We start from the raw sequence: 111,550 nt of genomic DNA on the forward strand, positions 1-111,550 counted from the left end.
CTGAACGCAAGAGGGGCGTGGAAAGAAATAGCGCCTCCCGGATATTTTGTAGCGTGCAAACTGGGGTGCGGCATTATCACCCTCCCCATTCGGCTGCCGCTCTTTCGGCTATCGGTTATCATGCCGTTCGTATTGCACGCCGGGAGCCCCTATGCATCAGCCCTTACCTCTCTCTACCCCCAACCGCAACCTGGTGCGACTGACCATTGTGCGCGGCATCACGTGGACCGGTTTTCTTGGGGCGATCATTTTCGGGATCGAAGTACTAGGCTTTCAGCTGCATGTGATGCCCGTCATCCTGGTCATCATTGCCATGGGGTTGGTTAACGTCGCTACCTGGTGGCGACTGGGACGCCCAAGGGCCGTGACTGACATCGAATACCTAGCGCACCTCTTGATAGATGTAGTTGGTTTGAGCCTCTTGTTTTACTATACGGGCGGATCTACCAATCCCTTCATCACCTACTACCTCGTCCCGGTAACCATCGCCGCAGCAACACTTCCCTGGCGCTTCGCCTGGGTCATCGCCGTCGCCTCCCTGACCAGTTACACCACCATGATGCTGTTTTACGAACCCGTTCCACAGTTAAGCAACGGATTCGTGGGCACGGGTATTCGCCTGCACATCATCGGCATGTGGCTGAACTTCAGCCTGTCGGCTGGTCTCGTGACATTTTTCATCTTCAAGATGGCACACGCATTGCGGCGGCGGGACCTTACGCTCTCGCGTACCCGCGAGACGGCCTTGCGCAATGAGCAGGTGCTCGCTGTAGCTACACAGGCCGCCGGCACCGCCCACGAACTAGGCACGCCCTTGTCCACCATGGCGGTGCTACTTAGCGAGATGCGACAGGAAGCGCGCGACAACTCGCCGCTCGTGGAGGACATCGATTTATTGCGACAACAAGTCGACACCTGCAAGGCACGCCTGCAGACGCTCGTGGCCAATGCCGACAGGCGACGTCTGGCCAAGCCTGAGATCGTCGCCGCCGAGACATGGCTACGCGATGTTCTGCAACGCTGGCTAGTATTGCGTCCCGATGTGAGCCATCGCATCGATATACAAGGCAAGCGTGGTACTCCTTACATCGCCACCGACACCACGCTCGAGCAAGCGATCATGAACCTGCTCAACAACGCGGCTGACGCCAATCCCATGGATATTTCCATCTTGCTCGACTGGACGCAGGATGACGTCATCATCGACATCCGCGATCATGGTCCCGGTGTCTCGATGAATATCGCCGACCAGTTGGGCGAAACATTCATCTCGACCAAGAGCAAGGGCATGGGCATCGGTCTTTTTCTGACCCACGCTACGATCAATCGCTTCGGCGGTGGCGTCAGTCTCTACAATCACGAAGAAGGCGGCACGCTTACCGAGGTCAAGCTGCCACGGGCGACAGCAGGCAACCCTGCCTGAAAGCGACGGAGAACATCATGTCAGCAGATGCCGAACGGCTATTGATCATCGACGATGACGAACAGTTTTGCTTTGTCATGGCACGTGCCATGCGGCGGCGGGGATTCGAAGTCACGACCGCCATGACCGAAGAAGAAGCGCTGGCCAGCATACGGCAAGCACCACCCCATATGGCAACGCTCGATCTGAAGCTCGAACACTCGTCGGGGCTCAAACTACTTCCCGAACTACTGGCGCTGGCCCCGGCATGTCATGTTGTCGTGCTGACAGGCTATTCGAGCATCGCGACTGCGGTAGAAGCCATCAAACTGGGTGCCGTCAATTATCTGTGTAAGCCAGCCGATGCCGACGAGATACTGGCGTCTCTGGAGCGAGAAGGCGGCGACCCCGATATCGACATCGCCGATAGCCCGCCTTCCGTGAACCGGGTGACCTGGGAGCATATCCAGAAGGTGCTACAGGAACACGACGGCAATATCTCCGCGACCGCGCGCGCACTGGGAATGCACCGTCGAACGCTGCAGCGCAAACTGCAAAAGCGTCCTGTTAGGCGCTAGTCGGCATCGCCGTTACTGCTACTGCGCGGTCCACCCGAGGTCCATGCTCCAGCATGCCCCGGTCACCGCGCCGGCCTTCTCCGACGCCAGGTAACTGACCAATGCCGCCACTTCGTCGGGCTCGATAAGGCGCTTGATGGCGGCGTTTTTCAGCATTATTTCCTCAATCACCTGCTGCTCGTCCATACCATTGAGACGCGCCTGATCGGCGATCTGGCTTTCCACCAGAGGCGTGCGCACGTAAGCAGGACAAAGCGCGTTGACCGTGATACCTGCCTCACCGCCTTCCAGAGCCGCCGTTCGCGTCAGTCCTACCAAACCATGCTTGGCACTGACATAGGCCGTCTTGCCCGGCGACGCGACGCTGGCATGGATCGACGCCATGTTGATGATCCGCCCCCATTGGCCTTGACACATATGCGGCCATACCGCTTGCGTCAACAAGAAAGGAGCCGTCAACATTAGATCGATGATCTGACGCCATTTCGCTTCAGGAAAATCCTGCAGCGCTTCCACATGCTGGATGCCCGCATTATTGACCAGTATATCGACGCGCCCGAAACGCTTGATGGCCTCCATCACCGAACCACGACATGCATCCGGGCCGGTGAGATCTGCCTGGTAGAAGACGGCACCCGCGGCTTCTGCAACATCCACGCCTTGCGGATTGGCATCCACCGCTAATACCTGCAATCCCTCTTGGCAGAACTGCTTGACCACCGCTTCACCGATACCGCTGGAACTGCCGGTCACGATCGCGACGCGCGGATGGCCCAGTGTGGAAGGGGCTACCATGGCACTCTCCTCGATAAAGAGACGAACTAAACTCAGCATAAGACGTGCATTGCGACATATGCCAGCATGGCGCATCACTTACGCCATGCGGCAGGCCTGTTAGACTAAAGCTAACATTGAGTACTGGCAGCAACGCATTGCCCCGAGGAGACCGCATGGAGCCTTCCCAACGGCTTGCTGAAGCCGAGCGTATCGCACGGCTAGCAGGAGAACGCATCGTCGCGGCGCGCGAGTCGCAAGCGTTTCAGCAACGCTACAAAAGCGGTGACGAACTCGTGACCGACGCCGATGTCGAAATCGATCAGCTCATCGCGTCCGAGCTTGATGCCCATTTTCAGGACGATGCGCGTCTCACGGAGGAAATTTCTCCAGACCGCGATGTGCTCGAAGACAATGACGCCGTATGGATCGTCGACCCCATCGACGGCACGGTGAATTTTGCGTATGGACACCCTCATGTCGCGGTGTCCATCGCCTGGGCGTCGGAGGGCAAGATACGCGTGGGCGTCGTTCATGCGCCCTTCCTGGGAGAAACGTTCACGGCACTACGCGGTGAAGGCGCCTGGCTGAACGGCGAGCCCCTTCAGGCCAGCAACGCGAGCGAGTTGCCCCGTAGCTTGATCGCCACAGGATTTCCCTATCGCCGCGATGCGCGTGCTCCCTTGTTCCGCCGCATCGCGGGCGTGCTCACCAGTTGTCGCGACATCCGCCGCAATGGGTCGGCTGCACTGGATCTATGTCACGTCGCTTGCGGCCGTATCGATGCGTATTATGAGAGTGTCTCGCCTTGGGATTTTGCCGCTGGCTTGTTGATCGCGCGTGAAGCAGGTGCCAAGACAGGGCATCTCTACCAGTGCCCCGACCGCATCCCGTCCGAACTGTATGGAGAGAACATACTGGTGGGTGCGCCGAGGATATACGACGCGTTGCGCGACATCCTCTTGAAGGCCGACGACGACCGGCTCGACGAGATCGAGGCACAAAATTGAGTTGCCATAGAACACCCCAATAGCGTGTGTAGCAAGACACTATTGGCACCTCATGAGCGATTCCGGAAAAATGGACTCCAAGTTCATGGCATACAAATCCCTTAAATCAAGGAGAACCCTATGTTGGCAGTGATTTTCGGCCGTCCTGGCTGCCCTTTCTGCGTACGTGCCAAGGAACTCGCTGAACAGCTCAGCGAAGCGCGCGACGATTTCGGCTTCCGTTATATCGACATTCACGAAGAAGGCATTACCAAAGCCGATATGGAAAAGACCATCGGCAAGCCCGTCGAAACGGTACCGCAAATCTTCATCGATCATACTCATATCGGCGGCTTCACTGAGTTCGACCAACACGTTCGCGATAATGAACTGATGCCCGCGACTCAGAGCTGACCCCCTCAGCGCCAACCCTCGTCGTTACAAGGGCTGGCGCTGCCTACCTTTTGCCTGTCTTCCGCAAACACGCGATAAAGCGTTGAATCCGCATCCGCCCACGCAATGAGAAAGCACTATACTCAGTGCATTGCGACAGGAGTCGAGGTGGTAGTCATGCAACGCGATGAATTCCTGCAGCAACTTTGGCTCGACTATATACATTGCCATCCCGATATAGGGGCTCTCTCGCTCTGGCCACTCGAGAACCGCGTCGAGTACTGCGTGCTGGTGACACTCAATCGTGCGCCTTACCAAGCACAGCGCTTGCTCCCAGCGCTTTATCATTTCGGTTATCGGCGCGTTGGTCGCCACGCCATGGCAGACCGGGGCATACTCGCCAATGTGCTGAGCCCAGGTAATGACGATGCATGGATCGTGCTCATCGAGCTGCAACTGGACACGCTGACACAAACGCCACGCCGACATTTGGAAGCGCTCGTCAATCGGTCTCATCCACAAGACAGCCGCGGTCAGAACCTTCTTTCGCGAGGCCGCCCCTGGCCAATGCCCGATTGGGCGACTTTCCAACAGTTGCATGAGGCCCACCCGCTCGCCGCCTGGTTAGCCATCATGGGCCCTCGCATGCATCACATCGGCTTCGATTGCCAGCGGTCAGGACACGATATCGCCGAATATGCCGACGTGATTGCCGAGGCAGGATTGAAGTCGGGAGATCAGGCACTTCTGCCCATCTCTCCCTTGCTAGACCATCGTTACTATGCCTGTTGTACGCAGCGGGCAGTATTTGCTGCCGGTGATGAACATCGCGTCACCACCGGTGGCCTTGCCCTGGTACAGAAGCGGCTTTCCGGAACCCGCGAGCGCGCTGCGGAACTATTGTTGCCGCAACACACGCGCTGTGAGTTCAGTGCCTAGGAAGCTCGCTCAGCGTGCCTCTTCTTCCGCTTCCGGCAATGGCTCACTGCGATCATACGCCGCCCAGTCGTCTTCGTAGGAAGGCTCGAAATCGAGTTCGAATTGCTGAGGCTCGAAACGTGGGTCCAGTTCACTGAGATAATGCGTCGACTCCACCATCGGCACGGCTGCCACGTAAGGCTCTTGCTCCACCTCCGGGGAAACGCCCTTGGAACCATGGAGCCTCACCATGACGAACATCGACAATGCCAGCGCAGCACCGCCAAGGAATAGCCATAGTCCGTCGGGACCGGTCACCTCCATAATCACGGACGCGCTATAAGGCCCGATAACCGATCCAATGCCATACCAGATCAACAGCTTGGCATTGGCTTGAATGGTTTCCTCGGGTTCGAGCCAATCGTTGGTGTGCGACAGGCTCAAGGAGTAGAGCGTGTGCAGCATCGCGGTATGAAAACAGGCCACCACCAGCAGCACCCAGAAGTCGAACCTAGCCGCCAACGAGATCATGACCCCGGACACCGCCATCACCAAAGTCATGCAGAGGATCACCTTGCGACGATCAAGGCGGTCGGAGATGCGCCCCAGCGTCCATTGGGCCACCAGCGCCACCAGGGTGGTAATCGCCATGAACTGCGCCGTTTGCGCGGTCGAAAGGCCAATCTCCTGGCCATAGTAGGGCGTCATCGCAAAAAAGGACTGAACCATCAGCCCCGCCGTAAAGGCACCAACCAGCCCGACTGGCGCGCGGCGATACAGTTCTCGCAGCGAGATCTTGCTGGAAATCTCGTGAGACGAGCGCGTCGGGCCATTTATCCGGTAAATCGACAACGGCACCAGCGACAGCGTGAATAGAATCCCCGAGACCGAAAACAGCACGAATGTCGCCGGGTCGGCAACATTGAGCAACCACTGGCCGACCGCCAGAGACGAGGTCGAGATGACCAGATACCATCCCAATACGCGTCCCCGGTTATCGTTCGTCGACTCCCCCGAAACCCACGACTCCATGACCATCAGCAAGCCCGCAGTCGCCGCACCGCCGAACAGGCGCCACACCAACCACGCCCAGGGATCCACCCACAAACCATGCAGCATCGCCGTCACCGCCAGCACGGCCGCACAAGCCGCAAAGACGCGAATATGCCCCACCGAGCGGATGCGCTTCTCGATCAAATAACTTCCGATCACGAAACCCAACGAGAAGCTCGACATCAACAAACCCGCCATCTGCGAGGGAAACCCCTCCAGCGACATGCGCACCCCCAGCAAGGTCATGATCAAGCCATGACCGAGCAGGAAACTGATTTCACTGAGAAATAGAATAGGCAGGGTGGCGGGCAGGCTGCGCAAATCGACCTCCTGGCGATAGTAGCGTATGGATTTGGCGTGCTTCGCTGAGGCACGCCCTGAGAATTCATCGGACAAGCGAGTGATTCTACCTCCTAGCGCGCATGACGACATCCACTCCTCCCGGGATATCGCCGATCCTCCGTCCAGCATAGAAGATCAAATATGCCCCCTGCAGGAGATGAGACAAGTCATCCACAAAAACTGTGGATAACACTGTGCATGAGCGGCGTTGAAGCCGCTATTTCGGCATGTCGTTTCCCACCTCGCCTTGGATTGGTCAGATTTTCATCATCTCCCTGTCATCATGACGTGGGACGTACATATCGAGTTATCGCTCCCCTTTCGTCGAGTGGACAGCACGCTACCGACTTGTTTTTAATACTATCATGGTGCAACGCAACATCGTCGCGCAGCTTCCCCATGCCGCTCCAGGAGACGTCGATCTGAAGACAGATAGCGGGGTAGATGACTCGGAGGTCACATGACCACGCCCCTTTGGGAGCCGTCGACGACGGCCATACAAAGCACGCAAATGTACGCACTGATGCAGCACATCGACTGCGAGCACGGCACATCGCTGGCAGACTACGAGCACTGCATGCCTGGAGCGTCGAGCATCTTGGCGCTTTCTGGGAACTCCTGTGGGAGGAGTTCGACATCATCGCCGAGTGATACGCACGCCATCACCTGGGCAGAGACTGGGCAGTCGCTACACGATCCAGTAGCATAAGTTGCCAAGTCATTGAAGGAGAACGGCATGGCGACCCTCAAGGGGCTGACGAGCGTGCTGTTGCTGATCGCCAATACGCTTTTTTGGGGTGTGCCGCTTTATCTGCTGACGCTCCTCAAGCTCGTCACGCCAACGCGACGTTTGCGCCTACGCGTCCTGGCAGGACTCAACGCCATCGCCCTGGCCTGGGTCGCCACCAACAACTGGTGGATTCGTCATTGGGTCAAGCCAAACATCACCGCGCACTTACCCGAGGGTCTTTCTCCAAGCCAGTGGTGGCTGGTCATCGCCAACCATCGCAGTTGGACGGACATCTTCGTCATGCAGTACGTGCTGTACGGACGGACCTCGATGCCCAAATTTTTTCTCAAGCGTGAGCTGATTTTCATCCCGATCATCGGCCTCGCCTGGTGGGCGCTGGAGTTTCCCTTCATGCGCCGCTATGCACGCAGCGAGCTCACCCAGCGGCCACAGTTGGCAGAGCGCGACCGCCGCGCGACGCAACGCATGTGCGAGCGGGCACAGGAAATGCCGATGACGATTTACAATTTCGTTGAAGGTACGCGCTTCACCCCCGCCAAGCGCGATCGGCAAGCGAGCCCTTTTCGGCATCTGCTGCGACCCAAGGCCGGAGGAACCGCACAGGTAATACGTCTAATGGGTGATCGTCTGAGCGGCATTCTCGACATCACGCTTCATTATCGCCACGCGGCCCCAAACTTTTGGCATTTCCTTTGTGGCCGCGAAATCCCTATCCACATGGAGGCACGCCGACTCAACGTGCCCACCTGGATGAGCAATGGCGACTATCATCTGGACCCGCACTACAAGGAACGCTTCCATTCATGGCTGAACGCGCTATGGGAGGAAAAGGATCGTGCGCTCGCATCGTTCCCCTCCTCCTCTTTGTCTTGATACTCGCCGGCTGCGCTGGCGGACCTGGCGCCGGTGGCTATCGTGGCGGCAATATCGCTGGCAACTGGGTCTCCATACAACGTGGCGACACGCTAGGGCAAATCGCCAAGCAAGCAGGTGTTCCACTGCTGCGCTTGCAGCGGTTCAACCCCGGCGCCGATGCGCGCCGACTGGCCATTGGCCAACGCATTCTGGTGCCCACCCATCGCGAACGTGCGCCAGGAGGAGGCCCCTATCGCTATCAAGTGCGCCCGGGTGACACCTATTCGAGTATCGCCAAACGCTTTGGCAGCAGCGCGCAGAGCCTCCAGGCAGCGAACCCCAAGTTTTCGGCCAACACCCTGGATGTCGGCCAGTTGGTCAAGGTGCCACTGGGTGGCGCTGCACGAAAAGCCAGTGTATCGACCACCAAGGCATCTTCATCGACGGCGTCCAAGCCTGCAGCGCGCAGCCGTACGCTTCCCGATCCAGGTGCGTTGCCCAGTAGCGCTCACACATGGCACTGGCCGCTCAAGCAATATGAAGTCGCACGTGCCTACGGCACCGATGCGCGCGGCACCCTGCAGCCGATGTTACTCTCGACCTCCGCTGATACCCAGGCACTTGCCGTTGCCGACGGCACCGTTCGCTTTGCCGATAGTATGCGGCAGTTGGGGCGTGTGGTGATCATTCACCATCGCGACAATATGCAAAGCGTTTATGCGCTCTGCGAGCGCCTACTCGTCGAAGATGGCGACGAGGTAAAACAAGGCACACCCGTTTGCGATGTCGGTTACCGGCACGACACGGGGCGCTATGACTTGCTGTTCGACATCCGCCATGGCGGGAAACCCATCGATCCCAAACAGGTGCTACGCTAAACAAGAAATATCTGGCCCATCGACAACATGCCAATCCCGATTGACGACATCGTATCGTCAAGATGGTGTCGCACTGCTGTCATCAGGATGCTTGAACCTGACAGTGTCTTGATATGCCACGGAGGTGCATCATGCGAGTCGCATTGGTCAGTGAAACCTGGGCACCCGAGATCAATGGTGTGGCACACACGCTGGGCCATCTGGCTCATTACCTGGCCACGCGCCACGTCAACCTGCAACTGGTGCGACCTCGGCCTCGCCAAGGCGGCCGAGAAGGTCGCGCCGAGCGTGACATGCAAGTTCGTGCATTTTCTCTACCTGGTTATCCCGATGTGAATATCGGCTCGCCTGCTTGGCGGCGCTTAACGCGCTTGTGGCAAGAGTCACGCCCCGATATCGTCTACATCGCGACTGAGGGTCCGCTTGGCTGGGCTGCGCTGTCCACGGCGCGCCACTTATCGATTCCCGTCGTCGGCGGTTTCCACACCAATTTCGACCAATACGCAGCAAGCTACCACTTGCGGTGGGCCAGCAGCATCGTCGGTGCGGGGTTGCGCTATTTCCACAACCGTTGCCAGATGACACTCGTGCCTACCCGCGCACAGGCCGAGCGTTTATATCAACGTGGCTTTCAGCGTGTGAATGTATTGGGGCGCGGCATCGACGCTCAACGTTTTTCTCCAGAACGCCGCGACGCCCAACTAAGGAATCAATGGGGCGCCGACAAAGGCGACCCCGTCGTGCTCTACGCAGGACGCCTTGCCGCCGAAAAGAACATGCCGCTGCTGACACGCACGCTACGCGCGTTGCAAGAGGCACACCCGACGCTGCGTACCGTGCTGGTCGGTGATGGTCCCGAAAGGCAGCACCTGAAACGACAGCTTCCCCGGGCGATTTTCACCGGCTTTCTAAGCGGAGAAAATCTGGCACGCCACTACGCCAGCGCGGACATGTTCCTGTTTCCATCGCACTCGGAGACCTACGGCAATGTAGTCCCTGAAGCCATGGCCAGCGGGCTTCCCGTCGTGGCTTTCGATCAGGCTGCCGCGAGTGAATTGATAGAAGATGGACACGAAGGGCGCTTGATCGACGCGACGGACGATGACGCCTTTGTCCACGCCGCCGTGGAGCTTTGCCTGAATTCGGACACTCGAATCCATGCCGGCATCGCGGCCAGAGAAAAAGTCGCCGACCAGGGCTGGCATATCATCGGCGAACGCTTCTTGACGTATTTGATCATGGCGACTCAGGAGAGCCCCCATGCGATCTCGTCCCCCGGTCATGTTTGAGCGCCTGGACTCCCTTGAATGGCAGCTCTGCCAGCGCATCGCCCTGCTCAGTCAGCGGCGGTTGATATACGGCCTCTTCCGGTTTTGCAGCCGTCTCGGCGACTGGCCGGCCTGGGTGGCCCTGGCATTGATGCAGCCGATCATATATGGGCGTGCAGGCTGGCACCTGACACTGCTTTGGGGACTATGCGCTGCCGTCGGTGCCCTCTTCTACCGCCTGATCAAGACGCGCCTCTGCCGTGAACGTCCCTACATCACGTTTTCGAGCATCCCATGCACCATGCCACCCGTGGATCGTTACAGCTTTCCCAGCGGGCATACTTTACACGCCATCATGTTTTCCACGTTTACTGCCGCGACGTCGCCATGGTTGCTCGTCGTGGTCCTTCCGCTCACGGTGCTGATCGCTGCCTCGCGGGTCATCCTGGGCTTGCATTACCTCAGCGATGTCATCGCAGGGGCAATACTGGGATTCGCCATCGCCCAAATGGGGCTTTATTGGGGTGCGACTTATGGGCAATGGTTCCCTGCTTTCGACTAAATGACGGCAAGAAAAAACCTCGAGTTTTACTCGAGGTTTTAAGATAACGGTATAAAAAGAGATTTTTAACCCCGATAGTACTTGGCCTGCACGAACGGCATTCGCGACACCTGCATGGGCAGGCGCTTGCCACGGACATCGGCATACACCGTCGTTTCCAACGCCGCGAATTCGATATCGACATACCCCATGGCGACCGGCTTCCCCAGAGTCGGTCCGAAACTGCCCGATGTCACGTAGCCCACATGGCGATTCTCGGCGCTATAAAGCTGAGTACCTTCTCGCACCGGCGCTCGCCCTTCGCCCAGCAGACCGACACGCTTACGGGTGATCTGCTTGGTATCGATCTGAGGCAGAATGACATCGGCCCCCGGGAAGCCCCCTTCCCGCTCGCCTCCGATGCGCCGGGATTTCCCCACGGCCCAGATAAGACTCGCCTCGGCGGGCGTGGTCTGGGTATCCAGGTCATGCCCATACAAGCACAGCCCGGCTTCCAGACGCAGTGAGTCGCGTGCGCCCAGACCGATGGGCTCGACCTCGGGCTGATCGAGCAACCACGTCGCCAGACGCTCGGCGGCGTCCACGGGAACGGATATCTCGAAACCGTCCTCACCGGTATAACCGCTTCGGCTGATCCACAACACGGTGCCGAGCACCTCGAATTGGCCATGATGCATGAACACTAGATTACAGGCCTCGGGGCACAGACGCGCCATCACATCTTTGGCTTGCGGCCCCTGCAACGCCATCAAAGCGCGGTCAAGCACCTCCACCTGATGCTCGGCGTCGAGCCCGATACGCAGGTGCGCGACGTCTTGGTCCTTGCAGGCCGCATTGACGACGATATAAAGATCCTCACCGCGATTGGCGATCATCAGGTCATCGAGCAGACCACCTTCATTTCCGGTAAAGAATGCATAACGCTGCATACCCGTCGGCAACCCGACGATATCCGCCGGCACTAGCGTTTCGATAGCACGCGCCGGTGACGGTCCTGAAACGATGAGCTGCCCCATGTGCGATACGTCGAACAGGCCACACGCATCGCGGGTATGCTCATGCTCTTTCTTGACACCCAAAGCGTATTGCACCGGCATGCTGTAACCGGCAAAGGGCACCATCTTTGCACCGTGCGAAACATGCACGTCATGCAGCGGCGTCTGGTGAAGGTCGTCGGGCATCGTCGCTTCCTCGTCGTTATCCGTGAAGGGGCGACGATCGCCGCCCCAAGACAGCTCAGCGTTTATCGTCCAAGTCTTCGCCCGGCAGGACGGTCTTGCCGGCAAAGTGATCATTGGTGAGCTTGAAGACCACCGGCGACAGCAGGGCCAGCGCGATCAGGTTGGGGATCGCCATCATGGCATTGAAGACACTGGCCATCAGCCAGACGAACTCCAGTGGCGCGACGGCTCCGGCGAGAATCGCCAGAATATACACCACGCGGTAGATCTTGATCGACGCGACACCGAACAGATACTCGAAGCACTTTTCACCGTAGAAGGCCCAGCCGAGGATGGTGGTGAAGGCGAACACGGCCAACGCGAAGGACACCACATACTGACCGACACCCGGGAGTGCGCCATCGAAGGCCATCGCGGTCAACGCGGCACCGGTCTCACCGGATGTCCACTCGGTGCTGGTCAAGATTGCCAGCGCAGTGACCGAACACACGATGATGGTATCGATGAACGTCCCCAGCATCGCCACCAGCCCCTGGCGCACAGGGTTCTTGGTCTGTGCCGCAGCGTGGGCGATCGGCGCACTCCCCAGCCCCGCTTCGTTGGAAAACACGCCACGCGCCACACCAAATTGAATCGCCTTGGCCACGGCGGCACCCGCAAATCCACCAGCGGCGGATACCGGTGTAAAGGCATGGCCGAAAATCAGCCCCAGCGCGGTACCAACATGATCCATGTTGATGATCAGCACCAGCAAACCGCAGACGATATAAGCGATCGCCATGATCGGCACCAGCTTGCCAGCCACCTTGGCAATACGCTTGATCCCGCCGAGAATCACAGCACCCGCCAACAGCATGATGATCACACCGGTTAGCCAATGCGGCATACCTATCGATTCGCTGAGACCATCGGCGACCGAATTGGATTGCACGGTATTGCCAATTCCAAAGGCAGCCACAGCACCGAAAAATGCAAACAAACCACCCAACCAGGCCCATTTCTTACCCAGTCCATTGCGGATGTAATACATCGGCCCACCAACGTGATCGCCCGCCGCATCGACTTCGCGATAACGAACCGCCAGAACCGCCTCAGAGAACTTGGTCGCCATGCCCACCAGGGCCGTGATCCACATCCAGAATACGGCGCCGGGGCCACCCAGGAAGATGGCGGTAGCGACACCCGCGATATTACCAGTGCCCACAGTGGCCGAAAGCGACGTCATCAGCGCATTGAACGGGGAAATCTCACCCTCATCCTCATCGCCCTTTTCGGCTTTGCGACCTTTCCAGAGAAGACTGAAGCCCGCTCCCAGCTTGCGAATGGGCAGCAACTTGAGCCCCAGTTGCAGATAGACGCCCACCCCCAGCAACAAGATGAGCATCAAAGGGCCCCATACGACATTATCGATGGCGCTGAATACCGCGTTGAGTGTTTCCACGAGATGTCCTCCCAGACATTTGTTGTTATACAGCGCAAAGTGTGCGCTATCGTCAACAGCGTTACATCAAGAAGATAAACGCCAAACCATCCCGACTCTAGCGAATTGGCTTGCCATTTCTCCATACCCACCACGCAAAATAGCGCTTCAGGGATTACTGGCAACAAACGCAATGATGCCTCGCTCGGTCATGCAGCAAAGACACGAACGCAACAAGTTTCTTATTAGAAACAGAGGCTAATCGCTGTCCTCGTACTTGGCAACCGAAAGACATCTCTCCTTCCGCCCCGAGTAGCAGACTGGTATCCGCATTTTCGATGCGCGCTGGGGGCTCATCGCCAACAAACTCACCACAGCGGCGCATCGCGACTGGGCTTGAGCTCATGCATGGCCCAAGCCTGATAGGCAGTATGGCTTTTTGCTGGACGCTCGCCGCTATCCTGTCCACCCTTACTAGGCGGTCGAGCCGAATGGCATGAAGAAATGCATGATGACGATGCCAAGGGCGAACCAATGAGGCATAATGGCACTCATATTCCCCAAATCAGAAAATCTTTTCGTATAGGAAAATCACGATGAGTCACATCCCTGCCAACCTTCACTATACCGACAGCCACGAATGGGTCCTCGATAACAACGACGGCACTGTCACGATCGGCATCACCGATCACGCTCAGGAATCCCTAGGAGACGTCGTCTTCGTCGAGCTGCCCGAAACGGGCCGGCAACTCGACGCCGGTGAAGAATTCGGCGTCATCGAATCCGTCAAGGCCGCCTCCGACCTATACCTTCCGTTGAGCGGTGAAATCGTCGCCGTCAACGAGTCGTTAGAGGATTCGCCCGAAGCCGTCAACGAGCACCCCTACGAGGACGGCTGGATCATCAAGCTCAAGCTCGCCGAGCCCGACGCGCTCGATGCGCTGCTCGATGCCACTGCGTATGACGCACTCGTCAGCGCCGAGGAAGGCTGACGAACGTTGCACTTGTCCTGTTCTGCCGGCGGCATATTCGTCACGTGTCGCCGCTTCGTGTCGAATCGGGCTCGACCGCCCGCCACCGCTTGAGGGTCTCATGGCAAACGACAATCGCAGCCTTTCCGAACTGGCCAATCACGACGACTTCTTGACACGCCACAATGGGCCTGACGAGGACGATGTCCAGCACATGCTGGCGACATTGGATCTTCCCGATACCGAGTCGCTGATCGCCAAGACGCTTCCTGGCGATATTCGCCTGGGACGTAACCTGTCCCTCGAAGAGCCACGTGGCGAAGCAGAAGCGCTTGCCTATCTCAAGCAGTTAGCACGCCAGAACAAGACCTTCAAGAACTATATCGGTCAAGGCTACTACCCCACGCATCTACCGACCGTCATCCAGCGCAACGTCCTGGAGAATCCCGGTTGGTACACCGCCTACACACCCTATCAGCCGGAAATCGCCCAGGGACGCCTGGAAGGTTTATTGAACTTCCAGCAGGTCGTCATGGACCTGACCGGCATGCCGATCGCCAACGCGTCCCTGCTCGACGAAGCGACGGCTGCCGCCGAAGCCATGGCCCTGTGCCGTCGTGCCAACAAGAAAGCCAAGACCGAGCGCTTCTTCGTAGCTGACGATGTGCTGCCCCAGACCCTCGACGTGCTGCGGACCCGTGCCGCCTATTTCGGTTTCGAGCTCATCGTTGCGCCCGCCGAGACCCTGGCCGATCAGGATGTCTTCGGCGCCTTGCTGCAATATCCCGGGGCCACCGGCGAAGTAAGCGATCTCACGGAGCAACTCGACGCGGCCCGACAACGACACATCATGACCTGCGTCGCCACTGATCTGATGAGCCTGGTACTACTCAAGGAACCCGGTGCACTGGGCGCGGACATCGTCGTGGGCAGTTCCCAGCGTTTCGGTGTGCCCATGGGGTACGGTGGCCCGCACGCGGCGTTTTTCGCCGCCAGCGACGCTCTCAAGCGTTCGCTTCCCGGCCGCATCATCGGTGTTTCCAAGGACAGTCACGGCCAACGCGCCTTGCGCATGGCCATGCAAACGCGCGAGCAGCATATCCGCCGCGAGAAGGCGACCTCCAATATCTGTACCGCTCAGGCATTGCTCGCCAACATCGCCGGCTTCTATGCGGTCTATCATGGCGCCGAGGGGCTGCGCACCATCGCCACGCGGATCCATCGCCTCACGACCATTCTCGCCGAGGGACTCAAGCGCCACGGAGTAACGCTCGCCCACGACAGTTGGTTCGACACGCTCACGCTGGTGGGGCTCGACCACGACCAGGTGCATGGCCGCAGCCTGGCGCACGAAATCAACCTGCGTTACGACGCCGATGGTCATATCGGCATCAGTCTTGACGAGACTACCACGGCGGCGGACATCGTCACGCTGTTCGATGTATTGCTGGGCGACGAGCATGGGCTGTCGGTGCGCGATCTCGATCGTCACGTCCAAACCCAGGGCATGACCGGCATCCCCGCCGCTTGCGCCCGGGAAAGCGACTTCCTCAGCCATCCCACGTTCCGGCGTTACCGCAGCGAAACCGAAATGCTGCGTTACTTGAAGCGTCTCGAAAACAAGGATCTATCGCTTACCCATGCCATGATCCCCTTGGGCTCATGCACCATGAAGCTCAACGCCACCAGTGAGATGATCCCCATCAGTTGGCCGGAATTCGCCAATATCCACCCCTTCGCGCCGCAGGATCAGGTCGCCGGCTACAAGCAGATGATCGACGAGCTCTCGGCGTTTCTCGTCGAGATCACTGGCTACGACACGATTTCCATGCAGCCCAACTCCGGAGCTCAGGGCGAGTACGCGGGCCTGATCGCCATTCGGCGCTACCAGAAATCACAGGGCCAGGGCCATCGCGATATCTGCCTGATCCCGAGCTCGGCCCACGGCACCAATCCGGCCTCTGCCGCCATGGCGCAGATGAAAGTCGTCGTCGTCGAATGCGATAGCGATGGCAACATCGACATCGACGACCTGCGCACCAAGGCCGACAAGCACCGCGACGCGCTATCGGCGATCATGCTCACCTATCCGTCGACACATGGGGTTTTCGAGGAAAGTGTCAGCGAAGCCTGCCGTATCGTGCACGACAACGGTGGCCAGGTGTATATCGACGGGGCCAACATGAACGCTCAGGTCGGTCTCTGCCGGCCGGGAGATTTCGGCGGGGACGTATCGCACCTCAACCTGCACAAGACATTCTGTATTCCGCATGGCGGCGGCGGCCCCGGCATGGGCCCCATCGGGATCAAGGCGCACCTGGCCACGTTCGTGCCCAATCACGTCGTCACGCCTCTGCCCGGTGTCGAGACGGATGCCGGCGCAGTCTCGGCGGCGGCCTATGGCTCGGCGTCGATCCTGCCGATCTCCTGGGCCTATATCAAGATGATGGGCGGGCGTGGCATGAAACGCGCCACGGAGCTGGCAATACTCAACGCCAACTACATCGCCAAGCGTCTCGAAGCGCACTACCCGGTGCTTTATAAAGGACGCAACGGCACCGTCGCCCATGAATGCATCTTGGATCTCCGCTCGCTCAAGACGACGTCCGGCATCAGCGAAGAAGATATCGCCAAGCGCTTGATGGATTACGGCTTCCACGCCCCGACAATGTCCTTCCCTGTCGCCGGCACCTTGATGGTCGAGCCGACCGAATCGGAGTCGCGCTATGAAATCGACCGCTTTTGCGATGCCATGATCGCCATTCGCGACGAAATTAGGCGCGTGGAAAGCGGTGAGTGGCCGGCGGATAACAATCCCTTGTCCATGGCGCCACATACGCAGGCGGACTTGATGGCGAACGACTGGGATCGGCCGTATTCGCGTGAGCTGGGCGCCTTCCCCACCGAGGCCACCAAAGCCGCGAAATACTGGCCGACGGTCAATCGCGTCGACAACGTTCACGGCGATCGCCACCTCATCTGTAGCTGCCCGCCTATCGAGGCGTATCGCGACGGCGATTGAGCACGTTGAGCGTCCACGACGCCACCCGCAAAACGGCCCCACCAAGACAATCTCGGTGGGGCCGTTCCCGTCTAGACAGTCACGTCAGTCGAAGTGGTCACGCCCGACGCATGTAGCGTCAGGCATCTTCTTCGAGCGGCGGTGCTTCGGGATACCCATAGAGCGCATTACGGCGCTGCAGGCGAAACTCACCGAGCAACTGCTCGTAACGACGTGGCATCTCGACGCCTCGCTTGGTCACGACATACAACGTTTCGTATACCGCTTCCGTCACCGGCAGTTCCTTGACCTGACGCTGCCAAGGCGACGTCTCGAGAACGGTCCGAGGGATCACGGTAAAGCCCAGACCACGCGCCACCGCATCCAGCACCATGCTGATCTCGTTGGAAAAACCTTGCTGCGGAAAGTGGCTCATCGAACGAAACTCCCCGGCAAAATTGCGCCGCAACAGCAGGCTGGCGTTGTTGATGCCATCGGAATAGTTCATGAAGCCCAGCGCCATGAGTTCGCTGATCGTCGTGCCAGCAAAATCAGCAGGAACGACCAGGCATAGCGGCTCCTGATGCCAAGGCTCAAAATTGAGATCGGGGTGCTTGCTGATATCGGTGACGATACCCACGTCGAAGCGCCCCGCCAGTACCGCATCGACGATCTCGCCATTAAAGGCGAAATCATAAGTGACCGTCAGCCCAGGATGCATTTGCTGATACCCCAGAATGAATGGGTAGAACATCAGCCCCACACTGCCCGGTGATGCCACGCGACACTCCCCGGTATCCGGCGAGTCATTATCCAGCGAGTGACGAAACTGCTCATGCTCGGCAAACAGCTTGACGGAATAGTCATAGGCACGTCGGCCCGCCTCGGTCAGCGTGAAACGCCGGCCGTGTCGGTACAGCAAGGACTTGTCGAGATAGCGTTCCAGCTTGCGTATATGCTGGCTGACCCCGGGTTGAGTCATTTCCAGCTTACGTGCGGTATGCGTGAAGCTACCGGTTTCGACAAGCGTGATAAAGGTACGAAAATATTGCGCGTTGAACATGAAGTGAGGGTCCACCGGCTGGCGTTTCGGGGCAACTGCTTATAGGACGAAGCCATGACACGATCAACGACGGTCAGCGTGGCAATAACCGTGGCTTCGGGGGTTGTGATAACGACATCATAGCAAATCATGCTAAACCACACATCGCTGCGTGGCCGAAGAACGCGTGTTAGCATCGAAACATGAATCAGCCCCGAATAGTGCGGTGATCGAACCCGGCGCGAAGCGCCAAAGACGTTCGTTCCGCCGCCTCATGCTGAGCTTTTCCTTCGGACTTCGTGCCGCCACAAGGATGCGTCAATGCCCCAGAAACTTTCTACCATCATTTCTCCCGAAGGGAGCCTGGAAGTCCTCTCGCAGCAAGAGGTCAACCGCCTGCGTGATACCTCCGCCAACGGCCTGCGCGATTTATTGAGACGCTGCTCGCTGGCCGTGCTCAACTGCGGCAACCCTACCGATGACAGCCGCGCGCTGATGCAGGCGCACCACGATTTCGAGATCGAAGTACTTCAGCAGGACCGTGGCATTCGCCTCAAGCTCGACAACGCACCACAAAGCGCCTTCGTCGATGGACAGATGATCCGCGGGATTCGCGAGCATCTTTCCGCCGTGCTCCGCGATATCATCTACGTTCACAACGAAATCCAGCACACGCCCAAGTTCGATCTGCAACGCGGAGATGGCATCACCAATGCCGTTTTCCACATCCTGCGCAACGCCGGAACGTTGAAGTCCGCACGCGAACCCAGCCTCGTGGTGTGCTGGGGCGGCCATTCCATCACTCGTGAGGAATACGATTACAGCAAGGACGTGGGGTATCACCTGGGATTGCGCGATCTCGACATTTGCACGGGATGCGGCCCCGGCGCCATGAAAGGCCCGATGAAGGGCGCCAACGTCGCGCATGCCAAGCAGCGTCGCCACGATGGTCGTTACCTGGGCATTTCCGAACCCGGCATCATTGCCGCCGAATCGCCCAACCCCATCGTCAACGAGTTAGTGATCATGCCCGACATCGAGAAGCGCCTCGAGGCCTTCGTGCGCGTTGGGCATGGCATCGTGATCTTTCCCGGCGGCGTGGGGACCGCCGAGGAAATCCTCTATTTGCTGGGCATTCTGCTGCATCCGGACAACGCCGACGTTCCCTTCCCGGTCGTCTTTACCGGCCCCCGCAACAGCGCCGACTACTTCAAGCGCATCGACGAGTTCCTGACCTTCACGCTTGGAGAAAAGGCGCGTGAACGCTATCAGATCATCATCGATGACCCCACCGAGGTCGGCCGCGCCATGCGCCGCGGCGTGGATGACGTAGGCGCGTTTCGGCGTAGTCAGAACGACGCCTTCTATTTCAACTGGCGACTCAACGTCGATACCGGTTTTCAATTGCCCTTCGAACCCACTCACGAAAGCATGGCCGAGCTCGCCCTGCATCGTGAACAACCGGTGCATGAGCTCGCGGCCAACCTGCGTCGTGCGTTTTCGGGGATCGTCGCCGGCAACGTCAAGGAAGAAGGTATCCGCGCCATCGAGGAGCGCGGCCCTTTCCGTTTGCATGCCGAGCCGGATTTGATGGCGCGTCTCGACGCACTGCTGACCTCGTTCGTGGCCCAGGAACGCATGAAGCTGCCGGGCAGCGAATACGTCCCTTGTTATACGCTGGGTTGAGTGCCGAAGGAAAATGTCGTCTTGCAGTGCGCCAGTAACACTCGACGCTCGATAACCATTGCTTATGCAGTTGATCGTCTCATGCAATTGTTAAAACGCTAACAGTCTTCTAGACTCTCATCCATACGCGAGCCCGGTCTGTGGCTCGCGTCTTTGTTTTCATTCACCGCCAGTCTGCAAGGAGAGCATCGCATGGCTTCACTCTTCGAACCCTTCGATCTCAATGGCACGCGCTTGAACAACCGCATCGTGATGGCGCCCATGACGCGTTCACGTGCACCGGCAGATATTCCGACCGAGATGGGAGCCCTCTATTATCGCCAGCGTGCCAGCGCCGGGCTGATCATCTCCGAAGGCACCCCCATTTCGCGGCAGGGCCAGGGCTATCTCTACAATCCCGGGATTTTTGGCCCCGACCAACTGGCCGGCTGGGCCAAGGCCACAAGCGCCGTACACGAGCGCGGTGGTATCTTCTTCGCCCAGATCTGGCACGTGGGGCGCGTTTCCCATACCACGGTTCAGGTGGCTGGTGCGTCACCTGTCGGCCCCAGCGACAAGCAAGGCGGCATGGCCTTTGGCTATAACGACGACGGCCAGCCGGATATGCTCAAGGCCAGCCAGCCGCGCCGTCTCGAGACCCATGAAGTACACGAGATCGTACGCGACTTCTCCCAGGCCGCGGTCAATTCCCGCGATGTCGGCTTCGATGGCGTCGAAATTCACGCTGCCAACGGCTACCTCTTCGAGCAATTCCTCAACCCCGGCGTCAACGACCGTGACGACGAATACGGCGGTTCGCGCGAAAATCGCTGCCGCTTGCTGCTCGAGGTCGTCGATGAAGTCAGCAAGATGATTGGCGCGCGACGCGTCGGGGTTCGCCTGTCACCGTTCGGCACGCTGTTCGACATGCCGGAGTACGATGACAATGGCGAGACCTATCTCTACCTCGCACGCGAATTCAACAAGCGCGGCCTCGCCTACGTGCACCTGCATGACCAGGGCGGACAAGGCATGCCCCCGATGCCGCGCGACTACTTGCGCAAATTCCGTGATGTCTATCAAGGCAATCTGCTGCTCGCCGGCAACCTCGATCAGGCAGAAGCCGAGAAGCTGGTCAGCGAAGGCACCATCGATCTACCGGTATTCGGGCGTTATTTCACCTCGAACCCCGACCTGGTCGAGCGGATGCAAAACGGCTGGCCTTTGGCGGACTTCGATGCCAACACGTTCTATGGCGGCGATGCCCGCGGCTATGTGGACTTCCCCACCTATCCCGAGGAACAAGCACGTCTGGCTCGCGAAGAGATGCTTCGCGAAAAGTCCTGATAGGAAATAGCACGTGCTCGCGAAACGAAAAACCCCCGGTCCATGGGATCGGGGGTTTCGCATTTAAACCGAGCGTGATTCGAGATCCAGCACCCAGAAGACTTACTGCCGAGCGCGCCAGCCTGTCGAGATTGCGTGAAGCAACAAGCCGGCCGTGGCGCCATGCGACAGCACGGTCGCCCACCCGGCCCTGGTACTTGCCAGACCATAATGCCAGGTGGCCATCACCACGCCCCCGACCACGAATGACAAGACCAACCACTTGAGCAGTGCTGGAAGTAGACGGCGCTGCTTTGTCGTCATGCGCCGCCAATAGGCGATGATGACGACAGCCAACCCCGCCGCGACCATGGCCAGCAAACCACTGTGGGTGTCATAGCCCCCCAGTTGATAGCGAGGCCAGGAGCACAGCGTCACGAGCAGAAGCCCGATCATGACACTCAGGCGCGCAGCGGAAGGTGACATCGTCGTATCGCCCATCACGCAGCCTGCAATCCTTGCTCGTCGATCCACGACTCGACCCAGGGAATAGCAGCATCATCGGCCATGAAGGTCTCCATGGCGTCGATTTCCAGACGCTCGCCCAAGCGTTGAGCGCCGAGATCTTCCAGCAAAGCATCCAGCGCTCGCCCAGCGCCGCAGAACGTATCGCCATAGGAGCTATCTCCCAGGGCGATCAGCCCATAGCGACACCCGGCCAGCGCAGGCGGCGATTCGCGGAGATCACGCGCGAAAGGCACGAAATTGCCGGGGAAATCACCGCTACCGGTCGTGGAAACGCAGAATAAGGCGAGATCGGGCAAGGGATCGAGATCGTCGAGGGTGGGCTGTTCTAAGATCGCTACCTCATAGCCCACTTGCTCGAAAAGCGGCGCCACCTGCTCGGCAGCGTCCAGAGCGCCACCGTATACGGTGCCTACGAAGATTTTGATGCTTGGCATGCAGTTCAGTCGTCGATTTAACGGTAAATGTGGGCGCCATGCTAGCACATGCATGACACGTCGTTAGCGTCTCGAATGAAAATGAACGACACGATCCCGGGCGCTCGCAAGCCCCCGAGATTACCCGAGATCGTGTCATTGCATGGGCGGAACGCGGCAACGTCAGTGAATGACGTCTGCGTCGTCGAAATCCTCGACCCGCGCCTTGAGCTTCTGTCCAGGACGAAACGTCACCACACGACGCGCCGAGATAGGGATTTCTTCGCCGGTCTTGGGATTACGTCCCGGACGTTCACGCTTATCGCGCAAATCGAAGTTTCCGAACCCGGACAGTTTGACCTGCTCGTTTTCGCGTAGGCAGCTGCGGATTTCCTCGAAAAAGGCTTCGACCATCGACTTTGCTTCGCGCTTGGAAAAACCCAGCTCAGCATGCAGATGTTCGGCCAAATCCGCTTTGGTCAGCGCCCCCATGCTCTCATCCTCGTAACGGCTGATAGGATCAACTCCTCAGGACCGCCGCGAAGCGCGTTTTCGCTTCGCCGACGATGGCATCGACTAACTGATTGATTTCATCGTCATTGAGCGTGCGCGAAGGATGCTGCCAGGTCAAGCCCAAGGCAAGACTCTTGTGGCCTTTTTCGATCCCCTCACCCTGATAGACATCGAACAATCGCATGTCGACCAGCCATTCTCCGGCCTGCTCGCGCATGACGTCCATCAAGGCCATGACCGGCACCTCGTCACGCACGACCAACGCCAGATCGCGACGCACGTCCGGATGCCGCGATAGAGGCGCGAAGGCCGGCAGTTCGCCCTGGGTCAATGCCTCCACTTCCAGCTCGAATACATAAGCATTGGTCTTGATGCCCAAGCTGGCACGAACACCGGGATGCAAGGCACCGACCCAGCCTACATGACGGTCGTCACACATAATGCGCGCTGTCTGACCGGGATGAAGCCCCGGATGCTCGCCGGCATCGAAACGCCATGCCCCAGGCTGCTGGGTCAACGCCATCAGGCTTTCCAGGTCACCCTTGAGATCGAAAAAGTCGACGTTCTCGCGCGATGAAGACCATCCTTCCGGGTGTCTCGGCCCACACACGATACCCCCGAACATCGCCACCTGCTCGAGATCATCCAACTCGCCACGGAACACGAGTCCCGTTTCGAACAGGCGAATCCGTGCTTGCTGGCGGTTGAGGTTGTGGCTCAACGCCTTGACCAGACCAGGTAGCAAGCTGGCCCGCATGACCGACATATCGGTCGAGATGGGATTGGCCAGATAAGGCGCCACCGCGCCCGGCGTCAAGGTCTCTTGCAGCTCGGGCGCGACGAAACTGTAGGTGATCGCTTCTTGATAACCGCGTGCCACCAAGTGTCGACGTAGACGTGCCAGCGGCTGGTGGGCTTCGTTGGAAGCACTCAGTTTCAGACGCGCGGAAGGACGCCGCACGGGAACCTGGTCGTAACCATGAATCCGCGCCAGCTCCTCTATAAGATCTTCCTCGAGCGTGATATCGAAGCGCCAGCTAGGCACCGTCACCCGCCATCCTGCCTCCATGGCAGCGACGCGCATTCCCAGGCGAGACAGGATATCCACGACATCGTCATCAGCCATGACCAGGGCCAGGCATTGGTCGAGACGCTCACGGCGCAGGACGACCTCATGACCTAGCGGCAAATGCTCTGGGCTCATGACGTCAGTCACCGGCCCGGGTTCTCCCCCGACGATGCTCAACAGCAATTGCGTGGCCCGCTCGATGGCAATCTGCGCCAATTGCGGGTCGACACCCCGCTCGAAACGATGCGACGCATCGGTATGCAGGCCATAAGAACGCGCCTGCCCCGCCACTGCCAGCGGCGAGAAGAACGCCGACTCCAGGAAAATATCCTGCGTCGATGCATTGACGCCGGAGGCCTCGCCACCCATGACCCCGGCAATCGCCAACGGCTGCTTTTCATCGGCGATCACCAGGGTGCCCGCACGCAGGGCAATATCCTGGCCATCGAGCAACGTCAAACGCTCCCCGTCTTGCGCCTCGCGGACCACAATGGCGTCATTCAAGCGCGCCAAGTCGAAGGCATGCATCGGCTGCCCGAGTTCCAGCATCACGTAATTGGTGACATCGACGATCGGATCAATGGCACGAACGCCGCTGCGACGCAGGCGCTCGGTCATCCATAGCGGTGTGCTCGCCGAGACATCGACACCACGAATGATGCGCCCCGCATAACGTGGACATTTCTCTGGCGACTCGACACGCACCGGAAACGACGCTTGATGCGCCGCCGGAACCATGTCGGTCTCCGGTGCCGTCACCGGTAGACGACTCAACACGCCGACCTCACGCGCCATCCCCTTGAGGCTCAAGCAATCGCCACGATTGGGCGTCAGATCCACCTCGATGGCATGATCGTCCAGCGCCAGCCAATCGCGCAGGGAAGCGCCGATGGGCGCCTCTTCGGACAACACCAGAATGCCCGCCGAGGTGCCTTCTTCCAGCTCGAGCTCGGAGGCCGAGCAAATCATGCCACGCGATTCCACACCGCGTAACTTGGCTTTCGTGATCTTGAAATCGCCGGGCAGCGTTGCATTCACCCGGGCGAAGGGCACTTTTTGCCCGACCGCCACGTTGGGAGCACCACACACGACTTGCATCGGCTCATCGCTACCATCATTGACTTGGCAAACATTAAGCTTGTCAGCGCTGGGATGGGGTTCCTTGGCGACCACCTCGGCGACGACGACGCCCTCGAAATCGCCGGCCACCGCCTCGATGGCGTCGACTTCCAGCCCGGCCATCGTGATCCGGTCAGCAAGCGCCTGCGTCGTGAGTTCGGGTGACACCCAATCGCGCAACCATGTTTCGGAAAATCTCATGTTTCTTCCTGTGTCCTAGTCGCAGATCAGCCGAACTGGCGCAAGAAGCGCAAGTCGTTCTCGAAAAACAGCCGCAGGTCATTGACGCCATACCGCAACATGGTCAAGCGCTCGGCCCCCATACCGAAGGCAAACCCCGTATAACGCTCAGCATCGATACCCGAATGACGAAAGACTTCGGGATGGACCATGCCGCAGCCCATGACTTCCAGCCAGCCACTATGGGAGCAGACGCGACAGCCCTCACCACCGCACATCACGCACTGGATATCGACCTCGGCGGAGGGCTCGGTGAACGGGAAATAGGACGGCCGAAAGCGTACGGAAAGCGTCTCACGCTCGAAGAAAGCCTTGAGGAAGTCCTCGATGGTACCTTTGAGGTCAGCAAAGCTGACACCTTCATCGACCAGCAAGCCCTCTACCTGATGGAACATCGGCGTATGCGTGAGATCCGAGTCGCTGCGATACACGCGCCCCGGGCAGACGATGCGGATCGGCGGCGCTTGTTCCTTCATGGTACGCACCTGAACCGGTGACGTATGCGTACGCAACAATCGCGAAGCATCGAAATAGAAGGTGTCGGCCATGCCACGCGCCGGATGGTGCGCGGGAATATTGAGCGCTTCGAAATTATGATAATCGTCTTCGATTTCGGGGCCCACGGCCACGTCGAAACCGATATGCGCAAATAGCGATTCGATACGCTCAAGCGTACGCGTGACCGGGTGCAGACCACCTGTCTGCTCACCACGGCCAGGCAAGGTCACATCGATACGCTCTCGTGCCAGGCGGGCATCGAGCTCGGCATCTTTAAGCGTTTGCTTACGCGCCTCGAGCTCGCTCGATAATATCTGCTTGGCCTCGTTGATCCGCTCACCCGCCTTGGGGCGCTCCTCCGGCGGTAGTTGACCTAGACTTTTGAGAAGCGCGGTAATCTCGCCCTTCTTGCCCAGAAAATGCACTCGAACCTCGTCGAGCGCCTGGACGTCCTGCGCGCTCTCGATGGCGGCGCGAGCCTCGGCGACCAGTTGTGGGAGGTGGTCCATCCGTCTAGCTCCGATGCTGAGGAAACGCTGCATAAATGCCTACGCGAGCGAATCGCGTCGTTGCGTGGTACTCGAACACTCGCCTAACCCCATGTTATGTCTCGTGTTCTGTATTCCATGCGCCTCGCGCTTCATCCCGCTCGTCTATTTATTCAGCATTTCCCTAAGTGCCCATGATAGACCATCGCATATAAAGTGATGGCCCAGACAAAAAAACAGGGGAAGAGCGGCTGCTCTCCCCCTGCGGCTTCATGCGCATGATGAGACACTCATGAAGAACATCTCATCCGGCCATTACTGAGCAGCCTTGGCCTTATCGACGATCGCGGCAAAGGCAGACTTTTCATGGACGGCGAGATCGGCCAGTACCTTGCGGTCGATCTCGATGCCGGACTTCTTCAGACCGGCGATGAAGCGGCTGTAGGACAGACCGTTGGCACGAGATGCCGCATTGATACGCGCGATCCACAGTGCACGGAACTGACGCTTGCGCTGACGACGGTCACGATAGGCATACTGACCTGCCTTGATAACCGCCTGTTTGGCAACGCGAAATACGCGAGAGCGCGCACCGTAATAGCCTTTGGCCTGCTTCAGAATCTTCTTGTGTCGACGACGAGCGACGACACCACGCTTGACACGAGTCATGACTTACTCCTGACGTTTAAAATCGACAACCTGTACTTTTGAATACAAGTACTCAGAGGTTCGGCAGCATGCGTTGAACCAGCTGCTTGTCGGCACCGTGAATCTGCTTCATGCCGCGCAGCTGACGCTTACGCTTGGTCGACTTCTTGGTCAGGATGTGACTGCGGAAAGACTGCTTGTGCTTGAAGCCATGGGCAGTCTTCTTGAAGCGCTTCGCAGCGCCGCTGTTACTCTTGATTTTAGGCATGAGGGAAATCTCCACTCGGTTTCTTCAGAAAACCCGAGGCCGGCAGTCGGCGGTACCGACTGCCCGTTAAACCGCCAACGGATCACTTCTTTTTGGGCGCCAGGATCATGATCATCTGACGACCTTCCATCTTGGGGAAGGATTCGACAGCCGCCATGTCTTCGAGGTCCCCAGCAATCCGTTCCATCAGCTTACGGCCGATGTCCTGGTGTGCCATCTCACGACCACGAAAACGTAACGTGACCTTGCCCTTGTCGCCCGCTTCGAGGAAACGAATCAGGTTTTTCAACTTCACCTGGTAATCGCCCTCGTCAGTACCAGGTCGGAATTTGACTTCCTTGACCTGGATCTGCTTGGTTTTCTTCTTCTGAGCAGCTTTCTGCTTTTTCTGCTCGAAGATGAATTTGCCGTAATCCATTATCTTACAAACGATCGGATCGGCATTGGAAATCTGTACGAGGTCCATACCCTCCGCTTCGGCACGCTCCAGGGCATCGCTGGTCGGCACGATGCCAAGCTGTTCACCGTCGCTGGCGATCAAGCGTACCTGATCTTCGGTAATCCGCTCATTCATTGGTGGGCGCTTTTCCTGTGGGCGCCCTCTGGGGTTGCTTCTCTTGATGGTTCCGTCTCCACTTTTGCCTTGGAAGATGTCGCTATTACCGCTCGGCCTGCACCTTGTCGATGAAAGCGTCCACCGTCATGCTGCCTAGGTCTTCGCCGCCGCGCGTACGCACAGCTACCGAGTCGGCCTCGACTTCCTTATCTCCAACCACAAGGAGATAGGGGACCTTCTGCAACGTATGTTCGCGAATTTTAAAGCCGATCTTCTCATTCCTCAAGTCTGTCTTGACACGCAGACCGAGTTTCTGCAAACGCAGCGATACCGACTCGGCATGATCGCGCTGGGCATCGGTGATATTCAAGACCACTATTTGCAGCGGCGACAGCCACAACGGCATGGCCCCCGCATAGTGCTCAATCAGGATGCCAATGAAACGTTCCATGGATCCCACGATGGCACGATGCAGCATGACCGGCGCCTGACGAGACCCGTCCTCGGCCACATACTGCGCCCCCAGACGAGTCGGCATCATGAAATCGACCTGCATCGTGCCCACCTGCCACTCGCGCCCCAGGCAGTCACGCATATGATATTCGATTTTGGGCCCGTAGAAAGCCCCTTCACCAGGAAGTTCTTCCCACTCCACGTCACAGCGTCCCAAAGCGTTACGCAACGCCTCTTCGGCGCGCTCCCAATTCTCGTCGCTCCCCAGGCGCTTCTCGGGACGTAACGCAATCTTGACGGCGATTTCATCGAAGCCAAAATCACGATAGACATCCAGCGCCTGACGGTGGAATGCCGTCACTTCCGACTCGACTTGCGCTTCGGTGCAGAACACATGGCCGTCGTCTTGGGTAAAGGCGCGAACACGCATGATGCCATGCAGGGCGCCCGAAGGCTCGTTGCGGTGGCAACCACCGAATTCGCCATAGCGTACCGGTAGCTCACGATAGCTACGCAGACCGGAATTGAAGACTTGCACATGACCAGGACAATTCATCGGCTTGAGCGCATACTCGCGCTTTTCCGATTCGGTGAAGAACATGTTATCAGCGTAATTGTCCCAGTGGCCCGATTTCTGCCACAGCGAAACATCCATGATCTGGGGGCAACGAATTTCCTGGTACCCGCTGTCCTTATAGACATTGCGCATATACTGCTCGACGGTCTGCCAGAGCGTCCAGCCGCGAGGGTGCCAGAACACCATGCCAGGCGCCTCTTCCTGCATGTGAAAGAAGTCGAGCTTGCGAGCCAGCTTGCGATGATCGCGCTTCTCGGCTTCCTCCAGGCGCTGGAGGTAGGTCTTCAGAGCTTTCTTGTCCGCCCACGCTGTGCCGTAGATCCGCGTCAACATGGGCTTGGTGGCATCGCCCCGCCAATAGGCACCCGCCAGCTTGGTAAGCTTGAAGGCCTTCAGATGGCGCGTATTCGGCACATGCGGCCCACGGCACATGTCGATGTATTCTTCATGATGATAGAGACGCACGGTCTCCCCATCGGCAATGCCTTCGACAATTTCCTGCTTGTACGGCTCGTCACGCTCAACGAAGATTGCCAGAGCCTGCTCTTTGGTCACGTATTCACGCACGACCTCGTATTCACGTTCGATCAGCGCTTTCATGCGCTTTTCAATCGCCTCGAGATCGTCCGGCGAGACCGATTGACCGAAATCGATATCGTAATAGAACCCATCGTCCACGACCGGCCCAATCGCCATTTTAGCGTCGGGATAGAGTTGCTTGACGGCATGCCCCAGGAGATGAGCGCATGAATGGCGGATGATCTCCACCCCTTCATGATCGCGCGCCGTCAGAATACTGACCTCGGCGTCATGTTCGATCAAATCGGCCGCATCGACGGCGATACCATCTATCTTTCCCGCCACGCAGGCCTTGGCGAGTCCCGTGCCTATGGACTCTGCGAGCTGCATGACGGTTACGGGCGAATCGAATGTTTTCTGGCTGCCATCAGGCAGTGTCACGATGGGCATGCAAGATCCCTTTATTCAGTGGTGGCCCATACCAGGGACCACATGAAACGATGAAAATAAAACCAATGGGGAACGTTATAGCCTGATTCCCCTTATGAATCACACGCATATGACGTCCGCACCATGGCCGTGCGGCAAGACAAGCTTATGTAACAATGAACAACGAACACTAGCAAGCTCGAGAAATATCGTCCAGCCGTACCTGCGGCACAAACAAAAGAGGCGCCCGAAGGCGCCCCTTTCTTCTCTTCGATCATGAACCGAGCGATCGTTACTCTTGCTCGCCCATTTCAACGCGACGGTTTTCAGCACGGCCTTCAGCCGTCTCGTTGGTGGCGATCGGATCCTGCTCGCCATATCCCATGGTCGTGATGTTATCGCCATTCACGCCCTTGGAAACCAAGTAGTCTTTCACTGAATCAGCACGTTCCTGTGAAAGTTCCTTGTTATAAGAAGCGCTACCGACGGAATCGGTATAGCCTTCCAGGCGAACATTGACGCTCTCGTTGGCAGAAAGCTTCTCGGCAACATCATCGAGGATGCTTTCCGCATCGCTGGTGAGCGTGGCGGAGTCGAACTCAAAGTTCACGTCACGCAGCACCAAGTCTGCCGGGCAGCCTAGCGCATTGACTTCTTCGCCAGCCGGTGTATCCGGGCACTGATCCTGGTAGTCCGGAACGCCATCGTCGTCGCTATCCAGCGGGCAGCCCTTGGCATTGACTTCGACACCTGCCGGTGTTCCCGGGCATTCGTCTTTGTAGTCCGGAACGCCATCGCCGTCGCTATCCAGCGGGCAGCCTTTAGCGTCTACCGCAACGCCAGCCGGCGTGTCAGGGCATTGGTCACGATCATCAGGTACGCCATCACCATCGCTGTCCACTTCCTTGTCGGAGTAATCAGCGCACAGCAGAGCACCGGCCGTAGCACCGCCGACACCGCCGAGTGCAGCGCCGGTATCTTCGTCCGAATCACTGCTCGATGCGTAGCCAATACCACCACCGATCAAGCCGCCGGCCAAACCACAGACGAACGGTGAGTTGTACCATGCTTGATCATCGGAATTTGACATGGACTGAGCACCCGACGTGGCACAGCCAGAAAGGCCGACCATCAATGCAGAACCGAGCAGCAAGCCAGTCGTAGATTTTTTCATATGTAAGACTCCTTCTTAACACAGCGCTAGTCGTAACGGGACGTTACCCAGCGGGGTCCGAGTATAGAAGCGGTTCCCGGTGGGAGGAAGGCTTTTTCGCCTATCTTTTATCAAAAAGAAAGCACAAAGGCCCCCGTTCAGCCAGTGCTTCACCCTTCACCAGCGCTTCTACGGATGAATGCCCCTTCATGATTATGCATTATCGTCATTGATGCAAACCCAAAAGAACAACGACATCTTTAGTACCTCAAGCTTGTACGACTATCCAGCAGTTCCCTGGTAGCGCCTGACCAAGCGTTCGAACAAATCGATGCCCGGTGTCAGCATGGCATCCGGGAAATCGTAGCCGGGATGATGCAAGGGTCGGCATTGCTCGCCACTGCCCAAGGTCAACAACGCCCCCTCGCCTTGCGCGGCGAGCCATCCAAAATCTTCCGACCAGCGATGTGCTGCAGGCAACTCCCGCAGCGGTAACGCCAAGGCATTCGCTTCCTCACGAATCGCTTCGACAGCACGCGGATGATTGTGGGTCGCCTGAAAGACATCGCACCAGTCGATTTCGATGCCCAAGTCATCCTCTTCAGCCTCGAACCGGGTCAGCGATACGGCCGCTTCCGCCAGGGCACGCATCATCGCATCGTCTTCAGTACGTAAAGTGGCCATCACTTCGGCCTGTCCCGGCGACGTGCCGAAGGCGACTTCACCCAGGCGTGCATGAATCAACGTCACCATGACCAATCCTTGATCGTCCGGCAATTGCTGAGGCAGACGCTTCAACCCCTGCAGGATCCGACACATCGCCAAGGCCGGATTACGCCCCTGCTCGGGATGTGCCGCATGGCTGCACAACCCATTGAGACGTACGATCAATCCTCGCGAGGCGCACGTGAACGCCCCCGCCCGTACCGACACCTCACCTAGCGGCTCACCGGGCAAGTTATGCAGCGCGAAGACATGATCGGGGGCGATTTCCTCGAAACGTGACGATTCGACGACGTCTCTTGCACCTCGCCCCGTCTCCTCGGAAGGCTGGAAAAGCAGTACCGTTTCGCCGCACTCGGGCGGATTGTTCGACAACCGCTGTGCAAGCCCAAGCAATGTCGCCATATGACCATCGTGACCACAGCTATGCGCTACCTGCTCGCACCGAGATCGCCATGCCACTTTCCCAGTCTCATCAATGGGCAATCCATCGAGTTCGGCCCTGAACATGACACGCGACCCAGGACATTCACCGACAAACACACCGGCGACGCCGTGTCCTCCCAGCCCCGTTACGACACGCGTCGCCCCTGCCTCACGGAGCCATTCGACAATGCGCCGCGACGTGGCGACTTCTTGCCCCGATAACTCCGGCTCGGCATGCAAGCGATGACGAATTTCCGTGGGATCGAGTGACATAAACCGATCACTCATGAATTTCTCCTGCGTCATGGTTCACTGCAAGTCTTGCGGCCACTCGCGCTTGAATGCCAGTACCTGACGCGCCGCCTCGTGAAGCGCCGCATAGCGCTCTTCCTGCAGCGCAATACGCTCGCGATCCTCTGCGAAGCGCTGTTTGGCCGACAGGTCCTGGCGTGAAGAGTGCGTGTGCAGATGCTCCGTGCGCCGATAAATCTCGGCAAAGACCTCGAAATCCTCACGTTCGAGTAACGCGGGATCGATGATATCGAGCAACACTTTGCACCGCAGCGCCCCCTCTACCAGATCGACTTGATCGCCCAGCATGGCCGTCGCAATTGCCTCGAGACTCTCCAGGCAATTGCGATGCGCCCGTGCGACTTCTTCACGACGGGTCGCCTCACGACGCTGCACTTCTCGCCACAACCGCCATGCATACCCCACTAAACCAGCGACGACCAGCACCGCCAGCCCCACCAAACTCCAGCCCACCACTACGGACATGGTCGCACCTCAATCGAATACGTTCAGTTAATCGGCAACGAGCGCGGACATTACCGAGCTTGGCGCGTTGCAACAAGCCACACCGTAAAGGCCGGACAAGCATCTTAGACCAATGATTAAGCTACCCGAACTTAATACTTTAGTAGTATTACGACTATCGTAAGCCTATTAATCATTCGCCGCCTTCAAGGAGGCAATCCATGAGCGAGAGCACTCACCACGCGCGCGGCCTAAATGCCGCACAAATCGGGCTATGGCTGGGCCCACTATGGGTCATCCTATGCCTGGTTGTGCCCGCGCCAGCCGGAATGTCATCACCGGCATGGGCATGTGTCGGCTTTGCACTGCTGATGGCCACCTGGTGGGCCACCGAGGCCATCCCCATCCCCGCGACCTCGTTGCTGCCCATGGTGCTCGCGCCTGTGCTGGGCATCGACGAACTCGATTCCGTGGCAGCCAGTTACGCCGACCCTATCATCTATCTCTTCCTGGGGGGCTTCTTGCTGGGCATCGCGATGCAGCGCTGGAACCTCCATCGACGCATCGCCTTGAAAGTCCTCAGCATCGTCGGTCAGAAACCACGCCAGCAAATCGCGGGGTTCATGATCGCCACGGGCTTCATCAGCATGTGGGTCTCCAATACGGCCACCAGCATCATGATGCTGCCTATCGGCATGTCCGTCGTCAGCCTGCTGGGCGATGGCGACTCACGTGAAGTCTCGCGCTACGCCACCGCCCTGCTGCTGGCCATTGCTTATTCCGCCAGTATAGGCGGCGTCGCCACGCTCATCGGCACCCCACCCAATGCCTTGCTCGCGGGATATCTTTCCGGCGAAGGCATCGATATCGGCTTCGCTCAATGGATGACCATCGGCTTGCCGGTCAGCATCGTGATGATGGCCGTGACATGGTGGTGGCTGACCCACAAGGGCTTCGATCTGCAGCAAAGCGACGATGGCGGGGAAATGATTCGCCGCGAACTCGAATCGCTCGGCACCATGACCGCTGCCGAGCGCCGGGTCGGCCTGATCTTTCTTATTGCCGCCGCCACCTGGATGCTGCGCCCACTCTTGAATCAAGCCGGGCTCGACTGGCTATCGGATACCACCATCGCCCTGGCCGCCGGTATTGGGCTATTTCTCATCCCTAGTGGAGACAAGGCACGCGGCGCGCTGCTCGACTGGGATAGCGCCAAGGAACTCCCCTGGGGCGTGCTGCTGCTCTTTGGCGGCGGGCTCGCGTTGGCAGGAATGATCAAGAGCTCTGGTTTGGCCGAATGGATCGCCCAACAGCTTTCGATCTTCAGCGTATTCCCGCTATTGATGCTGGTGGGCATCATCGTGCTGGTCATCATCTTCCTGACCGAGGTCACCTCGAACACGGCCACGGCAGCGGCCTTCCTGCCGCTTCTCGGTGCGCTCGCCATCTCGCTGGACATGGACCCGCTACTGATCACGGTCCCTGCCGCCATTGCCGCCAGTTGTGCCTTCATGATGCCGGTTGCGACCCCACCCAATGCCATCGTGTTCGCGACGGGACATATGAAGATTCAATCGATGATTCGCGCTGGCTTTCTACTCAACATCGTCGGCACGCTACTGATCACGCTGATCACCGTCGCGCTGCTGCGCCTGCTATGGGCTTGACCTCATAGGATAAGCGATCACGACATTTTGAAAGTCTGCATATGGCAACGTCCAATGAGACGTTGCCATTTTGATTATGATTGTTTGGTTTCGAAGCGAAGGTAGATAACGGTATAAGTTTATTAAAGCCCAAAAAGATGCACGAGAGGCGGCAGGATGAAGGCCGTCAGCAGCCCCGTCAGCCCCATCGCCAGTCCCGCAAAGGCACCCGCCACGGCACCGATAGAAGAAAAGGAGTAGGCCGTACCGAAGCCATGCGCCGCCAAGCCCATGGTAAAGCCTTGAACGCTGGGGTCGCGTACCCTGACCAGACGGAAAACGACAGGCCCCAGGGCACATCCGAGGGAGCCGGTGATCAGCACCATCCCCGCCGCCAGCGACGGAATACCGCCCAGTTTCTCTACGATCCCCATCGCAATGGGCGATGTCACCGACTTGGGCGACAGCGTCAGCACGGTTTCGCGACTGGCGCCCATGAGCATCGCAACCCCCACCGCCGATGTCACCGCCGTCACGATTCCCGCGACGCAACTGAGCAATATCGGCATCAGCATACGCCTGACACGCTCCCGGTAGTCGTATAAGGGAATCGCCAAGGCCACGGTCGCGGGCCCCAGGAGAAAGTGGATGAACTGAGCCCCCTCGAAGTACGTCGAATAGTCGGTATCCGTCAGCATCAGAAAGGCAATGATCATCACGATGGTGAGCACGACCGGGTGCAGGAAAGGCGTGCCTCCTAGAAGACGGTTGAGGTAACTCGCCCCCATGAAGGCCAGAAACGTCACCAGCAGATGCAACAACGGACTGGCGGCGAGATACACCCAAAGCTGATCGAGTACCGGAACGCTCATGAACGCTCCTCCAACCATTCGTCACGCGGGTCTTTGGACACCGAGCGTGTCAGCCACGACATGACTTTTGCCGTGACGGCCAAGGTCAAGGCGGTCGACACCACGAGCGTGACGACGATGGGCCAGAAGTCCGCCTTGATAAGATCGAAATGCACCATGATGCCAACCCCCGCCGGTACGAAAAGCAGCGTCAAGTAACGCAGCAGTCCTTCACCACTCGTGCGCAGCCCCGTGGGCACGCGTCCATTGATCATCAACCCGACCAATAGCACTACCATGCCCACGACGGGTCCCGGCACGGGAAGCTGGAACCCATGAACCAGAATCTCGCCGAGAAACTGACACCCCAGCAGCACGCTCATTCCGGCAATTAGAGGCATTGTGTCATCTCCACATGAAACGGCCACATTCTACATCTTTCGTCTAATCCATGCCGCCCTACACCTCAGTTGATAGCGGTCACCACACTGACTTATGCCTTTCATCGTCGGACATTCATCATCACCGGGCACTGGCAAGCAGTTGAAAAAAAAGCGCTATCAAGGGTTTTCATTTCCCGGAAGCCGAGGTAGTATACGCAGCGTTCCACGGGCGGCGCCGGTTTTAAGGCCTTCCGACAGAACGTTAACGGAGCGTGGCGCAGCTTGGTAGCGCGCTGCAATGGGGTTGCAGAGGTCGCTGGTTCGAATCCAGTCGCTCCGACCAAAAGATTGAAGAAAAACCGCCACTTATGGGTCAACCATAGTGGCGGTTTTTTGTTGCGCTCAAAAAATTATCAAAATTTTGTCAAAACTCTGCGCCGTTGATTCCTCAACAGAGCGCCATCCTCTCAACGAAAAAGGGCGCCACAAGGGCGCCCAGATTCAGCAAGGTCGAAGCATCAATCGAAATTGAACTCGCTGCGATCATCTGCGGCTTGAGTCTCCATTTGCACACATGACTCGAGCATCGTGTAGCTACCAGCCCCACCGACGGTGGCCACTTGGTCACAGTGCTGCTGCGTACCGCCAGGAATCGATGACCACCCCTGCTTGATGTTGTCGTACGCTTGCTGCTCCATCTCGATGCACGAGTTATACATGGTGTTGCTGGGACTACCGCCGACGCTGGCCACCTGTTCACAGTGTGACTCAACATCATAGCGCGGTGCCTGTTGCGCTTGAGCCGTGGCTGCCAGCATGACTACACCGCACGCGAAAGGAATAATGAACTTACGCATGGCTTAGGCCTCCTTGGGGCGAGTAAAGAGAACAAACATGCCCAGGATGATATCGCCGAAGACCCAAGTGGTAACGATCATTCCGGTACCGAGCGTACCGCCAATCGCAGCGCCGGCCTTCTCCGCCTCGCTGGCGGGGGTCATCGAGCCCAGGTCACCCCAGTAGGAGAACAGCCACACGGCCATCAACACGTTAAACACGATAAAGCTCCACTTGCAGAGCTTGCCGAAGAGGCCTCGTTTGAGCTTACGAAGCTGCTTGCCGCACTGGCTGCATTTCAAAGCGGAATCGCTGACTTCGTGCTCACATTCCGGACAGGCTACTAATGCCATGGCATGACCCTCTTGCTCAGTATTATTTAAGTTCCCCACTCCAGCTTACTAAGTCTTCGCTGATGCATCCATTACGGATTTAGGATGTAGCAGGTGCCGCTGGCCTAATACTGTACATTCACACACCCCCACCACGGCGGGTCACGCTCCTACCCCATTCTGGTACCGTGCATACGGTAGCGTTTCTTGACGCCTGCGCCTGACTGGGCCACTATTCCCGTGTCGCTGCAAAATCAGTGGCTCGGGTGTGGAAGCCCGATCAGCTATCAAGGCGCACAGCGCCGCAAGGCGTTTTTTTGTGCCCGCGTTATGGCGGGCCGTGCGTGGGAGGGCTTCGGTCCTGCCGGGTTTCCTTGATGCTCCGGTCTTCCACCCCGCGTACGGTCCGCCCCCAATCATGTGGAAGTGAAAGGGCGGACTCCAATCAGCATCGAGGAGTTCCATCATGACCGCGATCACCGCATCACCCGTTTCCGTCGATTTCCACGGCACCGCCATCCCGACCTTCAATGTTGAAGGCATTGTGCGCGTGGCCATGAAGCCGATCTGCGACGCCATCGGCCTCCAGTGGGAATCGCAGTACAACCGAATCAAGCGTCACCCTGTGCTGGCTTCAACCATATCCATGATGAATATGGTTGCCGCCGACGGTAAGCGCCGCAAGCTGCTGACCCTGCCGCTGAACAAGCTCAACGGCTGGCTGTTCGGCATCGACACCAATCGCGTCAAGCCCGAGATCCGCGAGAAGCTGGTCGAGTACCAGGCCGAGTGCTTCGATGTGCTGTCCAACTACTGGCAGAAAGGCCAGGCCACCAACCCCCGCACCACGCCCGACGAACGCGCGGGCCTTCGTGCCGCCGTGACGATGCTCACCACCAAGAAGGGCCTGATGCACAACGATGCGTACCGTCTGGTTCACCAGCGATTCAGCGTGGAGCACATCGACGAGCTGGGCACCGATCAACTGCCCGAGGCTGTGGCGTATGTGCATCGCTTGGCGCTGGAAGGCGAGTGGCTGGGCCGCGACATGCCGCAGGCCGAGAGCGCCATCACCATCGACTACCCGCTGACTCGCCCCTGGAACGAATGGCGCGAAGGGCAACTGGTCGGTGACGACGCCATGTACCACTCCGACTTGCGCCGGCTTTTCCAGCAACTTGGCGAGGCCGAGCGCAGCGGCGGTGCGGTGACGGTTCACAACGTTGCCGGGCTGCGCGAGGAGTTCAAGGCGCTGACGTCGCTTTGCGAGAATCACGGCACGCGCTTGCGCAAAGCCAATGCCCAGCTCGAGCATGTGCGTGATTTCACACGCTCGATGGTGAACTCGGTGAACGGGGTCGTTGCGACACTGGATCGCTAGTCGCTCGGCAGCTCACCCTTTACCCGGCTGGATAAGCTGCCGCCATCCAGCCGGTGTTATAGCGGAGGCAAAGAATACCGCTATTGAATATCAGAACCATATTCAATCAGCAGCTCATCGTACTCGCCTGCCGCCAGGGCCTCTTCACTATACTCAATGCTAAGAGACTCTATTTTCTTCCTTTTCTTGTATAACCCGAGCTCTAAGCTAGCATGCCGGATAGCCTCGTCTTTCAGATAGTCTGTATAGCCTTCAAAAACAGGATAGTCATTAAGCACCAGAAGGCGGTCCAACTGAGCATGCAGCGAAGACATCGTCATCTCTTTTTTTGCTAACGCCGTAGATTCAGCAAATAGCAAAAATTGCTCGGACAGAATATGCAATCGATAAAGCTCTTCGCTACTCAAGTAATTCTTGCCAGTCCTTGCTTCCTCCTTAGTCGGAAAGTCTCCGCGAATGGATAGGAGCCCCATACTATCTTCATGATGACTGGCCCTATCCAGAATCAGCTTCGAGCTAGTCATCCCAGTTATAGCGTGATGAAACTTGTCCTGAAGCAGCGCATAGAAGCTTCTCACTTCGTTGGAAGAGGGGTTGTAGTCAGAGGAGCACAGTTTGAAGCACTCGCGCACCTTGGCGTAAACCTGTTTTTCCTCCGAGCGTAGAGCCCGTACCTTCGCGGCTAATTGGTTAAGTTTTTCCGGCGACTCCCGCAAAGCCTTTTCATTGATCACATAACCTTGTTCAATGAAAGCCCTTAACGTTCGGGTCGCCCATTTCCTAAAAGCTACTGCCCTTTTCGCATTAACCCTGTACCCAACGGACAAGATCATATCTAAATTATAATGCTCCACGTCGGAGCGAAGAACCTCTCTACCTCCCTCATTTTGAACTATTGCAAATTTTGCAATAGTTGACTTTTTGTCCAACTCCTCATCTTTGTATATGTTGGATATGTGCCGTTTTATATTGGAATAGCTAGCGCCGAAAAGCTCTGCTATCTCCTTGCCACTGACCCACAAGGATTGGTCGCTTGGATCAAACCTTACATCAACACTCACACCCTCATCCAAAAAAGTCAGCAGGTTATTATTTTCTTCCAAATTGGGAGTAACAGCCTTTGTTTCATCCATGGGCGAGCACCTCATATTAGCCAGCGATGATGGCCTCATCCTAGCGCGAATCACGCTTTTTGCTAAGCAATGAGTATGGCCGCGTTGAAACGCTAGTCGCTCGGCAGTTCACCCTTCACCTGACATTGGTAGCCGGCATCGTTCAGGGTGTGCGTCACCGACGTGATCAGCCATTCGCCGTCGGCGCCCTCGCGGAAGTCAGACAGCGCCAGCCGGCCCTCGGCCATCAGTCGGGTATCGCCCGGCAGTGTAAGGTTGAGGGTCTGCTCGCCGCGCTGGCCACGACGTAGTTCGGCCCGAGCGGCTGCTCGAGCGCTTTCCTCATCGGGGTGGATGGTCTGCAAGCGTTGGACCGGTTCGCCCTCGCCTTCGGTGATCTCGAGCGTTGCCGCGGCATCGGTGTCACGCCATCGCGCCACGACGCTTCCCGCATTGCCACGCTTGGCCAGCTTCATACGGCCGCTGCTCACCATGTCCGGCGTAACGGGAACAGTCGGCAAGCTCTCCCCGCTCTCGTTTGCCACCATCGAGGCAGCGCGCTTGGCGATCACGAGCGCACCGCCAGCCGGTTTTGCAATGCCGTCGTAATCGCGCGCCAGCCGCGTCAGCAGGTTCATATCGGATTCGTCCGTCTGATCGACATGCGGCAATGCGATCGATGCCATGACGTCCTGTATAGCGGGATCGAGATCATGCTCGCCGGCGATGGATCGTGCCATATCCCCCAGCAGCGTACCGGCATCCCAACTGCGGGTTTTCTTTGTTTGCAGCATGGGGCGTGTACTGCCCTCGCCCGAGTCGCTCTTCGCCTGCGGCGCGGCCTTGGCGACGATCTTGAGCTGGTTGGGTGGCCAGCTCATTTCCAGGCTGTCGACCACGTAGCGCCCCATGCTGACGGCGTCATCATCGTAGCCCAGGAACGCTTCGAGCTCCGCGCCGGTTGGGGGCAATGCGAGCGGGTCTTCCGGGGCATGATCACTGACAACCAGCGTCAGCTCGTCACTATCGGCACCGGATTCATCGCGGATCTTGAGCGAGACGAAGCGTTCGCGCAGCTGGCGGGTAATGTCTTCGTCGTTGGCGGTAATGCGAAATGTCGGCTTCATCCCCACAGCCTCACGCGGCGGCGGGTGCCGGGTCGGTCATCGTCCGGTAGTGTGAGCGGAATACCCGCCGGCAACACAGGGCCAGCCTCGGAAAGCCCGGGGTTCTCTCGCAGCACTCGTTCGACCAGACCCTTGCTGATGCGGCCATAGCGACGCCACACGATCCAATCGACGGTGTCGCCGTCATGCGTTCGATACGTCAGCGCCATCGTCGTAGTACCTCATTTTCATGGTGAAGCGCTGCCGGCGCGGAACGCCGCCCGGTGCGAACGTGTCGGATCGTTCCTCGATGTTGAGGATCACCCAGCGCCCGTGCACGTAGCCATTGCCATCGACCATCATCATCGGCTCGCCTTCGCCGGCTTGGTCGCGCATGTCGCGGATCTGGTCTGGCCCGCCTTTCCAGCCTGGGTAGATGCGCCCGGTCAGCGTAATGGCGTCTTGCCCATAGCCGGTGAACTGCAGGGCATCGTGCTTGCCTACGCGGGATTGGGCAGCCCAGCGGTATTCGGTGGTGCGCGAAAATTCCTGATAGGCGGCGGTATCCAGCGTGAACTTGTAGCGACCCAGCTTCATCATCACATCAGCCATCGTAGAGCGCCCCCTCCTGTTTCTCGTTGATCTTTTCCATTACCAGCTCGGCGATGCGCTCGGCGTAGGACTGCTCTGCCTCTCCCTCGCGACGGGTGACGCTCAGCGTGAGATTGTTGGTGATCTGCTGGGTTATCTCGCGCCGCCGTTCGCCCGCATTGGCATTGCCGCCAGCCAGGGACGGACGCGCCGGCGGGAGCGCATTGTCGGCGATGGCGCGGCCGCGCTGCCGCTGCTCAGTTTCTCGGTCTTCACTGCCCAGCTCAGGGCGACGGACCGAGCCTCCCACGCGTGGGGGCTGGGCGTCTTTCTCTTCATCGTCATCGCCACCGAAGCCGAGCCAGCCCTTGACCTTGCTGAAGGTGTTACCGACCCACTCCAGCTTGCCACTGATCCAATTCAGCGCTTTCTCGGCAGTGGCCGTAATACCGTCCCACAGGTTGCCGAACCAGCCCGTCAGCCCACTCCAGGCGTTGCTGATGGTGGCGAGTGGCGACCAGTCGAATATCGAACCGAGAGCATTCCAGCCGAGTTGCGCATCAGCCTTGACGCCGTCCCACAGGTTGCCCAGCCAGCCGGTGATGGCTCCCCAGTTGTTCACGATCAGCCCCAGGGGCGACCACGACAGCATCGTTTTAAACCAGTCCCACGTTGTGCTGGCCACCGTCTTGACGCCGTCCCACAGATTGCCGAACCAATCGGTGATGCTGCCCCAGTTATTCACTATCAGGCCAAGCGGCGAGAAGCTGACGATGGTTTTGAGCTTATCCCATGCCCAGGCAGCGGCGTCTTTGATGCCACCCCACAGCTTGCCGAACCAGGGGCCGATCCAATCCCAGTTTCGATAGATGAGGTAGGCTGCACCGGCGACCGCCGCAATACCACCAACAATCCAACCAATGGGCGTGGTCATGAACGCTATGCTCATTGCTTTGATGCCCCCGACAACAGCGGGGAACGCGCCCACCAGCGACACCAACGCGCTACCGGCTTTTACCAGCGACACAGCGAACGCCCCGATGGAGAAAATCGCCTTGCTGGCGATCACCGTGCCGATAATCATGCCCAAGTTATCGAAACCACCGACCAGAGTGGCAACCTTACCGGTGGCCTCCCCTACTTTGGAGGCTACTGTTGCCAAGCCACTGGCCAAATTACCAATGACAGGTACCGCCTTTTCCATGCGGTCCGCGAAGGTGCTGGCAAAGCGCTTTACTTCGTCACGGTTTGTGGCCATCCAACCGGTGAATCTCCCCATCATTTTGGAGACCACCGGCATCAACTCGCTGCCGACGATGTTTTTGAGCCCCGCCAGCGAGAGCTTGGTATCAAGCAGCTTGTCCTGGAAGGTCTCGGCGTCGCGCGTCGCTTGCTCACTGAGTATGTAGCCGGTGCGCCGAGCATCTTCGCCGAATTGCTCGAGCATTTTACTGCCGCCTTTGAGCATGTTGATCATGCCAATGCCCTGGCGGCTAAAGAGGTCGGAAACCAGAGCCACGCGCTTGGTATGGCTCTCGACATTCTGCAGGCGGTCTGCTACTTGATCTAGCGCCTCGTCGGGCGTCATGCTGGCCAGCGCTTCGGCGGACAAGCCCATCTGATCGAGCGCATCCTTCGCGGCACCGGTGCCCTGCGCTGCCTCGCCCAGCCGCTTGGTGAACGCCTGCATGTTCGAGTCAAACTTCTGTGTCGACACGCCCGAGCGTTCAGCGGCATAGCGGAGTTCCTGATACTTGCCGATCTGGATACCCAGCGCATCGGACCGCTTAGCCACCTCGTCGCCTAGCTCAGCAGTCGAGTTCGAGATCGCAAATATGCCGCCAGCAGCAGCGGTACCCAGCATCGCGGTGCGCCGCACCAGCCCGCCGACTTCATTGCGCATGTTGCGAAACTTGCCACCGACGTCGGCCATATCGAGGCGCTTCAACGCTTCTTGCTTGCGCTTGAGGCGCTCTACCTCTTCGGTGACCTCGGCATACTTCCTGCGCAGGGTCTCAACGCTACGGCCCTGGCGGCCAAACGTCTTGATCTGATTGGAGAGTTCCTTCTGGCGAGACGTGGCTTTGCCAATCGCGCCGCCGACCTCGCGGATCTGACCCTTGGTATCGGTCAGTCCCTTGGTCAGCGACTTGGCCACCGTGCCGCCGATGGAGATCTGCGCGTTCAGCCGCTGGTTCGCCATGCTGTCCTACTCGTTGGAACGCGGCAGGCCTTCGACCCACCAGAGGAATCGACTAGTCCGCATCGCGCCTATCTCACGCGCGGACCAGCCTGTATGCGATGCAAGCGCCAGCACCAACCGGCGCACGTCATCGCGGCTCAGTTCAAAAAACCGGCGTAGGCCTCTTGCAGACGTTGGTAGCTCTTGAGCGGCAGTCGGCGAATGTCGTCGGGTGAGATCTCGAGGAGATTGGCGAACATCGCCACTTCGCGTTTGGCGTCGCTGCCGCTCATCTCGTCATGCAAAATCTGGTCTTCGACCGTAGCTTCACGCATGCGAAGCGTGGACTGCTCCACGCCATTGACGGAGGTGGGACGCACCAAGGTGATATCGCAGGTGCCGTTGTCGTTGTAGTTCAGGTACTCCGGGGTTTCTTCACTCATGCTGGCTTTCCTCTTCAAGTGGGTTCATTCCTATATAAGGGGCAGTGGCCCCCTTTGATGGATAGGGGCGGCTCAGACACCTAGCGCCGTGCGCAGATCCGCCAGCAGATCCACGCCGTCGACGGTGCGGATCATGTTCTCGACGTCGATCTCGTGGACGGTGACGCCGTCGTGCTCTTCCTTGTAGTAATCAAGCCGCATGGTGACGGTCATCGACGCCACCTGGCCCGCCTGCCAGGTGCCTCGATCAAGGCTGGTGATCTTGCCGCGCATGGTGTGCACAGTTGGGCGCCAGGTGCCGTCATAGGACTGCATGGCGCCACGGCCCACGAACGGCACGTTGTTACCCTCGGAGACGCCGAATTGACGCAAGATCTCGCGGTCGTAGGAACGCAGCACGAATGAACTTTCAAGCGCCTCCATGCCCATATCCAGCGTGATCGGCGCATCCATGCCGCCCGCGCGATGCTCCTCGGTAGAGAGGGTCAGCACCGGCGGCGTGTACTCCATGACCTGGCCGGCATAGCCACGGCCATCCACGGAGACGGTCATCTGTTTGATAATGTTGCGAGCGGCCATTACGCGAACACCTCCTCGATGTAGTCATTCACCAGCTTGCTGCGGAATGTGACGCGCTCCGCCGGGTACGGTGGGGTGAACTCGAAGTTGAAATAGACCTGGCCTTTCTGGACGTTGGCCGGGGTGTTGAGGTCGGGATCCGCCCAGCAGCGCCCACCCAGCAGCGCACCTTGTGCTTTCAGGCTGCCGATGTAGGCGTTGACGCCTTCGGTGACGTCTTCGACGTAGGTCTTGGTAATGTTGCGATCCACCGCCCACAGGTGCGTGCGCTGGATGCTGTCGTTGATCATGTCCGCCGTACGGCGCACGGAGATGAATACCCACTTGGTGTCATCGGTCAGGCTGCGGTTGCCCCACAGGCGATAGCCATCCTGGTTGATGATGGTGGCGATCCCGCCCTCGTTGAGCAGGTTGGCGCGCGCATTCTCGTCGCCCAGAGTGAAATCGACACTGCGGCTCGTGCCCAGAATGCCGTAGATCTCTTTGTTCGACGGCGACCACCAGAAGCCTTGCTCGTTGTCGATGCGGGCAATAAGGCCGGCGACACGTGCCGATGCGGGCTCGCTGGTATTGCTGCCATCGCTCTGCAGGATCTTCACCCAGGGATCGACCATGTAGATGCGAGCGCTGCCCCAGTCCTCGGCATATTGCTGGGCTGCATCGTCGGTGGTGTTGGGGCCATCGGCGACGATGATCGCCCGCATGCGATTCGCGATGCCCTCGAGCTCGGCCACCACCGCATTACGCAAGCCGCTGTCACGCTGATGAGTGAAACCTGGCGCACAAAGAATACGCGGGGCGAAGCCGACTTCAGACTCGGCGGCGGTGAAGGCATGAACGCCCTCGAACTGCCCGGTCTCGGCGTTGACGCCACCGACCACGTTAGCGATGGTCTCTTGCTCGTCTTCGGCCTTCTCCACACGGATGACAATAACCACCGCCCCGACCTGGTCGAAGATCCCTTCCATCGCCGATGGCAACGTGCCTTCGGTCCCCAGCTTGGCGGCTTCCGTGCGATTGCCCGCCACCATGGTCGGCATGTTGAGCGGGAATGGCTCATCTTCGCCGCCGGAGAGCTCGCGCCAGCTCCGAGCCCGAGGCACGCCAGTGCCATCCGAACCTTCGACGACTGCCGCCGTCACCAGGCTGGACGCGTCCGCCTCATCGTTCACGGCCGCGGCGATCTCCTGGGCTGTCGATGTCAGCTCGCCATCGGCATCCGTGGCCAGCGTCACGGTGACGTCCTTGCCATTGATGGAAACCGCCAGCGATGCGCTCGACTCGCCAGGCGCCACGTAGCGAACACGGATGTTATTGCCGGCGGTACCGCCATCAGCGGCGGTAAACAGGATGCCAGTGTTGGCCGCTGACGTGCCGATAGTGAGCTCGGCAGCGGTCTCCCCTTCTGCCTCCGGCGCGGTACCGACGATGCCGATCACGCCCGAGCGGACTGTCTGGATGGGTCGCGGACCGGTATCGATCTCGAGGACCTCGGCCCCGTGGAGAAATGCCATAATGGTGTGCCTCTTGCCTGATCAGGTGTTCCGAACGGTAAGAACAGCATGACCGGGCCACGCGCGAGGCTCCGCTGGCAGTGGTTCTATCTACTGCCTCAAAAAAAACAGTACGCGAGGAATGAAATGACTTGGACGTGTGATTCATGCGGGCAGCCCATCTATAACATTCAAGATGGCTGGGTTGAGTGGTTAACAAGGATGGGACCGAATGGCGAGTCTCTCTATTCTCATTCCATGAGACTGGTTCACCACATGCCATCATCTCCTCAGAGGGGTGGATGCCAGTACGATGGTCACCGAACCTACGCTGTTAGCAAAGACTTGAATAGCGATTTAGACTTAGAGTTCTTTGCATCACCTGATGGCCTCACCGACCTTTTACAGAAGCTATCGGATAACGAGTTCCATAACCAAGAAGAGCTCATTGAGATGATCAAGCGCCTCCATCTTCCCAACTATGAGGAAGCCCGCCTTTACCTCACTGAAGCGGTTGCCCAAGGGGTTTTCGAACCCAACAGCAAGCCTGGTTATCCTCATCAAGGACAACTTTTAGCGGTTCGTCGCTGGACAGGTATTTAACCAGCAAACTAATAAGAAGCCCGCCGAAAGGCGGGCTTCCTTTCACCACTCCACCGCTTCAATCCCTTCCCGATCCTCATCTTCGAGCGCAGCGGCAACGGCGTCCTTCCGTTCCCACGAGCGCTTGTAGACCCCTTCGATGTAATCGAGCGCAGCGGTGGTCAGCGCGATCATTTCCTCGGGGTTGAGCATGCGCGTTTTGTTGCTCTTGCCGCGAAACTCCATGACCGCGTCGGTGACGCCGGCGGCTTTGTTCGACTCGGCTTTGGCGCGTAGCCCCAGGAGATTGATTTGATCCTGCGCGCGTGTCTGGACGACGTCAGGCTCGCCGGCGACGTCGTAGTCGAGGCCGGTGGCGAAGGCCTGGTCGCGGGCGGCGTCGATGGCTCGGCGCTTGCGTTTGGCGAGTGTATCGAGGGACGGCGGCGGGTTGGCGATCTTTCGGGCTTCGTCTCCGTCGATTGGCGTCAGATCGTCTGGCATATTGGCATAATGCACGCCATTTATGGTCTTGGCGTCGGTGTCCACCTCTTCACTGTCGCCGTAGGCATAAATGCGCCCTACCGGTGTTTTGAAATGCTGCATATTAATAGGTCTCCACCCAAATAATGTCGTTTATGGTGCCAAGGTTTGTATCACAGCCATAAGTGCTGCCGTTAGGCACTATGAAGGTTAGGTTGCTCCTCGCGTCACCCGATGCGTCTTGCATTAAGCCCACCTCTATACCGTCAACATGAAAAACTGCGGGGTTTTGGTTATTCTTTGTAACAGCAACTAACATCGGTTTACCCGTCGTATTTGTATACGTCGCTCCTTCGCTGCGGTTGTTAGTCTCGTCGTGGACAGCGGCGAATAGCTGGTCTTTTGTGTAGTAATCGTCAGGGTTGAAATCGGCGCTTGTGAGTATACTATCCCAACTTCTCCAAACCCCCTGACTCAGTACCCTAACGTAAACGTTTCTCGTATTAACGTCGAAGGCCATTTGCACACTGTAATCCCCACCACTTCTTGTTATTACAGTAGCAACTCCGCCAGACCAGCCCGGAGGGCTATTTAACGCAGTTTCTCGCGCGGTATATGCTCCCGTATCAAGAGCAATATTAAAATCTGATAATTCAGGTGGATCCTGAGACCCAAGGCCAAACGCACCGACTTCCATAACGTTGCCACTGTTGGTACCGACGGTGCGAGTAGCAGCGCTGCCTAGCCCATCAAGAACATCATTGATCGCCTCAATCGCCGCATTGAGCCCCGTAATGGCGCTCATAGGGTGCGCGCCTGATGCGTCACGGCCTGCAATGTCGTTATGGTTTTCTGCCTGGGCAGCGGCTCCCAGACCATTAAGAACTTCATTGATGGAAGTAATTGCAGCATCGAGTCCTGAAATAGCACTCATGGGGTGCGCGTCGGCATTCGAGCGGCCGGCGATGCCGTTGTGTGTCTCGGCTTTGGCCGCCGCGCCCAGGAGTGCCAACACCGCTTGTACGGTATCGGCATCGCCGAATGCGTTAAGAGGCGTGTCGAGCGCGATTTTTGACGCGTTATGTGCCTGGGCTTCTTCTTTGTGCTGATCAATCGCGGCTTTCACCCCAGCGAGGTGCGCGGCGCGGTCTGTGCGGGTGCCTGCCCGCGTCTGTTCGCTGGTGCCGAACTGCATCATTCCCTTGGCGCTGGTCGTGGCGTCGGGGTGGTTGCGGCTTTGGGCGTGCTGGTCGATCTCGTCGTCGACGTATTCGCGTGTTGCCAGCACCACGCTGGGGTCGACTTTCAGCGTGACGGCGGCGGTGTCCGAGACCTGCATGACGAAGCGGATTGTCTGCGTCCTGCCTGAGCCTTCCGACAGAACCGGCTTGTAAGTCTCGGGGTAGTTTCCGTAGGCGATCATATCGCCGTCCGAGTCGAACAGACCGATTTCGCGAATCGTCCAGCCACCTTCGTCCGGTGGGATCACTTGTTCGACGACGATCCAGTTCGGATTGTCGTCGTCCACGACGCTGGTGTTGATCGGCGCGCGGCGCACCTGGTTGACCAGCGACGTTCGGTCGCTATCCGGGTCGGGTAGCTCACCATTGCCGTCGCCGATGGCGAGCTCGGCGATGGTGAGGGTTCGGCCGAGGGCAATGGCATTGGCGATCTTGGCTTCGCCGACGGCGGTCGGCACGGTATAGAACTTCGCCATGGGCGGCTCCTAGGCGGTATTCGGGTAGACGGTGGTGGTGTCGATGGCGTGAAGTCCGGCGCCGACATGCGCGAGGCCGGTGTTTTCGGTTTGCGAGGCGACGTAGGGATATACGGTGGTGGCGTGCCCATCCTGCGTGGTCGCGCCGAGATAGAGCGGTCCCCGCGTCTCCCCGAGCAGGTCGAGCCCGGCGATATGCCGCGTGAGTGGCTTGGCGTCTTCAACGAGGCGGGTCAGCTCGGTGTACATCGCATCGGTGATGCCGGTATCCAGCACGCCGATGCGTAGATCGAACGTGCCGCGCGGACCTTCGGGGTCTTTCTGCCACCATTCGACGATCTCGAGTAGATAACCGAGCGGCTCGACGACGCGGCGCAAGGCGCTGATCGTGCCTTTCTTGCGGTGCACATAGAACGAGCTGCGGATCACTTCGCGTTTGGCGGCCTCGGACCATGACGGGTCCCAGCGGTCTACCGAGAAGGTCCACGCCAGATAAGGCAGTAAGCGTGCCGGGCAGCAGTCGGGATGCCAGAGATCTCGCAGCGGCACCGGGACGCGCTGGATCTCGGCGAGTGCCTCGGCGGCGGCGCGCTCGAGCGGTGTGCTGTTCGGGGGTAATAGATCACTCATCGCTGCCCCCGATGGTCACGCTGGTGCCGGTGCAGTGCGCGGCCTGGGTGTCGTCGAGCACGACGTCGGCGGTGGGCGCGGCGAGTTCGACACGCTGGACGCCCTCTACATGCAGCGCGGCATAAACGGCGCTCAGGCGGATATCGCGCCCGATGCGGCGCTGGGTGCTGACGTAGGCATCCAGGGCGTCGCGTGCGGCGGCGAGGATCGGCTCTTGCTCGGGGCCGGGGTAGAGATAGAGCGTGGCGTCGATGCTGTACGGCACGATCTCGGCGGACTGGACGGTAAGCCGGTCGGCGACCGGGCGCACGTCCTCGGCCGAGAGTTCGGCATAGACGACGTCGAGCAGCTCTTGATCGGCGGTGCCATCGTCCAATCGCGAGAGCACGGTGACCAGGGCGTCACAGGGTACGGGGCTGATCGCGGTGGCATCGGCGACGCGGCCGTCGGCGCTCAATGCGTGAAATTCATAGGCTTTTGTGGGGCCGGCGACCGATAGCCCTTCCCACGCGCGTTGGGCACGCATGCGGAGCTCGGTGTTGCGCTCATACGTCGGCGGTACCGGAGGCGTGGCATCCGGGTCGCCGGGGTCGACCACCAGGCGCTCGACGTTGTAATTCGCCGCGAGCTGGTCGAGGTCCTCGTCGTTCGAGTAAGCGAGCATCACGGCGCGTGCCGCTTCATTGACGCGCTGCCGCCAGGTCAGCTCCCGATATGCCGATTCCTCGAGCAGCTTGGCCAGCGGTTCGGATTCGAGTTCGAGCGTGGCTTCGACGTCGGCGCGTTCGTCGCTGCTAACGAGATCCAGCAATGCGGCTTTGCGCTCGGCGAGGATGTCTTCGTAATCGAGTTCCTCGACGACAACGGGTGATGGGAGCTGGGAGAGATCGATGGGGCCGGCCATTAGGTCACCTCAATGCCGTCGAGGTTGATGGTCTCGCCAGTGGGCCGGTATTCGCCCAACAGCTCGAGGATGACGCGACCGGGTTCGGCGCTTGTGGCGCGCACCCGCGTGAGCCGAAAGCGATTCTCCCAGCGGGCCAGCGCCTCGGCTGTCGCGCCGTAGAGCTCCACCAGCGTGGCGTTGTTCATCGGCGCATCGATCAGCTCAAACAGACGCGAGCCGTAGTCGCGACGCATCACCCTGGTGCCAATTGGCGTGGTCAGGATGTCGCGCAGCGATTGCCGCAGATGGTTGATGCCGGAGAGGTCGCGCCCGGACTGCGCATTCATACCGTTCATGCGAGCCATCATGGGCTAGGCCGCCAGCGCGCTCCGCTGGCAGTGGTTCCGTACCGTCAGCTAGGATTCGGTCGGCTCGTCTTGCCGCCGCTATCACCGTCATGGTCGTGGTATTTGACGCTGATATCGTCGGCCGTAATGTCGCCGTCGGTGACTCTGACCCCGCCACTGATCGAGGCGGCAGCACCCGAGCCACCCGAGCCGGTCATGCCACCCTGGTAGGTCAGCGGCCCCTGGATGGTCACCGCCCCGGTAAAGGTGCTTTGCGGACTATCGACGGTGACGGTCGGCGCTTTCAATGTGGCGTCACCGCCAGCGGTGATATCCAGCGTGGTACCGGTATTCACGGTAATGCTCTTGGCATTCTCGACGACGATGTCGCCCACGCAGTGGATCTTGATTACGTGGTCCGCGCTGTCATATTGAAAACGTGTGCCGTCTTCAAACTCGATAAGATCGAGGTCAGGGTTGTCGGAAGGCGATGGCAACGCGCTACTGTAAAGCATGCCGGTAATCACAGCCTGAGCGGGGTCCCCGGAAGGACTGGAAAGCACTACCTGCTGGCCCTTGCGAAGCGGTCGCCAGCGGCGATAGTTGCGGCCCATTTCCGTCGGCCAGTTAAGCCAAGCCGTGCGGATCTCGCCCACTTTCACCTTTAGTTTTCGAGCGGCGTGATCGACCTCAAGGATGGTGCCGACCATCAGCAGGTTGTTGAGCCGGCGTTCCAGCTCCTGCAATCGCCAGGCCTGATTCACGATCCGCCCTCCTCTTCATACTGACTGCCATCCTGGCGCGTGTAGAACGCCTCGTGCTCGGGACCGATCAACGGCGAGACGCCGACCCATACCTCGGTGGGCGGGGTGCCGTCGTCGATCCATTCGTTCTCGCCGATGTGCACGATCTGCGACCAATCGATGCGCCACACCAGGTACTGGTCGAGCTCGGGGCTGAATTCATCCGGCTCACATACCGCGACCCGCGCCGGCTCCACCGGCAGGCCCCACTGCTGCTGATGGATGAAATGCGCCAGCGCGGCGACCTGGGCACGAATGGCGCGGCCCTGGTTCACGCCTCGCCAGCCGAGCACGTACCGCAGCTCGAACTGTGCCTCGAGCGCCAGTTGCCCCGTGCCCGGATCGTCGTCCGGTACCGCTGCCAGCTCGGTGAGCTCGACCAGCGCCGCCGGCACCTGGATGCGCTGGCGATCGTCCGGATAATCCTCCACGGTTTTGATCGCCGGGAACGCAGCGGTAATGGCATCGAGGACGGCCTGATGCAGGCTGTCGAGGGTGATTTGGGTATCCGCGTTCATGAGGCCCTCAGGTAGGCGATGCGCCGCTCGAGATCGTCACGGAAGTGGCGCCAAAAGATCGCTTCCAACTTCCAGAAGATCTCGTCTTCGACGAACACGTCGGCCTTGTCTTTGATCGGCAGCGTTTCCTGGCGAATGGGCAAACGCCCCTGGCCCCGGCGTCGCATGATAGTACGGCGCTTCGTGCCACGAGGTTTGGCGACGAACGCGCCGGGGAAGTTGTGATTGCCGGCCGGGCCTGAGTAGCCGGCGCCACCGCTGGTCTCACTGACGCGGCCTTGGAACTCGGCCACAGCAATATCGTTGAGGCCGTACCACAGTTGAACCGAGGCCATCTTGCGGTAGTCACCGCTTTTCGAGCCTTTCACGCGAACGCTCTTCAAACGCTTGCGTATCGCCTTAGCGCGGCGTAGACCCAGCTCGCTTTGTAGCCCCTGGCTGGATAGCTTGCGCAGGGTAGCGGCGGTGCGAGTGAGCGCGCGGTTGTAGGAGGCGTTGACCTCTTTGGGCATGGCGCCCAGCTCCTCGATCACGCGCTGGAGCTCGTCGGCATCGACATCAAAATCCAGCATCGGGCTTCACCGCCAGGTCGAGCATGGCCATGCCGGTACCATCGGGTTGCGGTTCCGTCATGACGTCATAGGTAGTGCCATCTACGGTGCACGTATCGCCCCGCTTAACGCCCGGCACATCGGACTGCTTGCACCAGACGCGCGGGCGCTCGCTATCCATGCGGTACTCGCCGAGCTGGGCATCCAGGTACTGGTCCTCATAGAGGCCGGACAGGGTCAGCACCGTGCCGTCATCGCGCGTGACGGTCACCGGCGTGGCGAATTCGTCCTCGTCGAAAAAGACGTCGAGATTTTCCCAGTCCGGCGCGGGCATTACTGGTCGCCCTCTTCCTCAGCCTTTTCGATGGCGGCGACCAGGTCGGCTTTCTGCATGCCATCAAAGCCCTCGATGTCCAGCGCCTTGGCCTCTTCCTTGAGTTCGGCCACCGTCATGTCCTCCAGGGCTTTTTCGCCATCATCCTCATCGCTGGCATTACCAATCAGCTTGGCCTTACCACGACGAAGTAGGTTGTCAGCCTCAGCCGCTGGCACGCCGCGCACGATCTTCTTCGGGATGATCATCTTGCCGGCGGCCATGAAGGCGCTGGTGCACTCAATATCGACGGTCTTGGTCTTCTTGCTCATGGGGCTTTCCTCAATGAATGGCTCATGTCGAGGCGACCCCACAGGGCGTGGGGCCGCCAGTCACTGGATGCCGATTACGCGGTAGTGTTACGACCCAGGCAGAACGACTCGACGCGACGCACGGCCATATCGACGTCCTGGAACACCACCAGGCGAGTGCCGCCGGATTTCGACAGGCTGTACGGGTCGACGGTCAAGTCGAGACCGCCCCACAGACCGATGATCAGGTCAGCGAAGTTGCCGAAGAACAGATCGCCGGTCTGGATCTGGTTGGTCACTTCGGTGCCGTAGCCGTTGACGGTATTACCCTGCTCCCAGATCGGTGCACCATTGGTGCCCTCGAACTTCTGAGTGGTCTTGCAGTGGCCACGCATCATCGACGCCATCACATACGCCATGGAGTTCACGTCAGCGTTATCGGCGGCGATTTCGCTTTCCATCTTCACCACCTCGGCATAGGTGGGCTTGCCGGTCGTGGCGAGGTTGACCGCGTTGATGCCTGAGGTCTGCGCAATACCGGTCGGCTCGTTACCACCGGCACCGTAGAAGCCCGCGAGATCGACGGCCTGCGCCACGGCAGAGGCCAGGTCGTTACGCACTACGCGCTCGGCGTCCGGAGTGGACTGCAGCATCAAGCGGCGCGTGATGTCGGTATAGGCCGCGACGGTCTTCGGGGATAGCGCGATCTGCCCGATGCTCGGCGTCCCCTCCTCGGCGTCCTCACCTTCCCCCAGCCAGTAAGCGGTGGCGCCGCCGGTCTGCTTGGGGATCTCGACGTTGCCGACTAGCCCGCTCATGGTGGTGGCCAGACGCATCAGTGCCGTGCGGTTACGCAGCATCTCGATGAAGCTGCCGGCCATGTACTGGGTATCGACCAGGCCATCGCCCGTCTGGGCGCCGCTCGGCGTATCAGACGCGCCGCCAGCATTGAAGGCACGGGAAAGCACGTCGTCGGGAATCAGAATCCCGCGCGCCTGCTTGCCGTACTGACGCTCAGCTTCAGAGGAAAGCTCCAGCTCGAACTTGGCGGCCTCCTGGGCGCGCTTATCCTGAGGATTCGCCAGGGCCCGAACCACCTTCATCATCGAGTAGCGCTGCAGGTCCTGATCAGTCATGCCGATGCTGGATGAGCGGGTTTCGGTCTCGCCGTTATCGGTCACCGCCTTGGAACGCTGCTTGTGCATTTCGCCCAACAGCGCACGCTGGAACTCCTCGGGGCTCTTGCCATCGCTGACGTAGCGGGTCGCCAGGTCAGGGTTCTCATACTCGCGGCCCATGTCCATGATCGCTTTGACGCGGGCCTGCTCGGCCTGGACGCCGGCCCGACGGGCCTGGTTCTGATCATCGCCGGCGCGCTCGATCATCTCGAGCACTTCGACGATCTCGTCTTGCTCGTTGACCTTGGCGCGGACCAGGTTGCCCTTCTTGTCGCGCAGGATCTTTTCGTTCATCTCGCTATCCTTTTGGTGTGTCCTGGAAGCGCCAGCAGCGCCGCTCGATTGATTGCGTTCATTGCTGGCAGTATCAGGCCCGCCCGTGCCCGGCTCCGCTGGCAGTGGTTCCCGCGAGCGCCCTACGCCCACTGAAACGTCTGCCGCCACAGAGACGATGCTGATCTCATGCGGCTCCCAATCGGTCACGCGCACCATGTCGGCTTGCCCAGAGCGCTCCTCAATCTCCACCTTGTGAATCGAGTAGCCCACCGAGACTTGCCGACGGATGCTGTCAACCACGTCCTGCCACACCTCGGAAGCCCGAGCGCCCTTACCAAAGCGCACCGTCGCCCGGCCCCGCCGATCGGCTCCCACGGTGACAGACTCCACCACGCCCACTTGGTCATCCCAGTCATGATTGACCAGGAGTGCCGCCCCGTTCTCGAGACGCCCCGTGCGCATGGCGCCTTCGCCGTGGTCCAGCACCTCGATGCCAAACCACCGCTCCACCTCGGCCTCGCTGGAAAACGCCAGCTCGACCGTGCGTTTTTCTTCATCGATGGCCCTTACTTCGCCACCAATCATGTCGCGCGTCAGACCCTCGGCCTTCATCTTGCGCAGCTGCTCTTCGGTGACGCTGCGGGTCTGGTGGCTACCCTCAAGCTCACGGGCCTTATCGGGCTCACGCGGGACAGTCGGCTGATGCCGGCGGTCGCGAACGTCGCGCTTATCCTTCATTGCTCGTCTCTCCTGCGGTTTCGCCCTGGGGCGTACTGCTGCCGCTATTCATGGCGGGGTCGCCCAATGTCGCGTCGACCAGGGCCTCGGGGATGCCGGCGTCGATCATGGCCTGCCGATCGCTCGCCCACTGACGCCACACGCTGCGCGGATCGCCGCCGCGTTCGCGGATCACCTGCGAGGGGGATTTGATCTTGTTGGCGATGTCGCGCGCGGCGGTCTTGGAGTCCTTGTCCGGATCGACCCAATCCCAGCGGCGCGCCTGCCAGTCATGCGCGCGGTATTTTTCGATGCGCTCGGCTCGCAAGGTGGCGCCGTTGGTGCCGGGCACGGTGATGCCCTTGAGCAGGGCTCGGGGTAGCCACGCCTGGTACACGGGTTCCAGCAGCTGCTCGATCAGCCACTCCTGCAGCTCCATCCAGTGATCGCGGGAATTGAGCACGCCATGGCGCAGGCTCGAGAAATTGACGTCGCCCAGGTCGTTGGCCAGCGTCGGGTAGTCGATCCCCATGCCGGTAGCGATCCCGCGCAAGCTCTGCTTGGAGAACGGTGCCAGCTCGCTAGTCGGGAACTGAGGTTCCCAGGGCTTGAACTTGAGCCCGGGCGGGAGTTCCTGGAACGACCCGGGCTCGGCGTCCATGTACAGCGGCTCGTGCTCGTCGCCATCATCCTCGTCGACGGGGCCCATGCCCTCTTCCCACTCAAACCATCCGCCCTTGGCGGAGGAGACGCGAGCATTGACCAAGGATGCTTTCTCGAACCCATCCAGGTGATGCAGGCGTAGCACGGCGGTGACCATCCACGGCAGGCCACGGCGCTGCCCCACAAGATCTTCGAGGAAGCCGTGGACCACTTCCTCGGCGGGCACTTCAACGAAATTGCGCCCGCCAAAGCGGTAGTCACTCTCCGACGGGTCGAGGGTGCCGAACAGATAGGCGACGGCCCGGCCCCAGCGGTTGTACTTGATGCCCTGCCGAATGAATTGCCCGCCCGGCAAGCGGTCTTCATTGACCTCCACCGGGCAGCGCTGCGGGTCCAACACCTGGATGGCCAACCCCCACGGGTTGAGGTTACGACCGTAGACAATCCGGAACATGAACTCGCCGTTGATTGCGGCGTCTTCCGCTGCACGTGACAGCAACTGTCGGAAGGAACGACGCCCGGCCACGTCGCAGATGCGCCGGTCACACCATTTGGCAAAGTCGCCTTCGATGGCATCGTTGGCGCGCTCATCGAGCGTTCCGTCGGCGTCTTTGGCCTGGGCCTGCAACTGGATGCCTTTGCGTCCCACCACGTTCTGTCGCACCTGGCGCACGAAGCCTCGGGCGTAGTCGTTGGTCAGCAGCAGGTGGCGCGAGCGCGCGACCAGGGGGCGCTGATTCTTGTCGATGAACTGATCGGCCGGTACCGGTGTTGTCGGCAGGTCAGCCGACAGCCGGTCGGCCTTTGCCTGGCCCAGCAACGTGCGCGACAGCGCACGGGGGATGGCCCGCATACGCGAGCGTGGAGCTGGTTGCTGACCTGACGGCGCCGCCGCTTTCCGGCGCTTGAGCAATTCAAGCACCATGGCCAAACCTCGCTAGCACGGGGCGGCCCAGCGTGTTGCGGCCCTTGCGCGCAGCACGTATTCGGCGCACTTCATTGCGGTAGACGTCGCGCAGCTTGAGCAATTGGCTGATGGGGGTGCGGCGCAACTCGCGGTTGTTGATGCGGTAGCTGTCCTGATCCTTGCTGGCGCGTCCCTCGATCACCGCCTCGATAGCCTCGAGGGTCTTCTCGGCGTGGGTGCGGCCATCGAAGTCGGCATCAGCAGTGGCGAGATCGGGCAGCACCTTGAGCGTGCCGGTGTCGACCTCGTGCACCTCGGTGCCATCGGTTACTCGAAGGCTGTACCAGTAGTCGCCGGCTTTCCATTCGCTGGTGGTGTCGGCGTCGGCCTGAAAAGCATGCAGCCTGCCGTCGGGCTCGGACGTGAGATCAATGGACTGGACGCCACGCAGGATCAGCGTTGCCGACCACTCCGTGGCGGGGTATGCGGTCAGCGCCAGCGAAATCGCCAGCGTTGTGCCTGCCGTCATGCGTTCGGGAATGCCTGCCATGCGTCACCAGTTGTTGACCCAGCTCGAGCGCTGTCGCCTGGATCGTCCCGTGGATGTCTTGCGCCTAGTCTTGCGCTTGCGGGGCTTGGGCTCCGCTGGCAGTGGTTCTGGCGCAGCATCCGGTGACGTCGGTGTCTCGTCGCCCTCTTCAGGCTGCTCATATTCCGCCAGCCGCGCAGCGTGGCGTTTGAGGCTGGGGCTAGCGATCTTGAAGGCGGCGTAGGCATAGGCGCGGCAGTCGAGTGCCTCGTTGCGCGGGCGGGTCTGGTGCCATTCCCGCTTGGGCACGCCCTTCACGTACTTGGTCACCAGCTTCTCAGCGGTGAGCTGATGGAACCACTCGGCCTCGCGGTCGGCGGGGATATGCGTAAAACCGGGCCCGTGATGCTCTACCGCCAGCCGCCGCATGATGGTGAGCTTGGCTTCGTCGACACCAATCGAGAACAGGTCTACCTTCCGCTTGCCGCGCCCCGTACGCTTGCGTGATGGCGCCGTCACCACCGGGCGATCCCAACCCGGTACGCCCTTGATGGCGAACAGGCGACGCCCCGTCTTCCCGCGTGCGTATTCGTAGGCGCGTTGGGTATAACCACTGCTGCCGCCGGTATCCAGGCAGGATGCGATGATGCCGAGTTGGGCGCCGCTCTCATGAGTCCAGGTGGTGGCCAGGTAGTCATCGAGGTCACGCCACACTTCTTCCTGCAGCGGATCACCCCACAACACGGTGTAATCCACCGACCAGGATTCCTCGCCGTAGCCCCAGGCAACGGTTTCCATCTCGAGTCGGTCTTGCTGCATGTCGATGCCGGTGGTGAGCACCACGCCACCAGCCGGCACTGGCGCCTTGTAGCTCTCCGCGCGCTCCATGAGGACGTGTGCCTCGGCCTGCTCTCCCTGCTCTTCCCACGTCTCGGCCAGACTGACGTTGATGAACGACTGCAGGTCGCCCTTGGCCTTCTTGTCGAGGAACGACTGGATGATGTCGCGCAGTCGGCGAAAGCACGAATAGATCTCGTTGAGGTGATAGCTGGCGTGGCCACGGAACGGCTTGCTGGATTTCCACCCGGCACCGACCTGCTCGGCGGTACGAATCGCCGCGATGCGCTCGCCGTCGTTCCACATCACGCCGCAGTGCTTGCAGACGTAGGCAGCGGTTTCCGGATGGTGGGTGCCATCGTCGTCCTTGTCCCAGGTGACCTGGTGCCAGTCGAGTGTCTGGTGATGGTCGCAATGCGGGCAGGCGACGTAGAAGCGGCGCTGATCCCCGGCGTCATAAGAGGCCTCGATCTTGCTCTCGCCCTTGATGGTCGGCGTGCTGATCTCGAGGAGCAGGCGTTGATCGCCATAGGTGGCGGCACGCTGCCACAAAAGCTCGACTTCATCGCCCTCGCCGGTGCCGCTATAACCATCCACTTCATCGGCGACGATCAACGGCGCCGAGCGCCCGCGCATCGTCTTGGTGGAGCCGGCCCAAGCGAACATTAGGAAGCCGCCGGGATAGGACTTCATGCGCTGGTTGTTGACGCCCTCGTGGCTGCGCGGCTTGGCCAGCAGGTTCTGCAGCGATGGATTCGCATCCACCATCGGGTTGAATTTGGTTTCCAGCCAGGTGGTGAGGTCGCCCTGACTGGGCTGCATCATCATTTGGCTGCTCGGTTCGTGGGCGATGCTGTAGCCCTGCAGGCATAGCGCCAACTGGGTCTTGCCGACCTGAGCGCCCCACATCAGCGAGATGCGATAGCAACCGGGATGCACGGCCATGTCCATCGGCTCGCGCTGGTACGGCGCATTGTCGAAGCGAATAGGCCCCGGGATCGCGTTGCCGGCGGGGATCCTGACGTTGGTTTCGGCCCACTCGCTGGGCTTGAGTGGCGCCGGCGGCACCAGGTGACGGGCGCTGCGCTTCAGGGCACGCAGCACGCCTTTGGTGTTGCTGAACTGCTCGGCCGCGTCAGTCGCTTCCGTCATCGTCGCCCTCTTCTTCCTCGAGCTCGACGTCGGTCTCGGCGGCAGCTTCCAGAGCCTGGATCAACTCGGTCCGCAGCACGTCCTTGAACCGGCCTTCGTCAGTTTCACCGATCAGCTGACTGACCACGCGGCTGGGCACGTTCATCACGTTGGCGCGCACGGTCGCATTCTCCAGGGCGCGGGCTCGCTCGAACTCGTCGATGGGCGCTACCTGCTGCCGTGCCGTGGCGAGATCCAGCTCGGCCTGGGCGGTTTCAGCCGCCAGCTTGCGCAGCTTGAGTTCGAACTCATCCATCGGCGCGTCGCCGGCGGCCTCAAGGCGTGCCTGCTCGCGCAGCCACTCGGAGACGTCGCGGGTGTTGAAACGCCACGGCTTCCCCTGACGCCCCCGCTGCTCGAAGGGGCAACCTTTGCGGATCCAGCTGCTGACAGTATTGAGCGAGACACCGAAGGTCTCGGCGAGCTCTTCGCGGTTGACCTCGCGCCCCTTTCCTTTGAACGCCATGACGCTCCCAAACAACAACAATCAACCGAGTTCGGGGCGCCTCGCTCATGCGAATTTCCGCGCCGCCGTCTACCCGCAGGGCTCACCCCCCGCCGGGAGTACCTAAAAAGTCTCGAGGCTCGTCGCCATCGTCCTCGTCGTGCTTCGTGCGCCACGCACGCAGCGCGGCCTTGTCGGCGCGATCGCACTCCACCGTGGCTCGCAGTCCCTGCAGTGCCTCGCCAATCGTGCCGTTACCCAGCGAGACGTCGCAGGGCTGCAGGTAGCTCGCCGGCGGCAACACTGGCTCACGCTCGGTTACCGTTACGGGCTCACTGGCGCAGGCGGTCAGCAATGCCGCCAGGCAGCTGCATCCCCATACAGGCATCAATCTGTTCATCGGTAGCCCTCGCGTTCTTGATCTCGTCCGCCAGGCTGCGAGTGCGTGCCTGTGCATCACGGGTATGGGCTCGCGCAGCGACCAACGCAGCATCACGTGCCGCCAGCGCTTGCTGGTGTCGTTCGTCCTGGGCCTCGAGCTTATTACCCAACTTATCGATAGCGGCCTGCTTGGTGGCCACCTTGGCCTCCAGCTCGCCTATCGACTGCGCCTGGTGAAGACCGATACCGACCACGGCAGCAGCACCAGCCAGCGCGGCCACCGCTCCCCATAGCCGCCACGACTTGAGCAGACCCAGGCCGATCATTTGGCAGCCGCCCGAGCTTTGGCCCCGACGATCTCGAGCATGCTGTCAGCGGCATACCCGACACCAAAGGCAGACACCAGGCTCGGTACCGAGGCATCTGCCAATAGCAGGTAGCCGGCCATGGCACCGATGGTGGCCATCACCGACTTGTAGGGGCGTGCCTTGAGATACGCGATCAACGTCAATGCCTCGAGTTGCTGACGCATCTCCATGAACTTCTTCAGCACATGCGTGGCCAGCCCCAGCAGTAGCATGCAGAACGGCGCGATATGCGGCACAAGGCTATGCATCATCCATCCCACCGCGCCGGCCCATCGCTGCGCGTATCAACGTGGGTGAACGTGTCATACCGCCCCAGGCTGACGAACGGGAAGTTGGCATCGATCCAGTCATGCACCTCATCCGGATCCACGCCCTTCACCTGGATATCAGCCGCGCGTGACACCTTGTGCTGGCTATGCGCGGCACCACCAATGCGGGCGTTGTACTCGGGGCAACGGCAGCCGCTGGTCACCGTAACGGGCACACCGAAGTGCTCGCGCGTGGCTTCCAGGATCTCGAGGGTTCCGTGGTCAACAGTGTCGAAGCCACAGCCACAGCTACACGCGAACTCGCCGCGCCGGAAATGAGGGGAAATACGTTCAGACATGTGACCTCCTATGTAAGCCAGCCTTTGGCCGCCGCCGTCACGACGGCCGTAATCGCCAGCGCCGCTGCCCAGGCAGTGACGTTGGATACGAAGTGGGAACGGTTAACCCGGGGCTCGAGCACCTCACGCAGGTGCTTGCGCGACCGGCGGGAATGCTCCATCTCGCTCTCAAGCGCAGCCAAGCGCGCAGCCTGGTCGGAAGTGGTCTGCTGCACCTCGATCATCTGGTGAAACAGATGGGGAATCTGCGCGACAGCTTTGGCCATCTCCGCGTGGGAGTCGCTCATCGACTCCATATGGCGTTCCAGGCGGTTGAGGATCTCCCCCTGGCCGTCCAGTCGGGTTTCTACCCGCGCCAAGCGCTCGTTGGTTTCTGCCATGATGCCCAGACCCGTGGATTTATCGGTCATGTGTCGACTCTCGAGTCGCCGTGACTCGCGACAACGTGGATATGGGCCTGATTGTGTGGGCCGCCAGCCGGGCCTGCCGCTGGCGGTGGTTCATAACGACAGGTCGTACTGGGGGCTGGATGGTCGCGGCGGCGAGCGACGCTTGACCGGCTCGACGTCACCCTCCACCTCGACATCCAGGATGTAGCCGAGCGTCAACGGATTGATCTTCACCGAGTGCGCGACGATTTCGATGCTGATTCCACGGCGCACCATGTCCCGGGCATCGACGATGGCATCCACCCATTTCTCGCTCATGCCCAACTCGGCGGCGATCTCCGCGATGCTCATGCCCGTATCGCGAAGCGCCAATACCGGACGGTTTGCCATCGCCCGCTCCAGGTAGCGACAGCGCGATGGATACACGTGCGTACCGCCTAGCGCCTCACACAACGCCATGGCATCGTTCCACCCCAGTAGCGTTACCAGCATGTGATTGATATGCAGGCTCTTGGACGCGGGCACGTAGACCGATAACGTCTTCCCCGACTGCTGCTCACGCAGCGTTCTCACCAGGTGCAACGCCTTCTCTTGCCCGATGATGTCCGCGATCTGCTGTACGCTCTTTGGCAACCGCATCAACGCCTCCAATTCGTTCCCGACGCGATACGCTGCACCGGCCCTGCCACTTGAGTGCGCGACCAGGCAGCATATTCACGCAGCACGGCCTTGGCCTGTTCGAGCCCCAGCGCGAGGGCGGCGCAGTAGCGCTCTTCCTCGGAGCCATCCAACCACTCATGTTGCGAGTCGGCCAGATCGGCATCACGTGGCGGCGTCGCTTTCAATTCCAAATACAGGCCATGCCAGCCGCCACGGGCTTGGCGAATGACCAGGTCGCTAACGCCAGATTTCGCGCCCTGCTGCTTCATGTCGCTGGCGGTCTTCCAACTGCGAACACCGCCGTTCGGGGGATGAAAGACATGGGGATACAGCTGCCCCACCTCACTGCCGCGCATGTGCTCACCGCGAAGCCACGAAATCAGCTGCTTTTGCTCCATGCCCTCGTAATCAAATGGCCGCTTGCGAGGCTTGCCACTAGCTGTCGTGATACGCCGCTGCCCGCTTTTCGCCTTAGGGTTCCAAGCCATTATCCTGCCCTCCGCTGCCGACGTTCCCACCGCGTGTAGTCCGCAACGATGCGGCCCAGGATGAAGCCCGCATTAACGTCGTGATCGATCTCGGCTCGACTCGAGACACCGCAGGCAGCACGGATGAAATCCGCCGCATCATCGGCGCTATGTGTGCCGTCAGGCAGTTGGTCAGGTGTCAGGCCATTGCGGTGGCGCCGCCGAGCGTCCAAGTACAACCGAAACCGGGGATTACTTCCAAGCAATGCCGCGCGACGCGACTCTGCACCGCCCTTTAGCTGTTTATCCATGCTCTCGGTCCTCCCGCATCACGCACTGCATGCAGATCCGCCGGCCCTTCGGGAACATGCCGGGATAATGGGTATTTCCGCAGCGCACGCACTCTCGGCGTGTGGTTTGAAGACGACGTTTCTTGAATCGAGGGCCGCGCATTACGCCTCTCCTTTCAACGCGGCACGCAGGGACCGTATGCCCTGGTCGGCATTCATGGCATGCGGCAAACCCTCGGCCTCGGCGCGATGGGTAGCAGTCTCCCGGCTTGCGCGTTCCGCCAGGTCAGCGGCGCTTCGGCTGTTGTCGTCCTCGAGCAGATGGCGCGGCGTGATCTGCTCGCCTGCCATTACCCGGTTGACCAAGGCTTGGTAGTGCTTGGCAAAGCGCTTCTCGAGACGTGGCCACTGGCTCTTGGCCGTGGTGTGAGTGAGATCCCACCAGCCGACGCTTTGCCCGGCCATGCGAACCGCCTCATGGCTCCAGCGGTGCCGGCGTGGCTCATGGGCATGGGCCAGCGCCTCGGTCCATGCGTCACCAGTCGCCGGCATGCCGAAGTCCTCCGCTGTCGGCGCCAGCATCGTAACCAGCACGGGGATCGTCGGTGGCCAAGTGCTCCCCTCGCGCTTGAGCGTACTCATGGCCCGTTCGATCACCTGCCGCGTCGGTAGGTGTATCCAGCCCGCCAGCTCCTGCGCCAGCTCGCGACGTGCCAGGGTCAGCATTTCGGTCGTCGGGAACGCGCTCGAGAACGTCCTCGGAAAAATCGCTTCCAGCCGGGTGAACACCTGCGCCACCAACGTCGTGGTCTGCTCCCGGCGGCTCCGGGTCGCACTCGTCGTCTGGCCACCACCCGTCTGCCCAGCTGGTGTCGTTTGGGCTTGCGAGCTGCTGGCGGACTGCCTCGCGCTCAGTTCGGTCATCGCGCGGTCGATCAGCGGTTGGGCGGTCATGAGACCCTCCAGAAGCGTTGTGGCGCGCCGGCTGGCGCTGCTGATTTTCGTGGACCCAGCGAGCGAAACGACGGGTCCAATCGGCGGGGGTTGCGGTGCGTCCCGGCTCGGCGGCGTAGTGCTCTCGGAAGTCGATCAGGGCTTGGCGGTGGTCGGTACCGGCCGCCAGCCCACGGTCGAAGCAAGCGCGGGCCCAGGTCGCCGAGTCCGGTTGCCAATCCAGCGTCATCGGCTGGCGGCGGCTCACGGTCTCGACCGGCTGGCCATCGTCGGTCTGCCCGGCAGCTCGTTCGAAGATCGATGCGCGCGCCTCAGAGGGAGAGGGGGTACTCTCTGTTGTAGTCTCTGTAAGAAAACTCCCATCGGGCGATTCTGTGCCCTCCGTTTGGGAGATTCTTGATTCGCCGGTTGGGGGATTGCTGTTTCTCCCATTGGGAGAAACTGGGCAACCATGCGGTTTAGCGGGCGTTTCCTCATCGTTCAGCGCCTCCGCCAGCGCCTGGGCGAGACAATCGAGATTGACCCGGTACCACGTCTTGGCGGGCACGCCACAGCGCTTCTCTTCGAGCACTTCAAGGGCAGCTAACTGCCGACGCGCGGTAATCTGTTGCTTGGCGCTCATCCCCGTCTCGGCTTCCCAACTGTCGACGTCGCCCTGCTGCTCTTTCCAGAACCACCCGTCCCGGCGCTGTGCCGTAGGCGTGTTGCATAGGAACAATGCCTGGCTCAGGAATATGGCCCCCTGGACCGAGACGCCCGGCAGCCTGGTGAACACCGCCTGATACGCCACAGGACGACCCAGCAGCGCGGGAAGCATTGCGGCCGTGATGCTCATGCGACCACTCCATTAGCAAAGGGTGGGCACTCATACGTCGTACGAAGTAAGCTATGGGGTGCCAACCTGAAACCCACCTCACGCAACGGAGAGTGCCCATGAAACGCAGTTGTTTGATACATGACTGTACGGCGAGCGATGGAGACGATAGGCGTAGCTACACGCCACCATTGAGGACCCCGCCACCACCGCCTCAGCCTGAAAAACCCAGCTGAATGTGAAGGAGCAAGATGACGATGTCGCAGCAAAAGCCAGCGGTCCGGATGGACGATAGAACGTTCTATGAAGCCAAGGGAGATGCCATGTACTCCGTGAGATACATGATCCTTCAAGAACGGCTTTACAAACGCTTGGCGGGCTTGTTCAAGTTCACCAGCCTGTTCGGTGGCAGTGCGGCGTTTGCCGGCTTGATAACTGCCAGCCCCTTGGTCACCGGTACTAGCGGTCTTCTGATTACCGCCAGCACTGTGCTGGACTTCGTCATCTCTCCCGAACAAAAGGCGCTGCAATGCAAAGAGGCTAGGCAGAAATTCCAAAAGCTCTTGAGGAAAGCTGATGAGCTGGATATTGCGGCCTTCGATAGGCGTGCTGAAAAGATCGCCATGCTGGATACACCGAATATCGAAAGCCTGCGAATACCCGCCTACAACGACTCCATGTGTGAGCGCGGCAGAACGGACTTTGTCCAGCCCTTGTCCTTCCGCCAGCGCGTCATCCGTGCCATTGCCTAGCAACCACTTCGAATAGATGGCCACGGCACTCTCCGGTACATTAGGAGTTTCCACACAACTCAATGAACCCGATGGAGAAGCACCATGGCCGAAACGGAAAATAAGCTCCTCACTGAAGAGCAGGAAAAACTGCATGAGGCTGAAGCCCAGACGAAGTACCACCAGCACCGGCTGTTGGTCCGCCTCGGAGACAAAATCTCCAAGCGAGAAGGGTACAAAAGTAGCGAACTGACGGGGCTTGTCGCTATTCGCTACTACCTCATGCAGAAGCATCACTGGACTCCTGCTCAAGTGATGGCAATGAGCGAAGAGCATCTAGAGTTCGCAATGCTCGGAGAGAGTGACAAGTCGACCTTGCCGACAAAAGATTGGCTGTAAGGTCATCCCCTGCCTGATGCGCCTGCTCGGCTCTTATACCGAGCAGGCGTCCCCGCCTGATGTCGATTCGGGCTTTAGCAGCGCTCAAAGGACCTTGATATGTCATGTCGTTCTCCATTTCCCCTGTATGCCTGTCCACCCCGGTCAGGCGGTCGTCGTCTCTTCCTGGCCAGGAGTAACCTGTGGGGTGTCAGAGGGAGGAAGATCAGATGAAGAGATCAATTCAGGCCATACAATCCACCAGTCGGCGGGACGTAACTCGGGGCGAGTCACCTGACCTGATGTTGTTTTCTCAATACGTGAAGCAATCTCAGCTGAAGGAATCTTGTTCCCGTAAGCGATTTGCTTCAGGTACGCCCTGGTAGTGCCCGTATTGGCGATATCGTCATCACTCGCTTTCTTGACCCACGCCAGCAGGCATCGGTTTTGGTTTCTCATGAACTGCTCCTGTATACGTTAGGGCAAATGATTACCCATAGGTAATCACATTTCAATACCTGAGGGAAATTTACCTTTAAGTAACGGAGCCCGATGATTGGGGTATGGACATTCATGAGACTCGGCGGAACAACCTTCGCCTACTGCTGCAAGAGCGTTTCAATGGGAAAAGGGCTGCCTTGGCCGAGGCCATTGACCGCCAGCCGGACTACATCTCGCGCTGCCTGAGCACGGGTAAGCACAGAAAACGAATTGGCGAGACATTCGCGCGACACATTGAAGCGGCGATTGGACTAGAACGCGGTTGGCTGGATAGAGGCATGGCTCTAGGAGATGCTTATAGATCAGCCCCCAAACCAGGCGAAGCCATCAAAGAAGGCCCCAAGGTGGGTGATACCGTTCGCCATGACGCCAACGTTCAAAAAGCCCCACAGCCGATCCGCTACCACCGTTATCCGGTAATCAGCCGGGTGCAGGCCGGGGCCTGGACGGAGTGTGTCACGCCCTATGAACCTGGCGGTGAACCCCACGAAGAGGCCACCGATTACCGTGCCGAAGGCAGAGCGTTTTGGTTAGAGGTACAGGGTGACTCCATGACTGCACCGACTGGCAGCCGCCCTAGCGTTCCTGAAGGCACTCTGGTGCTTTTCGATACTGGCAAGGAAGCGGTGCCGGGCAAGCTGGTGGCCGCTCTGCTTGCGGACAGCAACGAAGCTACCTTCAAGCAACTGATCGAGGACGGTGGTCGGCGCTATCTCAAGGCGCTCAACCCCGCCTACCCGCTGATCCCCATCAACGGCAACTGCCGGATCCTCGGGGTTGCCGTGGAAGCCAAGACGAGGCTGTAAAGAAATCGATACGCAGATAAGAGAGACGAAAATAAGGGGCTTACTCTTGAGAAACCTGCCTTGCAGACCTATACAGAGAGGAGCAACTAGATTACAGTTGCGCCACCGGCAGAGCAGTCGACCAAGAGGTGGTCATGGGTAACAAACGACTGGACCGGCTGAGACAGCGCCCAAAGGACTTCACTTGGGACGAGTTGGTAGCTCTATTGGAGAGCTTGGGCTACCGGCTGAAGAACGGAAAAGGCTCTCGCCGGAAGTTTATTGATGATCAAAATCAAAAAATTAGTCTCCACGAGCCACATCCAGATAACACAATGAAGATGTATCTGGTGGACAAGGTTCTCACCGCCTTGGAGGAGCATGGAAAGATATGAAAACCCAAGTGCTTGAACACCGAGGCTATCAAGGGTCTGTGGAATTTTCTATTGAGGATGGCGTACTGCATGGCAGTATCCTCCACATCGTGGACCTCGTTACATATGAAGCAGAAACTCTCCCCGCTCTCAATGAAGCATTCATAGAGTCAGTGGAAGACTACCTGGAGACTTGTGCCGAGGAAGAAGTCGACCCAGACAAGCCTTTCCGTGGAACTTTTAATGTTCGCCTTGGTCCTGATTTGCACAAAAGCCTTGCTTTAGCTGCGAGTCGTCAGGGATTAAGCCTTAATGACACCATGAAAAAAATCTCTGTCATGTGGCTCAAAAATGGGTGCCCCTCGGATTTCCAAGAAGTTCATCATCATACACATGAGCATTTTCATCCCACGCCCCATGAAACAGTAACTTACCGAGGCGAGATGGACTTCCAAATGGCTCCTATTCAAACGACTAAACGTCTAAGGGTAGTGCAATGAGTGAAGCAAACTTCGACCTTACACGCTATCGCTTTGAAGACATCGAGGCCAATGGCATCGAATTTGATGCTACGGAGCCGCTCGACCTTGAGATGAAGTTCGAGATTTCATTTTCTGACGAGGCTCCTGGCAGCGATCATTTTACTGTAATCATCAAGATAGCTCTATCTACAAGAGAGCCAGAAAAAAGCAACCCTTGGCTCAAAGTAAAAGCATCTGGATGCTACACTTTTAACGATGGAGTTGAGCCCTATCTCATCAAAGATACTCTTCAAAAAGTGTACGCAGCGAATCTTCTATATGGCTGCATGCGTCCGCTATTAGACAGCATTACAAACAATATTGGGCTTCACGGCATGAACATGCCGCTTACTTTGCCGCTAGGCAATGAAACGATTTCACAAGCACCGGCTTCTACAAATAAGGAAGAGACGCCAGATACTCCTTCGTAGAAAAACCTATGACTTTCGAAAACCCGCCCACCGAGGCGGGTTTTTTGTGCAGAATCGCTTACAGACGCCCTCCGTCTCCCTTTGGCATACTCGAATCGGGCCCATGGCCCGCAGGGAACCACCAAAGGAAAAGACCATGACCAATAATGCAACCGGCCAAACCATTACCGAGCGACTGCAAGATGCCAAAAAGCTCAGGCCCCACACCAATGAACTGATCGGCATCGCCCGTGGCTTACTGGCAGACGGCATGCTCAACCAGAGCGAAGCCGAATACCTCCTAAAATGGCTGGAAGAGCGCCCCGGCGCCCTCGATACCTGGCCCTACAACGTGCTTTTCCAGCGACTTAGCGAATCGCTAGCGGATGGCCGCCTGGACAGTAACGAAGAAGCCGAGCTGCTGGGCATGCTGGTCGACCTGACCGGTGGCGGCAAGCTAGAGGGTGCCGCCACGGTGAGCACCACCGCCCTGCCGCTTAACGACCCGCAGCCGAATATCGAGTTCGACGGCCGCACCTTCGTGGTCACCGGCACTTTCGTTTCCGGTACACGTGAAGAAGTGAAAGCCGATATCACCATTCGCGGCGGACGTGTGTTGGGAGCGGTCTCGCGCAAGACCGACTACGTGGTGCTCGGGCAGCAAGCCAGCGACCAGTGGACTCACGCCAACTATGGAAGCAAGCTCGAAAAGGCTCTAATGCTTCGTGATGATGGTCACCCCATCGCTATCATCAGTGAAAAGCACTGGGCAAGCTTCCTCGACTAACCGGCCCACCCTCTCGATACACACCCGCCCACCGAGGCGGGTTTTTTGTGGTTACCTGAATAAAAATTACCTATAGGTATTGACCGTATAGTTACCTATGGGTAATAGTTACCCCATCGCACAACGACACCGATGGGGAACGCAGGATGACCAACCCAACCAACACCATCGAATTCGCGGGATACCGCTGCCAGATAGGTCGCCAGGCTCAAGGGCTGCCCACCGTCAAACAGGCGCAGGTGATCGCCGGGCTTGCCGCCGGCATGACCCAGAAAGAGATTGCCAAGCTGCGCGGCGTCTCACCCGCCACCATCAAGAGCACAACCGAAAGTTTGTATTTCTGGCTGCATGCCTCCCGTGCAACGGATGCCGTCGCCAAGGCGATGAAACGCGGCTGGATCGCACCGCTGGCCATCGCCCTCTTTATCTCAGCACTCAACCCACACGCAGACGCAATACGGCGCCCACCCAACCGGGGCCGCCAGCAGATCAGCATCACCGCGCGTGCGTCTCAACGGGACAACGGGGGGCTCTCCGCATGAATACCGCCCCGATCACCAGCGCTCAGCGCGCAACCATCAGCATGATCGTAGACACGGCCATCGACGTGACCCTGCAAGGCCGTTACGTCGCCGATGCCGAGTTCCACGGCGGCGTGCATGCAGTCATCGTCGCGACCCACCCAGTCGGCGATTCGCAGATCTCAGAGAAAGGCGAATTGCTGATTTGCTACATGAACCCTGGCCACGAGCGCGACGGCGAGACACGCGACGAGCGCATCGAAACCGAGCTAGCCCACCTGTTCTGCCACCTGCACGGCAAGCTCCAGGAGGCCCAGTCATGAACCGCCTGACCGTCATCAAGACGCCGCGCGGCAATAAGCGCTTGCGCTACACCACCGGCCTGCGCGCCTGCCGCCAGATCGCCGACCGCTACAACTGGAACCTCGTGGTACGCCACGGGCAACTACGGATGGAGGACCGCCAGCATGCGTAAACGACTGATCGAGGTAGGAAGGAACTGCGTGTACTTCTACGGCGGCGACTGTGATACCGAAACCATCCACCCGAAGGGCACGGCCTCGGACTACCTGGCCGAGCGCGCCAAGCGTCGGGGGAAGCGCCACCAGGCACGCCGCTGGCGGCACGAACGCCATGGCCTGACACCAGGCATCGAGATTCATACGGCCTGAATACCCGCGGTCGCCCTGACCGCATCAGGGTCTCGCCCGCCGGCAACGCTGGTCGATGTGCCAGGCGGACCACGAGCAAAACGCCAGCAGCTGGCGATGGGGAGTCACCGCCCCGGGCGCCAGCCTTCAATTCCCTGCGTACTTCCCGGCCTCCGGGCCGGGCTTTTTCAGGGCAGCGGTGAGTCCGCTTAAAAACGCTCGAGCGGATTGTCCGGTGCCTTGGCACCGCAACAGACAGGAGACCGACATGGAAACGAACCCACACGCCTTCACTCAGATGCTCGCCAAGATGCGGCGCGGCCAGTCTGCCGAGGAACTAAGCGAGACGCTCCTGGAAGCGCAGGACGCCTGCAAGGAAACCGGCAAACAGGCGGTCATCACTTACAAGGTCAAGATCAAGCCCGAGAAAGGTATGCCGGGCATGTTCATGCTCACCGACGAGATCAAGTCTCAGCTACCCCAAATGGATCGCGGCGCCAGCGTGATGTTCGAGGACACCAACCTCCAGCTACAGCTCGAGGATCCGCGCCAGCAGAAGTTCGACCTCAAGCGTGTCGAGGACGAGAAGCAAGAGGCGCGCACCGTGGCTGAAGAAGAGAAACCCACCCAACTGAAGAAGGTGTGATGATGGAAGACCAACGCGACTTTCAGGCGGCTCTAGCCGCTGGTACCACCCTGGCCAACACGGGCGCACTGGCGAGCGATTGCATCGATGAGCAGCACGCGGTGCTTATCCCGGAAGGGTATCACCTTGAGGACCTGGAGCAATTCCAAGCCCAACCGCGCCGCACGCGCCAGCGGGTGGCCATTCACAACGCTACCGACTTCGGGCGCTACGTGAACCGCTTCAAGGACGCGGCCACAACCATCTATGCCGACCTCGAAAATACCCGGTTCACGGCGGTACTGGACCACCCAGCACCGAGCGAGCCGGCCTGGGGCGATCACCGTGCGACCTATGCCTGCCCACATTCTCGCAGTTGGAAGACCTGGACGGCCGCCGACGGCAAGGCAATGCGCCAAGCCGACTTCGCCAAATTCATCGAGGACAACCTGCCCGATGTCCAGCATCCCAATGGCAGCGACATTCTGACCATCAGCCGCACTCTCGAAGCGAAGAAAAAGGTCGACTTCCAGAGCGGCGTTCGTCTCGACAACGGCGAGGTGCAGATCACTTTCAATGAGGAGATCCAGGGCTCCGCAGGTAAGGGCACCATCGAGATCCCCGAAACCTTCACCCTGGGAATCCCCGTCTTCGAGGGTGGCGACCACTACGAGCTGACCGCTCGCCTGCGCTACCGCATCAACGACGGCCAACTGGCCATGTGGTTCGACCTGCTACGCCCCGAGCGACTCCTCGAGGACGCCTTCGCCAACACGCTGACCCAGATCCAGCGCGACCTCGGCGACGACGTGATGATGATCCACGCCGACGCACCGCGCGGCTGAACAAGGCGCCCGGCCCGGAGGCCGGGCTTCTCAGGGCAGCGGTGAGAGAGTCATCAAGGATTCCTTGACCACTGGCCTGCATGAACAGGAGTAAATCACATGCAACACCACCAACTGCTCAACCACCCGCTGTTCGAAGAGCGCCCGTTCAAAGACGTGCTTGAACCCTTCGGCTTCGAACTCAGCATCAAGATCACGGAGCCACCTATTGATCCCGAGATCGATAGTGCGCAAGACATCGAGGCATATGACCGCAACGCCGATGCCTACATCGACTCCCTGAGCTTCGATCACCGCGCAGACTTCACTGAGATCTACCGAGGGGAAAACGAGGACGGCGATATTGTCAGCGTCGCCGTGCGAGCCAAGCATGTCTTTGCCCAGCTACTGCTTTGCGCCGACTCCGGCTTCGCTCACGTCAACAGCCACCATCACCGAGCCTATGCCGACGTCTACCGCGAGCGCATGCGGCAGCTCTCGACCGAGGGCTTCAGCCGAGAGCGGGATGATGGGTACGTCAACGGCCAGTTGGGCTATGCCGCTGCAAGCTATGCCTTCGTGGCCTCTCTCCCGGAAAAGCAGAGGGGCCGAGTTACCGGCATTTACTCACTAGACAACAACATCATCCTCCGAGATATGTGGCCGGGGAGCTGGAGCAAGAAGTGGTGGAAGCCCCGCGACCGTCGACGCGACCTAGTCAAGGCTGGCGCTCTGATCCTCGCCGAGATCGAGCGGCTTGATCGTGCAGCCGCGCGGCAGGGAGATGAGGCTCAATGACAGCCAATCCTTCCGCCAGCCTCGCCTGGAGCACTCAGTTCGCAATCGACTTCGATGGCGAGATCAACGTCGACCTGTTCGCCGGTGGTGGCGGTGCCTCCACCGGGCTGGAGATAGGCCTAGATCGCCCGGTGCACGTGGCCATCAACCACGACGCCGACGCGATCAGCATGCATCAGGCCAACCACCCAGGCGCCGAGCACTACCTGTCGGATGTCTATGAGGTCGACCCGCTGGCCGCCTGCCAGGGACGGCCGGTCGGCCACTTCCACGCCAGCCCAGACTGCACCCATCATAGCCAGGCCCGCGGCGGCCAGCCGCGCAAACGCGCCATCCGCTCGCTGTCGTGGGTCGTGCATAAGTGGGCCGGCAAGGTCCGGCCACGCGTCATCACACTGGAAAACGTCGAGCAGATCCTTCAGTGGTCGCCGCTGATCGCCAAGCGCTGCAAGAAGACCGGGCGAGTGGTGAAGGTCGACGGAAGTGTCGCAGCCCCCGGCGAACGCGTGCCGCTCGCGCAGCAGTTCCTGGTACCGGACCGCCGACGCCGCGGCCACAACTGGGAGCATTTCGTGGCCGGCCTGCGACGTCTGGGCTATGCCGTGCAGTGGCGCACGTTGCGCGCCTGCGACTACGGCGCGCCGACCACCCGCGAACGCCTGTTCCTGGTCGCTCGTTGCGATGGCCACCCCATCGTCTGGCCCGAGCCAACGCACCACAAGCACCCCAAGCGCGGGCAGAAGCGTTGGCGATCGGCCGCCGAGTGCATCGACTGGTCGATTCCCACGCGCAGCATCTTCGACCGGCCTCGACCGTTGGCCGACAATACCTTGCGGCGCATCGCCAAGGGCATTCAGAAATTCGTGCTCGATAGCGGTGACCCGTTCATCGTGCCGATTGCCAATTACGGTAGTGCACACGACCAGGTTAACAACATCCGCGAACCATTGCGGACTGTCACTGCTTGGCCGCGTGGCGGCTCATTTGCTGTAGCGGCCCCTACCCTGGTCCAGGTGGCTCATGGCGAAGGGAAGCCGGGCGGTCCGCAGCGTTGGGGAAGCGGCACCCGTGACATCCGTGAGCCACTCAATACGGTGACAGCCAGCGGCGGGACTGCCCTTGGCATGGCTTACCTCGCCCAGATGAACGGAGGATGGAACCAAACGCCGGGACGCGATGCCCGGCAGCCGCTCAGCACCATCACCGGTCGTGGTACCCAGCAGCAGCTCGTCACCGCGCACCTGACCACCCTGCGCCAACACTGCCACGGCACTGACATTCGAGGCCCGCTGACCACTGTGGCCGCTGGTGGTGGTCATCATGCCCTGGTCGAGTGCCGGCTATCGCCCGAGCACGAGGCCGGCGCGCTGCGCGTCGCGGCGTTCCTGATGCGCTACCACAGTACCGGGGGCCAGTGGGCGGACCTCCGCGACCCGATGACCACGATCAGCACCAAGGATCGCTTGGCCTTGGTGACCGTAACGATCAAGGGCACGCCCTACGTGATCGTCGATATCGCCCTGCGCATGCTCAAACCGCGCGAACTCTACAGTGCCCAGGGCTTCCCCGGCACCTACATCATCGATCACGGTCATGATGGTCGGCGCTTCACTCTTACCGCTCAGACCCGCATGTGCGGCAACAGCGTCAGCCCCCTGCCTATGGCTGCGGTCGCGCGAGCTAACAGGGAGGAACACCACATGAAGACGACAACACAGGAAGCTTCATGACCAAACCCACCCATACCCACATCACGCATGGTGGCCGGTTTTCCTGGGTCGGCGAGCAACAAGGTGGCGGTGCCCTCGAGGGGCAGACGCTCGTCTGCTACCTCGATCTCGACAAGGATCTGAAGAGCATCACCACCCTGGAGGACTGGCAACAGCACTGGCGAAAGATCGAGCCAGATGATTGCACCGTCTGCATGGGCACCGGGCGCGACAGCATCAAAGGCAATGCCACCAAGCCGTGTGGCGGATGCTACGGCCTTGGGAAGATCCGGCCAGACGGCGAGACGCCCGCCGACCGCTGGCAGTTGGCCGAGATTGCCGGCGGTATCATCGCCCGCCAGCGCCAGGAGATCGGACGACTACGGCAGATCGAGGCGCTACCCGAGGTGCGCGAGATACTGGATAAGCAGCGCGACGCGCAGAACGAGACCATCGCACGACAAGAGCAAAAGTGGCGTGCCGGCCGCGGACACGGCCCCGGCGGGCAGAGAGCAACAGGAGATTGAGATGGCTACAGGTAAGCTGATGGATCTGGAGCAATGGCGGCGCGCTCGCTTTGCCGGCGACCCACCGTCAGAGACAACGATACGGCGCTGGTGTCGTGAGGGCCATGTACCTGCAAAGAAGATAGCCGGCACATGGTTCATTGACTTGGATGCGGAGCGGCGTCAGACCGGCAACGAGCTGGCTGACCAGGTGTTGGGCACGATGGGAGTCTGATATGGCTGCACGGCCAAGAAAGCGAAAAGGCAAGGGCTTAGAGCCAAACCTGTATGAACGCCGGGGCTACTTCACCTATCGCAACCCGATTGAAGGCACCTGGCACGGCATGGGGCGGGATCGCGCCAAGGCGCAGGATGCCGCCCGCATCCTCAATGCCAGACTGATGCAGGGTGCCGACTATGTAGCCCGCGTCATGGGCGAAGAAGGCATTACGTTAGGCTACGCCATCGATGCCTGGCTCAAGGAGCGCGTGGACGACCATCCCAAGCACAGCGTCAGCACCAAGAAGAACAAGCATTACCGCAGTGGCCGCATCAAGCGTGACCGTGGCGAGACGCTACTCTCGCAAATCGACGTGAAGTGGTGCGCCATGTACCTGGACGAGAATTTCAAGGGCGACCCTTATGTGCAGTACCGGGCCGTCCTGTCGCAAATCTTCAATTTTGCCCAGACCAAGGGATGGATCGATGATAACCCCGTCGCCCCGACCCGAAAGAGCGATGAATCCTATACCGTGAAGCGTAAACGCCTCACCGTAGATCAATTCAAGACCATACATGCGCAGGCAGAGCCCTGGTTTCAGGTCGCCATGGAGCTCGCGTTATTGTGCCTCTTCGGCCGCGCTGAGGTGTCGTCTGCGCGCTACGATCATATCGACGGCGGTACCCTGCATTACATCCGCGAGAAAACGCGGGAGCGGAGCAAAAGCGCCTACGTGGCCATAGAACTAACCCCTGCCATCGAAGACCTGATAGGCCGATCTCGACTACTGCCTCCCGTGTCGCCATTCATCGTGCACCGAGCGCCCGATCGTGGACGGCGCCCGGGCAAGTCTAAGACGCACTGGTCACAGGTGACGCCGGACATGCTATCGCGCACCTTCGCCAAGCACCGTGCCAACGTGCCGAGCATTGCCGCTTTACCTGACGCAGCTCAACCCACGTTCCACGAGATCCGTTCGCTTGGATCACGGCTACTCGAGCTCAAGGGCGTCGAGGTAGGCGATATCCAGGTGCTGATGGGGCATGCCGAAGAAGAGATGACCCAGCACTACCTGGATGGGCATGGCACCCGGTGGCAGCATGCCAAGGGCAACCCCTTCTCGATGGCCGACCTCCTCGCTCAAAACTAACGTGTAACGCCTTGTTTTATAATGGTCGTGATGGCTGAATCTGCCGCCCCTTCGAAGGCTTCTTTTTCCTATACCCATCAATAGGTTATCCCGCCACCCGGCGTAGAAATGGGGTTGCAGAGGTCGCTGGTTCGAATCCAGTCGCTCCGACCAAAAGATTGAAGAAAAACCGCCACTTATGGGTCAACCATAGTGGCGGTTTTTTGTTGCGTTGGCATTATGGTTGCGACTGCCGGGAACACTCGTCAGCATGACGAGTCCCACGTTTGGTCAGTGCAATTCCAGCGAGGTCCAACACATGCTGCATGACGCCATTGAGATACGGAAAATCGCCGGCCCAGACGAGAACGACGTCCGCTATGAAGTCTACGATAGCGACACGGGGGTCAGTCTGGGGCTTTATCAAAGCATGGAACATGCCGAAGCCGAGCGTCAGCGAATGAAAGCATCCGACAACGAAGTCAAGTCAGGCGAAAAGGACGACGACCCCAGCGTGGAATGACCACCGAAAACGGCTTGGCACTGGCTGCCAAGCCGCTTCGATTCGGTTGCAGGTACCAAAAAAGCTTCAGCGCCAAGCTGTCATGCAAAACGCCCCGCCTCTACCGATGACGCCATAGATCCCACCCGATTCCGCCGGCGATGCCAGCAATGACGCCCGCCAGCACACTACCCACCACCAACCACATGACCAGCCCGACCATAATGCCGAGCAGTGCTCCGGGTAGTTCCTTCATGGCATCTCCAAAAGTATTGAGTTACATAGGGCTGAGCGCATCCTGATGCACACAGGCCCATGCATCCCAGTATCGGTCATGCCATCTTCTGCCACTCGATCAAGGCCGCTGCCACGGCATTAGGGTCCCATCCGCTGCGATGCAAACCCGACGACATGATAGCCGCCTGCGCGCCCTGACGTGCCACGAACAAGCGATATCCCAGGTAATCGCCACGTTCGCAACGCGCATTGACCTGCCCGCAGACCACACGGTTGGACGGCCCGCCGACACGAGGGCCGACGGCACGAACATCGCGAAAGACCGCAGTGGCGGGATACTTGAGCAACTTCCTGACGCTCGCCTGGGCCAGGTACATTTCTTCATCGGTCGCCGACATCCATTGCAAGTGATCGCGCGCGATCTGCGCCGTGATCGCCTCTGGCTTATCGGGGGGCTGCGCCGGCAGCGACGATGAATCGTCGAGCAAGCCGCCGCTGACGAGGAGCAAGATGCCCCAAAGTTTCATGTTGTCTCCTTACTCTGGATATCTGGGGAGCGACGCTCGCTGTCGACGTCGGATGGCGGTCGAACGCCACATCCCTTGAGAATGACATGGCACAGAAAATCGGTGATCGCACGGTAATCGCTTTCCCCGAGCGCCGCCTGATCGGTAATGCCCAGTATCTGCGCCTCGAAATCCGCATAGTGCTGGGTGGCCGACCAGATCAAGAAGATCAGCCACACCGGATCGACGGGGTCCATCAAGCCCTTTTCCGACCAGCGCTCAAAGACACGTGCCCGCGCGCGCACCCACTCGCGCAGTTCGCCGTGCAAGTATTCCTGTAGAAAAGGCGCGCCCTGAAGCACCTCGGCGGCAAACAACCGCGAACCTTGGGGGTGTTGCCGGGTCAGGCGCATCTTGCTGCGAATGAAGCCTTCCAGTACCTCGCCCGGATCATCGTTCTCGCCGATATCGTCGAGCATGGCGTTCCAGCGCGCCATCATACGCTCGAGCAGCGTCACGTACAGCTTGCGCTTGCTGCCTACATAATAAAGCACGTTGGATTTGGGCAGCCCAGCCGCTTCGGCGATGGCCTGCACGCTCGCGCCTCGATAACCATGGCACGCAAATACACGTTCAGCCGCCTCGAGAATCATGCTTTCATTGCGCGCCCGCGTTCCCGACTCGGGCGAATTCATCGATGTCATGGCCGCTCTCTTCGTCTGCCGGTAAGGAAGTCTGCCCCAGCGAGCGTCACCAGTGCAACGCACACCAACGCCTGTTGCCCCGCTGCATGGCGCTCGATCTGCGCGCGTCGGCAGACGACAAACAAGTGCAAAAGGGGCTTGTCATACGTGCCATTTTGGTCAAGGCTTAACAGAGTTGACCAAATGGTCATATTGGCATGCGCGGTGCGCACCTCGGACCACAACGACAACCCGATGGACACTCCGATGATCGAGTTTTATCTCAATGGCGAAGCGCAACGCTGCTCATCGCTAGCGCCGGAGACCAGCATTCTGGAACTCTTGCGCAACGAATTGCAGCGAACCGGCACCAAGGAAGGCTGCGCCTCGGGCGATTGCGGCGCCTGCACGGTCGCCATCGGCGAGCCCGACCGCGACGGCCACCTGCACTATCACAGCACCAATGCCTGCATCACCCCAGCCCATCAACTACAGGGGCGCCATCTCGTCACCGTCGAGGGGCTCGCGCGTGGCGACGCCTTGCATCCCGTCCAGGCGGCCATGGTCGAATGCCATGCCAGTCAGTGCGGTTTCTGTACCCCCGGCATCGTCATGTCACTGTTCACGCTTCACGAGCGCCAGCGCCAGTCACCGATAGCGCTGGACGATGCCTGCCTTGAGGCAACGCTGGGCGGCAATCTATGCCGTTGCACGGGCTACCGGCCCATCCAGAAGGCCGCACGCCTCATGACCGACCAACCCGACGTGCGCCCGCCCTGGGCGGATGACCCAAGGTTCGACAACGATGTCGCGGCCTTGGAGAACACGCTCGAGACCACCGGCTATGCCATACCGAGCACATTGGAGACCTTGCACGCACTACGCCGTCAATATCCGGAGGCGCGCCTGGTGGCCGGCGCCACCGACCTGTGGCTCGAGGCCACACAACGGCTCGACGCCTTCGAGAACCTGATCGACGTCAGCCGCGTCGCCGAATTGCAGGCAATCGACGAGACACCCGACGGCTGGTGGATCGGCGCCAGCGTCACTTACGCGCGCCTCGAACCCCTGCTCGACGAGTTTTACCCCGCGTTCGCTCGGCTATTACGGCGCCTGGGCTCCGCGCAGATCCGCAATCGCGGCACTCTGGGCGGCAACATCGCCAATGCCTCACCCATCGGCGACACGCCCCCGATATTGCTCGCGCTGGATGCCCACTTGGCGCTGGAAGGCCCCGATGGCGCCCGTAAACTGCCTCTGGAGGCCTTCTTTCTCGACTACAAGCGCACCGCCCTCGAGCCCGGTGAATTCATCCGCGCCATCTTTCTGCCGCGCCCCGAAAGCGACCAGCATCTCGATGTCTGGAAACTCTCCAAGCGCCGCGAGGACGATATCTCGGCGGTGCTCGGCGCCTTTGCCTGGCGCGAGGAAAATGGCTGCCTGCACGATGTTCACCTGGCCTTCGGCGGCATGGATGCCACGCCACGACGCGCCCATGCCACCGAAGCCGCCCTGGAGGGACAAGCCCCCGATGTGGCGACAATCGATGCGGCTCGCCAAGCGCTTGAGCGCGACTTCAGTCCGCTCGATGACGTGCGTGGCTCCGCCGCCTACCGCCGGCTCGCGGCTGCCAACCTACTCGAACGCCTGCGCCTGACGATCGGCCACGACGCCGCCCAGGAGGTCTGCCTCGATGCGTACGCTCACTGATCTCTCACGCCCGACGGCCGGCCCGGAAACACCCGACCGCCCCGCAGCACAGGCGGACGCTCGGCATGCCCCCGCGCATGACAGCGCCATCCTGCATGTCACCGGCCGCGCGCGATATCTCGACGATCAACCCGCGCCCGCGGATGCGCTGCACGTCGCCGTAGGACTGAGCCCGTCCGCACGCGGCAGGATTACACAGATGAATCTCGACGCGGTACGCCGTGCCCCCGGCGTCGTCGACGTCATCACCGTCGTCGATATCCCCGGCAAGACCGACGTCGGCCCTGTGTTTCCGGGGGACCCACTACTCGCCGATGCCGAGGTGCGCTATGTCGGGCAGCCGCTGTTTGCAGTGGCCGCCACCGATTTCAAGGCAGCCCGCCGCGCCGTGACACTTGCCGAGGTCGAGATCGATGCTCAGCCCGCACGACTCGACGCCGTTGCGGCCGCCGAGGCCGAGGAATGGGTCCGCCCCCCGCATGTTCAGCAAAGCGGCGACTGGCAACAGGCGCTTTCCGATGCCACTCACGTGCTCGAGGCCGAACAATTCGTCGGTGGGCAGGAGCACTTCTACCTCGAGGGGCAAGCCTGTCTGGCGCTGCCCAACGAGGACGACGGCGTCATTGTGCATACCTCCAGCCAGCATCCCAGTGAAGTACAGAAACTCATTGCCGAAGTGCTGGGCGTAGCATTTCATGCCGTGACCGTGGAAGTGCGTCGCATGGGCGGCGGCTTCGGCGGCAAGGAAACCCAGGCCGCACCGTGGGCGTGCCTGGCCGCGCTGCTGGCCCGCCGTACCGGGCGCGCCATTCGCCTGCGCCTGCCGCGCGGCGATGACATGCGCGCCACCGGCAAGCGCCACCCCTTTCATAACCGCTATCGGTTGGGGTACGACGCCCAGGGTATATTGCTGGGAGGCGAGATCACCACCATCGGCGACTGCGGCCACTCGCCGGACTTGTCCGAAGCCATCGTCGACCGTGCCATGTTCCATGCCGATAACGCCTACTCGCTGGGTGACGCCCGGGTCACCGGGATTCCCGCGCGCACGCACAATCCGTCCAATACCGCTTTTCGCGGCTTCGGCGGCCCCCAGGGCATGATGATCGTCGAGCGCGCCATGGACGATATCGCGCGACATCTGGGCGAAGACCCGCTGACGATCCGCAAGCGCAACCTCTATCGCCCCGGCCGAGACGTCACCCATTACGGACAACACGTCGAACAGACCGCACTGCTGCACGAGATCGTCTCGCGGCTCGAAACCGACAGCGACTACTGGGCACGACGCGACGCCATTCGCGCCTACAACGCGCAGAGTTCGGTCCTCAAGAAGGGGCTGGCGCTGACCCCGGTGAAATTCGGCATTTCGTTCACCGCCAAGCACCTCAATCAGGCTGGCGCGTTATTACACGTCTACACCGACGGCAGCGTGATGATCAATCACGGCGGCACCGAGATGGGCCAGGGGCTGCACACCAAAGTCGGGCAAGTCGTCGCCCGCGAACTGGGGCTCGACAACAGCGCCGTGCGCATTTCCGCCACGCGCACCGACAAGGTGCCCAACACCTCGCCGACCGCCGCCTCCAGCGGCGCCGATCTCAACGGCATGGCGGCCCGCAACGCGGCCATCCAGGTTCGCGAACGGCTTTTCGATTTCGCCGCTGAACACTTTTTTCAAGATCAGCAGTTCGATCGCGAAGGCATGCGTCTCGAAAACGGCGAACTGGTCGCCGGTAGTAGCGAGAGCGGCGAGAACGAACGTCGAATCGCCTGGGGCGAGCTCATCCAGGCCGCTTATCTGGGACGCGTGTCGCTCTCGGCGACGGGGTTCTATGCCACGCCGTTGATTCATTACGACCGCGCCGCCGGTCAGGGGCGCCCCTTCTACTACTACGCCCATGGCGCGGCGGTGTCGGAGGTCGTCGTCGATACCCTGAGCGGCGAATATCGCGTCACTCGCGTGGACATCCTGCACGACGTCGGCGACTCGCTGAACCCGGCGATCGACACGGGCCAGGTCGAAGGCGGGTTCATTCAGGGCATGGGCTGGCTAACCAGCGAGGAGCTCAAGTGGGACGCCACCGGTCGCCTGCTGAGCGACGGGCCGGCGACCTACAAGATCCCCACTATCGGCGATACACCGCCCGACTTTCGCGTCTCACTGCTCGAGGGGCACCCCAATTCGCAGGCCAGTCTGTACCGTTCCAAGGCGGTGGGCGAGCCCCCCTTCATGCTGGCGATCTCGGTGTGGTCAGCACTACGCGACGCACTGGCGAGCCTCGCCGATTATCGCGTCAGCCCCGCCCTGGATACGCCGGCCACGCCGGAGCGCGTGCTCTTCGCCGCGCAGGCTTTGCGCCAAGCTCCTGAAACGAAGACGCCAGCGGAGACGACGCGATGAATCCCGAGACCTGGCACAGCGCCCTGCACCGTCTGCAGGTCGAGGCCGCACCTCACGTGCTGATCAGCGTGGTCGGTGCCGAAGGCTCCACACCGCGCGAGCCCGGTGCCAAGATGGTGGTGACCGCCGAGACCAGCCACGATACGCTCGGCGGTGGTCGCTTCGAGTACCAGGCCATCGCCTGCGCACGCGACATGCTCGCCGCCAGCGCGCGTGGCGAGCAGACGACCACGCCACGTCTCGAAGCCTTTCCCCTGGGCGGCCGCAGCGGGCAGTGTTGCGGCGGTCATGTCAGCTTGCTGTTCGAGTGCTTCGCGGGCGCCGAGCAGCACATCGCCATATTCGGTGCCGGCCACGTCGCCCAGGCACTCGTGCCCTTGCTGACCCCCCTTGGCTGGCGGATACATTGGTTCGACAGCCGTGCCGACGCCTTCGCAGCACTCGCGCCCTCGCCGCGCGTCGATTGCCAACACCTCGACGAGAGCGCCATCGCGTCGGCCATTGAGAGGGCCCTGGAAAACCTGCCGCACGCTGTCCATGCGCTCGTCATGACCCATGATCACACTCAGGACCGCCGCCTCATCGACGCCCTGCTCGGCCATGACGGCGTGGCCTCCATCGGCTTGATCGGCTCGCAAAGCAAGTGGGCGAGTTTTCAGCGTCCCTTGGGCGAGGCCGGGCACGACGCGACCGCTTTGGCCCGGGTACGCTGCCCGATCGGCATCCCCGGTGCGGGCGGCAAGCGGCCCTATGAGATCGCGTTGGCCATCGCCGCCGAATTACTGACCTTTGCCCCGGCCGAGACCCAAGCGTCACAGCGCGGCGTGACGCCCACCACCTGGCGCCAGACGACCGGCCAAGGTGTGCACCTCTGAGGCCGATAGCAGAGCACCGTTTTCGTCATTTTCTATCTACAAGAGCGTTTCCATGACTCACTCCCGACTGCTACGCGGCGCCGTGCTGACCTTCGATGCCGATCCCGGCGAAGCGCCCACCCCGGAAGCCGATAGCCTGCGCTATTGGGAAGATGGCGCCGTGTGGGTGGAAGGTGGCCGCATTCGCGCCGTCGACGACTTTTCCGTCCTCGCCCCGCATGTCCCCGAGGAAATCGCGGTCGTCGACTACCGCGGCAAGCTGATCATGCCCGGCTTCATCGACAGCCATGTCCATTATTCACAGCTCGACATCATCGCCTCGTTCGGCCGCGAACTGCTCGACTGGCTCAACGACTACACCTTCCCCGCTGAATGCCGTTTCGCCGAACGCGCCCATGCCGCAGACGTCGCCGAGCGCTTCCTCGACGAGATGCTGCGTGGCGGCACCACCACCGCCCAGGTCTTCTGCACCTCTCACCCTGGCTCGGTAGATAGCATCTTCAGTGCCGCCGGCAAGCGCCGGCTGCGCCTGCTGGCGGGCAAGGTACTGATGGACCGCCACGCCCCGGAGGCACTCACCGACACCGCCACCGGTGGCATCCGCGACAGCGAGCGGCTCATCGCCGACTGGCACGGTAAGGATCGTCTGGCCTATTCGCTGACGCCGCGTTTCGCCCCGACATCGAGTCGCGAACAACTCGATGCCGTGGGGGGCGTGCTGCGCAACGACCCAAGCCTGTACCTGCAAAGCCATCTCTCGGAGAACCGAGGCGAACTCGACTGGGTCGCTGAACTGTTCCCCGAATGTCGGGACTACCTTGCCGTCTACGAACGTTATGGGCTGGTCGGCCCGCGCAGCACCTACGCGCACGGCATTCATCTCTCCGAGGACGAGCGCGCGCGGCTCGCCGATGCCGGCGCCAATATCGCCTTCTCGCCGACGTCCAACCTGTTTCTGGGCAGCGGGCTCTTCGATCGCCTCGCCACCCGTGACGCCGGCGTCGTCACCTCGCTGGCCAGTGACGTGGGCGCCGGCACCGGGCTATGCGGCCTGACGACGTTACAAGGCGCCTATCAAGTCGGCGCCTTGCTTGGGCAGCCGTTGACCGCCTGGCAGGGGCTTTATCGGCTCACGCTGGGCAATGCTCGGGCGCTGCACCTCGATCACTGCATCGGTCGCGTACAAGCGGGGCACGAAGCCGACCTGGTGGTGCTGGATATGGCCGCCACACCGTTGCTGGCGCGTCGCACCCAAGTGGCCGAATCACTCGGCGAGCGGCTCTTCGCGCTGATGATGCTGGGTGATGACCGCTGCGTGTACGCCACCTGGGCCGATGGCGACCTAGTGCACCAACGCGATGCACGCGATCACCGTGGAGCACCAATGGAGCGCGCAGCCGCACATTCATGAAGCATCGATCCTCGCCAGCGCCCAGACATGCGGCGAGCCTGGCGATGACACACACTTGGCACTCCTATTGCTTATGCATTGCAGCATGATTTTGTATACATAAAGTCCGCCGCACGATCGGGCACAAGGAGCCAAGCCATGTCAGTCGATCACCCCCTCTACCGACTCGAGGATCGCCCCGGGCCGCTGGCCGCGCTGCTCGCCGCCGTACAACACGTCCTTGCCAGCTTCGTGGGGATTATCGCACCCAGCCTAATCGTCGGCAGTGCCTTGGGGCTCGGCCAGTACATGTCGTATCTGATCAGTATGGCGCTGTTCGTCTCGGGCGTGGCGACATGGGTACAATCCCAGCGCCTCGGGCCGCTCGGCTCGGGGCTCTTGAGTGTTCAGGGAACGAGTTTCTCGTTCGTCGCTGCACTGATAGCCGCCGGCGAGACCGCGCGTGCCGGCGGTGCCAGCGACGAGGCCGTCATCGCGACGTTGCTCGGCGTTTGTGCCGTGGGCAGTTTCATCGAGATCGCCCTCGGCGGCATGCTGCATCGCCTCAAGCGCATCATAACGCCCACCGTGACCGGCGTGGTCGTGACCTTGATCGGCCTGTCGCTGGTCAAGGTCGGCGTCACCGACATGGCCGGCGGGGTCGGCGCCGAGGATTTCGGCAGCCTCACCAACCTGGGCCTGGCGGCGCTGGTGATCGTCGTGGTGCTGGCTTGTCAGATGTCCCGACACACCTGGCTACGCATCGGCTCGGTGTTCTTCGGGCTCGTCATTGGCTGTCTCGTGGCAGCGCTGACCGGCCAGTTCGAAGGTCGTCCCGAGACACTTGAATGGTTCGCCCTGCCGCAGCCGCTGCGCTTCGGCATCGGCTTCGACTGGACGGCCTTCATCCCCGTGGCGTTCATCTTCCTGGTCACCGCCATCGAGACCGTGGGCGATCTCACCGGCACGTCACGCGCCTCGGGCGAGCCCGTCAGCGGCCCGGTCTATCAACGCCGGATACGCGGCGGCGTGCTGGCCGATGGTGTCAACTCCTTGATCGCGGCACTATTCAATACGTTCCCGAACACCACCTTCAGCCAGAATACCGGCGTCGTGCAGTTGACCGGTGTGGCCAGTCGCCATGTGGGGCGCTACGTCGCGGTCATCCTGCTGTTGCTGGGCCTCATTCCCGCCCTCGGCACTCTGCTGCAATTCATTCCACGCCCCGTGCTCGGCGCCGCGACGACCTTGATGTTCGGTCTGATCGCCGTCTCCGGCATTCGCATCCTCAGCGACCAGACGATGACCCGCAAGACAATCATGACCATCGCCGTGTCGCTAGGCATGGGGCTCGGCGTTCAGCTCGTTCCCGAAGCTCTCGCAGGGCTTCCCGAGACCGCCGAACGCATCTTCTCCTCGCCGATCACTACCGGCGGGTTGGCCGCCATCCTGTGCACCCTGTTGCTGCCCGGCAGCACCGAGGACGCCAAGGAGCCCGCCGACGCGACGCCACGCGCCACGGCATCCAATCAGTCTTCGTAAGTCATAACGATCTCGTGCCCCATAACAATCGATCGAAGGAGTTCGCCATGTCTCGCTCAGCACAACACGCTTCGCCCTTGCACGTTCTCATCGTCGGCGCGGGAATGGGCGGCCTGAGTACCGCGCTTGCCTTTCAACACCAGGGCCACCGGGTCACCGTCGTCGAGCGTGTCCAAGAAATACGCCCGATAGGCGCGGCCATTTCTCTATGGCCCAACGGGGTCAAGATCATGCACCGCCTGGGGCTCGGCGACACCATCGAGCGGCTCAGCGGCGAGATGACCCGGATGCGCTATCTCACCCACCACGGGCAGACCTTGACCGATTTCAGTCTCGCGCCGCTGTTCGAAGACGTCGGGCAGCGCGCCTGCCCCATCGCGCGCGCCGCTTTGCAGCAGACACTCTTCGAGGCAGTGGATGACGCGCATATCCAGCTCGGGCGTTGCTGCCACGATTACACGCTGACGGACGACAGCGTCACGGCACATTTCGAGGATGGCGGCAGCCTCCACGCCGACTTGCTGGTGGTCGCCGACGGCACGCACTCGCGGCTACGCGGCAAGCTCACCGGGCACACCGTGGAGCGCCAGTACGTGGGATACGTCAACTGGAACGTACGCGTGGCCGCCGACGACGATCTGGCACCGCTGCAAAATTGGGACCAATACGTCGGTGACGGCAAGCGCGTCTCGTTGATGCCCATGGGTAGCGGTGGCAATGATCAGGGCGCGCCGGAATTCTACTGTTTCTTCGACGTGCCCTTGCCCGCCGGGACAGCGAACGACCCGCAGCACTATCGCGATGAACTGCGCGCGCATTTCGCCGGCTGGGCCGAGCCGGTACACGCCTTGATCGAGCGTTTCGATCCCCAGCGCATGGCGCGCCTCGAAATCCACGATATTCCACCCCTCGATACGCTCACCGCGCCCCGCGTGGCGCTGCTCGGCGACGCCGCGCACGGCATGGCGCCGGATCTCGGCCAAGGTGGCTGCCAGGCCATGGAAGATGCCTGGGTGCTTGCCGAGGCCGTACAGCATGCCCTTGATGCGCACACCGACACCTCGACAGCGATTGCCACGGCACTGACGCACTACGATGCCGCGCGTGTCGAGCGCGTCGGCGAAATCGTCTCCCGTGCACGCAAGCGCGCGGGGATGATCCATGGCCTGGACCCCGAACAGACCCATGCCTGGTATAACGAACTCGCCCATGAAGACGGCGACACCATCCTCGCGGGGCTCAAGAAGACCGTTGTCGGCGGGCCGCTGGGCTAGATAGCCGAGCCTGATTGAACACCCGTAAGCAAGACTTAAGCTTTACGCAGCATGCTACACTGGTCTGGTGCGTTTCATCGTCGTCGAACTGGCTCAGCGTCAGCAGGCGACACTCCAACTGCGCAACCGTCCTGAACATGGACTCGAGGCCACCATCGTCTGGGAGATATCCCATCAGCCACGCCGGTAGTCGTCATCGAGGCGCACGATATCGTCTTCGCCGAGATACGCGCCGCTTTGCACCTCGATGAGTTCGAGTTCGATGCGGCCGGGGTTTTCCAGACGGTGTTCAATGCCCAAGGGGATGTACGCGGACTGGTTTTCACCCAACAGGAAGGTCTCGTCTCCCCGGGTGACACGCGCGGTGCCCGAGACCACGATCCAGTGCTCGGCGCGATGATGATGGCGTTGCAGCGACAGGCGGGCGCCGGGGCGTACACGAATATGCTTGACCTGAAAGCGTGCGCCCTGCTCGACGCATTCGTAACTGCCCCACGGACGATAGGCACGCCGATGCGCGGCGCCCTCCTGACGCCCGAGCGATTGCAGACGCGCGACCAGCGTCTTGACCTCCTGAACGCGGTGACGATCGGCCACCAGCACGGCATCAGAGGTTTCGACGACAACCAGATCCGACACCCCGAGTGTCGCGACCAAGCGCGACTGCGACTGTACCCAGGCGTCTCGCGTGTCTTCTGCGATGACGTCACCGCGCAGCAGATTGCCGTCATCGTCTTTCAAGGCGACGTCCCACAGTGCCTGGTAGGAACCGACATCCGACCATCCCGCCGTCAGAGGAACGACGACACCGCCCCGGGTATGTTCCATGACGGCGTAGTCGATGGATTCGGCCTCGCATTCGGCGAATGCATCCGCCTGCGGGCGTAGAAAATCGAGATCTGTCCCGCGCCCGGCCCAGGCCTTCTCCACTGAAGCATGCATGGCCGGCCGCCAATGCCTCAGCTCTTCCAGATAGCGATCCCCACGCAACAGAAACATGCCGCTATTCCAGAGATGATGGCCGTCATGGGCGAATTCACGCGCGCGGATGGCATCCGGTTTTTCCACGAAGCGTGTGAGCGGCTGTAGACCCGCCGTGACGTCGGCGACCTCCAGATAGCCATAGCCGGTTTCCGCTCGCGTCGGCACGATACCGAAGGTCACCAGATCGCCTCGCCCCGCCGTCGGCAGCGCCGTCTTCAATGCCGTATGGAAAACCGCCACGTCTTCGAGGTGATGATCGGAAGGCAATACCAGCATGGGGGCGTCACGGCACGCACTGTCTTGGCGCGCCTCCTGGCATAGCGCCGCCAGGGCAATCGCCGGCGCAGTGTCGCGTCCCTCGGGTTCAAGCACGATATCCGCTTCACAGCCGATTTCACGCAACTGCTCGGCGACCAGAAAGCGATGGGCGTCCGCGCAGACGACGATGGGACGTGCCACCTCGAGCCCCTTCAAGCGCAAAAGCGTCGCCTGCAACAAGCTCCGCTCGCCCAGCAACGCCAGGAATTGCTTGGGCGTATCGCGACGCGACAGCGGCCACAGGCGGGTTCCATTACCGCCAGCGAGAATCACGGGCGTCAGCATGGCATCTTCCTCATTCGGTCACATCTCTGAGCGTACGGTAACCAGCTACAGTTCCAAGCCTTGGCAAAGTAATGGATCTACCGCAAGTAAGACCGTCACTGCAACGTAAAACGGCGCCCGCGAGGCGCCGTTTGCATATCCAACTGACTCACATACGCCACTGGCCCGATTCACGCCGACTGGAGTGAATCGCCCCTGCCCACGGCGAAGTACAGCAAGCCTTCGCGCTTGACCGCCTGCGGGTCGAACAGATTGCGCCCATCGACCACCACCGGCATACGCAGTTTCTCCTTGAGCCAGGCGAAGTCGATGCTGCGAAAGGCCTTCCATTCGGTGCAGATCACCAGGGCATCGGCACCTTCCACGGCCTGCTCGCGGTTCTCGACCAGGGCGAGGTCATCACGCTGGCCGTAAATCCGCCGACATTCACCCATGGCTTCCGGGTCGAAGGCTTGCACGCGTGCCCCTGCGGCCCACAACGCTTCCATCAAGGCACGACTGGGCGCCTCGCGCATGTCATCAGTATTCGGCTTGAAGGCCAGCCCCCACACGGCAATCGTCTTGCCGCTGAGATCGCCATCGAATGCCTGGGAAAGCTTGGCGAAGAGCGTAGCTTTCTGCCGCTGGTTGACCCCTTCAACGGCCTCGAGCAACTCGGCGCGATAGCCGATCTCGCCGGCGGTACGCGCCAGCGCCTGCACGTCCTTGGGAAAACAGGAACCGCCGTAGCCACAGCCGGGATAGATGAAGAGATAGCCGATGCGCGGGTCGCTGCCGATGCCGCGACGCACCTGTTCGATATCGGCCCCCAGGCGTTCGGCCATATTGGCGATCTCGTTCATGAAGCTGATCTTGGTGGCCAGCATCGCGTTGGCGGCGTACTTGGTCAGCTCGGCGCTACGGATATCCATGAACATCAACTTTTCATGGTGGCGGTTATAAGGACCGTAGCACTCGCGCATCGTCTCGCGCACACGTTCGGCATCGGTGCCGACGATGATCCGCGCGCCGTGGGTGAAGTCCTCGATGGCGGCACCTTCCTTGAGGAATTCAGGATTGGAGCAGACATCGACGGTCAGCGAAGAACCCCGGGCGTCGAGCTCGCCTTGAACGGCATCGCTCACTTTGTCCGCCGTCCCCACCGGCACGGTCGACTTGTCGACGACGACCTTGTCGTCGCCCATGTGCTGGCCGATGCTGCGCGCCACGGCGAGAACGTACTGTAGATCGGCGCTGCCGTCTTCGTCCGGCGGCGTGCCCACGGCGATGAACTGCAGCGGGGCGAAATCGACGGCAAACGCTGCATCGGTAGTGAAACGCAGGCGCCCTTCCTCGACATTATGACGTACCATGGCGTCGAGCCCTGGCTCGTAAATGGGAATCTCGCCACGCTCGAGGCGTGCGATCTTGTCGGCATCGACATCCATGCACATGACATCGTGCCCCACATCCGCCAGGCAGGTCCCGGTGACCAGGCCTACGTACCCCGTGCCGAAGATGCTGATTTTCATCGTGTGTCGTCCCTTACCTGTCATGTCGTCAAAAAAACGTGGGCGTCAAACCCGAGCGAGTATCAAACTTGATAGAACGTGCGATACCAGTCGACGAAGCGGGCCACGCCTTCCTCGACACCAACCGACGGGCGGTAACCGACCGCCTCGAAAAGCGCCTCGGTATCGGCCCAGGTACGCGGCACATCGCCCGGCTGCATGGGCTGATAATCGCATTGCGCGGTGCGCCCGGTCACGCGCTCCAGGGCGCGCACGAAATCCATCAATGCCACGGGGCTGCCGTGGCCGATATTGTAGAGGGCGAACGGCGCGGTGCTTTGATCCGGCGCCGTCGCTTGCCGCTGGGGATCGCCCTGGGGAATCACATCCTGGATACGCACCACGCCCTCGACGATATCGTCGATATAGGTGAAGTCCCGCGACAGCTCGCCGTGATTGAAGATCGGCAGCGGCTCGCCGGCGAGGATCGCCCGGGTGAACTTGAACATCGCCATGTCCGGGCGTCCCCACGGGCCATAGACGGTGAAGAAGCGCAGCCCCGTGGTGGGGATCCCATACAAGTGCGCGTAGCTATGCGTCATCAGCTCGTTGGACTTCTTGGTCGCGGCGTAGAGGCTGATGGGATGATCCACGGCATCGGCGGTCGAGAACGGTACATGCGCATTCTGACCGTATACCGAGCTCGATGAGGCATAGACCAGGTGCGGCACCTGCTGCTGGCGACAGCCTTCCAGCACATTGAGATGACCGACGAGATTGGACTGCGCGTAGACATGCGGGTTATCCAGCGAATAGCGCACCCCGGCCTGCGCGGCGAGGTGGATGACGCGGTCGAAGCGCTCGCCGGCGAACAACGCTTGCATGGCCGCCTGATCGGCGAGATCGATGCGCGCGAAGCGCACATTGGGCAATGCAGCCAGATCGTCGAGGCGCGCCTGCTTGAGCGCCACGTCGTAGTAATCGTTGAGATTATCGATGCCGACGATAGTGTGGCCATCGGTCGCCAAGCGCTTGGCCACGGCATGACCGATGAACCCGGCCATGCCCGTAATCAGAATATTCATGGGGTTACCGGTCTCTCCTGTGATGGCGCGCACTATAGCATGGCGCTGGGGACGGGCCGATCCATGCAACGCACTTCATTGACGAGGCGCAAGCCAGGCGAGAATACCCACGAACAAGAGCACCAGGGCGAGCAACGAAAGACCGTCGAGCACGTTTTCCAGCGACAACAAGCGCGGATCGTTGGCAACCACCTGATGCGCATTGTGCATGCCCTGCAGGGCCAGTTGGCCCACGGCCGCAATCAGCGTCAGCATCATTCCCAATGGCAGGCTGGCACGCAGCCATGTCGGCAAGCGTGGGAACGACAACTGAGGACGGGAAGCCGGCTGCTTCTGCGTTTTCGCACCGGCCCGCGAGGCACCTTTGCGCGAAGCGGCATTGGCACGCTTGGGTGCGCTCTTGCTATGTGACTTGCTGCGTGACTTGCCCTGTGGCTTGTCGGAAGACGATGCACGCCGCCCCATCCAGCGATAAATCAGCATGGTAAAGGCGGCTGTCAGCGCCACCGCAGAAATCAATATGGAAAGGAACAAGGAGAGCGAGGCCATGGAATCCCGTTGTCTTTCGAAGAAGAATAACGCCAAGGATACCAGCGATAGCCCCGTGGTTCAGGCTCACTCGAGCGTCTGGTAACACGCCTGCATTCAGTTATCGAGCTCCACCCCCTGAGCTTCGCTGGCCAACTGTCGCAGATGCGCGATCAGCTCATCGGCGGCGGCGGAGTGCGGCTCCTGACGGCGCGTGATGATGCCGTAGTAGTCCAGCGGCTTGCCGATCACACGTTCGAGCACGACGTATTGCCCGCCCGCCAGCGGCCGCCGCATGACCGAGCGCGGCAATACCGCCAGCATGTCCGAGGACTGCAGCAATTGCAGGGTCGCCTGAATCGAGGTGGTCTCGACCACATTGGCAGGCGTAACGATACCCTCTTCCGCCAGGGCCGACTCGAATACGCCACGCATGGGGCTCGACAGCGGATGCAGTATCCACGGCCATTGGCTCAGTTCGTCCAGTTCCGGCGTGTCGTCAAGGCGCGTCAACGGGTGCTCGCGGCGCACCACGACCCGCAGCGGCTCGTCCAATAGCGGCTCGAAGTCGAACACGTTGTGCTGGCTGACATGCGTCAAACGCCCGATGACCACATCCAGGCGCTTGTGCTCCAGTTCGCGCAGCAGGCGGTCGCTGGTCTGCTCCTGCAGACTTACCGAAAGACGCGGCCGATCACGTTTGAGACGCGCGATGGCCGCCGGCAGGATCTCCGGTGCGGCAGCGGCGATAGCACCGATCAGCAGCTGACCATAGCCCCCTTCACGCAGGTCATTGATGTCATCCACCAGGCGTTCCATGTCGTTGAGCAGGATCCACGCATGGCGAATGACCTGCTCGCCCAGCTCAGTGGGCTGCATGGCCCGCGGCAAACGCTCGAAAAGCGCGAAACCGAAGTACGCCTCCAAATCACGCAGCATCTTGCTCGCCGCCGGCTGACTCAAATGCATGGTCCGCGCCGTGGCATGCATATTGCGACTCTCGGCCAAAGTAGTCAGCAACATCAAATGCTTGAAACGCAACCAGGCACAAAGATGTGTATGTGAAAGCTTGTCCGCCGTCATGATTGCCCTTCCTGATAACCGGAACGAATCACAATGCCATAAACTTCGATTGGATTGTGATTTCAATGCGGCCATAGCCTGAGCGATAAGACAACATCACGCGTTGCACCACTGTGAAGAACAAACACTGTCTTGGTCGCCAAGGCACACAGGGAGAGCGGTATGAGTGCGATCATCAACTACCTCACCAGGATACGCTTCGGCGACGATGCCCTGGAGGACCTGGCCGACGAATTGGCCCAGCTCGGTGTCACCACGCCCTTGATCGTCACCGACGCCGGGCTCACTGCCAGCGGCCTGGTCACGCGCGTTCAAGAGGCCATCGGCGGTACACGCCCGGCCCCGGTCTACGACGGCACGCCGGCCAATCCCACCGAAATCGCCATCGAGGAGGCCGTGGCGTATTACCGCGAGCATGACTGCGATGGCATCGTCGCGCTGGGCGGCGGATCGAGCATCGACCTGGCCAAAGGCGTCGCCCTGCTGGCCAGCCATCCGGCGCCGCTGCGGCAATATGCGGTAATCGATGGCGGCGCGGCCCGCATCGGCAGCCAGATATTGCCGTTGGTGGCCATCCCCACCACCGCAGGCACGGGCAGCGAGGTCGGACGCGCCGCCCTGATCAGCATGCGCGACGAACGCAAGCTCGGCTTTCTTTCGCCGCACCTGATCCCCGACGTGGCGATCTGCGATCCACTGCTGACGCTATCGTTGCCGCCGCACTTGACCGCCGCCACCGGCATGGACGCCATCGCGCATTGCGTCGAGACGTTTCTCAGTCCGCGCTTCAATCCGCCCGCCGACGCTATCGCCCTGGATGGATTGCAACGCGCCACGCGGCATATCCGCACTGCCGTCAGCGACGGCAGCAACCTGGAAGCACGCCGAGAGATGTTGATGGCCGCTACGCAAGGTGCCTTGGCGTTCCAGAAAGGGCTCGGTGCAGTGCACTCTCTTTCCCACGCACTGGGCGGCTTTCACGATCTCAAGCTTCATCATGGCACGCTCAATGCCTTGCTGATGCCCATCGTGCTGCGCTTCAACCAGGATCATTGCGGCGACAAGTTCGCCCGGCTTCGCGACTCGATGGGGCTGGCCCCCGGTACGGATGTCGCCGACGCCTTCACTCAACTCAACATCGACCTGGGCTTGCCCATGCGCCTGAGCGATATGGGCGTCACGCGGGAACGTCTGGCACCGGTCGCCCAATGGGCACTGGAGGACCATTCCACCGCCACTAACCCGCGCCCCCCGTCGCACGACGATTTTCAGCGCATGCTCTTGGAGGCGCTATGAAGATCGCTTTAGAAAATCTTTTAACTAACTGAATAAATAGGAGATTTAACTCACTCTCTAGACTAAAGTCTAGACAAATGAATATTGCGCGCAATGTTCATTAAGGACTAACGTGAAAGACGCATCCCGTACACGACAACACGTCATGACACGCCAATAACAAGGATCGATCATGCTCAAACTGCACAATAAAGCCGGACTCGCCAGCATCGCTGTGTTGCTCACCGCCATCGCCGGCCCGGCCCTCGCCGACTACCCCGAAAAACCCATCACCATCATCGTGCCGTGGGCCGCTGGCGGCGGTACCGACGCCACCGCGCGCACCATCGGCAAGGCGCTGGAAGAAGAGCTCGGCGCAACGGTCAACGTCGTCAACCGTACCGGCGGGAGCGGCGTGGTAGGCCACAGCGCCATCGCCCGCGCCAATCCCGACGGTTACACGCTCGGGTTGGTGACGGGCGAGATCAATATGATGCATTGGCAAGGCCTCACCGATCTGACCTACCGCGACTACACTCCCATCGCGCAGATCAACTACGACTACGCGGGCGTTCAAGTGGCCGCCGACGGTCCCTTCGATGACCTCGAAGACCTGGTTAAAACCGTGGGCGAACAACCCAAGGGTACTTACACCGCCTCCGGTACCGGCCAAGGGGGCGTCTGGCACCTGGCATTCGCCGGCTTCTTGATGGACCAAGGCATGGAACCCGACCGCGTCACCTGGATTCCCAGCCAAGGCGCGGCGCCCGCGATGACCGAACTCGCCGCCGGCGGCATCGACATCGTCCCCAGCTCAGTGCCAGAAGGCCGTTCGATGATAGAAGCCGGACGTGCCAACAGCTTGGGGATCATGGCCCCCGAACGCCTGGATAGTTTCCCCGATGTCCCCACTGTGCAAGAAGCCATCGGCAGCGACTATCAGATCGGCGAATGGCGTGGCATCGCAGGTCCCAAGGGTATGGATCCCGAGATCGTCGCGACGCTGGAAGACGCACTCGAAGCCGCCTACAACAGCGATACCTATCAAAACTTCATGGCCAAGCAAGGCTTCGGCACCGAATGGCGCAATGCCGATGACTTCGGTCAATTGATGGCGGATATGGACGAACGCTTCGGCAAGATCGTCGAACAAGTCGGCCTAGCCAAATAACCCGGAGGCCACGATGAGAGACTTCCTGGTTGGCCTCGCGTTCCTAGTGGCGGGCGCCATCGTCTATGTCGTGGCCCAAGGGTTCCCCACCATGCCGAGCCTGCAGTACGGGCCTTCATTGTTTCCCTCCCTCATCGGGGGAGGGTGCATGATCGGCGGCCTGATACTCGCGATCGGACATGTCAGGGCACTCAAGGGCATCGGAAACGGCATGACCTGGCGCATGAAACGTGAGCAACTGCGCGACACGTTGCTTTCCCTGCTTCCCGCCCTGGCCATCGTTTTTTACATCCTGGCAAGTGAGTGGCTGGGGGCCATGCTGTGTCTGGCATCGATCATGTTCGTATTGATGCTTGCACGGCGCACCTCTCCTCTTCTCGCGTTCGGGATATCCATCGTCGCAGCACTGGTCATCGACCTGGTGTTTTCACGTTACTTGCTCATTCCCCTCCCCGAGGGACTATTGGGCGTCTGGGGGTAAGTAAGCCATGGATGCATTCCTGCAAGGCTTGGCGCTGGTCTTCAATTTCCAGACATTACTGGTGATCGCCGCCGCGGCCATTTTCGGCGTATTCGTGGGCGCCGTGCCCGGACTGACCGCCACCATGGCCGTCGCACTACTGGTTCCCATCACCTTTTACATGGAGTCAACGCCCGCCATCGCAGCCATCGTGACCACATCGGCGATGGCGATCTTCGCCGGCGACATTCCCGGCACCTATCTCAATATCCCCGGTACGCCCGCCTCAGCCGCCTATGTCGGCGAGTCCCATCAACTGGCACGTCAAGGACGCGCGCGGGAAACGCTGGGTACCAACCTTGTATGCTCGGTCTTAGGTGGATTGTTCGGCACCCTGGTGCTGGTCTTCGTGTCGCCTTCGCTCGCCGAGGTCGCGCTCAAGTTCAGTTCGTTCGAGTATTTCTGGCTGGCCTTGCTGGGTCTGAGCTGCTCGATCTTCATCTCCATCGGTTCCAAGACGAAGGCCTTCCTGTCCTTGCTGGTGGGCTTGCTGCTTTCCACCGTCGGCCTCGACATGATGAGCGGCGCCCCGCGTTTTACCTTCGGCATCCCGGATTTGATGGCAGGCATCAACTTCATACCTGTGATGATCGGCATGTTCGCGCTCAATGAGCTGATGAGTTTCTACGGTTCCAGCAATGAAAACCGCAACATCCCCGCCGTGCACAAGGACAAAGTCTTCAGCAGCGTTCCTCAACATATCGGACGCTATTGGCGCAACCTGTTGCGGGGCAGTTCGACCGGCACGCTGATCGGCGCCCTGCCCGGCGCGGGCGCAGACATCGCGGCATGGATCTCCTACGCCATGGGCAAAAGCCGTTCGAAAAACCGGGACGCCTACGGTACCGGCCACATCGAGGGCATCGTCGATGCCAGCTCGGCCAACAACTCGGGTATCAGCGGCGCTTGGGTACCGGCGCTGGTCTTCGGCATTCCCGGCGACTCGATCACCGCCATCGTCATCGGTGTGCTGTACATGAAAGGCATGAACCCTGGCCCCACCATCTTCATGGAGGGCGGCGGTCTGGTCTACGCCCTGTTCACGGTATTCTTCATCGCCAACCTGGTCATGTTGCCCATCGGCTATATCGCCATTCGCTCGGCCAAGGTCTTCATCCTGACGCCGCGCAAGATATTGATGCCGATTATCCTGTGCTTTTGCATCATCGGTGCCTTCGCCATCAACAATGCCATCACCGATGTGTGGATCATGCTGATCATCGGGCTGGTGGCGTTCATCCTGGCACGCAACGACTTCCCCATGGCACCGGCCATTCTGGGCCTGGTACTTGGCGGCACGCTGGAAAACAACTTCATGAGTTCGATGCTCAAGAGCAATGGCGATCTGCTCAGCTTCTTCTCGCGTCCAATCAGCGCAGGCCTGGGCGCCATGGTCATCCTGATCTGGTTTCTGCCGCTGTTCATTCGCCTCTATCGCCGTTATCGCGGCGCTCCCCAATCCCCGAGGACGCCATGACTACCTACTCCCCTGCACAACTTCATGAGCTCTTGACGGCCCTCTTCGAGGAAGCCGGCGCCCATCGGGAGGTCGCCGACACCACCGCCGACGTACTGGTCGAGGGCGATCTTCTCGGTCACCACACGCATGGCATCAAGCTCGCAAATGGCTATCTCAAGGACCTCAAGGCCGGTAAAGCCAGTGGCGACCCCGACACGCTCGAGATGACGGAAAGCAGCCCCGTGGCCGTCGTGATCGACGGACATTATGTGTTGGGGCCGTACCTGGTCAGGCGCGCGCTGGAACATGCACGACAAGCCGCCGAAGGATTCGGCATCGGCATCGTCACGCTCAAGCGCTCCCATCACATCGCCTGCCTGGCAGCCTATCTGCGCCCCCTCGTCGAGCGTAACCTGGTGCCCATCGTGCTGAGTTCGGACCCGTCCGTGGCCTCGGTCGCACCCTACGGCGGCGTTACCCCCGTATATACACCGAACCCGCTGGCCATCGGTCTCCCGGGTCGCGACAACCCCATGCTGATCGACGTCAGCATGTCGAGCATCACCAACGGTACCGTCAACAAGACCCGTGCCGAGGGCGGTAAGCTCATGCATCCGGCGATATTGACGCATCGCGGTACCGCCAGCGACGACCCCGAGGACTTCTTCACCACCCCGCCCGGCAGCATTCTGCCACTCGGCGGCCAGGCCTTCGGCCACAAGGGATTCGCTCTGGGGCTGATGATCGAGGCACTGACCTCGGCCCTCGGCGGTTTCGGCCGCAAGGACACTCCCACCCAATGGGGCGCCTCGACCACCGTAATGGTCATCGATCCGGCACGTTTCGGCGGTACCGATGCCTTCGTCGAAGAAACCGACTTTCTCTCCCAACACTGTCTCGAATCCGAGCGTGCCGATCCGGATATCGCGGTACGCCTACCCGGCCAGTCCGGCCTTGCCAAACGTCAGCGGTATCTACGCGAGGGAATCCCACTACCCGATGATGTCGTCGACGCGCTGCGCCAGGCCGTCGCCGACTCGACACTGGCAGACGGATCATTGAGCCGTTCATTAGGCCTGTGAGCGGAAATGACACGTGAGCGGAGAAATGACATGACGCAAGGCCAATACGACACTCAGACCATCGGCGTCATCGGCACGGGGCTCATGGGCGCACCGATGGCCCGCCGTCTCGCCGAGGCGGGCCATCGAGTCCGCGCCTGGAATCGCACGCCCGACAAGACAGAGACACTGCGCGAGCACGGCATCGACATCGCCCATTCGGCGAACGACGCCGCCACCGACGCCGACCTCGTCATGGTGATGCTCAGCTCGGGACCGGTATGCGATGACATCCTGCTGGGCGCCGGCAGCGTGATCTCCAGCATGACGCCCGGCGCGATTCTGGTGGTGATGAGTTCGATCCCAGTGGAGACCGCCAGGGGCCAGGCCCAAGCCGCCGAGGCAGTGGGCGTCGGCTATCTGGACGCGCCAGTGTCAGGCGGCGAACTCGGTGCCATCGACGGCACACTGGCGATCATGGTCGGCGGCGATCCGGCCACCTACACGCAAGCGCGGGCGCTGTTCGCGCCGCTCGGGCGCGACGTGCATGTCGGCCCCGCCGGTAGCGGCCAACTCGCCAAGCTGGCCAATCAGACCATCGTCGCCAACACCATCGCCACGGTGGCCGAGGCGCTGCTGCTCGCCGAACGCGGCGGCGCCGATCCCGCCAAGGTACGCGAGGCCTTGCTGGGCGGCTTCGCCGACTCGACGATCCTGCAGGTGCATGGCAAACGCATGCTCGAGGAAGACTTTCGCCCTGGCGGGCCCGCCAAATGGCAATGGAAGGACACGCAAACCGCCCAAGCGCTCGCGGATGAATTATCGCTGGAACTGCCGGTATCGCGCCTGGTGGATGGCTTGTTCGGGGATATGGTCGCGCACGGCGACGGCGAGCTGGACCACAGCGCCCTGATCCGCGAGCTGCGTCGGCGCAACGGCGAAAATCCGCGCTAATCGGCACTGAGCCCTCACGCCGAGGGCAGGTTGAAGCAAGGGTCTTTCGACAGGATGTCGAAAGTAGCGCCCAGGGAAGGGTTTATAGCGCTCTTGCGGAAACCTGCTCCCGGTGTCGTGAGGAAGACGCGACCTCGCGCAGGTACTCCGGCACCGCGATCTTGCCCGCATCGCGAAAATCGGCCAGACGCGCCTGCACCTGGGATTCGGAACGCGCCAGATGTTCTTCGAGGGCACGCCCCGCCGCTTCGCCGTGACGGTCACGGGCCTTTTCGAACACCTGCCGGTGCTCGTCAAAGAATGGCGCTACGCTGGGCAGCTCGATCGACGAGCCCAGCAAATGCTTGCTGATCAAGAGAATCGGCCGCGTGCGCCGCAACATGCTCATGATTTCGGCGTTGTTGCCACGCATCAGCACCTCATGGTGAAGGTCGTTCTCGAGGGCATCGAGCAACGCGCTGGGCACCCGGGGATAATCGCGCGCGGCATCGTCCAGACGCGTCAGATAACGCTGTATGTCCGCGTCGCTCAACGTCTCGGCGGCACGGGTCATCATGAACGGCTCCAACTGACGGCGTGCCTGGTAAAGATCGTGCAGGCGCGTGTCGTCCAGCGGCACCACCGTCCAACTGCTGTACTTGACCTTTTCCACCACCCCGATGCTCTGCAGATAGAGCAGGATGCGATGCGTCAGGGTCCGGCTCACCGACAACGAGCGCGCCAGTTGCAGTTCGTTGAGCTCGAAGCGTCCTTTCATCGAGCACAGCACCACGTCGCGCTCCACGCTTTCGGCATGCGCGCGCCAAGTATCCGTGCGTTCGATGCGCGAGGTGCGAAAATCGCTCTTGCCCAACGAACGGCGCACCGCGTCGCCGGGTTGTGCGCCGACCTGGTAGCCGCGTCCCTCGAAACGACAGATCCGCCCTTCCTCGTGAAGACGGGCCAGGGTCTGGCGTACCGGCGAACGACTCATCGCGAAATGCTCGGCGAGATGCCCTTCCAGCAGCACCAAACCCGGCTCGAGACGCCCATCCTCGATGGCCTGGCGAACTACCCGATAAAGTTGCTCCTTCAACGATCTGGCCATGCAGTTGGCGTACTCCCCGATTGATACACGCGCTTCAAGCGCTGTTGAACGTGATGGCAGCGCAGCGTTCGTCAAGTGATCGCACCGACCATCCAGGGCACGAATTCATTGCTGCCATAGCCCAGCGATTCGCTGGCACTGGCGTCGCCGGACGCGACGGCGACGATCCGTTCGAAGATCGCCTCGCCCATCTCCTCCACCGAGACTTCACCGTCAATGATCGATCCGCAGTTGAGGTCCATATCCTCATCCATGGTCTCATACATATGCGTATTGGTGGCCAGCTTGAGACATGGCGCCGGCTTGAAGCCGGAGACCGAGCCACGTCCGGTGGTGAAGCACACCACGGTCGCCCCCGAGGCGATCTGTCCGGTGACCGAGACCGGGTCGTAACCGGGGCTGTCCATGAAATTGAAGCCCGGTACCTTGAGCGGTTCGGCGTACTCGAGCACATCGTTGAGGCTCGACGCCCCGCCCTTGGCCACCGCCCCCAGAGACTTCTCCAGAATCGTCGAAAGTCCGCCGGCCTTGTTGCCCGGCGAGGGATTGTTGTTGAGTTCCGCACCGTTGATCTCGGTGTAATGCTTCCACCAAGCGATGCGTGCCAGCAGCTTACGCGCGACATCTACATTCACCGCGCGATCCAGCAGCAGATGCTCGGCGCCATAGATCTCCGGCGTTTCGCTCAAGATCGCGCTGCCTCCGTGACGCACGATCAAATCGGCGGCGTGACCCAGCGCCGGGTTCGCGGTGATCCCCGAATAACCATCTGAACCGCCGCATTGCAACGCCACACTCAAGTGTTTGAGCGGCGCGGGGCGGCGCACATCGAGCTCATGCCCACGCGCCATCTCCAGCACCTTGTCGCAGGCCATCTGGATGCTCGCGCGCGTACCGCCGACCTGCTGAATGTTGAAGTAGGCCAGACGCGCCCCCTCCTCCAACCCCGATTTCTCGACGAGTTGCTTGACCTGGTTGGTTTCGCAACCTAGCCCGATAAGCACCACATGCGCGAAGTTGGGATGCCGCGCATAGCCCGCGATGACGCGCTCGAGGAAGGCAAATCCCTCGGACTCGGTATTCATCGCGCAGCCCGAACCGTGAGTGATCGGCACCACGCCATCGAACCCCAAGGCCGCGATCTCTCCCTCCGCATTGAGCCGTTCGGCGGCGACCTTGGCCACGGTCGCCGAACAGTTCACGGTGGACAGGATGCCGATGTAGTTGCGCGTGCCGACCTGCCCATTGGCACGGTGATAGCCCATGAAGGTGCGCTCCGAATCGCTCAGCGGCGTGCGCGGAAAAGGCTCGAAGCCCTCCAGCGAGGTATCGCGCTCGAGCATGGCGAGATTGTGGGTATGCACGTGCTCGCCGACAGCGATAGCGCGGCTCGCCTGACCGATGACCTGACCGTACTTGATGACCTTGTCGCCCTCGGCGAGCGCTGCCAGTGCCACCTTGTGCCCCGCATCTATATTGTGACGCGCCACACACTCGTCGACCCCCAGCGGCAGACCTTCCGGGACGGCACGCGTGGCGACGCCCACGTTATCGGCCGCGTTGAGTCGGATGACCGGCGGTGTCGTATTGATGAGCTGCATGAGGACCTCGCTGACAAGGACACGCCTCGCCGCCACGGAGGAGGGACGCATCGATTTCGCAACATTGGCTTTAAACTTACTCTCAGACGCCGTTCGGAAAACATCGATTAGACTAACGTCACAATATTGAATATTGCACACAATGTTCAATTAATATCTTAACGCACCAGAAGCAACCCCGCGAGCTCTCGCATAACGCGATAACCAAAAGAAATCACCACAATAAAATTGCGATTGGCCTGTTATTGCTAGTTCGCCTTAGTCTGATCCTGAAAAACACTCATTGACGCGGCGCAGACCGCTCTCTCTTCAGGACACTGGATCATGACCACGATCACCCACCTTCAAACGCGAGATATTCGCTTCCCTACCTCGCGTCAGCTCGATGGCTCGGACGCGATGAACGAAGCGCCGGATTATTCGGCCACCTACGTGACCCTGACCACCGATGCCGACGACACGCACCAGGGCCATGGCCTGACCTTCACCATCGGCCGCGGCAACGATGTCTGCGTCAAGGGCGTCGAGGCGCTGGCCTCGCGCATCGTGGGACGCGAGCTGGAGGCGATCACCGCCGACATGGGTACCTTCTGGCGCGATCTCACCAGCGGCGATAGCCAATTGCGCTGGCTGGGGCCGGAAAAGGGCGTCATGCATCTGGCGGCGGCGGCTATCGTCAACGCCGTGTGGGATCTGTGGGCCAAGCGCGAAGGCAAGCCGGTCTGGAAGCTGCTGGCGGACATGTCCCCCGAGCAGTTGGTCCAGTGCCTGGACTTCCGGTTCGTCACCGACGCCCTCACCCCACAGGAAGCCATTGCCTTGCTCAAGCGCCAGGAGGTCGGCAAAGCCGAACGCGAAGCGCACATGCGCATCGAGGGCTATCCCGCTTACACCACCTCCGCCGGCTGGCTCGGTTACTCCGAAGACAAGATGCGCCGCCTGGCGCGCGAGGCACTGGCCGAAGGCTGGACGCACTTCAAGCAAAAGGTCGGCGGCAACCTCGAAGAAGATCGCCAGCGCGCCCGCATACTGCGCGATGAAATCGGCTGGGACCGCGCGCTGATGATGGACGCCAACCAGATGTGGGAAGTCGATGAAGCCGTCGCCAACATGCGCAATCTGGCGGAATTCGACCCACTGTGGATCGAGGAACCCACCAGCCCCGACGACATCCTCGGCCATGCCGAAATTCGCCGCCGTCTCGACCCCATGGGCGTCGCCACCGGCGAGCATTGCCATAACCGCGTGATGTTCAAGCAACTGCTGCAGGCCGACGCCATCGACTACTGCCAGATCGATGCCGCGCGCTTGGGCGGGCTCAACGAGGTGATCCTGGTGTTGCTGATGGCCGCCAAGTTCGACGTGCCCGTCTGCCCGCACGGTGGCGGCGTGGGGCTGTGCGAATACACCCAGCACATTTCGCTGTTCGACTATATCGCGGTCTCCGGCTCGCTGGACGGTCGCATCCTCGAATACGTCGACCACCTCCACGAGCATTTCGTCGATCCGGTGCGCATTCACCAGGGGCGCTACCAGGTACCGGAGGCTCCCGGTTACAGCATCACCCTGCATGACAATTCTCTCGAACGTCATCGTTATCCCGAGGGAGAGGCCTGGCAAACGCCTTCCAACGAAAATTAATTGGCCATCTACGACTAACGATGAAGTCTCAAAGGGGGGCATCTAGGTGTATGTTCAACATTAAGATGATCAAGAGCAGACACAGCGTCTGCCAAAGACATCGAGTGACCCATCAGTAAACAAGAATTTCTGGTGCAGGTCGCGATGATACCGGTGTCATTCGTGACACACATGCCAGCACTAACCATCAGTTCCAGGAGGACAGGATGACAACAATCACAATGACACGCTTTGTTTCGGTCGTCAGCGGGGCCTTTCTCGGCTTGACCGCTTTGAGTGCTTCCGCAGCAACCGAAATGCCCGACTTGCCGGACGTCACAGGCGACAAGGTTCAAGCCGACGGCGACTTCAAGATCAAGTTCAGCATCGGTACTACGGAATCCGGCGCGCAATATCGCGGTCTTCAGTACTTCGAGAAGATCGTCGAGCAACGCAGCGACGGCAATATCCAGGTCGAACTTTTCCCCGGTGCCCAGTTGGGCGATGACCGCGAAGCCACCAGCGCATTGCAGGCGGGCACCCTGGAAATGACCATGCCCTCGACCTCACCGCTGGTGAACATGTTCCCGCAGTTCGCCGTCTTCGACCTGCCGTTCCTGTTCCCCGAGCCGGAAATGGCGGATGCCGTGCTCGATGGCGAGATCGGTCAGCAGATGCTCGAAGATGCATCCTCTCAGGGCCTGGTCGCCATCGGCTGGGGCGAGAACGGTTATCGCCAGTTGACCAACAGCCAGCATCCCGTCGAAAAGCCGGAAGATCTCGATGGCCTGAAGATCCGCACCATGGAAAACGATCTCCATCTGGATATCTGGCGGACCTTGGGCGCCAACCCCACGCCGATGTCCTTCGCCGAGCTTTTCACGGCGCTTGAACAAGGTGTCGTCGATGGTCAGGAAAACCCCTGGATCACCATCGAGTCGTCCAAGTTCAACGAGGTTCAGGACTACGCCACCGAAACCAACCACGTCTACACGCCCTTCATCACACTGGTCTCTGCTCGCTTCTGGGACCGTCTGCCGGAAGACTACCAAGCGCTGGTCCGCGACGCCGCTACCAAGATGGGCGACTACCAGCGTGACGTCAGCCGTACGCTGAACGATCAGATCAAGCAAGACCTGAAAGATTCAGGCATGCAGATCACCGAGCTCAGCAGCGACCAGGTCAAGGTCTTCCAGGACTCGCTGGAACCGGTCTATGAAGACTGGCGCGATGACATCGGCGGTGAGCTGATCGACGATATCCGCGAACAGGTGCAGCAAGAGCAAGAATAAGCACCCCGCATCATCAGTAGCACAACTCCGCAGGGAAGGTCGGCCACGCCCTTCCCTGCTTTAGGCACCAACAAGCTAAGCATCCCCCCCTGGAGGCTTCATGAAGTCACGTTCGGGTAACGCCTACTTGAACAAGCTGATAAGTGGACTGGACGTCATCATCGGGCTCCTCGTCATAGGCGTGGTCGTCACCGTCTCGATGAACGTCTTCGGCCGCTTTCTATTCAGCTACTCTTTTGCTTGGGCTGCGGAAATCTCACGCCTGTTCTTCATCTGGATGGTGCTACTGGGCGCAGGTATCGCCAGTCTGACCAACGAACACGTCGCCGTGACCCTGTTCAAGGATAAGGCGCCTCCCGTACTGCAAAAGATATTCGCCTCGGTTGCAGCAGCGATCATCTATGCCGTTTGCATCAGTATCTTTTTCGGTTTCAACAACATCATTTCAGGCTACGTGGGAACGACCCCTTTCCTGGGCATTTCCAAGACCGTCCTCTATAGCGCGATGGTGATCATGGCAATACTCACCATCATCGGTAATACCATGTTTCTCTACAAAGTCTTCAAGCGAGGTGCGGCATGATCCTATGGAGCATTCTCTTAGGGCTGTTCGCTTGCATCGTGATCGGCATGCCGATCTCGTTTGGCTTGGCCGCGATCTGCCTGTTCATTTTTCACTTCGCCGACTACGGCCTTTCCTCGCTGGTATCGGAAGCCGTCAACGGGCTTAACTCATTCCCCTTGTTGGCCATCCCCCTATTCATTCTCGTCGGCGAAGTCATGAGTTCGGGCGGTATCGCCAAGCGACTGGTACGCCTGGCAAGCGCCCTGGTGGGCTTCGTCGCTGGCGGCTTGGGCCAGGTAACCGTGCTGACCTCGATGTTCTTCGGTGGCATCAGCGGTTCCGCCGTGGCAGACGCATCCGCCGTGGGCAGCATGATGATCAACCCGATGAAGGAGCACGGGTATTCGGGGCCACGCGCCACCGCCATCGTCGTCGCCGCCTCGGTAGTGGGTATCATCATTCCGCCGTCGATTCCGATGATTCTCTTCGGGGTCGTGACCGGTACCTCGATTTCAGAACTGTTCATGGCCGGCATCGTACCGGGGATTCTGATCACCGTGGGCCTCGCCCTGGCGACGTACTTCCAGTCCAAGAAGACCGGCGCCGCACAACCGTTCGACTTCCAGGAACTCATCGCCGCACTCAAGGACTCCGTGCTTGCGTTGCTGCTGCCGATCATCATCGTCGGCGGTATCTTGAGCGGTGTCTTCACACCCACCGAAAGCGCCGCGATTGCCCTGCTGTACGCCGTAGTGGTCTCGATGTTCGTGTATCGCAGTCTCACCTTGAAGAGCTTCTTCTCTTTGTGTGTGACGACCGGCCGCTTGACCGGTGTGGTCCTGCTGCTGTTGGCGTTTGCCAGTGTCCTGGCATGGCTTTTGACCGCCAATATGATCCCGCAAGAGATCGTCGTCATGCTCTCGGAGCTGTCCCAGAACAAGTACTTCATCCTGGGTATTCTGACGTTGTTCCTGCTGGTCGTGGGTTTCTTCATGGACCTCACGCCGGCCATGGTCATTCTGGCGCCACTGATGACTCCGGTCGTCGTCAAACTGGGCATCGATCCGGTCTATTTCGGCGTCATGATGTCGTTCATCCTCGGCATCGGCCTGATCACACCGCCAGTGGGCACTGTGCTCTATGTCGGTTGCGGCGTCGGCAAGGTCAAGCTCGAAGAACTGGTCAAGAGCCTATTGCCCTACTACTTCACGCTGGTCGCCTTGCTTATCGCGTTCCTGGCCTTCCCCGGCCTGGTGCTTTGGTATAAGTAGTGCCTGGTATAAGTAGTGCTCTGGTATCAGTAGCGCTCTAGTACAAGGATATGACAGTGGAGCAAGACATCACCATGCCCATCGCCACGCAAGAACTGCATGACTTTCTCAGCGACTTGCTGGGTAGCAGCGGGGTCATCGACGACCCCGCGGCGTTTGCGCGCTATACCACCGACTGGGCCGGCGACAAGGGCGGCGATCCCTGGATGATCGCTCGCCCTGGCACTCCCGAACAGGTCGCCGACATCGTCGCGTTCTGCCATCGCCACCAGATTCCCATGGTGGCGCAGGGAGGCCACTCAGGTCTCGTCGGCGGCGCGCAACCCGATCCCGAGCGCGGTGAACTAATGATCAGCCTCGAGCGGCTGAACCGAATTCGTCACCTCGATCCCATCAATTTCAGCATGAGTGTAGATAGCGGCTGCATCCTGCAGAACGTCAAGGATGCCGCCGAAGAGGCGGATTGCTACTTCCCGCTCGCCCTAGGCGCACAAGGGAGCTGCCAGATAGGCGGCAACGTCTCCACCAACGCCGGTGGGCTCAACGTGTTGCGCTACGGCATGATGCGCCAACTGGTACTGGGGCTGGAGGTCGTGCTGCCCGACGGACGCTTGTGGAACGGCATGCATGCCCTGCACAAGGACAACCGCGGTTACGACCTCAAGCAGTTGTTCATCGGTGCCGAAGGCACGCTGGGCATCGTCACCGGCGCCGTGCTCAAGCTCGCCCCTCGGCCGCAGACCAGCCGCACTGCGCTGATCGCCGTGCCCGATATCGCCTCGGTATTGGCGCTTTACGCCCAGGCACGGCGTAGCTGCTGCGACCTGCTCTCGGCGTTCGAGTTGATTCCTCGTGTGTGCATGGAACTGGCATTCGAAGCCGCGCCGGATCTCCCCGACCCGCTCGACGAAGCGTACCCGGTCTATGTCTTGATGGAAGTCTCGGCAAGCGGCCCGGCGGATCTCGACACGATGATCGAGCATCTCTTCGAGACAGGGTCGGATCAAGGGAATGTACTGGATGGCGTCCTCGCCAGCAGCGAGACGCAGGCGGCCCAGCTATGGCAGATCCGTGAAAGCATGCTCGAAGGCCAGCAGATGCGCGGTGAACACCTGCGCACCGATATCTCGCTGCCCATTTCGTCGTTGACGGCGTTCTGCGACACCGCCAATCACGCCATGGCCCAGCGCTCGCCGGAGACACAGGTCATCGCCTACGGCCACATCGGCGACGGCAACCTGCACTTCAACCTTCTGCCACCCGCGAATCTCGACCTCGAAGCCAAAAAGGCCCTGCTGCATGAGCTGGAAGATGTCCTGTTCGATCTCGTCGACGCCCACCACGGTAGCATCAGCGCCGAACACGGCATCGGGCGCGTCAAACAGGTACCTTTCCTCGAAGATTTGGACGAGACCGAATACACGCTCCTGAAAGGTCTCAAACACCTCTTCGACCCGGAGGGGCTAATGGCCGCCGGCCGTATCCTGCCACGTTGAGCTTTCCGCCACCGCCTTCCCCAATACCAGAAGGGGGCCCACCATGAGACTTCAAAACAAGACGGCACTGGTCACCGCTGCGGGCCAAGGCATCGGGCGCGCCACGGTAGAGCGCTTCCTCGCCGAAGGCGCTAACGTCATCGCCACCGATATCGATATCAGTCTGCTCTCTGACCTCGCAGGCGCTCACGTGTATCGGCTCGATGTCACGCAACGCGCTGAAATCGATACGCTGGCCAATGAACTTGGCGAGCTCGATATTCTATTCAACTGCGCCGGCATGGTGCCGGGCGGCTCGATACTGGAATGCGACGATGCCACTTGGGAGCGCAGCTTCGGCCTCAACGTGACCGCCATGTTCCACATGATTCAGGCCTTTCTCCCCGGCATGCTCAATCGAGGCGGCGGCAGTATCGTCAACATGGCCTCGCTGGCGTCCAGTCTCAAAGGCGTTCCCAACCGCTTTGCCTACGGCACCACCAAGGCAGCCGTCATCGGCTTGACCAAGTCGGTCGCGGCCGACTACATGACGCAAGGCATCCGCTGCAATGCCATCTGCCCCGGCACCGTCGAGTCGCCCTCACTGCATCAGCGCATCGAGGCCCAGGCCCAGCAACAAGGGCGCGATAAAGCGGCGGTCTTTCAGGATTTCATCGACCGTCAGCCCATGGGACGGCTCGGACGTCCGGAAGAAGTCGCGGCCTTGGCGACATTTCTCGCCTCGGACGAAGCAGCCTTCATCACCGGCACCGCGCAATTGATCGACGGCGGCTGGGCCAATTGACCACTGCCTTCGTAACGATCAGCGCCCCGGAACCGGCGCAACACTCGTAGCTGTCGTTTATAGCGCCCCGAAACCGGCGCAACGCTCGTAGCTCGTAGCTCGTAGCTGACCATCAGACTCAAATCGCTAACGGATACATAAGAGGAAATCGCATGAAACTGCTACGCCACGGCCCCAAGGGCCAGGAAAAGCCCGGGCTGCTGGATGCCAACGGCAAAATTCGCGATCTTTCGTCGCTCATCAAGGATGTCGCCGGCGAATCGCTTTCCGATGCCGCCCTGGCCCACATCGCAAAAGCCGATCCTGAAAGCCTGCCGGAGGTACCCGAGGGCACTCGTCTCGGCCCCTGCGTGGGCCAGGTCGGCAAGTTCATCTGCATCGGCCTCAACTATTCCGACCACGCCGCCGAAACCGGCGCCGAAGTGCCGACGGAGCCGGTCGTCTTCAACAAATGGACAAGTGCCATCTGCGGCCCGAACGATGACGTGGAAATTCCCCGCGACTCGCAAAAGACCGATTGGGAAGTCGAACTCGGCGTGATCATCGGCAAGGGCGGACGCTATATCGACGAGGCCGACGCCATGGATCATGTTGCCGGCTACTGCGTGGTCAACGATGTCTCCGAGCGGGAATTCCAGCTCGAGCGCAGCGGCAGTTGGGACAAAGGCAAGGGCTGCGACACCTTCGGCCCGCTCGGCCCCTGGCTGGTCACTCGCGATGAGATCGGCGATCCCCAAGCGCTCGACATGTGGCTGGAAGTCGATGGCAAGCGTTATCAGGACGGCAACAGCCGCACCATGGTCTACCAGATCCCCTATCTAGTGGCGTACCTGAGCCGCTTCATGAGCCTGCAGCCCGGCGATGTCATATCCACCGGCACACCGCCGGGCGTCGGCGCCGGTCAGAAACCACAGGTCTTCCTCAAGCCCGGCCAGACCATGCGTCTGGGCATCGAGGGCCTCGGCGAACAGCAACAGCACACCAAACAGGCGTAACCAAGCCCTCTCTTCACGCCTCCAACGCCGCCTTGGCCATGACCTCTGCGGCGGCCCCCCGCGCAGCGGTAAAGGTGCTGTCGTGAATCACCTTGATGGGAACGCGCTGCGTCCCGCGCAGCAAGTCATTCTGATGGGCTTCGAAGTAGGCCAGCGCCGGCGTTACCAAGGGAAGCCCCAAGCGCATCAATGACCCGCCGAGTACCATCATGGCGGGATTGAGCGTGTGGTGCAGGTTAAGCATAAGGGTTCCCAGAGCTTCGCCGGCACGCCTTAGCGTCGCATCGACCTCGGCATCGTCACCGCGCGCCGTTATTGCCGTTACCAGGTTTTCGGCATCGTCGATGCCCAATGCAGCGCGAATCGCCCATCCACTGACCAGGGTCTCGGCACAGCCGCGATTGCCACAGTGGCAATAAAGCCCGCCCGGCTGCACGATGGTGTGACCGATTTCGCCTACCAGGCCTTGCATGCCACGCGGCACCAGGGGGTAATTGTCGCCGGTGACAAGACCGCTACCGATACCGCTCGCCGCACTGATATAGACGATGGATTCCGGCGGAATGCCGTCGTGGAAGTAGAACTCGCCAAAGGCCGCAGCGTTGGCTTCGTTATCCAGAAGCCAGATACCATCGAACTCCGGCAGATACGGACGAAGCACCTCGAGGAAGGCGACATCGACCCACCCCAGATTGGGCGCGAGCCGCAGGATGGGCTGTTCCGGCGACACCGGCCCCGGCACCGTCACGCCCAAGCCCAGGCAGTGCCGCTCGGCAATAATGGGATCGTCGCGCATGGCGCGCAGCATGGCCGCCAGGCGCACCGCCGTTTCTTCGGGCGTCGTAGGCGCCTCGGTGACACAACGCTGCATGAGCACCTCGCCGCCCAGGGTGCAAGCCACGATACGTAGCCCTCTCACGCCGATGTCCGCCCCCAACAGCACATGATGGGTATCATCCAGATAAAGGGCACGCCCCGGACGTCCACCGCCCCGCGGCTGCAGCTCGCCCTCCCGCAGCCAGCCACGCTCCAGAAGCGCTTGCACCACGCCGCCCACCGTCGCCTTGGTCAGTTGGGTGCGCGCCGCGATATCGGCTCGTGTCGCACCGGGATAACGGCGCACTGTCGCCAGGATCGAACTGCGATTGAGCTTCTTGAGAAAATTGAGATCACCGGCGCCTTGAGGGGCAAAGGTACTAACCATGGCAATACGAGATGCCTCGCTGAAAAGCTGATCGAATTCCGCAATATATCAAATATCGCCCCTGCTCGAGAGAAGCGCCTCACGGAACCATGATTTCCCATCCGATCTTCTTTATACCCCCATCTATGACCATGGTCGCATGGAAATCATCCCTCCTCTGAACGATCATTCACTTAGTTAAATCTGTTAACTAAGCGCGTCATTCCAGCGATTATCTGCTTCCAATGCAATAGAGGGCCTGCATGAGTTCCGCAATTTACCCCAGCCTCAAGGACAAGACGGTCGTCATCACCGGTGGCGGTTCCGGCATCGGCGCCGGCTTGGTCGAAGCCTTC

120 protein-coding genes, 1 tRNA gene and 1 pseudogene (1 of these 122 cut by a window edge) are annotated in these 111,550 nt (G+C 60.4%); 56 read left to right on the plus strand and 66 right to left on the minus strand.

The window, feature by feature from the left end; genetic code table 11:
• The first annotated feature begins 151 nt into the window (after positions 1 to 151).
• Both L1073_RS00005 and L1073_RS00010 read left to right on the plus strand, forming a co-directional pair.
• Complete coding sequence (locus L1073_RS00005; RefSeq protein ID WP_246896100.1) at positions 152 to 1,423, plus strand: ATP-binding protein; 1,272 nt, start codon at positions 152 to 154, stop codon at positions 1,421 to 1,423.
• Between the two features lie 17 nt (positions 1,424 to 1,440).
• Positions 1,441 to 1,980 carry a response regulator transcription factor gene (locus L1073_RS00010; protein WP_246896101.1) on the plus strand — a complete coding sequence of 180 codons (540 nt, stop codon included), beginning with the start codon at positions 1,441 to 1,443 and terminating at the stop codon, positions 1,978 to 1,980.
• An 18-nt stretch (positions 1,981 to 1,998) separates the two neighbouring features.
• Here L1073_RS00010 and L1073_RS00015 read toward each other — a convergent pair whose 3' ends face one another.
• Entirely contained in the window at positions 1,999 to 2,775 is a 777-nt protein-coding gene (locus tag L1073_RS00015) for a 3-hydroxybutyrate dehydrogenase (protein WP_246896102.1), read from the minus strand.
• Positions 2,776 to 2,930: 155 nt separating this feature from the next.
• Here L1073_RS00015 and L1073_RS00020 point away from each other — a divergent pair, with 155 nt between their 5' ends.
• From L1073_RS00020 to L1073_RS00030, 3 genes are all read left to right on the plus strand, one after another.
• On the plus strand, positions 2,931 to 3,764 hold the full coding sequence (locus L1073_RS00020; RefSeq protein ID WP_246896103.1) for an inositol monophosphatase family protein: 834 nt from the start codon (positions 2,931 to 2,933) through the stop codon (positions 3,762 to 3,764).
• Between the two features lie 120 nt (positions 3,765 to 3,884).
• A complete protein-coding gene (locus L1073_RS00025) occupies positions 3,885 to 4,157 on the plus strand; it encodes a GrxA family glutaredoxin (RefSeq protein ID WP_246896104.1) in 273 nt (90 codons plus the stop codon).
• Positions 4,158 to 4,313: 156 nt separating this feature from the next.
• Positions 4,314 to 5,075 (plus strand): VOC family protein, encoded by a 762-nt coding sequence (locus L1073_RS00030; protein WP_246896105.1) that lies wholly within the window; start codon positions 4,314 to 4,316, stop codon positions 5,073 to 5,075.
• 9 nt (positions 5,076 to 5,084) lie between these two features.
• Here the strand turns inward: L1073_RS00030 and L1073_RS00035 are convergent, their stop codons facing one another.
• The gene (locus L1073_RS00035) at positions 5,085 to 6,428 is read right to left on the minus strand and encodes an MFS transporter (RefSeq protein WP_246896106.1); all 1,344 of its coding nucleotides are present in this window, start codon (positions 6,426 to 6,428) and stop codon (positions 5,085 to 5,087) included.
• A 757-nt stretch (positions 6,429 to 7,185) separates the two neighbouring features.
• Here L1073_RS00035 and L1073_RS00040 point away from each other — a divergent pair.
• From L1073_RS00040 to L1073_RS00055, 4 genes are all read left to right on the plus strand, one after another.
• Positions 7,186 to 8,073: a 1-acylglycerol-3-phosphate O-acyltransferase, YihG family gene (locus tag L1073_RS00040; protein ID WP_246896107.1), complete on the plus strand. Its 888-nt coding sequence runs from the start codon at positions 7,186 to 7,188 to the stop codon at positions 8,071 to 8,073.
• A complete protein-coding gene (locus L1073_RS00045; RefSeq protein WP_246896108.1) occupies positions 8,004 to 8,933 on the plus strand; it encodes a LysM peptidoglycan-binding domain-containing protein in 930 nt (309 codons plus the stop codon). Before L1073_RS00040 ends, L1073_RS00045 begins: the two co-directional genes overlap by 70 nt.
• 131 nt (positions 8,934 to 9,064) lie before the next feature.
• On the plus strand, positions 9,065 to 10,222 hold the full coding sequence (locus L1073_RS00050) for a glycosyltransferase family 4 protein (protein ID WP_246896109.1): 1,158 nt from the start codon (positions 9,065 to 9,067) through the stop codon (positions 10,220 to 10,222).
• Complete coding sequence (locus L1073_RS00055; RefSeq protein WP_246896110.1) at positions 10,194 to 10,763, plus strand: phosphatase PAP2 family protein; 570 nt, start codon at positions 10,194 to 10,196, stop codon at positions 10,761 to 10,763. Before L1073_RS00050 ends, L1073_RS00055 begins: the two co-directional genes overlap by 29 nt.
• A 65-nt stretch (positions 10,764 to 10,828) precedes the next feature.
• Here L1073_RS00055 and gcvT read toward each other — a convergent pair whose 3' ends face one another.
• Positions 10,829 to 11,944: a glycine cleavage system aminomethyltransferase GcvT gene (gene gcvT, locus L1073_RS00060; RefSeq protein ID WP_246896111.1), complete on the minus strand. Its 1,116-nt coding sequence runs from the start codon at positions 11,942 to 11,944 to the stop codon at positions 10,829 to 10,831.
• A gap of 55 nt (positions 11,945 to 11,999) precedes the next feature.
• On the minus strand, positions 12,000 to 13,385 hold the full coding sequence (locus L1073_RS00065) for an alanine/glycine:cation symporter family protein (RefSeq protein ID WP_246896112.1): 1,386 nt from the start codon (positions 13,383 to 13,385) through the stop codon (positions 12,000 to 12,002).
• Positions 13,386 to 13,960: 575 nt separating this feature from the next.
• On the opposite strand from L1073_RS00065, the gene gcvH reads away from it, so the two are divergent.
• Together gcvH and gcvP are read left to right on the plus strand one after the other, a co-directional pair.
• The gene (gcvH, locus tag L1073_RS00070) at positions 13,961 to 14,356 is read left to right on the plus strand and encodes a glycine cleavage system protein GcvH (RefSeq protein ID WP_246896113.1); all 396 of its coding nucleotides are present in this window, start codon (positions 13,961 to 13,963) and stop codon (positions 14,354 to 14,356) included.
• A gap of 100 nt (positions 14,357 to 14,456) precedes the next feature.
• Positions 14,457 to 17,357: an aminomethyl-transferring glycine dehydrogenase gene (gene gcvP, locus L1073_RS00075; protein WP_246896114.1), complete on the plus strand. Its 2,901-nt coding sequence runs from the start codon at positions 14,457 to 14,459 to the stop codon at positions 17,355 to 17,357.
• Positions 17,358 to 17,475: 118 nt separating this feature from the next.
• Here gcvP and L1073_RS00080 read toward each other — a convergent pair whose 3' ends face one another.
• A complete protein-coding gene (locus L1073_RS00080; protein WP_246896115.1) occupies positions 17,476 to 18,399 on the minus strand; it encodes a LysR family transcriptional regulator in 924 nt (307 codons plus the stop codon).
• 300 nt (positions 18,400 to 18,699) lie between these two features.
• Between L1073_RS00080 and ppnN the strand changes: the two genes are divergently transcribed.
• Together ppnN and L1073_RS00090 are read left to right on the plus strand one after the other, a co-directional pair.
• Positions 18,700 to 20,064, plus strand: coding sequence for a nucleotide 5'-monophosphate nucleosidase PpnN (gene ppnN / locus L1073_RS00085; RefSeq protein WP_246896116.1), 1,365 nt, complete (start codon positions 18,700 to 18,702; stop codon positions 20,062 to 20,064).
• 192 nt (positions 20,065 to 20,256) lie between these two features.
• A complete protein-coding gene (locus L1073_RS00090; protein ID WP_246896117.1) occupies positions 20,257 to 21,390 on the plus strand; it encodes an alkene reductase in 1,134 nt (377 codons plus the stop codon).
• Positions 21,391 to 21,492: 102 nt separating this feature from the next.
• Here L1073_RS00090 and L1073_RS00095 read toward each other — a convergent pair whose 3' ends face one another.
• The 12 genes from L1073_RS00095 to L1073_RS00150 form a co-directional block, all read right to left on the minus strand.
• Positions 21,493 to 21,870: a hypothetical protein gene (locus tag L1073_RS00095; RefSeq protein WP_246896118.1), complete on the minus strand. Its 378-nt coding sequence runs from the start codon at positions 21,868 to 21,870 to the stop codon at positions 21,493 to 21,495.
• Positions 21,870 to 22,331 carry a flavodoxin domain-containing protein gene (locus tag L1073_RS00100; RefSeq protein WP_246896119.1) on the minus strand — a complete coding sequence of 154 codons (462 nt, stop codon included), beginning with the start codon at positions 22,329 to 22,331 and terminating at the stop codon, positions 21,870 to 21,872. Before L1073_RS00100 ends, L1073_RS00095 begins: the two co-directional genes overlap by 1 nt.
• 162 nt (positions 22,332 to 22,493) lie before the next feature.
• Entirely contained in the window at positions 22,494 to 22,802 is a 309-nt protein-coding gene (ihfA, locus tag L1073_RS00105; RefSeq protein WP_040243453.1) for an integration host factor subunit alpha, read from the minus strand.
• Between the two features lie 28 nt (positions 22,803 to 22,830).
• On the minus strand, positions 22,831 to 25,212 hold the full coding sequence (pheT, locus tag L1073_RS00110; protein WP_246896120.1) for a phenylalanine--tRNA ligase subunit beta: 2,382 nt from the start codon (positions 25,210 to 25,212) through the stop codon (positions 22,831 to 22,833).
• A 26-nt stretch (positions 25,213 to 25,238) separates the two neighbouring features.
• The gene (gene pheS / locus L1073_RS00115) at positions 25,239 to 26,258 is read right to left on the minus strand and encodes a phenylalanine--tRNA ligase subunit alpha (RefSeq protein ID WP_246896121.1); all 1,020 of its coding nucleotides are present in this window, start codon (positions 26,256 to 26,258) and stop codon (positions 25,239 to 25,241) included.
• A gap of 294 nt (positions 26,259 to 26,552) precedes the next feature.
• Positions 26,553 to 26,906, minus strand: a complete 354-nt coding sequence (gene rplT / locus L1073_RS00120; RefSeq protein ID WP_040243460.1) for a 50S ribosomal protein L20 — start codon at positions 26,904 to 26,906, stop codon at positions 26,553 to 26,555.
• Positions 26,907 to 26,958: 52 nt separating this feature from the next.
• On the minus strand, positions 26,959 to 27,153 hold the full coding sequence (gene rpmI, locus L1073_RS00125) for a 50S ribosomal protein L35 (RefSeq protein WP_246896122.1): 195 nt from the start codon (positions 27,151 to 27,153) through the stop codon (positions 26,959 to 26,961).
• 82 nt (positions 27,154 to 27,235) lie between these two features.
• The gene (gene infC, locus L1073_RS00130; RefSeq protein WP_425531562.1) at positions 27,236 to 27,805 is read right to left on the minus strand and encodes a translation initiation factor IF-3; all 570 of its coding nucleotides are present in this window, start codon (positions 27,803 to 27,805) and stop codon (positions 27,236 to 27,238) included.
• 7 nt (positions 27,806 to 27,812) lie between these two features.
• Entirely contained in the window at positions 27,813 to 29,708 is a 1,896-nt protein-coding gene (gene thrS / locus L1073_RS00135) for a threonine--tRNA ligase (RefSeq protein ID WP_246896124.1), read from the minus strand.
• A gap of 271 nt (positions 29,709 to 29,979) precedes the next feature.
• On the minus strand, positions 29,980 to 30,861 hold the full coding sequence (locus L1073_RS00140) for an OmpA family protein (RefSeq protein WP_246896125.1): 882 nt from the start codon (positions 30,859 to 30,861) through the stop codon (positions 29,980 to 29,982).
• Positions 30,862 to 31,122: 261 nt separating this feature from the next.
• Positions 31,123 to 32,277, minus strand: a complete 1,155-nt coding sequence (locus tag L1073_RS00145; protein WP_246896126.1) for an amidohydrolase — start codon at positions 32,275 to 32,277, stop codon at positions 31,123 to 31,125.
• Between the two features lie 21 nt (positions 32,278 to 32,298).
• Entirely contained in the window at positions 32,299 to 32,766 is a 468-nt protein-coding gene (locus L1073_RS00150; protein WP_246896127.1) for a DUF2489 domain-containing protein, read from the minus strand.
• 200 nt (positions 32,767 to 32,966) lie between these two features.
• Here L1073_RS00150 and L1073_RS00155 point away from each other — a divergent pair, with 200 nt between their 5' ends.
• Positions 32,967 to 34,412 carry an SLC13 family permease gene (locus L1073_RS00155; RefSeq protein ID WP_246896128.1) on the plus strand — a complete coding sequence of 482 codons (1,446 nt, stop codon included), beginning with the start codon at positions 32,967 to 32,969 and terminating at the stop codon, positions 34,410 to 34,412.
• Positions 34,413 to 34,534: 122 nt separating this feature from the next.
• Here L1073_RS00155 and L1073_RS00160 read toward each other — a convergent pair whose 3' ends face one another.
• Together L1073_RS00160 and L1073_RS00165 are read right to left on the minus strand one after the other, a co-directional pair.
• Complete coding sequence (locus tag L1073_RS00160) at positions 34,535 to 35,263, minus strand: LrgB family protein (protein ID WP_246896129.1); 729 nt, start codon at positions 35,261 to 35,263, stop codon at positions 34,535 to 34,537.
• Positions 35,260 to 35,643 carry a CidA/LrgA family protein gene (locus tag L1073_RS00165; protein ID WP_246896130.1) on the minus strand — a complete coding sequence of 128 codons (384 nt, stop codon included), beginning with the start codon at positions 35,641 to 35,643 and terminating at the stop codon, positions 35,260 to 35,262. The genes L1073_RS00160 and L1073_RS00165 overlap by 4 nt, the downstream gene beginning before the upstream one ends.
• Positions 35,644 to 35,891: 248 nt before the next feature.
• Here L1073_RS00165 and L1073_RS00170 point away from each other — a divergent pair.
• Positions 35,892 to 35,968: transfer RNA gene (locus L1073_RS00170), tRNA-Pro, on the plus strand.
• Between the two features lie 175 nt (positions 35,969 to 36,143).
• Here the strand turns inward: L1073_RS00170 and L1073_RS00175 are convergent.
• A complete protein-coding gene (locus L1073_RS00175) occupies positions 36,144 to 36,482 on the minus strand; it encodes a hypothetical protein (protein WP_246896131.1) in 339 nt (112 codons plus the stop codon).
• A gap of 3 nt (positions 36,483 to 36,485) precedes the next feature.
• Complete coding sequence (locus L1073_RS00180) at positions 36,486 to 36,815, minus strand: hypothetical protein (protein WP_246896132.1); 330 nt, start codon at positions 36,813 to 36,815, stop codon at positions 36,486 to 36,488.
• Between the two features lie 445 nt (positions 36,816 to 37,260).
• Here L1073_RS00180 and L1073_RS00185 point away from each other — a divergent pair, with 445 nt between their 5' ends.
• Positions 37,261 to 38,175 (plus strand): phage antirepressor N-terminal domain-containing protein, encoded by a 915-nt coding sequence (locus L1073_RS00185; protein ID WP_246896133.1) that lies wholly within the window; start codon positions 37,261 to 37,263, stop codon positions 38,173 to 38,175.
• A gap of 80 nt (positions 38,176 to 38,255) precedes the next feature.
• On the opposite strand, the gene rhuM is transcribed toward L1073_RS00185, so the two are convergent.
• The 8 genes from rhuM to L1073_RS00225 form a co-directional block, all read right to left on the minus strand.
• Positions 38,256 to 39,308: a RhuM family protein gene (gene rhuM / locus L1073_RS00190; RefSeq protein WP_246896134.1), complete on the minus strand. Its 1,053-nt coding sequence runs from the start codon at positions 39,306 to 39,308 to the stop codon at positions 38,256 to 38,258.
• A 92-nt stretch (positions 39,309 to 39,400) separates the two neighbouring features.
• Complete coding sequence (locus L1073_RS00195; protein WP_246896136.1) at positions 39,401 to 40,414, minus strand: phage late control D family protein; 1,014 nt, start codon at positions 40,412 to 40,414, stop codon at positions 39,401 to 39,403.
• On the minus strand, positions 40,411 to 40,623 hold the full coding sequence (locus tag L1073_RS00200; protein WP_246896137.1) for a tail protein X: 213 nt from the start codon (positions 40,621 to 40,623) through the stop codon (positions 40,411 to 40,413). Before L1073_RS00200 ends, L1073_RS00195 begins: the two co-directional genes overlap by 4 nt.
• Positions 40,598 to 41,005 carry a phage tail protein gene (locus L1073_RS00205; RefSeq protein ID WP_246896139.1) on the minus strand — a complete coding sequence of 136 codons (408 nt, stop codon included), beginning with the start codon at positions 41,003 to 41,005 and terminating at the stop codon, positions 40,598 to 40,600. The genes L1073_RS00200 and L1073_RS00205 overlap by 26 nt, the downstream gene beginning before the upstream one ends.
• On the minus strand, positions 40,998 to 43,187 hold the full coding sequence (locus tag L1073_RS00210; RefSeq protein ID WP_246896141.1) for a phage tail tape measure protein: 2,190 nt from the start codon (positions 43,185 to 43,187) through the stop codon (positions 40,998 to 41,000). The genes L1073_RS00205 and L1073_RS00210 overlap by 8 nt, the downstream gene beginning before the upstream one ends.
• A 137-nt stretch (positions 43,188 to 43,324) precedes the next feature.
• On the minus strand, positions 43,325 to 43,609 hold the full coding sequence (locus L1073_RS00215) for a phage tail assembly protein (protein WP_246896143.1): 285 nt from the start codon (positions 43,607 to 43,609) through the stop codon (positions 43,325 to 43,327).
• A gap of 72 nt (positions 43,610 to 43,681) precedes the next feature.
• Positions 43,682 to 44,188 carry a phage major tail tube protein gene (locus tag L1073_RS00220; protein WP_246896145.1) on the minus strand — a complete coding sequence of 169 codons (507 nt, stop codon included), beginning with the start codon at positions 44,186 to 44,188 and terminating at the stop codon, positions 43,682 to 43,684.
• On the minus strand, positions 44,188 to 45,702 hold the full coding sequence (locus L1073_RS00225; protein WP_246896146.1) for a phage tail sheath subtilisin-like domain-containing protein: 1,515 nt from the start codon (positions 45,700 to 45,702) through the stop codon (positions 44,188 to 44,190). The genes L1073_RS00220 and L1073_RS00225 overlap by 1 nt, the downstream gene beginning before the upstream one ends.
• A 255-nt stretch (positions 45,703 to 45,957) precedes the next feature.
• Here L1073_RS00225 and L1073_RS00230 point away from each other — a divergent pair, with 255 nt between their 5' ends.
• Positions 45,958 to 46,284: a hypothetical protein gene (locus L1073_RS00230; RefSeq protein ID WP_246896148.1), complete on the plus strand. Its 327-nt coding sequence runs from the start codon at positions 45,958 to 45,960 to the stop codon at positions 46,282 to 46,284.
• Between the two features lie 42 nt (positions 46,285 to 46,326).
• On the opposite strand, the gene L1073_RS00235 is transcribed toward L1073_RS00230, so the two are convergent.
• The 25 genes and pseudogenes from L1073_RS00235 to L1073_RS17320 form a co-directional block, all read right to left on the minus strand.
• Complete coding sequence (locus L1073_RS00235; protein WP_246896149.1) at positions 46,327 to 46,869, minus strand: DUF4376 domain-containing protein; 543 nt, start codon at positions 46,867 to 46,869, stop codon at positions 46,327 to 46,329.
• A 1-nt stretch (position 46,870) separates the two neighbouring features.
• Positions 46,871 to 48,463, minus strand: coding sequence for a phage tail-collar fiber domain-containing protein (locus L1073_RS00240; RefSeq protein ID WP_246896150.1), 1,593 nt, complete (start codon positions 48,461 to 48,463; stop codon positions 46,871 to 46,873).
• A gap of 9 nt (positions 48,464 to 48,472) precedes the next feature.
• Positions 48,473 to 49,093 carry a phage tail protein I gene (locus L1073_RS00245; protein ID WP_246896151.1) on the minus strand — a complete coding sequence of 207 codons (621 nt, stop codon included), beginning with the start codon at positions 49,091 to 49,093 and terminating at the stop codon, positions 48,473 to 48,475.
• Positions 49,086 to 49,997 (minus strand): baseplate J/gp47 family protein, encoded by a 912-nt coding sequence (locus tag L1073_RS00250; RefSeq protein ID WP_246896152.1) that lies wholly within the window; start codon positions 49,995 to 49,997, stop codon positions 49,086 to 49,088. The genes L1073_RS00245 and L1073_RS00250 overlap by 8 nt, the downstream gene beginning before the upstream one ends.
• Entirely contained in the window at positions 49,997 to 50,335 is a 339-nt protein-coding gene (locus tag L1073_RS00255) for a GPW/gp25 family protein (RefSeq protein WP_246896153.1), read from the minus strand. The genes L1073_RS00250 and L1073_RS00255 overlap by 1 nt, the downstream gene beginning before the upstream one ends.
• A 56-nt stretch (positions 50,336 to 50,391) precedes the next feature.
• Positions 50,392 to 51,090 (minus strand): phage baseplate assembly protein V, encoded by a 699-nt coding sequence (locus L1073_RS00260; RefSeq protein ID WP_246896154.1) that lies wholly within the window; start codon positions 51,088 to 51,090, stop codon positions 50,392 to 50,394.
• A complete protein-coding gene (locus L1073_RS00265; protein ID WP_246896155.1) occupies positions 51,087 to 51,647 on the minus strand; it encodes a hypothetical protein in 561 nt (186 codons plus the stop codon). Before L1073_RS00265 ends, L1073_RS00260 begins: the two co-directional genes overlap by 4 nt.
• Positions 51,644 to 52,219 (minus strand): hypothetical protein, encoded by a 576-nt coding sequence (locus tag L1073_RS00270; RefSeq protein ID WP_246896157.1) that lies wholly within the window; start codon positions 52,217 to 52,219, stop codon positions 51,644 to 51,646. The genes L1073_RS00265 and L1073_RS00270 overlap by 4 nt, the downstream gene beginning before the upstream one ends.
• A complete protein-coding gene (locus L1073_RS00275) occupies positions 52,206 to 52,532 on the minus strand; it encodes a head-tail joining protein (protein ID WP_246896158.1) in 327 nt (108 codons plus the stop codon). Before L1073_RS00275 ends, L1073_RS00270 begins: the two co-directional genes overlap by 14 nt.
• Positions 52,532 to 52,843 carry a Rho termination factor N-terminal domain-containing protein gene (locus tag L1073_RS00280; protein WP_246896160.1) on the minus strand — a complete coding sequence of 104 codons (312 nt, stop codon included), beginning with the start codon at positions 52,841 to 52,843 and terminating at the stop codon, positions 52,532 to 52,534. The genes L1073_RS00275 and L1073_RS00280 overlap by 1 nt, the downstream gene beginning before the upstream one ends.
• A 74-nt stretch (positions 52,844 to 52,917) precedes the next feature.
• Positions 52,918 to 55,014: a phage major capsid protein gene (locus L1073_RS00285; protein ID WP_246896162.1), complete on the minus strand. Its 2,097-nt coding sequence runs from the start codon at positions 55,012 to 55,014 to the stop codon at positions 52,918 to 52,920.
• Positions 55,004 to 56,581, minus strand: a complete 1,578-nt coding sequence (locus L1073_RS00290; protein WP_246896164.1) for a phage portal protein — start codon at positions 56,579 to 56,581, stop codon at positions 55,004 to 55,006. The genes L1073_RS00285 and L1073_RS00290 overlap by 11 nt, the downstream gene beginning before the upstream one ends.
• On the minus strand, positions 56,571 to 57,113 hold the full coding sequence (locus L1073_RS00295) for a hypothetical protein (protein WP_246896165.1): 543 nt from the start codon (positions 57,111 to 57,113) through the stop codon (positions 56,571 to 56,573). Before L1073_RS00295 ends, L1073_RS00290 begins: the two co-directional genes overlap by 11 nt.
• Positions 57,114 to 57,116: 3 nt before the next feature.
• The gene (locus L1073_RS00300; protein WP_246896167.1) at positions 57,117 to 59,081 is read right to left on the minus strand and encodes a phage terminase large subunit family protein; all 1,965 of its coding nucleotides are present in this window, start codon (positions 59,079 to 59,081) and stop codon (positions 57,117 to 57,119) included.
• Positions 59,065 to 59,586 carry a helix-turn-helix domain-containing protein gene (locus L1073_RS00305; RefSeq protein WP_246896169.1) on the minus strand — a complete coding sequence of 174 codons (522 nt, stop codon included), beginning with the start codon at positions 59,584 to 59,586 and terminating at the stop codon, positions 59,065 to 59,067. The genes L1073_RS00300 and L1073_RS00305 overlap by 17 nt, the downstream gene beginning before the upstream one ends.
• A gap of 82 nt (positions 59,587 to 59,668) precedes the next feature.
• Positions 59,669 to 59,920: an Rz1-like lysis system protein LysC gene (gene lysC / locus L1073_RS00310; protein ID WP_246896171.1), complete on the minus strand. Its 252-nt coding sequence runs from the start codon at positions 59,918 to 59,920 to the stop codon at positions 59,669 to 59,671.
• Entirely contained in the window at positions 59,898 to 60,272 is a 375-nt protein-coding gene (locus L1073_RS00315; protein ID WP_246896172.1) for a hypothetical protein, read from the minus strand. The genes lysC and L1073_RS00315 overlap by 23 nt, the downstream gene beginning before the upstream one ends.
• The gene (locus tag L1073_RS00320; RefSeq protein ID WP_246896173.1) at positions 60,269 to 60,565 is read right to left on the minus strand and encodes a hypothetical protein; all 297 of its coding nucleotides are present in this window, start codon (positions 60,563 to 60,565) and stop codon (positions 60,269 to 60,271) included. The genes L1073_RS00315 and L1073_RS00320 overlap by 4 nt, the downstream gene beginning before the upstream one ends.
• On the minus strand, positions 60,562 to 60,921 hold the full coding sequence (locus tag L1073_RS00325; RefSeq protein WP_246896174.1) for a D-Ala-D-Ala carboxypeptidase family metallohydrolase: 360 nt from the start codon (positions 60,919 to 60,921) through the stop codon (positions 60,562 to 60,564). Before L1073_RS00325 ends, L1073_RS00320 begins: the two co-directional genes overlap by 4 nt.
• Positions 60,922 to 60,929: 8 nt before the next feature.
• Positions 60,930 to 61,331: a hypothetical protein gene (locus tag L1073_RS00330; RefSeq protein ID WP_246896175.1), complete on the minus strand. Its 402-nt coding sequence runs from the start codon at positions 61,329 to 61,331 to the stop codon at positions 60,930 to 60,932.
• A gap of 90 nt (positions 61,332 to 61,421) precedes the next feature.
• The gene (locus L1073_RS00335) at positions 61,422 to 61,949 is read right to left on the minus strand and encodes a hypothetical protein (protein ID WP_246896176.1); all 528 of its coding nucleotides are present in this window, start codon (positions 61,947 to 61,949) and stop codon (positions 61,422 to 61,424) included.
• Entirely contained in the window at positions 61,949 to 62,368 is a 420-nt protein-coding gene (locus L1073_RS00340) for a VRR-NUC domain-containing protein (RefSeq protein ID WP_246896177.1), read from the minus strand. The genes L1073_RS00335 and L1073_RS00340 overlap by 1 nt, the downstream gene beginning before the upstream one ends.
• An 89-nt stretch (positions 62,369 to 62,457) precedes the next feature.
• Positions 62,458 to 62,748, minus strand: coding sequence for a hypothetical protein (locus tag L1073_RS00345; RefSeq protein ID WP_246896179.1), 291 nt, complete (start codon positions 62,746 to 62,748; stop codon positions 62,458 to 62,460).
• A 141-nt stretch (positions 62,749 to 62,889) separates the two neighbouring features.
• Positions 62,890 to 63,681, minus strand: a complete 792-nt coding sequence (locus L1073_RS00350) for a replication protein P (RefSeq protein WP_246896181.1) — start codon at positions 63,679 to 63,681, stop codon at positions 62,890 to 62,892.
• Positions 63,682 to 63,715: 34 nt separating this feature from the next.
• A pseudogene (locus L1073_RS17320) lies at positions 63,716 to 64,516 on the minus strand (DnaT-like ssDNA-binding domain-containing protein); the annotation flags it as partial.
• A gap of 230 nt (positions 64,517 to 64,746) precedes the next feature.
• On the opposite strand from L1073_RS17320, the gene L1073_RS00355 reads away from it, so the two are divergent.
• Both L1073_RS00355 and L1073_RS00360 read left to right on the plus strand, forming a co-directional pair.
• Positions 64,747 to 65,247 (plus strand): hypothetical protein, encoded by a 501-nt coding sequence (locus tag L1073_RS00355; RefSeq protein WP_246896183.1) that lies wholly within the window; start codon positions 64,747 to 64,749, stop codon positions 65,245 to 65,247.
• 84 nt (positions 65,248 to 65,331) lie between these two features.
• Positions 65,332 to 65,625 (plus strand): hypothetical protein, encoded by a 294-nt coding sequence (locus L1073_RS00360; RefSeq protein ID WP_246896184.1) that lies wholly within the window; start codon positions 65,332 to 65,334, stop codon positions 65,623 to 65,625.
• Positions 65,626 to 65,769: 144 nt separating this feature from the next.
• On the opposite strand, the gene L1073_RS00365 is transcribed toward L1073_RS00360, so the two are convergent.
• Entirely contained in the window at positions 65,770 to 66,063 is a 294-nt protein-coding gene (locus L1073_RS00365) for a transcriptional regulator (RefSeq protein ID WP_246896186.1), read from the minus strand.
• 320 nt (positions 66,064 to 66,383) lie between these two features.
• On the opposite strand from L1073_RS00365, the gene L1073_RS00370 reads away from it, so the two are divergent.
• The 17 genes from L1073_RS00370 to L1073_RS00450 all read left to right on the plus strand — a co-directional run bounded on the left by L1073_RS00370 (position 66,384) and on the right by L1073_RS00450 (position 76,487).
• The gene (locus L1073_RS00370; protein WP_246896188.1) at positions 66,384 to 66,911 is read left to right on the plus strand and encodes a LexA family protein; all 528 of its coding nucleotides are present in this window, start codon (positions 66,384 to 66,386) and stop codon (positions 66,909 to 66,911) included.
• A 134-nt stretch (positions 66,912 to 67,045) separates the two neighbouring features.
• Positions 67,046 to 67,285 carry a type II toxin-antitoxin system HicA family toxin gene (locus tag L1073_RS00375; protein WP_246896189.1) on the plus strand — a complete coding sequence of 80 codons (240 nt, stop codon included), beginning with the start codon at positions 67,046 to 67,048 and terminating at the stop codon, positions 67,283 to 67,285.
• Entirely contained in the window at positions 67,282 to 67,764 is a 483-nt protein-coding gene (locus L1073_RS00380) for a type II toxin-antitoxin system HicB family antitoxin (RefSeq protein WP_246896191.1), read from the plus strand. The genes L1073_RS00375 and L1073_RS00380 overlap by 4 nt, the downstream gene beginning before the upstream one ends.
• On the plus strand, positions 67,761 to 68,216 hold the full coding sequence (locus L1073_RS00385; protein WP_246896193.1) for a hypothetical protein: 456 nt from the start codon (positions 67,761 to 67,763) through the stop codon (positions 68,214 to 68,216). Before L1073_RS00380 ends, L1073_RS00385 begins: the two co-directional genes overlap by 4 nt.
• 136 nt (positions 68,217 to 68,352) lie before the next feature.
• On the plus strand, positions 68,353 to 68,982 hold the full coding sequence (locus L1073_RS00390) for a BRCT domain-containing protein (protein WP_246896194.1): 630 nt from the start codon (positions 68,353 to 68,355) through the stop codon (positions 68,980 to 68,982).
• A gap of 146 nt (positions 68,983 to 69,128) precedes the next feature.
• Entirely contained in the window at positions 69,129 to 69,524 is a 396-nt protein-coding gene (locus L1073_RS00395) for a helix-turn-helix domain-containing protein (protein ID WP_246896196.1), read from the plus strand.
• Complete coding sequence (locus L1073_RS00400; protein WP_246896198.1) at positions 69,521 to 69,826, plus strand: hypothetical protein; 306 nt, start codon at positions 69,521 to 69,523, stop codon at positions 69,824 to 69,826. The genes L1073_RS00395 and L1073_RS00400 overlap by 4 nt, the downstream gene beginning before the upstream one ends.
• Positions 69,823 to 69,978 (plus strand): hypothetical protein, encoded by a 156-nt coding sequence (locus L1073_RS00405; RefSeq protein ID WP_246896199.1) that lies wholly within the window; start codon positions 69,823 to 69,825, stop codon positions 69,976 to 69,978. Before L1073_RS00400 ends, L1073_RS00405 begins: the two co-directional genes overlap by 4 nt.
• A complete protein-coding gene (locus tag L1073_RS00410) occupies positions 69,971 to 70,174 on the plus strand; it encodes a hypothetical protein (RefSeq protein ID WP_246896201.1) in 204 nt (67 codons plus the stop codon). The genes L1073_RS00405 and L1073_RS00410 overlap by 8 nt, the downstream gene beginning before the upstream one ends.
• Before the next feature lie 247 nt (positions 70,175 to 70,421).
• Complete coding sequence (locus L1073_RS00415) at positions 70,422 to 70,799, plus strand: hypothetical protein (RefSeq protein ID WP_246896202.1); 378 nt, start codon at positions 70,422 to 70,424, stop codon at positions 70,797 to 70,799.
• On the plus strand, positions 70,799 to 71,623 hold the full coding sequence (locus tag L1073_RS00420) for a YfdQ family protein (RefSeq protein WP_246896204.1): 825 nt from the start codon (positions 70,799 to 70,801) through the stop codon (positions 71,621 to 71,623). Before L1073_RS00415 ends, L1073_RS00420 begins: the two co-directional genes overlap by 1 nt.
• A 99-nt stretch (positions 71,624 to 71,722) precedes the next feature.
• A complete protein-coding gene (locus L1073_RS00425; RefSeq protein WP_246896205.1) occupies positions 71,723 to 72,400 on the plus strand; it encodes a hypothetical protein in 678 nt (225 codons plus the stop codon).
• Entirely contained in the window at positions 72,397 to 74,130 is a 1,734-nt protein-coding gene (locus L1073_RS00430; protein ID WP_246896207.1) for a DNA cytosine methyltransferase, read from the plus strand. Before L1073_RS00425 ends, L1073_RS00430 begins: the two co-directional genes overlap by 4 nt.
• Positions 74,127 to 74,636 (plus strand): hypothetical protein, encoded by a 510-nt coding sequence (locus L1073_RS00435; RefSeq protein WP_246896209.1) that lies wholly within the window; start codon positions 74,127 to 74,129, stop codon positions 74,634 to 74,636. Before L1073_RS00430 ends, L1073_RS00435 begins: the two co-directional genes overlap by 4 nt.
• Before the next feature lies 1 nt (position 74,637).
• On the plus strand, positions 74,638 to 74,850 hold the full coding sequence (locus L1073_RS00440) for an excisionase (protein WP_246896210.1): 213 nt from the start codon (positions 74,638 to 74,640) through the stop codon (positions 74,848 to 74,850).
• A 1-nt stretch (position 74,851) separates the two neighbouring features.
• Positions 74,852 to 75,985 carry a phage integrase Arm DNA-binding domain-containing protein gene (locus L1073_RS00445; RefSeq protein WP_246896212.1) on the plus strand — a complete coding sequence of 378 codons (1,134 nt, stop codon included), beginning with the start codon at positions 74,852 to 74,854 and terminating at the stop codon, positions 75,983 to 75,985.
• Between the two features lie 250 nt (positions 75,986 to 76,235).
• Complete coding sequence (locus L1073_RS00450; protein ID WP_246896214.1) at positions 76,236 to 76,487, plus strand: hypothetical protein; 252 nt, start codon at positions 76,236 to 76,238, stop codon at positions 76,485 to 76,487.
• Positions 76,488 to 76,587: 100 nt separating this feature from the next.
• Here L1073_RS00450 and L1073_RS17155 read toward each other — a convergent pair whose 3' ends face one another.
• From L1073_RS17155 to L1073_RS00460, 3 genes are all read right to left on the minus strand, one after another.
• Positions 76,588 to 76,722 carry a hypothetical protein gene (locus L1073_RS17155; protein WP_281505937.1) on the minus strand — a complete coding sequence of 45 codons (135 nt, stop codon included), beginning with the start codon at positions 76,720 to 76,722 and terminating at the stop codon, positions 76,588 to 76,590.
• 76 nt (positions 76,723 to 76,798) lie between these two features.
• A complete protein-coding gene (locus L1073_RS00455; RefSeq protein ID WP_246896216.1) occupies positions 76,799 to 77,230 on the minus strand; it encodes a hypothetical protein in 432 nt (143 codons plus the stop codon).
• The gene (locus L1073_RS00460) at positions 77,227 to 77,913 is read right to left on the minus strand and encodes a TetR/AcrR family transcriptional regulator (protein WP_246896218.1); all 687 of its coding nucleotides are present in this window, start codon (positions 77,911 to 77,913) and stop codon (positions 77,227 to 77,229) included. Before L1073_RS00460 ends, L1073_RS00455 begins: the two co-directional genes overlap by 4 nt.
• Positions 77,914 to 78,159: 246 nt before the next feature.
• On the opposite strand from L1073_RS00460, the gene xdhA reads away from it, so the two are divergent.
• The 6 genes from xdhA to hpxO all read left to right on the plus strand — a co-directional run bounded on the left by xdhA (position 78,160) and on the right by hpxO (position 87,087).
• Entirely contained in the window at positions 78,160 to 79,602 is a 1,443-nt protein-coding gene (gene xdhA, locus L1073_RS00465; RefSeq protein ID WP_246896219.1) for a xanthine dehydrogenase small subunit, read from the plus strand.
• Positions 79,586 to 82,006 (plus strand): xanthine dehydrogenase molybdopterin binding subunit, encoded by a 2,421-nt coding sequence (gene xdhB / locus L1073_RS00470; RefSeq protein ID WP_246896221.1) that lies wholly within the window; start codon positions 79,586 to 79,588, stop codon positions 82,004 to 82,006. The genes xdhA and xdhB overlap by 17 nt, the downstream gene beginning before the upstream one ends.
• Positions 82,003 to 82,881 carry a xanthine dehydrogenase accessory protein XdhC gene (gene xdhC, locus L1073_RS00475; protein WP_246896222.1) on the plus strand — a complete coding sequence of 293 codons (879 nt, stop codon included), beginning with the start codon at positions 82,003 to 82,005 and terminating at the stop codon, positions 82,879 to 82,881. Before xdhB ends, xdhC begins: the two co-directional genes overlap by 4 nt.
• A 52-nt stretch (positions 82,882 to 82,933) precedes the next feature.
• Entirely contained in the window at positions 82,934 to 84,292 is a 1,359-nt protein-coding gene (gene guaD, locus L1073_RS00480; RefSeq protein WP_246896224.1) for a guanine deaminase, read from the plus strand.
• 138 nt (positions 84,293 to 84,430) lie between these two features.
• Positions 84,431 to 85,813, plus strand: a complete 1,383-nt coding sequence (locus tag L1073_RS00485; RefSeq protein ID WP_246896226.1) for a uracil-xanthine permease family protein — start codon at positions 84,431 to 84,433, stop codon at positions 85,811 to 85,813.
• A 47-nt stretch (positions 85,814 to 85,860) separates the two neighbouring features.
• A complete protein-coding gene (hpxO, locus tag L1073_RS00490) occupies positions 85,861 to 87,087 on the plus strand; it encodes an FAD-dependent urate hydroxylase HpxO (protein ID WP_246896227.1) in 1,227 nt (408 codons plus the stop codon).
• A 174-nt stretch (positions 87,088 to 87,261) separates the two neighbouring features.
• Here hpxO and L1073_RS00495 read toward each other — a convergent pair whose 3' ends face one another.
• The 5 genes from L1073_RS00495 to L1073_RS00515 all read right to left on the minus strand — a co-directional run bounded on the left by L1073_RS00495 (position 87,262) and on the right by L1073_RS00515 (position 92,860).
• A complete protein-coding gene (locus tag L1073_RS00495) occupies positions 87,262 to 88,674 on the minus strand; it encodes a mannose-1-phosphate guanylyltransferase/mannose-6-phosphate isomerase (protein ID WP_246896228.1) in 1,413 nt (470 codons plus the stop codon).
• A gap of 170 nt (positions 88,675 to 88,844) precedes the next feature.
• On the minus strand, positions 88,845 to 90,185 hold the full coding sequence (locus tag L1073_RS00500) for a UDP-glucose dehydrogenase family protein (protein ID WP_246896230.1): 1,341 nt from the start codon (positions 90,183 to 90,185) through the stop codon (positions 88,845 to 88,847).
• A 62-nt stretch (positions 90,186 to 90,247) separates the two neighbouring features.
• Entirely contained in the window at positions 90,248 to 91,249 is a 1,002-nt protein-coding gene (locus tag L1073_RS00505) for an NAD-dependent epimerase (RefSeq protein WP_246896231.1), read from the minus strand.
• 75 nt (positions 91,250 to 91,324) lie between these two features.
• Positions 91,325 to 91,798 (minus strand): hypothetical protein, encoded by a 474-nt coding sequence (locus L1073_RS00510; RefSeq protein ID WP_246896232.1) that lies wholly within the window; start codon positions 91,796 to 91,798, stop codon positions 91,325 to 91,327.
• Between the two features lie 96 nt (positions 91,799 to 91,894).
• Entirely contained in the window at positions 91,895 to 92,860 is a 966-nt protein-coding gene (locus L1073_RS00515) for a LysR family transcriptional regulator (protein ID WP_246896233.1), read from the minus strand.
• Positions 92,861 to 93,022: 162 nt separating this feature from the next.
• Between L1073_RS00515 and L1073_RS00520 the strand changes: the two genes are divergently transcribed.
• From L1073_RS00520 to L1073_RS00545, 6 genes are all read left to right on the plus strand, one after another.
• Complete coding sequence (locus L1073_RS00520; RefSeq protein ID WP_246896234.1) at positions 93,023 to 94,156, plus strand: iron-containing alcohol dehydrogenase; 1,134 nt, start codon at positions 93,023 to 93,025, stop codon at positions 94,154 to 94,156.
• Positions 94,157 to 94,328: 172 nt separating this feature from the next.
• Positions 94,329 to 95,306, plus strand: a complete 978-nt coding sequence (locus tag L1073_RS00525; protein ID WP_246896235.1) for a tripartite tricarboxylate transporter substrate binding protein — start codon at positions 94,329 to 94,331, stop codon at positions 95,304 to 95,306.
• Positions 95,307 to 95,319: 13 nt separating this feature from the next.
• On the plus strand, positions 95,320 to 95,787 hold the full coding sequence (locus L1073_RS00530) for a tripartite tricarboxylate transporter TctB family protein (RefSeq protein ID WP_246896236.1): 468 nt from the start codon (positions 95,320 to 95,322) through the stop codon (positions 95,785 to 95,787).
• Positions 95,788 to 95,794: 7 nt separating this feature from the next.
• Positions 95,795 to 97,303: a tripartite tricarboxylate transporter permease gene (locus tag L1073_RS00535; protein WP_246896238.1), complete on the plus strand. Its 1,509-nt coding sequence runs from the start codon at positions 95,795 to 95,797 to the stop codon at positions 97,301 to 97,303.
• Positions 97,300 to 98,367, plus strand: coding sequence for an Ldh family oxidoreductase (locus L1073_RS00540; protein WP_246896239.1), 1,068 nt, complete (start codon positions 97,300 to 97,302; stop codon positions 98,365 to 98,367). The genes L1073_RS00535 and L1073_RS00540 overlap by 4 nt, the downstream gene beginning before the upstream one ends.
• A gap of 30 nt (positions 98,368 to 98,397) precedes the next feature.
• Positions 98,398 to 99,300: an NAD(P)-dependent oxidoreductase gene (locus tag L1073_RS00545; RefSeq protein ID WP_246896241.1), complete on the plus strand. Its 903-nt coding sequence runs from the start codon at positions 98,398 to 98,400 to the stop codon at positions 99,298 to 99,300.
• An 82-nt stretch (positions 99,301 to 99,382) separates the two neighbouring features.
• On the opposite strand, the gene L1073_RS00550 is transcribed toward L1073_RS00545, so the two are convergent.
• Positions 99,383 to 100,387, minus strand: a complete 1,005-nt coding sequence (locus L1073_RS00550; RefSeq protein WP_246896242.1) for a GntR family transcriptional regulator — start codon at positions 100,385 to 100,387, stop codon at positions 99,383 to 99,385.
• Between the two features lie 71 nt (positions 100,388 to 100,458).
• On the minus strand, positions 100,459 to 101,988 hold the full coding sequence (locus L1073_RS00555; RefSeq protein ID WP_246896245.1) for a UxaA family hydrolase: 1,530 nt from the start codon (positions 101,986 to 101,988) through the stop codon (positions 100,459 to 100,461).
• Positions 101,989 to 102,312: 324 nt separating this feature from the next.
• Here L1073_RS00555 and L1073_RS00560 point away from each other — a divergent pair, with 324 nt between their 5' ends.
• The 7 genes from L1073_RS00560 (at position 102,313) to L1073_RS00590 (ending at position 110,011) form a co-directional block, all read left to right on the plus strand.
• On the plus strand, positions 102,313 to 103,629 hold the full coding sequence (locus L1073_RS00560) for an L-fuconate dehydratase (protein ID WP_246896247.1): 1,317 nt from the start codon (positions 102,313 to 102,315) through the stop codon (positions 103,627 to 103,629).
• Between the two features lie 206 nt (positions 103,630 to 103,835).
• A complete protein-coding gene (locus tag L1073_RS00565) occupies positions 103,836 to 104,900 on the plus strand; it encodes a TRAP transporter substrate-binding protein (RefSeq protein WP_246896248.1) in 1,065 nt (354 codons plus the stop codon).
• 100 nt (positions 104,901 to 105,000) lie between these two features.
• The gene (locus L1073_RS00570) at positions 105,001 to 105,483 is read left to right on the plus strand and encodes a TRAP transporter small permease (protein WP_246896250.1); all 483 of its coding nucleotides are present in this window, start codon (positions 105,001 to 105,003) and stop codon (positions 105,481 to 105,483) included.
• Positions 105,480 to 106,736, plus strand: coding sequence for a TRAP transporter large permease (locus L1073_RS00575; protein WP_246896251.1), 1,257 nt, complete (start codon positions 105,480 to 105,482; stop codon positions 106,734 to 106,736). The genes L1073_RS00570 and L1073_RS00575 overlap by 4 nt, the downstream gene beginning before the upstream one ends.
• Positions 106,737 to 106,810: 74 nt before the next feature.
• Positions 106,811 to 108,232, plus strand: a complete 1,422-nt coding sequence (locus L1073_RS00580) for an FAD-binding oxidoreductase (RefSeq protein WP_246896932.1) — start codon at positions 106,811 to 106,813, stop codon at positions 108,230 to 108,232.
• 43 nt (positions 108,233 to 108,275) lie between these two features.
• Positions 108,276 to 109,016: an SDR family oxidoreductase gene (locus L1073_RS00585; protein ID WP_246896252.1), complete on the plus strand. Its 741-nt coding sequence runs from the start codon at positions 108,276 to 108,278 to the stop codon at positions 109,014 to 109,016.
• A 152-nt stretch (positions 109,017 to 109,168) separates the two neighbouring features.
• Complete coding sequence (locus L1073_RS00590; RefSeq protein WP_246896253.1) at positions 109,169 to 110,011, plus strand: fumarylacetoacetate hydrolase family protein; 843 nt, start codon at positions 109,169 to 109,171, stop codon at positions 110,009 to 110,011.
• Between the two features lie 13 nt (positions 110,012 to 110,024).
• Here L1073_RS00590 and L1073_RS00595 read toward each other — a convergent pair whose 3' ends face one another.
• Positions 110,025 to 111,215: an ROK family transcriptional regulator gene (locus L1073_RS00595; protein ID WP_246896254.1), complete on the minus strand. Its 1,191-nt coding sequence runs from the start codon at positions 111,213 to 111,215 to the stop codon at positions 110,025 to 110,027.
• A gap of 242 nt (positions 111,216 to 111,457) precedes the next feature.
• Between L1073_RS00595 and xylB the strand changes: the two genes are divergently transcribed.
• Positions 111,458 to 111,550 carry the 5' end (the start) of a D-xylose 1-dehydrogenase gene (gene xylB / locus L1073_RS00600; RefSeq protein ID WP_246896255.1) on the plus strand. The gene runs 645 nt beyond the window's last position, so 93 of the gene's 738 nt are visible here — the first part of the coding sequence; its start codon is at positions 111,458 to 111,460; its stop codon lies beyond the right edge, outside the window.

The sequence above is a fragment of the Chromohalobacter nigrandesensis genome, from assembly GCF_023061285.1.
GTDB classification, from domain to species: Bacteria; Pseudomonadota; Gammaproteobacteria; order Pseudomonadales; family Halomonadaceae; genus Chromohalobacter; species Chromohalobacter nigrandesensis.

Bases quoted from the DNA above. Each gene is read 5' to 3' on its own strand.
- L1073_RS00005 (WP_246896100.1), top strand. From the start codon at position 152: ATGCATCAGCCCTTACCTCTCTCTACCCCCAACCGCAACCTGGTGCGA.
- L1073_RS00010 (WP_246896101.1), top strand. From the start codon at position 1,441: ATGTCAGCAGATGCCGAACGGCTATTGATCATCGACGATGACGAACAG.
- L1073_RS00015 (WP_246896102.1), bottom strand. From the start codon at position 2,775: ATGGTAGCCCCTTCCACACTGGGCCATCCGCGCGTCGCGATCGTGACC.
- L1073_RS00020 (WP_246896103.1), top strand. From the start codon at position 2,931: ATGGAGCCTTCCCAACGGCTTGCTGAAGCCGAGCGTATCGCACGGCTA.
- L1073_RS00025 (WP_246896104.1), top strand. From the start codon at position 3,885: ATGTTGGCAGTGATTTTCGGCCGTCCTGGCTGCCCTTTCTGCGTACGT.
- L1073_RS00030 (WP_246896105.1), top strand. From the start codon at position 4,314: ATGCAACGCGATGAATTCCTGCAGCAACTTTGGCTCGACTATATACAT.
- L1073_RS00040 (WP_246896107.1), top strand. From the start codon at position 7,186: ATGGCGACCCTCAAGGGGCTGACGAGCGTGCTGTTGCTGATCGCCAAT.
- L1073_RS00045 (WP_246896108.1), top strand. From the start codon at position 8,004: ATGGCTGAACGCGCTATGGGAGGAAAAGGATCGTGCGCTCGCATCGTT.
- L1073_RS00050 (WP_246896109.1), top strand. From the start codon at position 9,065: ATGCGAGTCGCATTGGTCAGTGAAACCTGGGCACCCGAGATCAATGGT.
- L1073_RS00055 (WP_246896110.1), top strand. From the start codon at position 10,194: ATGCGATCTCGTCCCCCGGTCATGTTTGAGCGCCTGGACTCCCTTGAA.
- gcvT (WP_246896111.1), bottom strand. From the start codon at position 11,944: ATGCCCGACGACCTTCACCAGACGCCGCTGCATGACGTGCATGTTTCG.
- gcvH (WP_246896113.1), top strand. From the start codon at position 13,961: ATGAGTCACATCCCTGCCAACCTTCACTATACCGACAGCCACGAATGG.
- gcvP (WP_246896114.1), top strand. From the start codon at position 14,457: ATGGCAAACGACAATCGCAGCCTTTCCGAACTGGCCAATCACGACGAC.
- L1073_RS00080 (WP_246896115.1), bottom strand. From the start codon at position 18,399: ATGTTCAACGCGCAATATTTTCGTACCTTTATCACGCTTGTCGAAACC.
- ppnN (WP_246896116.1), top strand. From the start codon at position 18,700: ATGCCCCAGAAACTTTCTACCATCATTTCTCCCGAAGGGAGCCTGGAA.
- L1073_RS00090 (WP_246896117.1), top strand. From the start codon at position 20,257: ATGGCTTCACTCTTCGAACCCTTCGATCTCAATGGCACGCGCTTGAAC.
- L1073_RS00095 (WP_246896118.1), bottom strand. From the start codon at position 21,870: ATGGGCGATACGACGATGTCACCTTCCGCTGCGCGCCTGAGTGTCATG.
- L1073_RS00100 (WP_246896119.1), bottom strand. From the start codon at position 22,331: ATGCCAAGCATCAAAATCTTCGTAGGCACCGTATACGGTGGCGCTCTG.
- ihfA (WP_040243453.1), bottom strand. From the start codon at position 22,802: ATGGGGGCGCTGACCAAAGCGGATTTGGCCGAACATCTGCATGCTGAG.
- pheT (WP_246896120.1), bottom strand. From the start codon at position 25,212: ATGAGATTTTCCGAAACATGGTTGCGCGATTGGGTGTCACCCGAACTC.
- pheS (WP_246896121.1), bottom strand. From the start codon at position 26,258: ATGGACCACCTCCCACAACTGGTCGCCGAGGCTCGCGCCGCCATCGAG.
- rplT (WP_040243460.1), bottom strand. From the start codon at position 26,906: ATGACTCGTGTCAAGCGTGGTGTCGTCGCTCGTCGTCGACACAAGAAG.
- rpmI (WP_246896122.1), bottom strand. From the start codon at position 27,153: ATGCCTAAAATCAAGAGTAACAGCGGCGCTGCGAAGCGCTTCAAGAAG.
- thrS (WP_246896124.1), bottom strand. From the start codon at position 29,708: ATGCCCATCGTGACACTGCCTGATGGCAGCCAGAAAACATTCGATTCG.
- L1073_RS00140 (WP_246896125.1), bottom strand. From the start codon at position 30,861: ATGAAAAAATCTACGACTGGCTTGCTGCTCGGTTCTGCATTGATGGTC.
- L1073_RS00145 (WP_246896126.1), bottom strand. From the start codon at position 32,277: ATGAGTGATCGGTTTATGTCACTCGATCCCACGGAAATTCGTCATCGC.
- L1073_RS00150 (WP_246896127.1), bottom strand. From the start codon at position 32,766: ATGTCCGTAGTGGTGGGCTGGAGTTTGGTGGGGCTGGCGGTGCTGGTC.
- L1073_RS00155 (WP_246896128.1), top strand. From the start codon at position 32,967: ATGAGCGAGAGCACTCACCACGCGCGCGGCCTAAATGCCGCACAAATC.
- L1073_RS00160 (WP_246896129.1), bottom strand. From the start codon at position 35,263: ATGAGCGTTCCGGTACTCGATCAGCTTTGGGTGTATCTCGCCGCCAGT.
- L1073_RS00165 (WP_246896130.1), bottom strand. From the start codon at position 35,643: ATGCCTCTAATTGCCGGAATGAGCGTGCTGCTGGGGTGTCAGTTTCTC.
- L1073_RS00175 (WP_246896131.1), bottom strand. From the start codon at position 36,482: ATGCGTAAGTTCATTATTCCTTTCGCGTGCGGTGTAGTCATGCTGGCA.
- L1073_RS00180 (WP_246896132.1), bottom strand. From the start codon at position 36,815: ATGGCATTAGTAGCCTGTCCGGAATGTGAGCACGAAGTCAGCGATTCC.
- L1073_RS00185 (WP_246896133.1), top strand. From the start codon at position 37,261: ATGACCGCGATCACCGCATCACCCGTTTCCGTCGATTTCCACGGCACC.
- rhuM (WP_246896134.1), bottom strand. From the start codon at position 39,308: ATGGATGAAACAAAGGCTGTTACTCCCAATTTGGAAGAAAATAATAAC.
- L1073_RS00195 (WP_246896136.1), bottom strand. From the start codon at position 40,414: ATGAAGCCGACATTTCGCATTACCGCCAACGACGAAGACATTACCCGC.
- L1073_RS00200 (WP_246896137.1), bottom strand. From the start codon at position 40,623: ATGGCGCTGACGTATCGAACGCATGACGGCGACACCGTCGATTGGATC.
- L1073_RS00205 (WP_246896139.1), bottom strand. From the start codon at position 41,005: ATGGCTGATGTGATGATGAAGCTGGGTCGCTACAAGTTCACGCTGGAT.
- L1073_RS00210 (WP_246896141.1), bottom strand. From the start codon at position 43,187: ATGGCGAACCAGCGGCTGAACGCGCAGATCTCCATCGGCGGCACGGTG.
- L1073_RS00215 (WP_246896143.1), bottom strand. From the start codon at position 43,609: ATGAGTGAAGAAACCCCGGAGTACCTGAACTACAACGACAACGGCACC.
- L1073_RS00220 (WP_246896145.1), bottom strand. From the start codon at position 44,188: ATGGCCGCTCGCAACATTATCAAACAGATGACCGTCTCCGTGGATGGC.
- L1073_RS00225 (WP_246896146.1), bottom strand. From the start codon at position 45,702: ATGGCATTTCTCCACGGGGCCGAGGTCCTCGAGATCGATACCGGTCCG.
- L1073_RS00230 (WP_246896148.1), top strand. From the start codon at position 45,958: ATGCCATCATCTCCTCAGAGGGGTGGATGCCAGTACGATGGTCACCGA.
- L1073_RS00235 (WP_246896149.1), bottom strand. From the start codon at position 46,869: ATGCAGCATTTCAAAACACCGGTAGGGCGCATTTATGCCTACGGCGAC.
- L1073_RS00240 (WP_246896150.1), bottom strand. From the start codon at position 48,463: ATGGCGAAGTTCTATACCGTGCCGACCGCCGTCGGCGAAGCCAAGATC.
- L1073_RS00245 (WP_246896151.1), bottom strand. From the start codon at position 49,093: ATGAGTGATCTATTACCCCCGAACAGCACACCGCTCGAGCGCGCCGCC.
- L1073_RS00250 (WP_246896152.1), bottom strand. From the start codon at position 49,997: ATGGCCGGCCCCATCGATCTCTCCCAGCTCCCATCACCCGTTGTCGTC.
- L1073_RS00255 (WP_246896153.1), bottom strand. From the start codon at position 50,335: ATGAACGGTATGAATGCGCAGTCCGGGCGCGACCTCTCCGGCATCAAC.
- L1073_RS00265 (WP_246896155.1), bottom strand. From the start codon at position 51,647: ATGAACGCGGATACCCAAATCACCCTCGACAGCCTGCATCAGGCCGTC.
- L1073_RS00270 (WP_246896157.1), bottom strand. From the start codon at position 52,219: ATGCTGGATTTTGATGTCGATGCCGACGAGCTCCAGCGCGTGATCGAG.
- L1073_RS00275 (WP_246896158.1), bottom strand. From the start codon at position 52,532: ATGCCCGCGCCGGACTGGGAAAATCTCGACGTCTTTTTCGACGAGGAC.
- L1073_RS00280 (WP_246896160.1), bottom strand. From the start codon at position 52,843: ATGAGCAAGAAGACCAAGACCGTCGATATTGAGTGCACCAGCGCCTTC.
- L1073_RS00285 (WP_246896162.1), bottom strand. From the start codon at position 55,014: ATGAAGGATAAGCGCGACGTTCGCGACCGCCGGCATCAGCCGACTGTC.
- L1073_RS00290 (WP_246896164.1), bottom strand. From the start codon at position 56,581: ATGGTGCTTGAATTGCTCAAGCGCCGGAAAGCGGCGGCGCCGTCAGGT.
- L1073_RS00295 (WP_246896165.1), bottom strand. From the start codon at position 57,113: ATGGCAGGCATTCCCGAACGCATGACGGCAGGCACAACGCTGGCGATT.
- L1073_RS00300 (WP_246896167.1), bottom strand. From the start codon at position 59,081: ATGACGGAAGCGACTGACGCGGCCGAGCAGTTCAGCAACACCAAAGGC.
- L1073_RS00305 (WP_246896169.1), bottom strand. From the start codon at position 59,586: ATGGCGTTCAAAGGAAAGGGGCGCGAGGTCAACCGCGAAGAGCTCGCC.
- L1073_RS00315 (WP_246896172.1), bottom strand. From the start codon at position 60,272: ATGATCGGCCTGGGTCTGCTCAAGTCGTGGCGGCTATGGGGAGCGGTG.
- L1073_RS00320 (WP_246896173.1), bottom strand. From the start codon at position 60,565: ATGATGCATAGCCTTGTGCCGCATATCGCGCCGTTCTGCATGCTACTG.
- L1073_RS00325 (WP_246896174.1), bottom strand. From the start codon at position 60,921: ATGTCTGAACGTATTTCCCCTCATTTCCGGCGCGGCGAGTTCGCGTGT.
- L1073_RS00330 (WP_246896175.1), bottom strand. From the start codon at position 61,331: ATGACCGATAAATCCACGGGTCTGGGCATCATGGCAGAAACCAACGAG.
- L1073_RS00335 (WP_246896176.1), bottom strand. From the start codon at position 61,949: ATGCGGTTGCCAAAGAGCGTACAGCAGATCGCGGACATCATCGGGCAA.
- L1073_RS00340 (WP_246896177.1), bottom strand. From the start codon at position 62,368: ATGGAGCAAAAGCAGCTGATTTCGTGGCTTCGCGGTGAGCACATGCGC.
- L1073_RS00345 (WP_246896179.1), bottom strand. From the start codon at position 62,748: ATGGATAAACAGCTAAAGGGCGGTGCAGAGTCGCGTCGCGCGGCATTG.
- L1073_RS00350 (WP_246896181.1), bottom strand. From the start codon at position 63,681: ATGACCGCCCAACCGCTGATCGACCGCGCGATGACCGAACTGAGCGCG.
- L1073_RS00355 (WP_246896183.1), top strand. From the start codon at position 64,747: ATGACGATGTCGCAGCAAAAGCCAGCGGTCCGGATGGACGATAGAACG.
- L1073_RS00360 (WP_246896184.1), top strand. From the start codon at position 65,332: ATGGCCGAAACGGAAAATAAGCTCCTCACTGAAGAGCAGGAAAAACTG.
- L1073_RS00365 (WP_246896186.1), bottom strand. From the start codon at position 66,063: ATGAGAAACCAAAACCGATGCCTGCTGGCGTGGGTCAAGAAAGCGAGT.
- L1073_RS00370 (WP_246896188.1), top strand. From the start codon at position 66,384: ATGGCTCTAGGAGATGCTTATAGATCAGCCCCCAAACCAGGCGAAGCC.
- L1073_RS00375 (WP_246896189.1), top strand. From the start codon at position 67,046: ATGGGTAACAAACGACTGGACCGGCTGAGACAGCGCCCAAAGGACTTC.
- L1073_RS00380 (WP_246896191.1), top strand. From the start codon at position 67,282: ATGAAAACCCAAGTGCTTGAACACCGAGGCTATCAAGGGTCTGTGGAA.
- L1073_RS00385 (WP_246896193.1), top strand. From the start codon at position 67,761: ATGAGTGAAGCAAACTTCGACCTTACACGCTATCGCTTTGAAGACATC.
- L1073_RS00390 (WP_246896194.1), top strand. From the start codon at position 68,353: ATGACCAATAATGCAACCGGCCAAACCATTACCGAGCGACTGCAAGAT.
- L1073_RS00395 (WP_246896196.1), top strand. From the start codon at position 69,129: ATGACCAACCCAACCAACACCATCGAATTCGCGGGATACCGCTGCCAG.
- L1073_RS00400 (WP_246896198.1), top strand. From the start codon at position 69,521: ATGAATACCGCCCCGATCACCAGCGCTCAGCGCGCAACCATCAGCATG.
- L1073_RS00405 (WP_246896199.1), top strand. From the start codon at position 69,823: ATGAACCGCCTGACCGTCATCAAGACGCCGCGCGGCAATAAGCGCTTG.
- L1073_RS00410 (WP_246896201.1), top strand. From the start codon at position 69,971: ATGCGTAAACGACTGATCGAGGTAGGAAGGAACTGCGTGTACTTCTAC.
- L1073_RS00415 (WP_246896202.1), top strand. From the start codon at position 70,422: ATGGAAACGAACCCACACGCCTTCACTCAGATGCTCGCCAAGATGCGG.
- L1073_RS00420 (WP_246896204.1), top strand. From the start codon at position 70,799: ATGATGGAAGACCAACGCGACTTTCAGGCGGCTCTAGCCGCTGGTACC.
- L1073_RS00425 (WP_246896205.1), top strand. From the start codon at position 71,723: ATGCAACACCACCAACTGCTCAACCACCCGCTGTTCGAAGAGCGCCCG.
- L1073_RS00430 (WP_246896207.1), top strand. From the start codon at position 72,397: ATGACAGCCAATCCTTCCGCCAGCCTCGCCTGGAGCACTCAGTTCGCA.
- L1073_RS00435 (WP_246896209.1), top strand. From the start codon at position 74,127: ATGACCAAACCCACCCATACCCACATCACGCATGGTGGCCGGTTTTCC.
- L1073_RS00440 (WP_246896210.1), top strand. From the start codon at position 74,638: ATGGCTACAGGTAAGCTGATGGATCTGGAGCAATGGCGGCGCGCTCGC.
- L1073_RS00445 (WP_246896212.1), top strand. From the start codon at position 74,852: ATGGCTGCACGGCCAAGAAAGCGAAAAGGCAAGGGCTTAGAGCCAAAC.
- L1073_RS00450 (WP_246896214.1), top strand. From the start codon at position 76,236: ATGACGAGTCCCACGTTTGGTCAGTGCAATTCCAGCGAGGTCCAACAC.
- L1073_RS17155 (WP_281505937.1), bottom strand. From the start codon at position 76,722: ATGAAGGAACTACCCGGAGCACTGCTCGGCATTATGGTCGGGCTGGTC.
- L1073_RS00455 (WP_246896216.1), bottom strand. From the start codon at position 77,230: ATGAAACTTTGGGGCATCTTGCTCCTCGTCAGCGGCGGCTTGCTCGAC.
- L1073_RS00460 (WP_246896218.1), bottom strand. From the start codon at position 77,913: ATGACATCGATGAATTCGCCCGAGTCGGGAACGCGGGCGCGCAATGAA.
- xdhA (WP_246896219.1), top strand. From the start codon at position 78,160: ATGATCGAGTTTTATCTCAATGGCGAAGCGCAACGCTGCTCATCGCTA.
- xdhB (WP_246896221.1), top strand. From the start codon at position 79,586: ATGCGTACGCTCACTGATCTCTCACGCCCGACGGCCGGCCCGGAAACA.
- xdhC (WP_246896222.1), top strand. From the start codon at position 82,003: ATGAATCCCGAGACCTGGCACAGCGCCCTGCACCGTCTGCAGGTCGAG.
- guaD (WP_246896224.1), top strand. From the start codon at position 82,934: ATGACTCACTCCCGACTGCTACGCGGCGCCGTGCTGACCTTCGATGCC.
- L1073_RS00485 (WP_246896226.1), top strand. From the start codon at position 84,431: ATGTCAGTCGATCACCCCCTCTACCGACTCGAGGATCGCCCCGGGCCG.
- hpxO (WP_246896227.1), top strand. From the start codon at position 85,861: ATGTCTCGCTCAGCACAACACGCTTCGCCCTTGCACGTTCTCATCGTC.
- L1073_RS00495 (WP_246896228.1), bottom strand. From the start codon at position 88,674: ATGCTGACGCCCGTGATTCTCGCTGGCGGTAATGGAACCCGCCTGTGG.
- L1073_RS00500 (WP_246896230.1), bottom strand. From the start codon at position 90,185: ATGAAAATCAGCATCTTCGGCACGGGGTACGTAGGCCTGGTCACCGGG.
- L1073_RS00505 (WP_246896231.1), bottom strand. From the start codon at position 91,249: ATGAATATTCTGATTACGGGCATGGCCGGGTTCATCGGTCATGCCGTG.
- L1073_RS00510 (WP_246896232.1), bottom strand. From the start codon at position 91,798: ATGGCCTCGCTCTCCTTGTTCCTTTCCATATTGATTTCTGCGGTGGCG.
- L1073_RS00515 (WP_246896233.1), bottom strand. From the start codon at position 92,860: ATGACGGCGGACAAGCTTTCACATACACATCTTTGTGCCTGGTTGCGT.
- L1073_RS00520 (WP_246896234.1), top strand. From the start codon at position 93,023: ATGAGTGCGATCATCAACTACCTCACCAGGATACGCTTCGGCGACGAT.
- L1073_RS00525 (WP_246896235.1), top strand. From the start codon at position 94,329: ATGCTCAAACTGCACAATAAAGCCGGACTCGCCAGCATCGCTGTGTTG.
- L1073_RS00530 (WP_246896236.1), top strand. From the start codon at position 95,320: ATGAGAGACTTCCTGGTTGGCCTCGCGTTCCTAGTGGCGGGCGCCATC.
- L1073_RS00535 (WP_246896238.1), top strand. From the start codon at position 95,795: ATGGATGCATTCCTGCAAGGCTTGGCGCTGGTCTTCAATTTCCAGACA.
- L1073_RS00540 (WP_246896239.1), top strand. From the start codon at position 97,300: ATGACTACCTACTCCCCTGCACAACTTCATGAGCTCTTGACGGCCCTC.
- L1073_RS00545 (WP_246896241.1), top strand. From the start codon at position 98,398: ATGACGCAAGGCCAATACGACACTCAGACCATCGGCGTCATCGGCACG.
- L1073_RS00550 (WP_246896242.1), bottom strand. From the start codon at position 100,387: ATGGCCAGATCGTTGAAGGAGCAACTTTATCGGGTAGTTCGCCAGGCC.
- L1073_RS00555 (WP_246896245.1), bottom strand. From the start codon at position 101,988: ATGCAGCTCATCAATACGACACCGCCGGTCATCCGACTCAACGCGGCC.
- L1073_RS00560 (WP_246896247.1), top strand. From the start codon at position 102,313: ATGACCACGATCACCCACCTTCAAACGCGAGATATTCGCTTCCCTACC.
- L1073_RS00565 (WP_246896248.1), top strand. From the start codon at position 103,836: ATGACAACAATCACAATGACACGCTTTGTTTCGGTCGTCAGCGGGGCC.
- L1073_RS00570 (WP_246896250.1), top strand. From the start codon at position 105,001: ATGAAGTCACGTTCGGGTAACGCCTACTTGAACAAGCTGATAAGTGGA.
- L1073_RS00575 (WP_246896251.1), top strand. From the start codon at position 105,480: ATGATCCTATGGAGCATTCTCTTAGGGCTGTTCGCTTGCATCGTGATC.
- L1073_RS00580 (WP_246896932.1), top strand. From the start codon at position 106,811: ATGCCCATCGCCACGCAAGAACTGCATGACTTTCTCAGCGACTTGCTG.
- L1073_RS00585 (WP_246896252.1), top strand. From the start codon at position 108,276: ATGAGACTTCAAAACAAGACGGCACTGGTCACCGCTGCGGGCCAAGGC.
- L1073_RS00590 (WP_246896253.1), top strand. From the start codon at position 109,169: ATGAAACTGCTACGCCACGGCCCCAAGGGCCAGGAAAAGCCCGGGCTG.
- L1073_RS00595 (WP_246896254.1), bottom strand. From the start codon at position 111,215: ATGGTTAGTACCTTTGCCCCTCAAGGCGCCGGTGATCTCAATTTTCTC.